The organism is Lysobacter tyrosinilyticus (assembly GCF_054779815.1).
In genome coordinates, this window is record NZ_BAAGXN010000004.1 from 282,473 (window position 1) to 391,401 (window position 108,929).

A 108,929-nucleotide genomic window follows, 5' to 3' on the forward strand; every position below is an offset into this window, starting at 1 on the left:
TTTCATCAAATTCTCACCTGGTTCAATCAGGATCCACCGCGGCTGAGGCTACGGTTAAGGCAATGAACGAGTGTAAGAGCGCTGGCGTGGAGTGTAGTGTTTACTACTCTGCATGCAGCTTTCCGCAACGAGTTTACTAGCGTTATCGCGTCTCCCGACCCCGCGATAGAGCAACACGAGTCAACCTAGGTCTGGCTGCATTTCCGATGAAGCCTTACGGCTTCACGACATCATTGTTGGCGAAGGCTCGTATCCAGGAGTTGGAGATTTCATGAAAGGGAAGTTCGTGGCGCTGGCCGTTACTGCGCTGGCAATACTGATAGCAGGCACATATGCATCGGGCTATCTGGCACTCGTCCTGATCAAAGCCGACACCGGCCTCCTGAAGTTCAGTACCTATCTGGACTACCTGCGCGTTCTCGATCATCCCCAATACCACCGATTCGCCGACAAGATCCGGCTGAGCGGCTACCTGGGCTTCGGGGTGCCGACCCTCGCTTACCTCGCCCTTGTCGCGGTGATCGTCAAGCCGGCGAAGAAATCCATTCACGGCGATGCCAGATTCGCCAACGTCCTCGATCTGCAGCAGAAAGGCATGTTCAAGACGTCCGGGAACGGCGTCGTGGTTGGCAAGTTCGGGGGCAAGCTGCTGAGGCTGGGAGGACAGCAGTTCGTCATCCTCGCGGCGCCAACCCGCTCGGGCAAGGGTGTCGGTGTGGTGATCCCGAACCTGCTCGATTACCAGGAGTCCGTGGTTGTCCTGGACATCAAGCAGGAAAACTTCGATCTCACCAGCGGCTGGCGGGCGCAGCAGGGGCAGGACGTCTATCTGTTCAACCCGTTTGCCGAGGATCGGCGCACCCATCGCTGGAACCCGCTTACCTACGTGTCATCGGATCCGGCGTTCCGCGTTTCCGACCTGATGAGCATTGCCGCCATGCTCTATCCGGATGGCGCGGACGAACAGAAGTTCTGGGTAAGCCAGGCGCGCAACGCATTCATGGCGTTCACGTTGTACCTGTTCGAAGCATGGGAAGAAGAGAGGCGAGCCGGGTTTCCGTTCGCCAAGCCGCCGACACTGGGTGCGGTATATCGGCTTTCCTCGGGCGATGGAAAGTCGGAACTCAAACCCTATTTGCAGGAATTGGCGAAGCGCCCATTCATCGGCAATAACACGCGCTCGGCATTCGCGAACTTGCTGTCTCAGGCCGATGAGACCTTCGCCTCGATCCTGGGTACCTTCAAGGAACCCCTCAATCCCTGGCTCAATCCGGTTCTGGACGCGGCGACCAGCGACGACGATTTCCGGCTCACCGACCTCCGCAAGAAGCGGATGACGATCTATGTGGGCATCCAGCCAAACAAGCTGGCGGAAAGTCGATTGATCGTGAATCTGTTCTTCAGTCAGATCATCAATCTGAATACCCGGGAGCTGCCGCAGAACAATCCCGAGCTCAAGCATCAATGCCTGTTGTTGATGGACGAGTTCACGTCCATCGGCAAGGTGGACATCATTGCCTCGGCGGTAGCCTATATGGCGGGCTATAACCTCCGCCTCCTGCCCATCATCCAGAGCATGGCCCAGCTGGATGCCACTTATGGCAAGGAAGTGTCGCGCACGATCATCACCAATCACGCGCTGCAGATCATCTATGCCCCGCGCGAGCAGCAGGACGCCAACGACTACTCCGAAATGCTCGGCTATACCACGGTGCGCAAGCAGAACCTGACGCGGGGGCGCGAGGTGTCGCGCAGCGAGAGCGAGGAGCGACGCGCCCTGATGCTTCCGCAGGAACTGAAGGCCATGGGGTTCGACAAGGAAGTCTTCCTCTACGAGGGACTCCCGCACCCGGTGCTATGCGAGAAGATCAAGTACTACCAGGATCGGTACTTCACTTCGCGATTGCTGCCAAAGATTCCGATTCCTTCTTTGCAAATAGGCGCCTAGCGGGCCCTGCCCCAGCGCGAACGAAAGCGGTGGCGACAACGCAGTTGCAGCGGTCGGGGTCCTTGCGCCGTGCTGCAGGGTCGCGCCGATTGGCGGTAAAGTGTCGCCATGAAGAATCTCCGCGTATCCCTTGTCCAGGGCGAAACCCGCTGGCATGACCCGGCCGGCAACCGTGACTACTACGCCCGGCTGATCGAGCCCCTGCATAACACAACTGATTTGATCGTTCTGCCGGAAACCTTCACCAGCGGTTTCAGCAACGAAGCCATCAGCGATGCCGAAACCATGGAAGGCCCCACGCTGGACTGGTTGCGGACGCAGGCCGACGGCGCCGATGCCGCTATCTGCGGTAGCGTGCAGATCCGGACGGAGCAGGGCGTATTCAATCGCATGCTGTTCGTGAGACCGGACGGCGAGGTGCATACCTACGACAAGCGGCATCTGTTCCGCTATGCACGCGAAAACGACCGCTATGCCGCCGGTCGCGATCGCCTGACCGTCGAATGGAAGGGTTGGCGGATCTGTCCGTTGGTCTGCTACGACCTGCGCTTCCCGGTGTTCTCTCGAAATCGCTACAACGTCGAGCGGGAAGGGCAGCTCGATTACGACCTGCTGATCTATGTCGCCAATTGGCCATCCGCCCGCAGCTACCCCTGGAAGACGCTGCTGCGCGCGCGCGCCATCGAGAATCTGTGCTACGTCGCCGGTGTTAATCGCGCGGGTACGGACGGCAATGGTCTGCATTATTCCGGCGACAGCGCGATCGTCGACTTCCTGGGGCATCCGTTGACCGAGGCTGCCGACGAAGAAGTCGTTTCGACCATGCTGCTCCAGGCTGCGCCGCTGATCGAACATCGCGAGCGTTTCCCGGCCATGCTGGATGCCGACAGCTTTGAACTGAAGTAGCGATTTATTCGAGCCCAACGCGTCGGCCTCTTTGTCGCGCAGCTTTTCCGCCGCTTGACCTCTGGTCCGGACTTCAAAGGAGCACCCCGTGGGAACCTGGTCGCACGAACCATTTGGCAACGACACCGCTAACGACTGGGTATATGGCCTGGAAGAGCGAAGCGATTTTTCGCTGGTCGCGGAGGCGATTCAGAACGTGCTGGACAATGGCACCGAGTACCTGGATTCCGACCTCGCCGTCGAGGCCGTGGCTGCGATCGAAGTGCTGGCCAAGGCCCTTGGGCGCGGAACGCAGGCTGACGTCTACACCGAAAAAGTCGACGCCTGGCTCAATTCTGTGTCGATCGCGCCGTCCCCGGATCTTCTGTCCAAGGCGCAGGCAACGCTTGCTCGCATCATGGGTCCTGACTCAGAGCTCAGGGAGCTGTGGGAGGAAAGTGATGACTTTGAAAGCTGGGAATCTTCCATCAAGACGCTGCAGTCGGCGATAGCTGCCTAAGCCAGTCATTCAGGGCCGATGCCGGTGCGGCATCATGGAGTAGGGAATGCTCGCCACTGCAATAACCGTCATTGCCCTCAGCTATCTCTTCGTAACGCTGTTTGTCCTTGCGCCTCGGAAGGCCGGCTATAGCCACGTCCGGCACACGATCAGCGAAATCGGAGAGGCAGGAGCGCGGCATCAGCGTTTCGTTGCGTTCGCCCTGTTCCTGCCGGTGGGGTTGCTGCTGCTGGCTGTTGCATACCTGGTGCGGCAGACTTCTCCCGCAGTAGCGACATTGGCGCTTTGCATCGCCGTTGGGTACATCGGCGCAGCGCTGTTTCCCTGCGATCCTGGCTCTCCGTTGTTCGGCTCAACCCGGCAGGCGTTTCACAATCTCGCCGGGGCCGTTGAATACGCCGGTGGCGGATTTTCACTCATGGCGATCGCGAGGGATTTTGGTCAGCCGTTCCAGCTGGCTGGATTCATCGTCCTGGGCACGGCCATAGGCTTGTCGGTCCTTCCGGCCGGAGCAGGCCGGGGCGCCCTGCAGCGTATCGCGGAGGTGTGTCTGTTTGGCAGCCTGGCACTCGCCGCGTGGAAGCTTGGTTCCGTGCCTTAGCATCGTTGCCGGGACGAATTGCTTCGAGTGAAGTGGTGATGTTGGCAAAAGAGCGTACGTCGCTCTTTCCATAAAAAACGAAGAGCCCCGCGAATGCGGGGCTCTCTTTTGACGACTAGCCGTGCGGGGCAGGGCTACTTGGCTCCGGATTGCAACTCTTCGATCAACACATCGCCGAAGTAGTCGGACGGAATCGTTCCCTGGCTGATGAAGGCATTGTGGAAGGCCTGCGACGAATAGCGTTGACCCAACGTCTTCTGCGCGCGTTCGCGCAAGGCGTAGATACGGTCCTTGCCGAGGTGATAGGTGATCGCCTGTGTCGGCCACTTCGAGTAGCGGAAGATCGCGGACTCCGCCGAGCGGCAGCTGGCACGCTTCACGTCATCCATCTTTCCCGTGCATTTGCCCGGCAGGAAATCCACCGTCAGCGAGAACAGGTCGACAGCCTCGTCGTAGCTCAAACGTCCGGTATGAATGCCGGTATCGACGTAGACGCGCACGTCACGGTAGAGCTGGCCCTGCAACTGGTAGAGGCGCTCTTCCGGTGTGTAGAAGCCGCTCGGTGCCCCCGTGGCCGGTTCCGCCATCAAGGCCTCGGCGTAATGCGCCCAGCCTTCCGCCGACATGGAGTCTTCCCACATCGAAGACGAATCCTCGACCGATCCCGGGGTCAGCCAACGCACCGGCGAGATCTTGTCGCGAAAGCGCGTCATGACCTTGTAGTACCAATCATGGCCGGGAAAGCCCTCATGCGCGGACAAATCGGCCAAAGCGGCGCGATTGTTCGACTGCAAGGCCGCAGGATCGTTGCCGGTTGGCGTCACGTAATACACGCCCACGCCGGTGTTCTTGAACGGAGGTGCAGGGTAATAAGCGGCACCGTCGATGGACGTGCGCAACGGTGGCGGTGTTTCGACTACGTCCAGCTTGTAGTCGTCCGGGACTTGGAACAGGCCGGTCTTGCGTGAGAAGTCGACCAGCCTGAAGGCGGCGTCGCGATACCAGGCGATCATTTCCGCATCGTTCTTGGGATAGTCCTTCGACAGTTGGTCGAAGACCGCGCGCACGGCGGCATTGTCGTCCGCGGGCAGCGTCCAGTCGTGTGTCTTGCCGATGCTGCGCGCCAAGGTTGCCATCTCGCTGCGTGTCTTGTCCGCCACCGCCATGGCGTTGTCGAAGAGCTGCTTCGAGGTCAGGTCGACATGCAGGTTGTTCTTGAGTGCCCAGTCGTATTCCTTCTCACCGAGCATGTAGCGATCTGCGCGGAATTCGGGTTTCAGGGCTTCGCGTCCATCGCCCTTTGGATCCAGGAAGTAGGTTTCGGCTACGAAATCGTGCAGCTCGTGATAGGCGTCTGCGGCTCGCTTGGCGTTGTCGCGCACGCTCGTGAGCACTGCATCGACGCCATCGCCCTTGGGCATGCGCTCGCTGGCGATCTTGGGTAGCGTGGTGGCGAAGTAGTCGGCATCGGCCAGCGTGGTATCCAGGCCGTTGCGCTTGAGCATGCGCCAATCCGGCGTGTTGCCGGCAGCGATACCCGCCTTCAGCTGGGTAATGGCGGCCTGCATGAAGCGCGGCACATCCGCCAGGCGTTCGGACAAGCGCTGCCAATCGGCCTGGGTGCCATAGCTGCCGTCAGCATTGCGACCCATGCCTTGCAACAGCCAGTCCGCGCCGCGGAATGGCTGATCGGTATAGGTGTCGAGGGCGCGCTGCTGATAGTGACGATCCTGGTGCTGGTGCAACTGGAACTTGATCTGCGCGATGGCCACCGCGCGATCGATTCGCTGCGCAGCGCTCAGAGAGGTCTCACTCATTCCTTCGAGTTGCGCAAGCGTCCTGGCAAGCCACTCGTCTTCGGTCTGCAACGCCTCCGGCGACCAGTCGCGCAGACGCCCGTCGGCGGCGACGAGCGCGGGATCCAGGCCGGCGCCGCCGAGGTAGGTGTTGGTCACGGGATCGTGTTTCAGGAACTCGACGGTGTAGTCGCGCAAGACCGCATCGATCTGCGGTGCCGCGGTCTTGTTCGACGCGATCTGAGCAGTCTTATCGTCCGGAGTCCTTGAGCAGGCGGCGAGGGCGAGCACCGGAAGGGCAAGCAGGAGGCGACGCATGGAAATCCTTTGGCGGTTACTGGCGCGGGAGCGCGGGAAAAGGCCGGCTGATCATACTCCCGGCTATTCCGCGCGCCATGGACGCGCCTGGCCGCAAACGGGTCGGGTTCAGATGGCTTTCGTCACGCCAATGAACTGTTTCGTCGCGCAGCGGTGGCCCGTGAGTGAAGGCCTGGGCATGCTGCGCGCCACTGCCGCTCGTCCTGCCATGTCGGCGAACCACGGGCGAAGCCATCAGCTACTGGAGGGCATATGGGTGTCATGAAACCTCGGACGACGATCGCGCTGCTCGCGGGCATTTTCGTGTGTGGGGCGACCACAGCCTCGGAACCGCAAGAGTCAGCTGGCCCAATCGACCGGGTCATCCAGCAACGTATGGACGAGGCCGGATTGGTCGGGCTGGGCGCGGCCATCATCATCGACCGCAAACTCGTGTGGTCCAGGGGCTATGGATTCGCGGACCGGGAACACGGCGTGCGCTTCACGCCCGATACGGTCATGAACATCGGATCGATCAGCAAGACCATCACTGGCGTTGCGCTCATGCAGGCGGTCCAGGCCGGGCGGTTGTCTCTTGATGAGGACATCAATGCCTACCTTCCGTTCAAGGTGGTCAATCCGTCGTTCCCCAACGATCCCATCACGTTGCGGCAGCTGGCGACGCACACGTCCGGAATCACCGATCGCTGGGAGGTGTATCGGGATTCCTATCACTGGGGTGGCGATGCGCCTGAAGCATTGGGCGGCTTCCTGGAGGGCTACCTGGTCGCGGGAGGCAAGGGCTACTCGAAGGATAATTTCCTTCCGTTCAAGCCCGGCGCGCACCGCGAGTACTCGAACATCGCGGCAGGACTCGCCGGTTACATCGTCGAGCGGGCAAGCGGGGAGCGGCTGGATGCGTATACCCGGCGTCATATTTTTGCGCCGCTGAAGATGGAGCGCAGCGGCTGGTTTCTGTCCGATATGCCCGCCACGGCGCATTCCACGCTGTATGTCGGCCAGGACGGCTTCGCCATCCCCATTCCGTTCTACGGTGTGCCTACGTATCCCGATGGCGGAGTGCGGACCTCTGTGTCGGACCTGTCGAGGTTCTTCATTGCGCTGCTCAATGACGGACAGTACGAGGGCGGGCGGATTCTGGCGCCGTCCACGACAGCAGAAATGCTCCGGTTTCAATACACCCCAGCGAACAAGCCCGACAACGTGAGTCTTGCGGAAAAGAATTCCGGCATTTTCTGGTCCACCAAGTTCAATGTCACCCGCATCGGCCACGGTGGATCGGATCCCGGCGTTCGAACAGAAATGCTGTCCGATCTCTCCAGGCGGGTCGGCGTTATTCTTTTCACCAACACCTCCGTGTCCGGGCCGGAAGCCAAGGTGTACCCGGCGTTGATGGACGATCTGTGGAAGTATGCGGTGACGCTGCGGGCTGACCAGGCGAGCGGAATCGCTGCGAAGACGACTGCTAGTTCTTCCCGTCCCTAAGACATCGTTCGCACCTACATGGCCACTTCTAGGCGCACCTATGTCAAAGTTGCCGGCATTCGCATGACATGCTGATGCTGTGGTCGAGAGGCGATGAAGTTGAATCCCTTCTTTGAAGGCGTACTCCTCGGGGCAGCCCTGGTGCTGGTGACGGTAGGCGACCTTCGCGCCGCGGAGCCTGCTCGTCCCGACTCTGATTCGAAAGTGCAGATCCAGGCGCTACTCGTGCCTTCGCCTTACCGCATTTCCCAGCAAGCTCGACAGGGCGCCATTCGTTATCGATTGAGTGCTCCAGGATCAAGCGCTTGGCCCTGGCCGGAAACCGGCGAGCAACGGATGTCGCGGGCAGACGGTGCCATCGAACTGACCGTATGTGAAACATGCGGGCGCGAGGCCGCACCGACGGAGACGGACCTGGCGCGCTATCGGGCGCCTAATCCCTGGCTTGAAAGTCAGGATCGTGCAGTAGTCGCATTCGCGCGCAGTGTGCGTGGCGGCAGCGTCGACATGCGCATGCGGCGTCTGGTGACAGCAGTGCAAACCCGACTGTCGGGGCCGGTGTCCTATCGCGAGTACGCAACGGCGCACCAGGCACTGGATCTGCGCGGAGGCGATTGCACCGAGTACGCGTTGCTGTTGGCGGCTGCGGGGCGTGCCCGTGGTATTCCGACGCGAGTGGTCGCCGGTCTGGCTTACGGCAGTCGCTTCGCCGGTAAGCCGCATGTTTTCGGCCCCCACATGTGGGTACAGGCGTGGAACGGCAAGCGTTGGGTCAGCTACGACGCCGGCTTGGGATCATTCGATGCCGGACATCTCGCTATTGCGGTCGGTGATGGCAGCCCGGAAAGCCTGCAAGGGGCGCTTCGATTGATTTCCAGTCTGCGCATCATCGATGCGGAAGGGCTGGTGCAGGCTTCGAGCATGAGCGCGACGCAGCCCTGATGCTTATTCGCGCAATGGCGCTTCCTGGCGCATCGGGAGTTCCGGCAAGGATTCGTCCACTTCTACCCATTCGACCTGATCGGGCTTGCTGACGCCGCCCACGAAGACGAGCTGGTCCAGTACGTTGGCTTCCTTGTCTGGAAGCGGGGTCTGAGGCGCATCGGCGCCCGGGACGCCAGGCACTAGCAGCGGGCTGGTTCCGGTCTGGGCTGCCATCAGCGATGGCGGATCCATCGCTGTTCCAGTCTGGTCGGCCGCCAGCACCGGGCCTGCCATCGACAGAGCCAATGCCGCGCCAATGCCGGCGGTGAGTCGATAGGAAACGCAAGCAGGCTCCTTGAGCTTGCTCATGAATTCGGTTCGCTCGGCGTCGCTTTTCCCGTCCAGACAGTGCACGGTCTTGCCGCACAAGTCGCAGCTGCCACGAATCCGCTTCTGCGTCTCGGTATCGAGCGGGCAGGGTCGATCGATCTTCGGGAAACGCGCCATGGTGGTGCCCTGTGAACTCAGAATTGGGTGGACGATTTGTATCACACGTCTGCATGGACGCGTGCGCGGCACGAACTCGCGCGCAAGGGCGGTGATCGCGAGGTTTGGCCGCATCGCTCGCGGGGTCCGTTTGTTCGCACTTGGGTGCGGCGGGCGCATGGTGGCGTCGACTCGGCTTGACTTATTACTAATTGCTTAGTACTAATGCAGGTAGAGTAATAGGACGACACCCAAATGCCCACTCCAAATCCTACCGAAGGCGAGCTCGCAATCCTGCGCGTGCTTTGGTCGCGCAAAGAGCCGATGACGGTGCGCGACGTGCACGACGTGCTCTCGCGCAACAAGGACACGGCCTATACGACCGTGTTGAAGATGCTCACGATCATGAGCGAGAAGGGGCTGGTCCATCGCGACGAGTCGGAGCGCAGCCATAGTTATCGCGCCGTGCATGCCGAGCCGGTCGTGCAGTCGTCGCTGCTTAAAGACCTGATGCGGCGGGCGTTTTCCGGATCGGCATTGACGCTGGTGCAGCGGGCGCTCGATGACGAGATCGCCAGTGCCGACGACCTCGATGCCATCTCCAAGCTGATCGCCCAGGCCAAGGCGAAGCGGAAGAAGGGCTGATGGAAGCCCTGTCGGCCGCGCAATTCGGATTCGCGCCGGCGCTGGCGTCGGCGCTACTGCACTCGCTGTGGCAGGACGCATTGTTGGCGCTGGCGGCTGCGTTAGCGCTGGCGGCGATGACGCGTTCGAGCGCCGCGGCTCGTCATGCGGTGGCGATGCTCTTCCTGTTGGCGATGGTGCTGGTGCCGTCGCTGCAGTTCGTGCACTTCTGGCAGCAGCCGGAGGAGCAAGTCAATGACGGATGGATCCCGGCGATGGAGTCGGTTGAATTCGTTCGCGAGTCTGGTGTGCTGATCCAGCAGTCTTCGCCGCTGGCGGGCGTGGTCGTGCTGCTGTGGCTGGCAGGCGTCGGTGCGGTGCTGCTGCGATACGCCAGGGGCTTGCGCACGCTGCGCATGATGGAGCGCGGCCCGCACGAATTGCTGTCGCCCGAATGGCAGGCGCGCGTGCACCGGCTTCGTCTTGTGCTCGGTATCACGCGCGACGTCGCGGTGCATCTGACGCGCGACGTGGTCACGCCATGCGCCGCGCGCGTGCTGCGCCCGGTGATCTGGCTGCCGGCGTCGCTGCTCACGCGCATGCCTGCTGAACAGCTCGAAGCGCTGCTGGCCCACGAATTGGCGCATATCGCACGCAAGGACTGGCTCTGGAATGGGCTGCAATGCGTGCTCGAGGCACTGCTCTTCTTTCATCCCGCAGCGTGGTGGCTCGGCCGGCGCATCCGGCAGGAACGCGAACACGCCTGCGACGATCTCGCGGTGGCGGCATGTGGGGACGCCATTGCATTGGCCGAAGCACTGACAGCGTTGGAACGTCAGCGGCAATCCTCCCCGCGTCTTGTTCTTGCTGCCAATGGAGGTTCACTCATGCAACGCATCAAACGTCTGCTCTCCGCACCGCCCTCACGCGGCGGGTGGGCGGCCCGCATCGCACTCGGGGCCGTAGTCACCGGGGGAATTCTGGTCCTCGCGCAAGCCACGCTGGCCGGCAACTGGCGACCGGATCTGCGCGTCTCCTCGACGACGGAAGGCAAGCTCGGCCCGGGCGACGTGCGTGAGATCGAGGCCAACGGCGTCGATGGCCAGCGCTACTACCGCGCCAGTATCGACGCACAGGGGCGTCTGACCGAGATCTACAAGAAGGACGGTCAATCCAAGCCCATCGATGCAGGCGTGCGCCGCTGGCTTGCTGAAATCGATCGTATGAGCGTGCCGCCGCTGCCGCCACCGTTGCCGCCTGCGCCTCCGGCCCCGCCGGCAATACCCGCGCCTCCGGCTCCGCCGCCGGTACCCGACGTTCGTGACTCGGTCGAGTTCAAGTCGCTGATGCGACTCGTCGCCGCTGATACCACGATCGCTGCGAAGCTGGGCACGCCCGTGACAGTAGCCTCCGGCGATTTCGATGGTCACATCAGGTTGGACGATGGCGACGGCGACGCCGACATGCACTTCAAGCTGCGTGGGCCGAAGGGCAGCGGCGATGTTCATGTAGTGGCGAAACTCGATAAGGGCGTGTGGGCCGCGCAAGTCATCAGTCTGGAATAGGCGTTTTTTTGCCTTTCGTTACTAATGGCTTAGTAGATGAAACGTCGCGGCGATGACTCGGCGATCGGGAAGATCGAAGCCGGGAACTCGCCGTGACGCTGTCGACGGCAACCAAGCCAGGCTCAAAGGCAAGGCTGCTGATCGGGCACTGCGCATGCCCGCTTACCGCAAGCGGCGTTAGCGGTTATTCCGGTACGGTCAGCCCCGATCCGCCCAATTCGGAAGGAAAGTCCTTCAACTTGGGCAGCCCGTCTTTCATGGGCAGCACGGTCTCGGCGTAATTCACGTGCACGCCGGGTTTGAATTCCAATGTGGGCAGTGTCGCGGCATAGACGTCAGTGAGACCCAGCGGAGGATGGTCGGTCATCAGATGGCCGCCGCAGCGGGTGCAGTACTGCCGGTCGCTCATTGGCGTTTTCCCGTAGTGGCCGATGTGCTCCGCGCCCCGGGTGACCTTCACGTTTTCCGGCTTCCAGAGCGTGAAGGCGTTGACCGGTCCGGCCGACCAGGAACGGCAGGAGGCGCAGTGGCAATAGCCCATGGCTTCCGGGGCGCCGGTGACTTGGACTTCCACTGCGCCGCAGAAGCAGGCGCCGGTGTGCTGCTGGGTCATGGGAGAGCTCCGTGCGGGCGGGGGATCCGCTTCTGGTTGAACGTAAGCGGCCGCCAGGCCGGGCCAGCGTTGACCCGCCCGGCCTGGAATTTGCGTATCCGCATAAGGCGGGCTTGAGCCCGTAATGGAGCGGTTCAATGGAACAGGGCCAGGGAGACCAATGAAATGGAAAGCGAGATCAGCACGGCCGTGAGGGAGCAGGGAGTCAGGGAGGCCAAGGGCGCGGAAGACGACATCAAGACATGGGCGGTCAAGGGAGCAGGGCGGTTCGAGCAGGTGTGGGAATTCGAGGACTATTGGAAGCGCTCCAACACGTTCCATTCGTTCCTTCGCTTCGTGGATGCCGCCGAGCACCGGTGGGGCAAGAACGATCCGGACCTGCGACCGATGCAGGCGTTGCGCTCAGAAATGGTCAGCCAGAACGCGCTGTACTTCCGGAAGTACATCGGAGGACAGGGAGTTTGGGTCGACGACTACGGATGGTGCGGCCTCTCGTGCATCGCTGCCAGGAACTATCTCCAATCGATCGGCGATGAAGTCGGCGCGCAGGAGTACGCGGGGTTGGCCGTCGAGTGCTGGAAGCAGATGAAGGACACCGGCTACGACGCGACCATCAGCGCCACTCCTGTTCCGCACGGTTGCGGCAACGTCTCGCCGGAACGAAAGAAGAACGGCGGCGGATACGGCACGAAGAACACGGTTACCAACGCCAATCTGCTGCTCTTGTCTCTGCAGCTCTACTTCCAGGATGGCGAAGCGCAGTACAAGGACATGATCACGAGCCAGCTGACCTGGTTCGCCACGTGGTTCTCCAAGCCGTATGCATCTCTCGATGATGGACCGTATCTGCGGACCCTTCCCGGTCCGCTCAGTCTGGTCCATGAGCGGCCGATGGCTGAGAAGAGCTATGTCCAGAAGGACTTTCCGGATTGGGAGCGCGGCTGGGTCTGGACCGGCGACCAGGGCCTGATGCTGATGGCTCTGGCGCAAGTGGTCTCGACGGGGCTCGACGTGCCGGGCATCGACTCGGCGCTGTTCCGCAATGTCTTCGTTGCGCTGGCCGCCGGTGCCGAGGTGCTGCTGTTCGCCGGCGACGACAAGGTGCTGCGCGAACCACCGTTTGATTCCAGCTTCGGGTCGAACTACGCACCCGATTATGTCGGCGGCCGGGGCGTGCTGTTGCGCTACGTTTCCGAGCCCGTCGTCCAGCGGACGCTGGGCCGTCCGATCGCTCGTGCGGGCGTACTGGCAACCGCACAGGCAGTCTGGAACAGTCGCGACCGGGGGGCGGATCCCAATCACGATCCCAAGCAGGATCTGGCTCAGTTCACGCCACTGTGGAACGCGGGCGGCGATGCGGCCTACAACCAGAAATTCGTCGGCGCGTGGGGAAGTGGTGAGACCGATATCACCGAGTGGGAGCTGGTCCCCGCCAACTATTACGGCGTGTTGCAGGCCAATGGTCTCGACGCCCTTACGGCGGCGATACGGCTGGGATCGACTTGATCGAAAGGAGCGAGGCCGGGTTCGCTTTGCAAACCCGGCCTTACCAACGGCCTACTTCGACTGCTCAGTACTGTCATTGACTGCAGGCCGCACGGAACATCTCCGTGCGGCCTGTTTGCTAGCGCTAGATGAAGCTCAGCATCCGATGGCGTTGCACAACGGAACGATGTTGTCGTCGTTGAAGCGCGCCCCGACATAGGCACTACCGAAAGCGCCGATGTGCGGCCCGCTGACGACACTGTTCACGTAGTTGCCGGCGTGCGAGTTGGGCGTGTAATTGATCAGCCAACCGCCGCCGCTGGCCCCATAGGTCATGTCGCAACCCTGCACGAGCACGTTCGTGCCTTCCCATGCCGAGCTGTAGGTCTGGCCCGCGCAGATGTTGGTGTACTGCGTGCTCAGGTTGCTGGCATAGCCGTGCGAGTAGGTGTACTGCTCGTAGCCATAATTCCAGCTGCGACCAAGCCAGCCGACATAGTTGACCACCGGCTGTCCACTACTGGCTTCGCCGGTGAGCCTGATAACGCCGATGTCCCAGCGACGACCGCCGTCGGTGATCCAGCTGTTCATCACCGAAGCAGAGCTCCAGCCATAGCTTCCGTAAGGCGCCGCGCCGTAGCGTTCGGCCGGAACGAAGACGAAGTTGGAGTTCCAGCCCTGGCCACGTGTGTACACGCAGTGCGCTGCCGTGACGAGTACCGAATTGCCGCTGGCCACGTTGGCAGTGCAATAGCCCGAGCCACCGCCGGGCGTGTTGAAGTACAGCTTGCCGATCTTGTTCCAGGGTGGCGCGGTCCATTGCGAGGTGTAGTAGTTGCCGGGATAGCGATAGTAGGAGTAGTGCGCGCCATCCTGCGTGGTGACGTCGCCGGACTTCGTGCTTTGCGATTGCGCTTCGGTCGCCGCAGCTGCGTCTACGGCCTTCCACGCTTCAGGGAATTGATTGCGTGCCATGTAGTTGCCGAACGACGGCGCCGCACCGCCGGCGGACTTGTCCGCGGGGCCTGTGGGCTTCTGCACGGACTGCGGCTCGATCGCCGCCGCCTTGCCTTCGTACCAGGGCAGAGGCTTGACTGCCGAACGCTGAGAGGCAGTGGCGAAAGGATGCGTGGCCTTCAGCGTCTGCTGCACGCCCTGGGGGGCCTGCAGAACGGCCACGTCGCCATGCGGTGTGCGTACTATCTTGCCGGCGGCATTCGCGACCATCGCGGTCGACACCAATGCCATGCCCAGTACCAGCCGGGTCGTCCGTGAAGACCTGCTCCTGCGAAGCGATCCCGTTTCCGTGGGAAATGAATGCGATTTCATTTACAGCTCCTTGTGATACGGGCCGCGATCAGAAAAGCGGACAGCACCCGACCCGGCAGTGCTGGTCTGCCGATCGCATAAACGTGGGGGCGAATCTGTCGAAGTGCGCTTCGTGCGCAAATGTATCGACGAGAGCGATAGTCGCCGTCCTTGCGATCACTCAATGGAAACGCGGAACTCCGATGCTGCAGGACACGGCAACATGCAATTCACACGCGAATTGGATGGCGAGGTTCTTGCTTAGAGCAGTACGTTTGCGACGTGAAGAGTGTGCGCAGGTCAATCGCTTGTGCGTCACACAATCACAGTTCGTAGGCATCCTCTTCGGCATTGAAGACCGATGCGTCATAGGCAGCAAGGCTGAGCGCGCGCACGCTTCGGATGCAGTCGTGCTTGTCCTGATATCCATGCGCGCTGCGCGCGATCTTGCGCGAGTTCGCTGCGCTCAATGTCCAATGCCATTCGCCGCTTTCGCGATAGATGGTGAAGTGCTTGACGTGGCCGGTTGTCGGTGGCGCGACCTTCAATGATGCGGTAGGCATGGCCATGCTCCAGTCCATTGGCACTCGCCATCGTTACAGGTGATTCGCTAACGCGAGGTCAAGGCTACCCGCAAACGTTAGCGTCGGATTGCCAGCACGCCGTCCAGCGCCAGTTCCGCGCGGAAGCCGGCTTTCTCCAGTCGCTTGGCAACTTCGCGCGGAACATCGCGTCCGCTGGTGAGCTTGTTCGGCGAGCCCGTGTAGTGGAACAGCCGTCCACTCTTGCGCAACACGCGCGCCAGTTGGTCGTAGAAGGCCTGCGAATAAAGCTCACCGGCGATGCCGAAACGTGGAGGGTCGTGGAGCAGGGCATCCACCGAAGCACTGGCGATCTGCGCGATCGTCTGCGATACGTCGGCGTGGGTAAGCTGCAGACGGCCACCAGCCTCAGGCGATTCGGGGTCGGGCGACCAGGGGTTGAGCGTGCGCAGCCAAAGCACGTCGGCATTCTTCTCGAACGACTGGATCCGGCTTACGCCCGCCTCAAGGCAGCAAGCCGCGAAGTAGCCCAGACCACCGCAGGTATCCAGCACCGTCTTGCCGCGCGGTTCGACCAATGCCACCTTGCGACGTGCGTCATCGATGGGCGATTCCTTCGAAGTGGGCAGCATCTTGATGCCGTCGATCTCGAACGTGGGCGCGCCCCATTCGGTCGGTACGAGCTTGATGAGCGAGCCGGAATAGCGCGAGATCGGCGCGAACTCGCGGCCGTCCCAATAATGGATGGTGCGGTCTTTCAGCTTGTCCGGGTACGGGTAGCGCTCACCGCGCCATTCCCAATCTTCCGCGGTCATTACTGCTTCACCGCTCGAGCGCCCCAGATCCAGCGAGCCGCTCCATGTCGGCACACCCGCATCGCGTGCGGCCAGCAACGCCTCGGTCAGGGGGCGGGTGAGCAAAGGACCGGAGTAGTGCGGCACGGCAGGAGTTCCCGGGAAGGTAGGCGGTGCATTTTCCCGTAAAACGGGAGTTCTCACCTGCAGAAGGAAAAGGCCCCGCACGACGGGGCCTTTTCGTCCGGAATCATCCCCTGATCAGACGAACTCCGGCTCCTCCGTCGGCTCACTCCCCTTGAGCCATTTCTCCAGGTCCTTGCGGGTCTGGTCTGAAACTTCTTCCGGACAAATGAACGGATATTCCCGGTTGTCGATGATGGGCTCGATGCCGAAGAAATCGTTCAATACCGATTCCGAGGTGCAATAAGCGCCTTCCACCCAGGCCTGGTCGTTGGAGTACGCCTCGCCAACGATGAAGATGTCGGCGTCCGCGCCGTCGATGAGCTGCGAGGGCTTGCGGATCTTGCGCTGCACGTCACCGACGTCGTAGTGCGGTGCCCATTCGTGGTAGCCGGCGTTGAACGGCGGCAGCGACCAGTCCATGTATGCGGACTGCAGCGGCTCGGGCACGGCGGTGTAATCCGAATTCGGGCCGAAATGCAGTTCAGCCAGCATCTTGCGCAACATTTTCACCATGCGCCCCGGCACCTTGCGCGGGCCATCCAGTGGTTGCGTGTCCGCGGACGCAGGTATTTCACGCTGACGCTTGGGGCCGAGTTCCAACTCCTTCCAGAAATCGGTGTTGTCCTCGTCGTCGTAGCTGGCGAGGATGCCGTAGACCGGCTTCTTCTTCGGCTCGGTCGCGTTGTTGCCGAAGTACACCACCATGCGGATCGGCGAGTTGGTCACGCTGGGGCCGATAGTGTCGTTACGTGTCGCCAGGGTCAGTTGCTTGGTCTGTGCGATGGTCAGCGCCTGCTCGGTGATGTTCTCGATCGCCTTCACCAGGTCCTGAGCGGAGGTATAGGGCACGTCGATCAGCGTCTGCATCGCTTTCAGGGCAGCAGCGGGGAACTTCTGTGCGCGCAACTTCGTGATCGCTTCCGGAGTGATCGTGTATCCGATGATCTGCGCGGGATAGGGCGCCGGGTTGTCGCTGTCGGGTGCCCACCAGGGCTGGTCGAAGAACATGCCAACCTTGTACGACGGCTGCATGATCGTCGCTTCGAGGTACAGGTTCACCTTTTCGTGATTGAGCACATCCACTTCGCCCTTGGCGGGTGCGTGGAAGCGAGTGGCCTGCGCCACCAGGTCGATTGCCGCACGAGGCATGGCCATCCATGCCGCATCGGCTTCGCGGGTGCCCGCAGCGATATTGGGGTTGTCGCGCCGCGCGTAAGTAAAGACCGCCTTGCCTGCCTTGCCCAGGATCGAATGCAAGCGGGTGTCGGGGTGATAACGGAATTCGATCCCCTTGGCCTTGGCCAGTTTCTCGATCTGTTCGAACAGTGAGTTGAACATGCCCGAATAGCCGATCGACAGCGTGCGGTACTGGCTGCCCGGGGTGAACTCGTTGTTGATGTTGAACGACACCCCGGCGTGGGTATTGATGACATTGGAGCTGTAGCCGTTGCCATCGGCGGCGTAGTCGTAGCCTTCCGAACCGAGCTGATCGTAGAGCAGGTTCCAGTAGCCGATGTCCTTGAGGTAATCGCCTTGCTGGAAGACGCTGGACGCCGGCAATTGCGCGGTGATCCGGCCGTGCTGGTAGAAGTCGCACCAGTCCCGGCGGGTGAAGTCCGCCCACGGTTTGGTGGTGGCCAGGTCCTGCACGGTGGTGAAGCCCTGGTCGGGCGTGGTGGCGGCGCCGAAGTCGTTCACGGCATACGGCGCCGGCGTGTTCGAGCCGATGTCGTTGAGATAGAAGTTGCGCGAGCGCAGGTAGAACAGCTGGTTGCCGGTAACGTTGAACGGCACCGAGTACTTGTCCAGCCCGAGCATCGAGATCACTTGCGTGACGACGCGATGACCCGGAGCAAGGCCGTTGTTCGGGTTGGGAAATTCCGAGGTGGGTTCGCGGTTCCAGAACGAGTAGCGCATGCCGCCAAGTTCGACGTACGAGTCGGTCCTGTCGTTGTTGTAGTGCCAGGTGCAGATGCGTGCGCCGGCAGCGCGGGTGCCGGGCTGGCGCTTGGAGAAGTCGTAACGGCCCCAGTCGTACAACTCCAGGACGTCGCCCTTCTTCAGCTGCTTCGAAGCGAATTTGTCTTTCTTGCACTTGCCGTCCAGCAGCCGCCAGGCGGTGTAGAGGCCGGCAGCGCCGGCGCCGAAGATCGAGTAGGTCTTCTGTGTCATGGTCGGATGTCTCGGAATGGGAATGAGGGAACTGCGCTCGTGGTTCACTCGCTGCCGAGGCGGTACATCTGGCCGGGCAGGTCCTTCTGCGGGATGACGACTTCGACTAACACGGGTTTGTGCTTGATGCCGGCGATGCGCGGCAACGCCGCCTTCAGTTCGTCCACCGTCTCCACCCTGATCCCTTCCGCGCCAAACGCTTTTGCCAGGGCGAGGTAGTCCCATTTGGGAAGGATGTCGAAGGCGTCGAAGGTGTGCTCGGGGCCGGGCTCGAATGCGGTCATGTCCACGTACACCTGCTCGATGGCGTAGACCTGGTTGCTCATGACGAAGATGACCGCGTTGAGCTGGTTACGGGCCAGCGTGGACAGCGACTGACACACCATCATGAAGCCGCCGTCGCCAGCCACCGTCCACGCGCGTTTGCCACTGCCCAGTTGCGCGCCGGCTGCAGCGCCGGTCTCGAATCCGATGCACTGCCATGCGGCCGAAGAAACAAAGCTGCCCTGCGACAGGCCGTAGGCGTTGGTTGCCACATACATGGACGAACTCACGCCGTAGGTCATCACGATGTCCTTCAGCAGGTTGGATTCCTGAAGAAAATTCATCGTGTGCTGGAAGAAGCGGTTGTAAGTAATGACCTCGGGTTTGTCCTTGTAGACCGGATCCGAGTTCGATGCCCACGGCTCCGGATACTTCGGCTGCGGCGGAGCCTTCGCCTTGATCGGATAGCCCTTGGTTTCCTTGAACCTGGCCAGCAGGGCTTCCATGAAGTCCCGCATGGTCACGTCGCTGTACTTGAAGTAGCCGGCGCGGACGCCGGCGGTGTCGGCCAGCACCATGGCGGGGTACTTGCTCTCGATGAAGGCGAGGTAGTCGTCGGTGATGATCGCGCCCAGCGTCAGCACGCAGTCGGATTCGTCCACGACATGACGCACGGATTCGATCGATGCAGCGTCGGAATACGTGCCGATGAATTTGTCGTCCTTCTCGTCCAGCACCGACTTGCCGAGGGTCGTGGTGGTATAGAGGAATCCGCTCGCGTCGATGATCTGCTTCAGCAGTCCGGACAGGCCGAAGCGCAGGATTTCCGCGCCGGCGAAGATCAATGGATGCTTGGCCGCCGTGATCTGGGTCCAGGCCTGGTTCACGGCGTTGCGCAGCGCGAGTTCCGGACTGCGCGTGACACGCGGCTCGAGCGGTGCCTTGGGTGGGCGCGGGCAGGGCTGACCCCAGACTTCCTTGTAGCAGGCGATGTAAACGGGGCGCTTGTGCGTAATCGCCTCGACCAGGAGTTCGTCGATCTGCTCGGCGGCTCCCACGTTGGTGCTCAATGTGATGGCGCGGACGGTGACGTTTTCGTAGATCTTCCGATCCGAATCGAGATCGCCAGTCGAGTGGTGGTACAGCACGTCATACATATCGGTGATATCGCGCATGTCGGCGCCAGGCGTGGCGCTGATCACCACGATCGGACTGCGCTCCACCCAGGCACCCGCAATCGCGTTCAAGGCGCTGTAAGTGCTCACGCCGAACTGCAGCGATACCGCCGCCAGGCCGCGAGTGCGCGCATAGGCGTCTGCGGCGTAGGCCGCGTCGAGTTCGTTGATCGCACCGATCGTCTTGATGCCGTCGAAGTGCTCCAGCGCCTGGGTGAAGTGCTTTACGTAATCGCCCGGGATCTGAAAAACGTCGGTGACGTTGAGTTGCCTGAGTCGGGTGAGCAGGTAATCGGCGACGGTGAACGTTGCGGCTGTGGTCTTCGACGTCGGTGTTGGCGAGGGAGCGGAAATCGGATCGCTAGGCCGTGGGCTTGCAGTGCTCGTGCGGTTCATGACAACTCCGATGTGTGGAGAAGACGTGGACGCGGGGCGCGCGGAATCGCCCCGCGCAAGGCGCGGTGGTCTTAGGAGTGGAACGGGTGCGAAGGAGGGCGCCGGGGACGTGGGGACGTCGCTGCGGCAGGGGCCCGGAAGTCGCGTGTATGCGCATGCGGAGAATCCTTTCCCGTTGCGTCTGCGCGAGTCCTTCGCGCTCCGCAACAGTCTGCCACCGGGTGGCGGATGTCAATCGCCATTGCCCCTTGCCAGCAGCAGGCAGGCCCTCCGAGTGCTCCCCGCATGTGCCGCCGACGTGTGCAATCGCGCCGGGGACAATCCTGCCCCGGCGCGATGATCCGCATGGACCGCGGGAGCGGTCCGCTTCAACGACTAGTGACGCTTCTGACGCTGCTTGGGCGCTTCGAGCCTGATGCCCGCCGCACCGAGCGACTCGCCCTTCCAGTACTGACCGATCATCAACGTGTGGCGCGGACGCACCTTGGTTCGGCCTTCCTCGAGGGTTGGACGGTCAGGCAGTGCGAACTCGACACGCAGCGTGAACTCCTTGTCGATGGTGAGGCGATCGAAGCCGGGGCGCTGCGGTTCCAGCCGCAAAGTGCGTCGTACCACCGGCTCGGTGCTGTGGAAGCGGTACTGCCGGTGCCGGCCGCGACCGTCGAGTACTTCATAGATCGCCAGTTCGCCGTCGCGATCGACCAGCCTCACGCCTTGCGGGATTGCTGCCTCCAGGATGCGCGCCGGTCCGCGCAGCAGGATGCGTGCTCCCGGAACGAATCCCAGGTCGTCCAGGCGCACCGCATAGCCTTCGCGATCGCCGAGGCCGCGAATCGCGACGTCGAAATGGCCCGCGTGTCCCGGTGCCACGTTGTCGACCACGTTGAGGTTGTGCCAGCCGATGTTGTTCGTGGCCCGCACGTAATCGACGAACATCGCGACGGAGGAGATCAGATTGGTATCCGGTGCCGGATCCAGCGAACTGGTCGAGACCGCGATGAGGCAGTAATGACCCGGCGCGGGGATGGCCGCCTGCGGGAACGTGAGCGGTCCAGCGATCCGGACCGAGCCTGGCGTAATGCCCGCTTCTGCCAGTGTGCCGATCAGCTGCCACGATGCTGGCGTGCTGAAGGCGGACGCCGGCGAGAAGTACACACGAACGGTGGCGTCACCCAGTTGCGGGCCACGGTTCTGCAGACGCACGTAGATGTAGTTGTTCTGGCCAAACTCCACGTTCTGGGCGAGCGTGTCGTCGGCGAGATTGCCGAGGTCGACCGCAGGATTGGCGACTGCACTGGTGCGATTGATCAGGTCCGGGCTCAGGCACAGCAAGCCGGCCGGGTTCGGTTCTACGCCCGTGTCGGTCAGGTTGTCGCGCACGTAGATGTCCGGACCGACGCCGACGGCGTTGAATGCCGCCTTCACCTGGGCCAGTTTGAACAGGTCGGTCGGATACAGGTCGAGGCAGGCATCCAGCATGGCCTCGCGGAACTGCAGGAAAGTCGCGTTCGGCTGGCCGACCAGATTGATGGTCATGCAGCGCCACAACAGCTTCTCGGACGCGGACTGGCCGATGCCCGCTACCGCGATGCTGCTGACCGTGTTCGTACCGCCGACGGTGAGCAGATAGAAGAGGTTGTTGATGATGCCGCTGTTTACGTGGACGCCACTGTTGTCCCACACACCGGTGTAGCGGACGCTGTAATGGCTGGGCTGGTGGCCGGCGAGGGTGCTGTTGACCGCGTTGGCGACGTTCCATTGGCCGCCATTGGTCGGGTCCATCATGTTGCGCCAGGCCGGCGCGGAGGCCTTGAGCCAGGAGTCTTCGAAGACCAGCCAGTCGCCGGTGATGAAGGCGGCGAAGATGTCCGAGAACGCCTCGTTGAGCGCACCCGATTCGCTGTTGTAGGTGAGGTTGCAGGTGTGTTGGGTGTAGGCGTGCGTCCATTCGTGGGCTAGCCAGTCATCGCTGCACTCGTAGTCATCACCGGGTGATGCGCCGGAACCATCGCCGAGATTGACCTTGGTGCCGTCCCAGTAGCAATTGTCGTAATCGGTACCCAGGTGTACGAGATTGGTATGCGCACCGCCTGCGCCATCGAAGCTGACCCGGCCATGGACCGTGCGGAAATAATCGACCACCGTGCCGCTGAAACGATGAGCGTCGACTTCGGCGCCCTGGTTGGCATTGCGCGGCGATGTCGACAGGGTGTTCCAGTTGCCGTCGGTGTCCTCGGACGGCGAGCTGCCATCCTCGTCATTGGTGCGGATTTCCGGGCCGCCACTGCCGGTCCGCGTGGTATCGCGCAACTGGTAGGTGGTGTTGGTGAACCAGGCGTTGAGCGGGCCGGAACCACCGTAGTAGCCGGTGCCATTGGCGACGACCGGGCCGGCGGTCTGGATGTTGTTGTAGTGCTCGAGCAGTTGGCCGGTCTGGCTGTCGATGTAGCCGATCCATTGGGTCGGCTCGTTCCAGTCGCCGCGCTGTTCGGTATCGGTTTCCAGCCGAACTTCCCATGCGAGATACGGACGATCCTCGTGGCGCATCACGACCAGTTCCGGCTTGGTGATCGGCTTGCTCTTGGAGCGTGATGCGTCGTGTAGGACGCGCACGGCGTACTCTGCATCGATCTTTGCTTCGCGGGGCACCTTCCCCAGATCCGGATACAGGCGGCTGCTGATCGTGTCGAGTGTGCCCGTTCCGTTGACGTGGAAGCGGATGCTGCCGCCGATGACGCGATGACCATCATGGCGTTGTTCGAGAATGGCATTGGCGCCGCCCGTGGGATCCGCATCCGCGTTGAGCGTGATCATCTCCTTGGGATTGATGTCGCCGAACAGATCGCGGTGTTCGCGCAGGAAGGTAATGCCGGTTTCTTCCACGACGCGGTCGAGATTGCTGGTGCTCTTGAGGGGAGGGCTGAGCTGTCCGCGAAGGTGTCGGACTACGCCCAGTTCATCGGTGCGGAATCTCAAGGAAGGATCCTGTCGTACCAGCTTGTCGAGGCTCTCAAAGTGAGCTTGCATGGTGACCTCCTTGTGGCGGGGGCGTCGGCATTGCAGCCGGCGTCGAGGCAGACGCATGCGCCCGCTGCAGCGGGCATCCTTGGGGGTGAATTGGAAGACGAACGCGCGGAGCGCTCGCGGGCCTCGCAGGGAAAGATAGCGCGGCAGGCTGGGCTATCGGGCCGCGTGCTTGATGGCCTTGCGTGAAGTATCGCTTGCGTGCCCGGCTTACCTTGCCGCGCGATGCGCTGGCTAGGTGGCTGCTAAGTGGTGCTGGACGGATCGATGGAAGTCTTGCTTGCTGGATAGTGGCTTTGCACGTTCGTGGCACGCCAGCGGTGGCTGGCTCGCGCGTCTTCCCAAGCATTGAAGATAGCCGCGGCGCTGTCGGTCGCGGCTGCCCGAAGATCATTGAGTCGCAGTCTGGGCTTGCAGAACCTGCTGCACGTCAACGATCTCGATGCCTTGCATCTGCCCTAGAAAGCTGTCGAACCACGGCTTGCGCTAGCTGCCGACGATCGACAGCACGCGCGCGCCGGGCCGTTCGCGGAATGCCGCGCGGATGTTGGCCACCAAGCGCAGGTTGCGAGTTTCCCCGCCGGCGACATACAGCTGACCGTAGTTCTTCCGCATTCCAGCGGCGGACGGTCAGGATAGGAAAACCGGATGCGCGATCTATCCGCCGAAAGTAGCTGACTGGTGCGAATACGGTCTGTTCGCTCAGAGTTGCTCGAGGCTTGGTCCCTTGCGTGGGATGGTCGCGCGCACTTAAGGTGGCGCGACCCGCATCCGCGGGCACTCAAAACGGAGTTTGAGCATGGCATTTCCTACGTCAGTCAATTCCCAGATCACCGACGCGGTCACGCAGGCCAACGTAAAGGTCCTTGCGGATGCACCTGCAATGGCAATGGGCGCGGTCTACCAGACGATCGCCCAGGCCGCCGGTATCGCGGCGCAGAACGCAACGGCGAATCAGCAGGCGGCCAATCAGGTATCGCAGGCGGTTGCCACGCGCTGCGTCGAATCGCTCCTCGGCGCGGCCGGCAAGTAAGGGGAGGACGACGATGGCATTTCCAACTGCAGTCAATGACCAGATCACCGACGCCGTCACGCAGGCCAACGTGAAAGTCCTCGCGGATGCCCCCGCTGTTGCCATGGGGTCGCTCTACCAGACGCTGGCACAGTCAATGGGGACCGCCGCCCAGAACGCGGTTGCCCATCAGCAGAATGCAAACAGCGTGGCGCTGGCCGTCACGACGCGCTGCGTCAACGCCCTCGTGGGCGGGTCGCGCGATCGCGAGTAGCACCATGGCCAAGGAAACCACAGTCAACAGTCAGATCACCGACGCGGTGTCCCAGGTAGACGCCGTGGTCGTCGGTTCGGCGGAATCGCAGGCTCGCGCCATGGCCGACCAGATGATGGCTCACGCGATCGGGCTTGCTATGCAGAACGCGGTCGCGCAGCAACAGCAGGCTTACATCCTGCGCAACGCGGTGACCACCGCGGCGGCACGGGCCATCCTCGAGTCCAGTCCGGAAGATGCGTTGCGCTTTGCGCGCGAGGTGCTTGCAGGCGATGACGTCGCGCAGACGATCGAGCGGCTAGGCGACCTGTTGGGAGGCATGGATGCCCGCAAGCCGAAGCAAGGAGAGGGGTGATGGCTGCCACGAAGAAGAAAGTCCGGCCTGCGCCATCTGCCGAAGACATCGCCGCGCAGCTGCAGAACACGCATGCCGCCGTGTCGGCGGCGATCGCTGCGGGGTATGACAAGGTCGAAGACGCGATGAAGCAGGCAGAAGACGCGGTCGCGCTGGCAGTTGGCGGCGTCGCCGAAGCGATGCGTCTCGCGCAGCAGGCGACGAAGGAGTAAACCTCTCGTCCTACTTGCGCGAAGCTGCGAATGGGTCGTCTGCCTCCTCGGCGCGACCCTGCAGTCTGCGAGTGTGGGGCAGGTTTTCCCATTTACCCGATCGGGGGTGCGTCTGCAGAGCGACTCATGAGCACGACTTCCGTGCTCACCGCTTGCCCGGCCTCATCCAGAGCCCGGGCAACCTTGGCTCAACTACTTGCCCCGCGACTCGTTGGTTCCGCCGCGGCAGGCGCCGTCCTTGCCCGGGAACCCATGCTCGAGGAAGTAGAACTTCCACGCATCGGCTGCCGTCTGGACGATCGATACCATCTGACCAATCGGATCCAGCGAATCGAAGTCGTTCAACCCGCTGTAGGCGCAGTTCGAGTTCGCGTGCTCCGGGGCTCCGGTGAAACGCGTGTTGTCCTGGGTGCCCGGTGGGCCCTTCACTTCACCTGCAAATGCATTGCTCGCCGAGAGACCTACAAGCATCACCGCACAAGCCGAGATCGCGAACGATGTTTGCTTGCGCATATTCGCACTCCTCTTTCGACAGCGTCATGTGACGCCGATCGGGACGCTACTGCGGGACGTGTGTCGTTTCAATCCAGCCAATGCTGCTTTGCAGCACCTGCTCGCGCGACGGGAAAGCACGCGGAACGGGGCGAAAGCGAGCGGGGAATTCGGAAGTTCGCGCGGCGAGCGTGCCGGTCGGACGCGTTGAATCGCAGTCTCAGCGCAGCAGCTCGGAATGTTCCGGATCGTCGAACCATTCGACGACGAAATCGCGGAACACGCGCGAACGTTGTGGCAGGTGTTCGCGGCTGGGATAGACCAGGGAGACCGATGTCGTGGGCAACCGCCATTCGGGCAGCAGCTGGACAAGGCGGCCGCTGCGCAACTCATCGAAGACCAGATAGCGCGGAAGTCGCGCGATGCCAATGCCACGCAGCGCGGCGCGGCGCATGCCGATGAAATGATTGATGGCCAGCGAGCCCCGCATAGGTACGGTTACGCATTCCTCGCCACGCTGCAGAATCCATTGGCCGTCATCGCGAAACGAGCGGTGGCGTATCGCTTCAAGCGCGCTTAGCTGGCCGGGGTCGGAGATGTCCTGGGGCGCGTGTTGGGCGAGGAACCCAGGACTGGCGACGATGAGCTCGCGCATGACACCGATGCCGCGCGCGATCAGCGACGGATCCAGGGTGCGCGTCATGCGGAAGGCAAAGTCGTAGCCTTCTCCGACCAGGTCGCGCTGCGCTATCGAGAAGTCCACATCGAAGCGCACCTGGGGATGGCGTGCGCGGAAATCGGCCAGCAGATCGACCAGGAACGCGTCGCCGAAGGACGTCGGCGCGGTGATGCGCAACAGACCGTCGACTTCGGTGCGCACGGCCGAGACCGCGCGCTCGCCATCGCCCATCAGTTCGCGTGCCTGGCGGGTGAAGTCGAGATAGAGACGTCCGGCATCCGTCACGGCAATGCGCCGAGTGGTGCGGTGGAGCAGGCGCACGCCCAGGGCGGCTTCAAGCTCCTGCACCTGTTTGCTCAGGTGAGCCTTGGAGACGCCAAGGCACTCGGCGGCACGGGTGAAGCTGCCGCTTTCCACCACGGTGAGGAGCCCAAGGGCCTGGTCGAAGCGGTCGCTGACTGTTTCCATGTGTAAACAGAATATCCACTTTTAGGCGGGTTATCTGGGTCTGACGCGTCATTAGGCTGTCTGAAATGACCAATCCGGTCGATACGGAGACGCAAGATGAAGATTCTTCTGGTGGGCGCCCATGGCACGGTAGGGCGCGGGGTCGCTGCGGAACTGGGCCAGCGGCACGAAGTGATTGCGGCAGGCCGGAAGGGGGCGCAGATCACCCTGGACCTCGCCGATCCCGACAGCATCCGCCGTGCGCTGGAACCGCTCGGTCCGCTGGACGCGATCGTCTCCGCGGCTGGCCAGGTCGGATGGGCGCCGTTGCTGGAGCTCACGCCTGAGCAGTGGGCTTTCAGCGTCGCCAACAAACTGATGGGGCAGGTGAATCTCGCGTTGATCGGCCAGCAATACCTGCGCGATGGCGGCTCGATAGCCCTGACCTCGGGCGTGCTGTTCGACCAGCCGGTCCGTCATGGCGCTGCCGCGAGTCTTGCCAATGGCGGTATCGAGGCCTTCGTCCGCGCCGCCGCGATCGAATTGCCGCGCGGCATCCGCATCAACGCGGTGAGTCCGGGGGTGCTGGTGGAGTCGATGGATGACTTGGGCCCGTTCTTCCGCGGCTTCGAACCGGTGCCGGCGGCGCGCGCCGCATTGGGCTACAGCCGCTCCGTGGAAGGCTCGGATACCGGCAAGGTCTACGCCGTGCATTGAGTCGTGGTGGGGGGGGCGGCGCACGGTGTGGAAACGGGTGCGACAAAAATGGGCTCACCCGTTATTCCGAAGCGCCATGCACGCGTCCGGGAGAGCCAAAAGGAGGAGTGCTAAAGTCTCCAGCCCCTCCCGATGCGATCAAAGAGCTCGACGTGACGACTGCCCCGGCAACCTATCCCATCGGTACACCCGGAGTTGCCTGGGGTGCGGCGGAACGCGCGCTCTGGCTGTCGCGCCAGACCCGCCATCGCAGCTACGCGGCGGAGGTGCTCAGTGTCATCGAGCGCCTGCGCCCGCGGTTCGATATCGAGGAATACGGCCGCCTCGAATACGGCCCCGATGCCTATTCGCTGTTTGCAATCAGGAGCCGCGACTGGAATGACGCACTCCCGATCGTGTTGGTCACCGGTGGCGTGCATGGCTACGAGACCAGCGGCGTGCATGGCGCCCTGCGTTTCGTCGAAAAGCATGCTGCGGACTACGCCGGCAAGGTCAATCTCCTGGTCGTTCCATGCGTCAGCCCTTGGGCGTATGAACGCATCCACCGCTGGAATGCCGATGCGATCGATCCGAATCGCTCGTTCCGCGAGGACAGCCCGGCCGGGGAATCCGCCGCACTGCTGCGCCTGATCTCCCCGATCCGCGATCGCGTTCTGGTTCACATCGATCTGCACGAGACCACCGATTCGGACGAATCCGAATTCCGTCCGGCACTGGCGGCCCGCGAGGGTAAGCCCTTCGAGCCGGATGGCATTCCCGATGGCTTCTATCTCGTCGACGACAGTGAACATCCGCAGCCCGAATTCCAGCAGGCCGTGATCGCCGCCGTAGCGCATGTCACCCACATCGCGCCCGCCGACGACAAGGGCGAGATCATCGGTTCGCCCGTGGTCGCGCCGGGTGTCATCGAGTACCCGCTGAAGCAGCTCGGTCTCTGTGCAGGCATTACCGATGCCCGCTACAAGACCACTACCGAGGTTTATCCCGACAGCCCGCGCGCCACGCCCGAGCAATGCAACGTCGCGCAGGCGACGGCGGTGTGTGCGGCGATCGATTACGCGCTCGAGCACCGATAAGACGCCAGCTGTAGTACCGCGTGCCGAACGATTCGATCGCCGCGGCACCGCGGGCCCTTATGTGCGGGTGGCCGTCGGCACATAATCCTGCGTAACCCCAAAAAGGGCGGCGCCCATGACCCCTTCCTTCAGCGACTTCGACCCGCTGCTCGATCGCGTTCACGGGCACGCGCGCGACTATCTCCATCGGCTGCCGGAGCAGCACGTCGGTGCGCGTGCCGGTCGCGAGGCAATGATGGCTGCGCTCGATGCGCCGCTGTCGGCACATGGCGAAGACCAAGCCGCAGTGCTGGATCTGCTCGCCGGGCAGGCCGCACGCGGGATATCCGCATGTGCCTCGCCGCGCTATTTCGGTTTCGTCATCGGCGGCTCGCAGCCGGTTGCATTGGCGACTGACTGGCTCGTTTCTACCTGGGACCAGAACGCCGGCATCCACGCCGTTTCGCCGCTGGCGGCCGCGGCGGAGGAAGTAGCCGCGCGGTGGTTGCTCGAACTGTTCGATCTGCCGCGCGAAGCCGGTGTCGGTTTCGTCACGGGCTGCCAGATGGCCAACTTCACCGGTTTGGCCGCCGCGCGGCATGCCGTGCTGGAACGCGTGGGCTGGGATGTCGAGGCCGATGGGCTGCAGGGCGCGCCGCGCGTGCATGTCGTGACCTCGGCCGAATCGCACATCACCATCGACGCCGCACTTCGCTATCTCGGCCTGGGTACGCGCAACGTGCATCGGGTCGAGACAGACGCGCAGGGCCGGATGCGCACCGATCGCCTTGACCACACCCTCGCGACGCTGGAGGGTCCTGTCATCGTCTGTGCGCAGGCTGGCAACGTGAATACAGGCGCCTTTGATCCCTTGCGCGAGATCGGAACGCTCACGCGCAAGGCCGACGCATGGCTGCATGTCGACGGCGCCTTCGGCCTGTGGGCACGGGCGAGCCGTGCTCACGCCGCGCTGGCCGAAGGTCTCGAACTCGCCGATTCCTGGGCGACCGACGCACACAAATGGCTCAACGTGCCCTATGACTGCGGTGTCGCGATCGTCCGCGACGCGGAAGCGCACCGCGCTGCGATGACATCGATGGCCGCCTATCTGATCCAGACCCGCGGTGCGGAGCGCGACGCGGTCGACTGGACGCCGGAATTCTCGCGTCGTGCGCGTGGGCTTCCGACCTATGCCACGTTGCGCAGTCTCGGCCGTGATGGCGTGGAAGCCCTGGTGGATCGCTGCTGCGCGCGTGCGCGCCAGATGGCCGCGCTGCTCTGCGCCGATTCCGGGGTGCGCGTGCTCAACGACGTCGTTCTCAATCAGGTGCTCGTTCGTTTCGACGATGACGATGCGATCACGCGCGACGTGGTGAGCGGCGTGCAGGAAGAAGGCACCTGCTGGATGAGCGGCACGACCTGGCATGATCAGGCCGCGATGCGGATTTCCGCGTCCAACTGGGCGACCAGCGAGGACGACATCGTGCGCAGTGCGGAATCCGTGCTGCGGGTGTTGAACAGGGTGCGGGCGCGTTAGGCGTCCGCCCGATTTCCTCGTAGAACGCGTCATAGACGCGACGGCCCATGCGCTGTTCGAGAACGTGCCCGGCGACGTTGAAATCCCAGTTGTTGTAGTAGAAGAACTCGCGCGGCGCATGGCTGGCACGAGCCGGCGGGGGGCGAACCGTTTCGTACCTTGGCCCCCTCCATTGGGTGCAGTATTCGAGTGGAGGTCCATCCATGCGCTTACCGATCCACTCGCCAATCCTCTTGCTGATTTCCTTGCTGTCCCTGCTCAGCTTCAGCACCCAGGCGGCCGAGGCCTGCCGCATTCACAGTGGCGCGACCACCCTGCCGCTGGTGGAGCTGTATACCTCTGAGGGCTGCAGCAGCTGTCCTCCCGCGGACCGCTGGCTGTCGCAACGACTTGCGCGGGGCGATGCGAACTATCTGGCCTTCCACGTCGACTACTGGGATGACATCGGCTGGCCGGATCGCTACGCCTCACCGATGTATTCGCAGCGGCAGCGAGCGCGCGTCACGGCGGCAGGCAGCCAGGCCGTGTACACGCCCCAGGTCATGCTTGGCGATCTGGTCAATGCCCCATGGTCGCGCGAACGCGCGTGGCGGAGCGCGCTTCAACAAACGCGTGGCCCGGCGCAGGCGGCACTGGCACTGCGATTGGATCGCCAGCAGGAAAACTGGGTGGTTGCGATTGGAGCAGCGCGACTCGGGTCTCACACGCCGGCGGCGCAAGTGTGGATGGCACTGCACGTTGACGGGCAGACAACGGAAGTGCGCGCGGGCGAGAACCGCGGGCGTACGCTGCATCACGACCGCGTGGTACGCCAGCTGAAGGGACCCTGGACACTGGGGGCTACCGCGCTATCGCAGAGGCTCGTGCTCTACGTGCCGACGACTTCCTGGGGCGCGACCCTGTTCGCGCAGGACGCACGTGGTCGCATCCTGCAGTCGCTCGATCTCGATGCAAGCGACTGCTCCCGCTAACCGCGATATCGCGGTGGGCCTAAAGGTCTCCCTCCTTCTTGTGTCCCTTCAGCAACGCCACGATCGCCATCGCGTGTCCATGCCCCAGGTCGAAGTCCTGCTTCAGCCACGCGATGATGTCTCCGGCCTTGATGCCCGGGCTCAGCCCTTTGGCATCGGCGTAGCCCTTGCGGGTGGCAAGCGAACGGAAGTCGGCAGGGCTCTTGCCGGTCTTGGTCTGGATGTTGTCAAGGTAGGCCTGGAAGGACATGGATGGGTTCCGTGTTGGGTTGGCGAGGGCCGGTCTTTGGCGCTCTCGGTGATACGACGAATGGGGATGGGTGGAATCGACATCCCACGCGTTCGCCGAAAACCTCGAATGGGGACGGCTCGACGCGGGCCCGATTGCCGTTATCTTCGGTAACACTTGCTCTGAGGGAGCTGAGCCATGAGGGGCAACGCCAGGCGAGTCCTGATCCTTGGTTATGGCGCCATGGGGCGCGCGTTCGAGACCCTGCTTGCGCCGAGGCACGAAGTCGCCATCTGGGATCGCGATCTGGTGACAGGCGTGGAGACCGAGCCCCTGGAGCAGGCGATCGGAGGTCGCGAAGTGGTGGTGTTCGCCATGCCCACCGATCCCCATGACGAACTGGCCCAACGTCTCGCGGCATCTGCTGCCGACGGGATCGTGTGCCTGTCCATCGCCAAGGGCCTGGACAAGCAGGGCCGCACGCCGGCGCAGATCTTCGAACGCAATTTCGGTTCCCGCATCGGCTGGGCCCTGATCTATGGCCCGATGCTCGCACGCGAACTCCAGGCCGGGCGAGCCGGTTTCGCCATGGTGGCGAGTGCGCGGCCGGACATCGGCCAGCAAATCATCAACCTGTTCGAAGGCTCGGCGCTTCGTCTGGAATATCTCGACGACGTGCACGGAGCGGCGTGGGCCGCGATCCTCAAGAACGTCTACGTGCCGCTCATCGGCGCCGCGGAGGGGCTCGGCCTGGGCGACAACCTGCGTGGGTTCCTCATGGCCGAAGCGACGCGTGAACTGGGGCTCATCGCCGAGCTGATGGGCGGTCGCCGTGAAACCGCCTATACCTTTTCCGGCCTCGCCGATCTGGTGACATCGGCAACGAGCGCGTCCTCGCATCATCGTCACATCGGCGCCGAATTGGCGGCAGGTCGGACGGATGAATTGGCTGCATCCGGCGTCAACATCCGCAGCGAAGGCGTGCACACGGCGACCATCGTTTGCCAACAGGCCGTGTTCGCGTGGGAACGATTTCCGCTCTTCGCCCTGGTATGCAATTTCCTGCGCGAACCGACGCATCTGGAAATGCAGCTTGACGCCTATCTGGCGCAACGCTTCAGCTGAAGAACACTGACTCGTACTCGTTTCGTCAGCATTCGGTTTCGATACTCGAATTTGACGCGGCGGTAAGTTTGCGCAGCGCATCCTGTTGCTGCGATCGGAAGTGCCGTGCCGCCATTCCGACGGTAGCCAAAACGTGCGGTCGCCGGGTTCTTCGCCGTGTGTCACTCAAGAAAACCCAGTCTCTTCGCAAAGTTTGCGGGACTCTGCGCTCTCACCGTGCCTGTCATTGGATGGGCCTTCGATCCACCTGCTGTCCCTGGGCCTTCGGCAACAAGCCACGTGGAAGCGAGTGAAGTGCCTGCAGCCATTGCGGCTCCGGTCTCCACCCAAGGTGACTTCGAAGTGCCGGCCGGAATGCTCGACACGTGGAATGCTGTCGGCCAGGTGCTGGTTCGACTGGACGGCGTCACCTACGAAGGGCGTGCACAGATGCTCGGGCTGTACGCGGTGCAGTACCAGGGTGAGCGGTTCCTTATCGTGACGAGGGGACGCGTGCTGCAAAGTCCCGTCGACAGGGAGCTCACCTACGTTCGCGCCCTGTCGAAGAGCGGCGGCCCCAACCACGGGACATGCGCGGCCGAACTGATGGGCCATCTCCAGCGGGCGCTGCCGGCGGAACTGGCCCGGATTGCTGCCCTGGAGACAGCAGGCCCACAAACCGCCGGATTGAATCCGCCCTAGGCGTTACGTCGCATCGTCGGCGGCCACTGCGTGCGCAAGCGCGCGCTCGGGTGGTCCGAACAGTTGCGCCAGCGCGGCACGCAAACCATTCGCGCGCCAGGCATCGCGGAACATCGACAGCCATTCGTGGAAGGTCAGCCGGACCGGATTGTGACTGTGGACCTGGCCGATGATCCCGAACTCGCACGGCACGGCGGGGTCTTCTTCGACGAAGCTGCCGAACAGCTTGTCCCAGATGACCAGTACACCCGCGTAGTTACGGTCGATGTACTTGGCGTTGCGCGCATGGTGGACGCGATGGTGCGAAGGGGTGTTGAACACTTTCTCCAACCAGCCCAGTTTGCCCACCGCCTGGGTGTGCACGAAGAACTGGAAGGCGAGATTGATCGCCACTACCGCGACGATGTGCGCCGGTGCGAAGCCGAGCCACGCCAGCGGCAGCCAGAACACCCACATGCCCGAGATCGGATAAGTCAGGCTCTGCCGGAAGGCCGTCGACAGGTTGAGCCGTTCGGATGAGTGATGGGTCACGTGCGAGGCCCACATCCAGCGGATGCGGTGACTGGCGCGATGGAACCAGTAATAGAAGAAGTCCTGCGCGAGAAACAACGCGGCAATGGTCCAGGCGGACGCAGGCAGGTCGAACAGACGGTGGCGGTAGACGAAGTAGTAGACGCCGATCACCAGCGTCCATGCCACGGCATCCGCGGCCTGATGCATCAGCGCGAGCGTGGCGTTGGAAATGGTGTCCTTCCAGCTGTACATGCCCGGACGACGGCGGCGCCAATACAGCGCCTCGATGATGATCAGTCCCAGGAAGACCGGGCCCATGCCCAGCAGGATCCATTTTTCCATCCAGGTTCTCCGGCGTCGCTTCCTGCAGTGATGCAGGGAGTGTCGTCGGCGTCTGCAGTCCTGTCCAGACTGGTGCGTATGGTTCGCGAGCGAGGGCACGGAACGCGCGCCCTGGCCGGATTGGCGGACCCGGTCGCCTTCGTCATTTGCCCGGCTGCGAGGCGGGCTCCAGCAACGCCGGCAGCAGCACCTTCGCCATCATCGTGTTGACGGGCGAATCCTGGTTGAAGGCGCCGCCCGTGAACACCGCGACGAGGTCGAGCGACGGCACCACGTACACCTTCTGGCCACCGTTGCCGGAGAACATGATCGTGTCGACCTTCTCCGTGCCAGTCGGAGTGGCTACGGCATACCAGCGATGCCAGACGCCCAAACCGTAGTCGCTGTCATCGACATGCGACTGGCGCGCGGTCATCGCGTCGGTCCAGGCAGCGGGTACTACATCTTTCCCCTGCCATTGGCCGTGCTGCCTGATCAGCAGGCCCAGTTTGAGCATGTCGCGCGGGCGCAGGTAGATCTGGCCGAATTCGTTGCGCTGGCTCCGGTCAAGCGTGAAATTCCATTGCCAGGAGTCGCGCGCAATGCCGAGCGGAGCAAACAGGTGCGCCTGGGCGAAGTCGGGCAGGGGCGTCCTGGCCGCGCGCTCCACCATGCGGCCGGCCGCGAGTATGCCGCCGGAACAGTAGCGTCCCGCGTGACCCGGATCGTCGATCATCGGCAAGTCGATGAAAGCCTTGATCCAGTCGGGTTTGTCGTAGAGCGCGACTTCATTGCCCGGCGATGTCGAGTCGTGGTCATTGCATGCCAGGCCCGAGCTGTGGCTGAGCAGTTGCTTCAGTGTTATTTGCGCCTTGCGTGGATCCGGATTGAGCGGCGATACCTCGCCCAGACCCTGCAGCACGGGTGAGTCAGCACGCATGCGGCCTTGCCCGGTGGCAATTCCGGCCAGAAGCGCGACCACGCTCTTGGTGAGCGAGCGCATTTGGTGCGGACGCTGTCGATCGTAGCCGTAGAAATACTCTTCCAGGAGCAGGCGATCGCCGCGGTAGATCAGGATGGAATGCACGTCGGCGTAGCGGCCGTCGAGCACGCCCTGGACCAGTTGTTCGGCCGCGGTCGGTGGCAACGTGTGGGTGGTCGCGCGTCCGGTGGCGATGCCATCGCCCAGCGACGGCGGTGGCTGGTAGTGGTAAGTGGCGGGCTTTCCGTCGCCGCCGTTGGGTCGCGGTTGCAGCAGTTGCCGCGTGGCATCGGGTATCGCTCCGGAAAGACGCGCATAGGCTTGCTCGTTTTCCTTGAATGCGGTGATCCGACCGGCCTTGTCGCGCAGGAACGGGATGGCATCACCGCTGCCGTTTTTGAAGAGATCCGGACCAACCCGAAGCAGCGGATATTTGCCTTCGCCGATGATCGCGACCAGCGTGTCGCCGCTGGCGACCATGTCGAGCAGCTGGCCATCGCGATACGCGTAATGGCCTTCGAACTCGGCCAGTCCCGTCGCCGTCGCTTCATCGGCGCGTGAGGCAAGGGACGTCAGGGCGAACACAAGGCCCAATGCGAGGGAGGCATGTAGTGCGAACTTCCGGGTCTTCATCAGGCGCGACACGGCAACTCCTTGTTGCTTCAGGTCGAGAGAGATCCAGAGGGGAGGGGCAAGCCCCGGGGTCATGACGGCCGTGCCCAGGCTACGTTCTATCACCTTGGAAGCCCGCGATCATCCGGGTCCGAGGCGGCCGGGCAAGGCGCATCGCGGCTTCAGGGCGGCAGGTCCGATGCCCGGAAGTTGCAGTGGCGCACATGCGTGCTCGTCAGGGTTCTCTTTTTTTGCGCCCGACCCGTTCTACCATTGCACCGGCAGGGACCTTTGAACCAGAGACAGGAAATCCGATGACCACAGCACGCTGGATGGCGTTCGCTACGCTGACTGTTGCCATCTGGCAGGCGCCCCTGCCGGCGTGGGCCGAGGTCTACAAGTGCAAGGTCGCTGGCCGCACGGTCTATCAGGATCAGCCCTGCACAGAGGCCGGAGCGGAACCGGCCAAGACCACGGGCGCTGCCTCGGGCAACGCGCCTCCGTCGTCGGACCTTGCGACCCTGCACCGGCAAATGCAGGAGGCGCACGAACAGTCCGCCCAAGTGCGCGCGGCCTACGAACGCGACCTGCAGGAAACGAAGGCCAAGGCCGGCGCGATGACGCTGGACCAGCAGCGTCAATTCACCAAGGTGCTGCACGCACGTTGGGATCCCAAGCTGCAGGCCGCCGGTCGTCGCGAACAGGAGTTGTCCGACTGGTTGCGGAAGATCTGTCCGGGAGGCGCTCTCAATGCGCAGGCGCAGTGCGCGAAATAGCCGGGAATTGATCCGTCACGACGGGCCGACCAGGTCGATTCAGTGCCATCAGACTTCGATGGCCATTCCTGGCCGGGCAAGCATGGCTTTGATGCCGAATCGCTCGCCCAGCTCGCCGGCCAGCGCTTCGCGCGCCTTGTCCTCGCCATGTACCAGCACCAGCGGTGGACGATTTGCGATCTCGCCGTACCACTCGATAAGCCCTCGCTGATCGGTGTGCGCGGATAGGCCGCCGATGGTGTGGCGTTGCGCATTCGCACGCACGTCGCGGCCGTGGATCCTCACCCAGCGTGCGCCATCGACCAGTCGGCGACCGAGGGTGCCTTCGGCCTGGTAACCGACGAACACGACATGCGTTTGCGGGTGCGATAGACGATGCCGCAGGTGATGCAGGATGCGGCCGGCATTGGCCATGCCACTGCCCGCAATGACTATCACGCCCCGATCGACATCGTTGATCGCCATGGACTCCTGCGCGGTTTCGGCGAAGTGCAGGTTGGGCAGGTGGAAGGGTGTGGGCTTGCCCGCCCAAACGCGCCGCGCGTCCTCGTCGAAGAGTTCCTGGTGGCGGTCGTAGACCTTCACCACTTTCTGCGCCATGGGACTGTCGAGGTAGATCTGCCAGCGCGACAGATTCCAGTCGTCCCAGTGGCGCGCGAACCAGTACAGCAGCTCCTGGCTACGACCGACGGCGAAGGCGGGAATCAGCACGTTGCCGCCCTGTCGCCACGCGTCATCAAGGATCTCGCCCAACTCGGCGATGGTGGCGGCGCGGTCGCGGTGCAGGCGATCGCCGTAGGTCGATTCCATCAGCACCAGGTCCGCACGATCGATGCTGGTCAGATCGCGCAGGATGGGTGTGTTCTTCGGGCCGAGATCGCCGGAAAACACCAGCTTCCGGCCATCGCCGAAGACTTCGACGATGCACGAACCCAGGATGTGGCCGGCATCGCGAAACACGAGGTCGATGCCTTCAAGCACCGTGTGGCGCTGCTCATAGGGCAGGGGACGCACCTGCCGCATCGCGGCCTCGACGTCCTCGCGCGTGTACAGCGGCTGCGCGGGGCGCTCGCCATTGCGCCGATGGCGGTTGGCGCGCTCGGCGTCGTTTTCCGCGATCGAAGCCGCATCGAGCAGCATGATCGACATCAGGTCGGCGGTCGCTTGCTGCGCGATGATCGGTCCCTTGAAGCCGCGTTTGACCAGCAGGGGAATTCGACCGATGTGGTCGATGTGCGCATGGCTGACGATCAGCGCGTCGAGTTGCGCGGGCTCGAATGGAAACGGATCGGCGTTGCGACGTTCGGCTTCCGGACTGCCCTGGATCATGCCGCAGTCGAGCAGGATGCGATGTCCGGCGGCTTCGACTTCGTGCGCCGAGCCGGTGACTTCACCGGCGGCGCCGTGGAAATGTACGCGCATGATCCGTGCCCCGTATGCGCCGGTTCGGTCGGCCTGGGCACTAAACCACCGATGTGGCTCGCGTGCCAGGGCGCGGGGCGGAAGCGCCGCTTCCGCGGCGCTCAGCACCTCAGGTCGGGAACGTTACTTGCTCGCCCTTCGGGATGAATGCCCAGAGCAGCACGTATGCCACCAGACCCAGGCCGCCGGCGAAGATCAGACCGATGAAAGCAGCGCGCCAAAGCCAGGACGGGATCGGAGTGTATTCGCCCAGGCCGCCGCAGACGCCTTCGACCTGGCGGTCCGTCGCGGAACGACGCAAATCGTGCAGATTCCAGGTCGAACCGGCAGTGGCGCCTTGGCTGTTTGTGCCAGGCATCAACCACCACAGCAGCACATAGGCCACGAGCCCGGCGCCGCCGAACACCGCGGTGAGGATGAAGAGCACCCGCCAGACCGTTGCCGGGACCGGCGTGTGTTCGCCCAGGCCACCGCAGATGCCGTCGAGTACCCGGTCATTGGTCGATTTGCGGAGTTGTTGCAGGTTCCAATCCATGTCTTGCCTCCAGCGCGGAACCGCATGTCTGCGGCGATGATTCGATCCTCATCTCGCATCGGCTGGATTCACAGTGTCTAAAGGCAGGGTTCCGGCGGGCACACACCCCCGGATCCCGCGCCTCATGAGATCGCGAGTGCGTTTCTTGTGGAGGCAATCCTTACGGGTTACGTGCTGAGCGCTGTTCTGGAGCAACTCGTCGCCATCACTTGAACACCAGTTCCCGGACCATCATCTCGCCCATGATCGTCCGCATCACGGTGCGCTTGCCCGAGGCTTCGTCGGCCTGCTTGTAGTTCATCTTGGTGACCTTGGTCATGATCGGGTCGAGCTTTTCGGTCATGCCGTCGAAGGTGGCCATGTTCGGATAGGTGACCACCAGATACAGGTCCGGTTCTTCAGGAGTGTGAGCCTGAGCGCCGTAGACGTGGTAATCGGTGACGATGCCCGCGGTCTTGGATTCCTCCATCACGTGCCGCCAGGTGGAATTGAGGAAGGCCATGTAGTTCTCGAACTGGCCATCCATCACCTTGACCGATGTGACGATGGTGACGGAACCCTCCGAGTACGGGCGTTGTTGCGCCCACGCCGGTACGGCGCAAAGCGCCAGCAGAAGTCCCAACAACCATAGGGTCATGCGCTTCATACGGCTTTCCTCCGCAAAGTAAGTCACGCGGCCATTCGCGCGACGCGATCGGCGGGAATGCCGATCGCACCGGACCCAACGCAAGCGATGCAGTCGAGCGGACAGATTCGTGGGTTGGCCACCCGTTCGGGGGGAGTCGCGTGTTGTCGGATGCGGGGCATCGACATAACGTGCGCGTTCTTCTTCAACCCTACGAGCACCCATCATGATCCAGCGTATCGACGCCGGCACCCGCATGTCCGAAGCGAGCATCCATAACGGTGTGGTCTATCTGGCCGGCCAGATTCCCACCGATGCGACCGCTGGCATCGAGGAGCAGACCCGGCAAGTGCTTGCCGAAATCGATGCGTTGCTGGCCCAGGCCGGTACCGACAAGACACGCATCCTGCGCGCGCAGATCTATCTTGCCGACATCGCGGATTTCGACGGGATGAATCGCGCGTGGGACCAGTGGGTCGTGGCCGGTCAGGCGCCATCGCGCGCCACGGTGGAGGCGAGGTTGGCCAATCCCGCCTGGAAGGTCGAAATCGTGGTGACCGCCGCCGTCGCATAAGCAGCGAACGGGACGACGGACGCTGGCCCGCCGTCCCGATTTTTGCGGCGCTTACTTCTTCTTGAGCGTCTTCACCGCTTCCAGCATTTCCTGCACGTGCTTGTTCGGATTGAGGTCCGAATAAACGTGCGTGATCGAGCCGGATTGCGAGATCACGTAGGAGGTCCGGTCCGACCACTCGGGCTTCTTGGCAAGGACGGCGTCGTACTGCTGGGCGATCTTGGCGCCCGGATCGGCAGCAACGGGGAACTTCCCGCCGCAATGTTCGGTTTCCTTAGAGAAATCGGCGAGCTGTTCGACGTTGCCCGCGGTAACGCCGATCACCGTCGCACCCTGCGCCTTGAAGCGGTCGATCGCTTCAGAGAACTGATGGGCTTCGAGGTTGCAACCCGGGGTATGTGCGGCGGGGAAGAAATAGACGACTACCGGCCCCTTTTTCAGTGCATCGGCGAGCTTGAAGGTGAAGGGCTTGCCAGCGAGATAGGCAGGAGCGGTGAAGCTGGGCGCCTTCGTGCCGGGCTTCAACGCTGCGAGCGACGGTGCGGCGAACACGAGCGCGGCGAGTGTGGTCAGGAGGACGGGCTTGAATGCTTTCATTGGTCGATCTCCAGGAGTTGTTCGCGTTATACCGGAAGAAGCGGTGGACACGCCGCATCCGTGTCCTCGCGACTTTGCTGACTGAGGCAATTGGCCGACGAATGCGGCCATGGGGGCGCTCGATCCGGCATGTCGATCGTTACGGCACGCCTATCGGCTGCAGACGCACCGCCGCGCGCTTCGCAACAGGCAGTGCGGCTTTCACTGCTTGATTGAAGTGGGTGGCGAGGACCGCGAAGCCAGCCTCGGTCGGGTGGATCTCGTCGTGCCAGAACGACTCGGCCCTGGCTTCCGCGACGCCACTGAAGTCCGCATAGGAGAACGCCGGGTGGGTTGCCTTGACCCGGGCAAGTACGCCGGCGAACCCTTGTATCAGCAGCAGGTCGGCAAAGGGCTTCGCTTCGGCCTTGTTCTTGAGCACGCCCTGCATCGGTCGCCATAGCCAGGGGCCGACATTGCCGATCAATGGTCGCGCCAACCCCAGATTCATGATGTCGGTCTTGCCGCGCACACCGATCCGGATCAGGGGGGCGTAGGTGTGGCCGACCACCCGCACATTCGGTGCAATGTCGGTCATCGACGTCATCAGCGTGTCGTAGTCGTCGAACAACCGATCGAATATGCCCGCGTCGACGACTTCCTGGTACGCGTCCGGCGCCGACAGCCCGCTCATTCCCTTGAACACGTTGGCCAGGCGTTTGTCGAGCGCATCGTTGCCGCCGATGCTTACGCACAACAGGTCGAATTCGCGCGAATCCAGCCGCTCGGCGTAGTTTCGCGTAAGGCTGCGGGTGCACATTTCGGCAGCGAGATAGCCCGGCTTGCCGAGCCGGATCGATAGGCCCTCGATGCGCGAAAAGCTGTGCCAGTTGAGATTGCGATACAGCGGCGTGGTGAACCAGGAGTCGCCCCAGTACGCGATGGCCGGACGGGTGGCGAGATATTCCCGCCATTGTTGGCGCTTGCGGCTGCTGGGGGTTCCGGTGGCATCGCGTACCTGATCCCAGTTCTGATAGATGCGCTGCAATGACATGACACCTCCGTTCGTCGTGTTCGTCGCGGCTGCTACGCGGTCAATCCTGTTGCGTGGGCCAAGGTCGCTTCGCAATCGGCATGCAGCTTGATCGAGGCCAGTGCATCAGCACGCGTGATGCCGCGGGTAAGGATGGCAAGCGGCTTCCCGGCTTCGTGTGCCATGCGTGCAAAACGGTAGCCCGAGTAGACCATCAGCGATGAGCCGATCACGAGTATCGCGTCGGCCTCATGCAGCGCTTGGACGGCGGCTTCCACGCGCATCCGTGGCACGTTCTCGCCGAAGAACACGACGTCAGGCTTCAGCAGGCCCCCGCAGTCCTGGCAGGCGGGTGGATGGAAGCTGCCGAGGTCGGTGTGTTCCAGATCGGCGTCGCCGTCCGGTGCGACGGTGACGGTCAGCGTGGTCCAGGCTGGATTGGCTTCAGCCAGCAGCAGCTGTACGGATGCCCTCGATATGCGCGCATCGCACACGACGCAGACAACCTGGTCGATGCGGCCATGCAGGTCGATCACATGCTCGTGGCCGGCGCGCGAATGCAATCCGTCGACGTTCTGCGTCACCAGTGTCGAGACCTTGCCGGCGGTCTCCAGCGTCGCCAGTGCGGCGTGGGCGAGGTTCGGGCGGGCGTCGGCGACGATCGGCCAGCCAACGAAGCTGCGTGCCCAATAGCGCGCCCGCATCGCCGAGTCCTGCATGAAGGCCTGGTAGGTGATCGGCGCGTTGCGCTTCCACTGGCCATCCGCATCGCGGTAGTCGGGAATGCCGGAATTGGTGCTCACCCCGGCACCGGTCAGGACGAATACCGACCGATGGACCTGCAGCCATGCGCGCAGCTCCGCGGCCGCATGGACGTCAGGCAAGGGAGCAATGGCTTGCATGCGGCGCATGGTAGCAACGCGGCGTTATCGGAACGCCAGATGCCCGGCAGAAACAGGCAGGCCAGGGCCGCTAGACTGGCGGGCATCCCCTTGTCGATAAAGCTAGTGAATTAATGGCGCCTCCGCGTCATGCCGAAATATGTCGAGAGACCTGATGTTGCTGAGAGACGCAAGAGAAGACGAAGTCGATCGCCTCGCCAGGATCTGGTACGGCGGCTGGCAGGACGCCCATGCCGCCATCCTGCCCGAGGAGCTCGCACGACTGCGGACGCTGGAAAGCTTCCGTGAGCGCTTGCTTGCGCGGCTGCCAACTACACGCATTGCCGAGATCAATGGCGAGGCCGTCGGCTTCTGCACGCTCAATGACGATGAGCTCTACCAGCTTTTCGTCGAGCCATCGGCGCGGGGGAGCGGGGTTGCGGCGGCACTGGTCGCGGACGCGGAGAATCGCCTGGCCCATGCGGGGTTCGATACCGCCTGGTTGGGATGCGCGATCGGCAACGACCGGGCTGCACGTTTCTACGAAAAGTGCGGGTGGCACCGGGTTGGGGACGTAGTGGTCGCGGTGGAGACGTCCCAAGGCCCCTTCGACCTGGAGCTCTGGCGCTACGAGAAGCCGTTGCATCCCTAGTGCGGGGCATGGGCGTGGCGCGGGGAGCCAAGCCGGGCGAGGCCACGCTACACTCGCGGAACGGAGTCGTGGGGACGCTCCGCGGGAAGAACGGGCAACAGATCCGGATCCCGACCGCAACAGCAAACAATCACAACAATGACGACGAGCCAGGGGGACTAATGAGCCGCACGGGATCGATGACGCAATTGCTGCGCCTGGCGCGCCTCGCGGAACGCTGCGAGCGGACGGGAGAAAGCGCGGCGGAAGCCGTCGGCCAGGATGGCCTGCGCGACCAGGGGCGTCGCCGTTTCGCCCAGGGCGCGATGGCCGCCGCGGCTTCGGCTGCCGCTGCCGGCGCAATGATGCCTTCGGCCTGGGCCGGGGCCGCGAAGCTGACCCGGACCGCGCTAACGCGCATGAGTCGTTCCAGTGGCGTGGCGGTGGTCGGCGCCGGGTTGGCGGGCTTGAGCTGCGCCTTCGAACTGGCGCGCCAAGGCATCAACGCCACCGTCTACGAGGCGGGCAGTCGCGTCGGTGGACGCTGCTGGACCCTGCGTAATTTCTTCCCGGGCCAGGTCGCCGAGCGGGGCGCCGAATTCATCGGCACCTCGCACCACGCGATGCTCGGGTACGCACGTGCCTTTGGCCTGCGACTCGAAGATTTTTCGATGTATCCGGGCAAGCCCTTCTACAACTTCGGTGGCCAGAGCTACACCGAAGCGCAGGTGGTGGAAGAGTTCCGCGCCTTCGCGGCCTGCATTCGCGACGACCTGTGCGCGTTGAACTATCCGACCGCGGATCGGCATACCGAAGCCGACGCGCTGTTCGATTTCATGAGTCTGGACGACTACCTGACCGTGTACGGCGCCAGCGGCCTGCTGCGCCAGGTCATTGGCGCGGCCTATGCGGCCGAGTTCGGTGCCGGTCTGGACGAGCTCAGCGCGATCAGCTTCCTTCGCTTCGTGTACAGCGATCGACGCAGCAAGTTCGGGCCTTATGGCGCCCATAGCGGCGACCATTTCCATGTGGTCGACGGTAACGACCGCATCGCCACCGGCTTGGCCGAACGCCTGCCGACGCCAGTGCAGTTCGGGCACAAGCTGGTGTCGGTGCGGAAGCTGGCGGGTGGCCGCGTGCGTTTGAGCTTCGACAGGGCCGGACGCGGCGTGCAGATGGATCACGACGTCGTCGTGCTCGCGTTGCCGTTCAGCGTGCTGCGCGACGTCAATCTCGACAGCAGCCTCGAATTGCCGGCCTGGAAGCGCCTCGCGATCAACGGCACCACCATGGGCGACAACACCAAGCTGATGGTCGGCTTCAAGCAGCCCTACTGGTATACCCGCCACGAGTCCAACGGCAGCGGCTACGGCGACCGTCCCAATCTGCAGAATGTCTGGGAAACCAATCCGATCAATGGCAACAGCACCCGCGCGGTGCTGACCCACCACGCGGGCAGTGCAGCAGCGCGTGCGATGACGGCAACGACGCTGCAGGCCGATACGCGCGCGTTCCTCGGCGACATGGACCGGGCGATGCCGGGCGCGTTCGACGCCGTGCAGCGCAGCTCACGCGGTGCGATGCTCGCCTTCAGCGAGAACTGGTCGACCAACGCACTGAGCAAGGGCTCGTACGCGTATCCGCGCCCCGGTTATTTCACAACCATCGCGCACAACGAGGGCAAGGGCGTGGGCAACGTGCTGTTCGCGGGCGAGCACACCAGCAGCTTCTACGAATGGCAGGGCTTCATGGAGGGCGCTGCGCTGTCGGGGCTGCGCGCAGCCGGCGAAGCTTGCAGCCTGATGCAGAATCAAAGCATCCCGACCATGGTGGCGGGATTGCTCGAGCGCTGACGCGGCATTCGCGACGAATCAGGGCCCGCCGCCATGGCGGGCCTTTTCGTTGGTGAAATACTTGGAAAAATCGGGCGACCTTGTCGATCTGGTCCATTCCCGTTCGTCGTGTGGAGGAGAGCAGGCATTCCGCCCGCCCGTTTCCACTCAAGCACAGGAGTATCACCATGCGGTTTCTTTCGATGATCCGGATCAACGAGAACAACAATCAGCGTCCTAGTGAAAAGCTCATGGCCGACATGGGCCGCCTGATCGAGGAGATGACCCAGGCCGGTGTGTTGCTCGATACAGCGGGATTGATGCCCACCACCGAGGGCGCGCTGGTCAAGCTGAAGAACGGCCGGACCAGCGTGGTCGATGGTCCCTTCACCGAGACCAAGGAGGTGGTCGGCGGCTACGCGATGCTCAAGGCCGATTCGATGGAACATGCCATCGAACTGACGCGCCGGTTTCTGCTGATCCATGGCGATGAGTGGGAGCTGGACTGTGAAGTACGCCAGCTTGTCGAACCCGAATTCGGCTAAGCGTCACGCATGAACAGGTCAGGCAACTGAATGCGCAGGCGCATTCAGGTTTCACGCGGTAATCACGCCTAGACTGCGTGCAGCAGGGGCTCTAGGGTTTCCAGCGCCGGACCATGGTCCGGCGACGGGGTGTCTGCATCACCTCCTTGCAGCAACAGTTCCGGAAGCATCCCGTGCCGCGTCTCGATCTCCTCGTCATCCTCGTCCTAGCCGCCGTCGCCGGCGCCATCGCTTCGGCTGCCATCGGCAATTTCCAGCCGCTGCCGCTGCTTGGCGGCGTGATCATCGCGGGCGTGGTGCGCAGTCTGCGTCTGGCCCGCCAGCGCGGTTGATCGGCACGCTGTCGAATGGCCTAAGGCCTAGTTCGAAGGCCCTTTCAGTTCCCGCAAGCGAGTCGAATAAGCGGCGCGGGTAGCGCCTTGGGTGAGCGCCTGCGCGCGCAGCAGGGCTTTGGCGGCGCGCTTGGGATCGCCGGCCTTCAGATAGACCTGTGCGAGCGCCGAATAGAAGCGATGCTCGCCCGGAAATAGATGGATTGCGCGTCGGTAGTGCGCGATCGCCTTGGCATAGTCGCCATTTCTTTCGTAATCCATCGCTTCCATGAAGTGGTGCAGAGGATCCTTCTGCTCCACTCGTGCGAGCCGACGCCGGAATTCGGCTTCACGACGGCCATCGCCCTGTCGGTGGGCCAGGCTCACCATGTTGAAGAGCGCGCCGTCTTCGTCGGGATCGAGTTCCAGCGCCTTGCGATAAGAGCGCTCGGCAGCGGCGAGGTCGCCGTCGCGCATGTGCAGCACGCCGGCATTGCTCCAGAGCGGTGCGTAGTCGGGGGCGGCTTCGAGCGCGACGTCCATCAGCTTTAGACCGGCCACGAAATCCCCGTCCAGCTGTTCCATGGCGAGATTGTTGTAGTAGTGCGCCAACAGGCGCTGCTCGCTGATCGCGACCGGGAGTTCGCCAGTAATGATCCGGTCGCTCGAGGTGTCGACCGTGAGATTCCGGCCACCGACAAGCACGCCTGCGTTGATGTGGTTGTTGCGATAGATCGTGCCTTCCTCCTGCCGCCAGGAAAGCGTGTTCTTGATTTCCTGGGCATGCGCCTCGAACCCGGCTTCGCGTGCGATGGCGATGAAAAACAGAGTGAAGCTCAAGCAGTTCGCCTTGCGGATGGCATAGGTCTGCGCGACTGAATTGGTTGCGTCTTCGTCATAGACGATGCCGAGCGCATTGGGGTCGAGCATGAAATGCAGCAGCTGCTCCACCCGCTGGCGCTGACCGGCGCGTGTCGACAAGACCTCGTCCTGCAGCCGCTGGCGCAGTTCCGGCGGCATGGCCATGACAGTCGCGGGCGGCGCTGGAGGCAAAGGGGGAGAAGCCACCGGATTGCCCGGAGCTGCGAGCAGCGCTGCGGCAAGCAACAACGCGTACATGGCGGACTCCACGCATGGGCGCCAAGAGCCTGGAAACAGTGTAATCCCGGGACTGTTGGGGTTGCGCTAGGGCATTTTTGGCGGAAGGGCAGAGCCCGTCTACGATCTCCGCATGGCGGCCTCTGCTGGGCAACCCGAAGGGCCGTGACTGTAGACCCGCAGCGCGGCGTCATCGCTCGGTCGCGTATCGACATACGCTTCCTCACTCTTCCTTGCTCTGCAGGTCTACAGACACGGCGCGGGCCATGCGGAGATCGTAGACAGGCTCTAGGCCTTGGCCAGCGCCAGGGCGATTTCGAAGACGATCAGCAGCACGATCGCCAGCTCCAGCAGCTCCGCGCGACGACTGGATGCCTCGTCGTACAGGGCTGTGTAGGTGTCGCGGATGATCGCCAGCTTCCGGTCGACCGCTGCGCTCAGTCTGGGAACCCGGAACAGCTCCAGCGCCGTGCCGTAGATGCGGGCCAGGTAGACGTCCTCGGTGACCTGCAGGGAGTTCTCGACCCGTTCGGTGAGTTCGGTGACCTCCGCCACCAGTCCGTACAGCTTTCGCGCCAGTCGCGCGGCGCGCCGCGAGGCTACCAGCGACAGGCCACCGCGCGCGTTCGCGACGAGGTCGTACATGGCCGCGAGTTCCTCGTCCAGCAGCTCGTCGTAGTAGCGCATCTCCAGCAACTGCGCGTTGGCGACCTCGATGATGTCGATGACGTCGGAATCGCTCCGCGGTTCGTAGACGAAGGCGCGGTCCCAGGTAAGCACGACCAGGTCGTCCTCGAAGTAGGAGTAGGCCTGTTCGGTAAGAGCTGCGGCTTCCTGTGTGGACAGCGGCCGCGTCTCGCCCGAAAGCAATGCGGCCAGGTCGGCGTGTTCGCGAACTTGCGCGGCGCTCATTGGGCCGGTGAAGGCATGGACGATGGCGAACAAATAGTCCTCGTCAAGGTGCCTAGCCGCGGGCTTGTGCAGGGCAGGGGCGATGACGTCCAGGACGTAGCGCAGCGCATGCTCCCAGACCGCGGCCTCGCGCGTGGTCGCGCGGCCGAGTGCGTCGAAGCGATGGCTGAATTCGCGCCATGACAGGCCGCTCACCGGTACCCGCAGTGCGATCACCAACGCGCCGAAGTCGTAGACGCGAACGGTCAGCTCGGCCTGCGCGATCTCGCCGTCTATCGCAAGTTCCGTGGGGGGCAGGATGAGCAATGCCGGGGGCACGTCGAACGCGAGTTCGTTGGACTGCGCGGTGGACAGGCGCGTGCGCCGGCTTTCGTGTCCCTCGCGGGATAGCCACAGCGCCTCGGCCTGCGCCAGATCGATGTCGTTGGCCACGTCCAGCAGGCGGTGGGCGATCAAGGCGCCGGATTGGACATGCAGGCTGGCCGGCATGCGGGTTCACGCTGATGAACTGAGGCCAGTGGAACCCGCCGACCGTTACGTCGGCGTTACCGCTTCAAGCAACGGCGCGCGAAATCCGGAAACGAGAAGGCCCAGCGGCGACTGAGAGAGAAGCCTCGCGCGCTGAGCCTTCTGGCCGAAACACGGCAACGGTCCTCGGTCCGTTGGCCTTTCGACAGGGCGACACTAGCTCGGCCGATGTTACGGGTAGGTCAATCCGCGGGTCGTGTCGATTTTCGACTTACTCGCTCGTCATCCAGATAGAAGCTAGGCTGCGCGCTCCGTGCGGCGGCTTCATCGAATCCACAATTTCCGGAGGCTCCCTTGACCCTTGATATCGATGCCCGCAAACGCTGGCTCGCACTGATCGTGCTTTGCCTGGGCGTACTGATGATCGTCCTCGACACGACCATCGTGAATGTCGCGCTGCCGTCCATCCGCGAGGACCTCGGCTTCACCGAGACCTCGCTGGTCTGGGTGGTCAACGCCTACATGCTGACCTTCGGCGGCTTCCTGTTGCTGGGCGGTCGTCTTGGCGATTTGTATGGCCATCGCCGGTTGTTTCTCGCAGGCATCACGCTGTTCACGCTGGCGTCGCTGGTTTGTGGCCTCGCCGGTACCCAGCAGGTACTGGTTGCCGCACGCGCGGTGCAGGGGCTGGGCGGCGCCGTGGTCACGGCCGTCGCGTTGTCGCTGATCATGACGCTCTTCACCGATCCGGCCGAGCGTGCCAAGGCGATGGGCGTGTACGGCTTCGTCTGTGCCGGCGGTGGCAGCATCGGCGTCCTGCTCGGCGGACTGCTCACCAGCACGCTGAGCTGGCACTGGATCTTCCTGGTCAACCTTCCGATCGGCATCGCGGTGTTCGCGCTGTGCCTGCGGCTGATTCCGCTGGTGCGTGTGCAGGTGGAATCGAAGCGATTGGACATCGCGGGCGCGGTGACGGTCACATCAGCGCTGATGCTGGCGGTGTACGCGATCGTCAATGGCAACGAAGCCGGTTGGCGTTCCGCGCAGACGCTGGGCTTGCTGGGTGCGTCGGCCGGCTTGATGGCTGCGTTCCTGGTGATCGAATCGCGGGTCCGCGCACCCTTGATGCCGCTGCGCATGTTCGGCCTGCGCAACGTCGCTACCGCGAACGTGATCGGGGTGTTGTGGGCGGCGGCGATGTTCGCGTGGTTCTTTATCTCCGCGCTGTACATGCAGCTGGTACTGGGCTACGGACCGATGCAGGTGGGCCTGGCCTTCCTGCCGGCCAACCTGATCATGGCGGCGTTCTCGCTCGGGTTGTCGGCGAAGCTGGTGATGCGCTTCGGCATCCGCAAGCCGATCGGTGTCGGATTGTTGCTGGCCGCGGCGGGATTGGCTTTGTTCGCCTTCGCTCCGGTGAACGGCAGCTTCGGCAGTCACGTGTTGCCGGGAATGGTGCTGCTCGGCTTTGGCGCGGGCATGGCATTAAACCCGGTGTTGCTGGCGGCGATGAACGATGTCGAGCCCAGCGAAGCCGGACTCGCCTCCGGCCTGGTCAACACGTCCTTCATGATGGGCGGTGCATTGGGGCTGGCGGTGCTGGCGAGCCTGGCGGCGGCACGGACCCATGGGCTCTCCGACGCCGGCGCGCAGACCGCAACAGCCTTGACCGGCGGTTATCACGTTGCGTTCCTGCTGGGAGCGGGTTTTGCTGCGCTGGCGGCGCTGCTTGGCCTGTTCGTCCTTCGACGGGAGCAGCCCGCGGCAGCGCAGGACGATCTCGAAGTAGTCGCTGAGCCTGAGTAAGGCGGGGCGGGGCATGATTTCGATTCGAGTTCATGCCCCGCGGGCTATGCTCGCTGGGTATCGGCAATCCGGAGAACTTCCATGGCAACCGGCTGGGCAGGCGATGGCGCCGTGCAGGACCAGATCGACGCCACCATCAAGGACGCGATCAAGCGTGTCCGTAGCCAGCTGCCGCAGGGCCCCGGCCTGATGCGCTGCGAGGAGTGCGACGCGGAGATCCCCGAAGCGCGGCGCAAGGCGATCCCGGGCGTGCGCCTGTGCGTGAGCTGTCAGGAGGCGCGCGATCAGGAACAGGCCGGCTACAGCGGCTACAACCGCCGCGGCAGCAAGGACAGCCAGCTGCGCTGATTCCCGCATGGATTCACTACGACGCGCTTGGCGCGCCTGGCTGGCCCGGTGGTTCGGGGCACGCCGGGCGGTACCGCCGCACCTGCGCAAGCCGATCATCCGTCGTCGTGGCAAGACGACTGAGCTGCAGTTCGTACGCGGTGTCTCGCAGAGCCAGATGGTCACGCGTGATCCGGATCGTCTCCTGATCGATTACACCCGCACGATGCTCGGTGCATTGGTGCTGGTGCCGCGGCCTGCGCGCGTCGGCATCGTCGGCCTGGGCGGCGGTTCGCAGGCGAAATATTGCTACCGCCATCTGCCCGAAGCGCGGATCGAAGTCGTCGAGAACAATACGCACGTGCTGGCATTGCGCCGTCGTTTTCATGTGCCGGATGACGACGCGCGCTTCCAGATCTTTCTTGGAGATGGCGCCGCCTTCCTGAGCGAGCGGCCCGGACGCTATGACTTGCTACTGGTGGATGCCTACGACGAGAGCGGCATTCCCGAAGCGCTGTCTTCCCAGGCGTTCTACGACGACTGCCGGGCAGCGCTTACGCCGCACGGAGCGCTGGCGACCAATCTCTATTGCGGCGATTCGGTCATGCACGTCGAACGCTTGCAGCGCGCGTTCGGCAGCGAGCACGTCGTCGTGATCGAAGAAGCGCGGCAAAGCAACCGGGTTGCATTTGCCTGGCTTGGAAATGGAGCGGGCGCCGGCGAGGAAATGGCGCTGTCTTCGCACGGACAGCGCGATCTCGCGCACGTGTTCGCCGCCGCGCGCGAGGCTGTGGCTGCCAGTGCTATACGCGAGGCAAACGACTAGATCTTGCGCACGCGGAACTTGCGCCCCTTGATTTTGCCGGCCTGCAGGCGCGCCAATGCCTTGTCGACCTGGTTGCGCTGGATCGCGACGTAACTGCGCGTGGCGAAGACATCGATCTTGCCGATGGCGTCGGCGGACAATCCGGCATCGCCGGTGATCGCGCCGACGATGTCACCGGGTCGCAGCTTGTCGCTGCGGCCCGCGTCGATGCGCAGGGTGACGGTCGTTGCAGGCGGCGCCGAGCGCGGGCGCAGTGTCGCGAGCGTGGGGCGTTCCCAGCGAATGGTGATGCCGAGCTGTTGCGCCAGCTGGGTCGAGCGCGGCAACTCGCGCGGAGTGCACAGCGTGAGTGCGATGCCGCTGCGTCCGGCGCGACCGGTGCGGCCGATGCGATGGACGTAGGTGTCGGAATCATTGGGCACGTCGTAGTTGATCACCGCGCCCAGGTCATGGATGTCGAGGCCACGCGCGGCAACGTCGCTGGCCACCAGCACGTTGCAGCTGCGGTTGGCGAAGCGGACCAGCACTTCGTCGCGATCGCGCTGCTCCATGTCGCCGTGCAGGGCCAGTGCCGAATAACCCAGATGAGCAAGTGACGACGCGACTTCGTCGATGTCGCGCTTCATGTTGCAGAACACCACGGCCGATTCCGGGTTGTAGTCCATCAGCAGGCCGGCCAGCGCGGCGGGCTTCTGCGCCGGATCGACATCGAAGAAGCGCTGGTCGATCGTCGCCTGCTGCTGCGCGCCCTCGACAGTGACTTCGAGAGGATCGCGCATGTAATTGCCGGCGATGGCGCGGATGGCATCCGGGTAGGTCGCCGAGAACAGCAGGGTCTGCCGGTTCGACGGGGTCTTGCCGATGATTTCGCGGATCTGGTCCTCGAAACCCATGTCCAGCATGCGGTCGGCCTCATCGAGTACCAGCACGTGCACGTCGCGCAGATCGAGCGCGCGCTTGCGCAAAAGCTCCTGCACACGTCCCGGCGTGCCGACCACCACATGCGGTGCGTGCTGCGCGAGCGAAGCCAGCTGCGGCTCCAGCGCCACGCCGCCAGTCAGCGTTGTCAGCTTGAGGTTGGGAATGCCCGTGGCGAGCTTGCGGATGTGCTTGCCGACCTGGTCGACGAGTTCGCGGGTCGGGCACAGCACCAGGGCCTGCAGGCGGATCTGCGCGGGGTCCAGACGATGTAGTAGCGCCAAGCCGAAGGCGGCGGTCTTGCCGCTGCCGGTGGGCGCCTGCGCGATCAGGTCGCGGCCTTCGATCAGGGCGGGCAGGCTCTGGGCCTGCACGGGGGTCATCTGCACGTGGCCCAAGGCATCCAGGCCCAGGAACAGGGCGGGATTGAGCGGCAGGTCGGTGAATTCAGTCATGCGCCATGATACGGAACGAAGGGCGCGGGGCGGGCGGCGCCGGCCCGGGCTTCGCGAAGCCTTGCGTTTCCGCGGCCTAGAATCGGCCCCTGGCGATCCGGAATGCCTGCGATGAACGCCGCTAGGTTCGATACCTTCCGTCTTGTTTTGACCCTCCTGCTTGCGCTGGCGGCCGCCAGCCCGGCATGCAGCGAACCGAGGAGGAACGCCATGTCACTGAAACTGGTCTCCCCGGCGTTCGCCGCCCACGCGGCGATACCTGCGAAACACAGCTGTGAGGGGAGCGATGTGTCGCCGGCGCTGCAGTGGTCCGGAATACCGACTGGGACGCGCAGTCTGGCGTTGATCGTGGATGATCCCGACGCGCCCGATCCCGCCGCGCCGCAACGCACTTGGGTGCATTGGGTGCTCTACAACCTCCCGGCTTCTTTGACGGGCCTGGCCGAAAGCGTGAGAGCCGCGCAATTGCCGGCGGGAACCCGCGAAGGCCAGAACGACTGGAAGCGCACCGGCTACGGCGGTCCTTGCCCCCCGAAAGGCCGGCATCGCTATTTCCATAAGCTCTACGCGCTCGACATCGAGTTGCCCGATCTGCACCAGCCGGACAAGGCACGGCTGCTGAAGGCGATGGAAGGGCATGTGATCGCGGAAGCCGAACTGGTGGGCACCTACGAAAAGGGAAAGTGAGCTCCAGTATCCTCGGCGTACCTCCACGCCACTCCGCCCTGATGCTGCAGCTTCCGTCCGATCAATTGCTGGCCTTGCAGGCGGCCTACGCGGCGCCACCGCGTGCGTACCACAACTTCGCCCACGTCGAGGAAGTGCTGCGCCATTACAACGATGTCGCGAACGGCCCCGGCTGGAATCAACCCGAGGAAGTTCGGCTCGCCGTGCTGTACCACGACGCGATCTACGAAGCCGGGCGCAAGGACAACGAGGCGCGCTCCGCCGATCTGGCAGTCGAACATGTCGGACGCTGGATGCCGGGCGGTGATATCGACACCGCGCGCGTGGCCGAACTGATCAATCTCACCGCACGCCATGGTTCGCTGAAGCCGGGCGAAGTCGATCGCGATGCCGCGTTGTTCCTGGACTGCGACATGGCCATCCTCGCGGCCGATGCCGCCACGTTTGCGGCCTACGATCGGGGCATCACCGCGGAGTACCGTGGCAAGGTGCCGGCGTGGCTGTTCAAGCTCAATCGTCGCCGCTTCCTCAAGGCGCTATTGGGCAAGGAGCGCATCTACCTGAGCGACTGGTTCCATGAGCGTCTCGACGCACAGGCGCGAATCAACCTGCGACGCGCGGTGACTGAGAAGCGCTGAGAGGCCTACCGCGCGGCTGGAATGGCAATGAAGCAAGCACTCATGGCTGTTGCCGACCCGAAGCAGGCCTTTGTCAGCTCGACGGTGCGGCGTTAATCGCCAATTGGGCGGCGAAAGCCCGCCTGTAGGCGGGCCGTGCTTCGCCACGGGAGACATAGGCTGCAAGGTTCGGAAATTCGTCCAGGATGCCCGAGGCTCTCAGCCTGAGCAGCACCGACACCATCATCAGGTCACCCGCGCTGAACGCACCATCGAGCCAGTCGGCATCGCCCAGTCGCGCGGAAAGTTGCTTTAACCGGTCGCGGATGCGATCGGCGACCAGAGGCAGGCGCTCCTGACTCCAGGGCTTGTCGCCCTCAAGAAACTTGGCGGTTACGAGTTCAAGGATCGGCGGCTCGACCGTGTTGAGCGCGGCGAACATCCATGTGATCGCCCGCGCCCGGGCATTGCCATCGTCCGGAAACAGGCCCGCATGGCAAGCGGCGATATGGAAGACGATCGCGCCTGATTCGAACAGGGCGAGATCGCCCTCCTCATAGGTTGGAATCTTTCCGAAAGGATGAAGGGCCAGGTGCGCGGGTTCCTTCATCGCATGGAACGAAACCAGGCGAACCTCGTAGGGTTGGCCCACTTCTTCAAGTGCCCAGCGAACGCGCGTATCGCGCGCCAGTCCCTTGCCGCCATCGGGCGACCGTTCAAAGGCTGTGATGGTTGGGGTCATTGGAAGGCTTCGGGTTGATTGGATGAACTGTCGAGAGTCAGTGCGCGGTTGCGGCGACATTTCTCGTAGTGGTGTCCTGTCCGACGCGCGGACAGCGGTACTCCAGCACCACGAAGCCCTGCGGATATCCACGGATAGACAGCAACTCCAGCGAGTGTCGGCAAAGATCGGAGGGAGCGAAGGAGCGTCCGGCGCCAATCAGCACAGGCACGATGCGCAGGCGCAGCAGATCGACCTCGCCTGCGCGCAGCAACGCATCAGACAGGGTCAGACTGCCCCAGATGATCAGGTCGCCATCGACACTTCTACGCAGAGCGCGCACCGATGCCAGGCCGTCGCCACGCAGGATGGTCGCGGCATCTCCGCGCGTGCCCCAGGGCGCCTCATTCAACGTGTTCGACACCACGTATTTCGGGATGGTGTTGAGCGGCAACGCCACGGGTTCCTGCTCCGGATCGGCTTCAGGCCAGTAGTCGGCGAACATGCGGTAGGTCGTGCGCCCTAGGACGATGGCGCCCACGCGTTCCAGCAGACGCAACTGATCCTGGTCTGCCTCGTTGACGCCGCGCGCATCGACGAAGAATCCGATGCCGCCGTCCGGTTCGGCCGCGTAGCCGTCGGCGCTAATAATCTGCTCCACGATGAGCCTACCCATGCCCGTTCTCCTTTGGGGGGATCCCTGATGACGACGAACGAAAGAGGCTGCGATCGACATCCGGTGCTCGGTGATGGTCTATGGCGTCGTCTACATCGACATCCAGATAGCGCACTGTGAGCTCAAATAACCGCAGTTGGCGGTCGTTACGCAAAGTCCTGCGACGGCTCGCGACCCAAAGCGATCGCGGTTGCGGCGTGATCGCCCCTCTGTGCCTCATTGCAGAGCAGGCAGTGCGGTGCGCGCCTTGTTCTGGCCCGTTCAATGGGTCGACGGATTCGAAGATACGCAGCCCAATGCCGATGGTGTGATGCCAGCCCTGATGCGCGACGCAGGGTTTGTCGACGCAGAGGAAACCGATGTGTTCGCCACAGTCACGGGTTCTATCTCGATCTATCGCGGACGCAGCCCTGAGGTTTGATGCTGAACGGGCCGGCTTTAGCAAAGAGATAGACAAGGCCTCAGGTAGGTGAGGTCTAACAATTCATTCAAGCCGAAGCCGCTTCGGGGCTCGGCCTAATTCAGGTTAGATGACAATGAAAATGTCACTGGCAATTGCAACCATCAAAAAGTACACGGACCTAGCGTTCAAAGAGTTGGAACTCATGGCTCAGAAGGATGTTGATGTCCTGGTTCGGGAAACAAAAATCCGCGGTTAGCGGGCAGTAGCTGCCGTCGAGATCTTCGGCTCAAATGCTGACAATCACACCGCATTGCCGGCCGCATGCCCCGACGCCCAGGCCCACTGGAAGTTGTAGCCGCCCAGCCAACCGGTCACGTCGATGACTTCGCCGATAAAGTACAGCCCGGGTACCTTCTTCGACTGCATCGTCGAAGACGACACTCCATCGGTATCGACTCCGCCCAGCGTCACCTCGGCGGTGCGATAGCCTTCGGTGCCACTGGCGATGAGCGGGAAGGAAGCCAGCAACTCCGCGGCTTCGCGCAACTGCGGTTCGTTGAACTGCTTCATCGGACGGTTCGGCAACCAGTGTTCGCATAGGCGCTGCGCGAAACGCTTGGGCAGCAGGTCGCCCAGGATCGTCTTCAGCTCCGCGGCGGGGCGCTCGTGGCGAAGGCGCAGCAACGTTTCGTGCGCATCCATGCCCGGCAGCAGATCCAGGCGCAGATCGTCGCCCGGCTGCCAGAACGAGGAGATCTGCAGCACCGCGGGCCCGCTGATGCCGCGATGGGTGATCAGCAGGTAATTGCTGAATGACTTGCGGTTGCAGCGTGCTTCCACCGGGAAGGCGACGCCACTCAGATCCTCGAAGCGCTCGTGGTGCTTGCCGCTCAGCGTGAGCGGCACCAGGCCCGCGCGCGTGGGCAGTACGTCGTGGCCGAACTGTCGCGCAAGCTCGTAGCCGAAGCCGGTCGCACCCATGCTGGGAATCGACAGGCCGCCGCTCGCGACCACGAGTGCCGGTGCGGTGAATACGCCCCGTGTGGTGTGCACGTGGAAATGCCCGCTGTCGCCATGAACCACGCGTTCGATGCTGCACGACGTTTCTATGCGCACGCCGGCCGCCGCGCACTCGTCCAGCAGCATCTTCACGATGAGCTTGGAGGACTCGTCGCAGAACAACTGCCCGAGTTCCTTCTCGTGGTAGGCGATGCGATGGCGCTCCACCAGTTCGATGAAATGCGCCGGCGTATAGCGGGCGAGGGCGGACTTGCAGAAATGCGGGTTCGCCGACAGGTAGTTCGCGGGCGAGGCGCCGGTGTTGGTGAAGTTGCAGCGCCCGCCGCCGGACATCAGGATCTTTTTGCCGACGCGGTTGGCGTGCTCGATCACCACCACGCGCTTGCCCAGCTGGCCGGCGGTGATGGCGCACATCAGGCCGGCCGCACCGCCACCGATGATGAGAACGTCGGCGGCGGGCTGGGCAGTCATGGAGATCCGTGCGGAAAAACGGCCTCCATTCTACTGGGCGAGAGCCTCCGACCGGTCCATGGCGGCTTCGCGCAGCACGGCCAGGTCCAGCTTCTTCATCTGCATCAGCGCGTGCATGACGTGCTGGCCGCGTCCGGAGGTCATCAACCGTGGCAGCTCGGCCGGCACGATCTGCCAGGACAACCCGAACTTGTCCTTCAGCCAGCCGCACTGCTGCGCGGCCGGGTCGCCGCCTTCGCCCAGGCGTGTCCAGTAATGATCGATCTCCTCCTGGCTGGCGCAATTGACCATGAAGGAAACCGCTTCGGTGAACTTGAATATCGGTCCACCGTTCAGTGCGGTGAACTTCTGCCCGTCCAATTCGAAATTGATGGTCATCACGGAACCCACCGGGCGGCCCGTGTGTTGTGCGGCCTCCTCGGTTGTGCGCGCGGCATCGCCGATTCGCGAATTGGGGAAGATGGACGTGTAGAAATTCGCCGCTTCTTCGGCCTGGGAGTCGAACCAGAGAAACGGGGCGATGCGTTGCAGATTGGCCATGGCGGTGCTCCTTGGGGTTGGGGCGCGAGGCGTGATTGCCCGCGCTTCCTTGGTAGACGAATGAGCCTGCGGCGAATCGACATTCGGGGGAGACGAGGTTGGAAGGGTTGCGGTGCCGGCTTCGCGGGCGTGAGGGGATTGGTGGCGGTTGGCTAAAGCAAAGCCGTGGCACTGGCGGGTGGTGGCGTGAAGCGGGACCATAAGCCGCTATGTTTGAAGAACGTGTTCACCCCGAATACCGTCTGCGTCTAACCGAGCACGGCGATTTCCTGCAGGTCGAAGTGAGTGGCGACGTCGATGCCCAGGCAGTCCGTATCGCGTATTGGCGCGAAATCGCAGCCGAAGGCAAGGCTCGTGGCCTCCGCAAGGTGCTGGTGACCGATCGCAAGAAAGGGCATCCGGCCAGTCAGGCTGAACTGGCTGAGCTGGCGGTCCTGTTTCATGAAGAGAGCAGCAATTTCGACCGGGTCGCCGTGATCGAACCCACGCCTGAATTCCTGCCCGCAATCGAATACGCCGAGATCTTCGGTCAGAGCATGGGCATCAACGTCCGCATCTTCAGTGGCGCACGGGATGCCGAACGCTGGCTGCGCTATGGATCGCCCGACGATTGAGTCAGTCAGCGCGGTAAAATGCCGGTTTACTGTTCTGGATCCGACCGATGTCCGCCGCACCCGCCTGCCCGCAATGCACCCTTGAGAACACCTACGTCGACGGTGTCAATTTCGTCTGCGCCGATTGCGGCTTCGAGTGGCCGCAGGGCGAGGCGACGGAGCAGGGCAGCCTGGTGGTGCGCGACAGCAACGGCAACACGCTCGCCAATGGCGACACGGTGGTGGTGATCAAGGACCTCAAGGTCAAGGGCTCTTCGATCCCGCTCAAGCAGGGCACGGTGATCAAGAACATCCGCCTGGTCGAGGACGATGCCGAACACATCGAAGGCAACTCGGACAAGATCAAGGGACTGGTGCTGAAGACCTGCTTCCTGAAAAAGGCGTAAAAATCTAGGCAGAAGGGCGGATGAATGCGCCTTAGGGCGCTTCGCGGCGCCGTGGCCGAATCCGTCGCGGGTGGCTAATTTGGCCCAATTCGCGTACAGTTCGCCCCGTTTCGCGCACGGCTGATCCGTTTTCCTAGGTAAGCCCCGCCGCTCCCGGCCTTCAGCCGACCCTTGCGGCCCCAGCTTCTGCTGGCATATCCCGTACGTCTTTCGTCGCGCAGACACGGTCCGGAGCTTCCGGCACCGTTCAATCAGATCACTCGCAAGCGCGGTTCCAAGGAAAGCTTCGAGTTTCGCAACCGGTTCGCCGGCTGCGATCAACGGAGCTTCACATGACTTTTGAATCGCTCGGGCTTGCGCCCGCGCTACTGCGCGCGCTTTCCGAAAACAACTACACCACGCCGACGCCGATCCAGGCCGAGGCCATCCCGCTCGCGCTGGCCGGCCACGACGTGCTCGGCGGCGCGCAGACCGGTACCGGCAAGACCGCTGCTTTCGGCCTGCCGGTGCTGAACCGTCTCGCCAAGCAGACCCCGCCGAACGGCCCACGCAAGCCGCGCGCCCTGATCCTCACGCCGACGCGCGAACTCGCGCTGCAGGTGTGCGACAGCCTGCGTAGCTACGCGAAGCACCTTCGCCTCAACATCACCGCCATCTACGGTGGCGCAGGCATGCAGCCGCAGATCGACCAGTTCCGTCGCGGCGTCGACGTGCTGGTGGCCTGCCCGGGCCGCCTGATCGATCACCTCGAGCGCGGCACGGCCCGTCTCGACAACGTCGAAGTGCTGGTGCTGGACGAAGCCGACCGCATGCTCGACATGGGCTTCCTGCCGGCGATCAAGCGCGTCCTGGGCAAGCTGCCGGCGCAGCGGCAGACGCTGCTGTTCTCGGCGACGTTCGAGGCGCAGATCAAGGCGCTGGCGCTGGAATTCATGCGCAATCCGCGTCAGGTGCAGGTGGCGGCGCAGAACACCATCGCCGAAACCATCACGCATCGTGCGCATCCGGTCGACGCCTCGCGCAAACGTGATCTGCTGACCGAGATCCTGTCGAAGCGCCACACCGAACAGGCGATCGTGTTCAGCAAGACCAAGCACGGCTGCAACCGTCTCGCCGAGCAGCTCGAAGCCTCCGGTCTGAAGGCCGTTGCCATCCACGGCAACAAGAGCCAGGCGCAACGCACCAAGGCGCTGATCCACTTCAAGACCGGCAAGGCCCGGGTGCTGGTCGCGACGGATGTTGCCGCGCGCGGCCTCGACATCCCGAACCTGCCGCTGGTCATCAACTACGACCTGCCGATGGTCGCCGAGGACTACGTGCACCGGATTGGCCGTACCGGTCGCAACGGCGCCAGCGGCGAAGCACTATCGCTGGTTGCACCCGAGGAAGGCGGCCTGCTGCGTCAGGTCCAGAACATGCTCAAGGCTCCTGTCGAGCTGGTGATCATGGAGGGCTTCGCGCCGAGCCGGCCGATCCAGCTCAATGCGCCGCTGCCGAAGCACGGCAACCAGCGCCCGGCGCGTGGCCATCGTCCGCATGGCAAGCCGGCTGCGCGTCATGGGCATGCGCATGCGGGACAGAAGCAGCCTCGCAGCGCCGCTCGTCCCGGCAACTCCGGTGCGAGAAGCAAGGGCGCTTGATTAAGGGCGCTTGATTAGTGAGCGCCGTTCCGGCGCTTGCGTCGCCGGGAGCGCTTCTGGGTGTACATGGCCTGATCGGCCGCCTCCAGTAGCGCTTCCAGCGTACGGCCATCATCGGGATACAGCGCGACCCCAATGCTGATCCGCAACTGGATCGGGCGCCGTTCGAATTCGAACGGCTCATTGATGCAGTCCGCCATGCGTTGGGCCAACGCATCTACGCCATGGCGGTCATCCACCTGCGAGAGGATGACGCCGAATTCGTCGCCGCCGAGTCGCGCGACGGTATCCGCATTGCGCGCACAACTATGGATGCGTGCACCGACCTCGCAGATCGCGGCATCGCCAGCGCGATGGCCCAGCGAGTCGTTGATCGGCTTGAGCCCATCCATATCCAGATTCATTACGCCGAAGGCGTGCTGTGAGCGTTCGGCCATCGCCAGCAAGTTGCGCAGGCGCTCGAAGAACAGCGCGCGGTTCGGCAATTCCGTGAGCGGATCGTGGGTCGCCCGATAGAACAGCTCTCCGCTTTCGTGGCGTGCCGCATGGAACATCGCCGCCGCAACCAGATCGGCCATGAGTCCCAGCACGCGCACGTCTTCGTCGTCGAAGGCGCCGGGATGGTCATCCAGGACCTTGAGGACCCCCACGATCTGCTCGTGATAGCGCAAGGGCACGGTCACCATCGAACGCAGGCCGATGCGGCGGCAGGCCTGGATGTCGACCCGCGGGTCGCTTTCGGAATCGTCGCAGCGCAAGAGGTGGCGCTCTTCGACGCAAAGGCCGGAGAGGCTGTGAGCGCGGGGAATCCGCAGGCCCAGATGTGGATTGGCGATGCCTGCGGTGGCGCGATAGACCATGTCGTCGCCTTCCGCGAGCTCGACGACAGCGCCGATGGCATGTGTCAGTTCCAGAGCGCGTCCGGCGACGAGTGACATCACTCCCGACAGGTCGGATCCGAGGCGCACGATTTCGGTCTGGGTCTCGATGACACCCAGCAGCCTATTAGCCGGCATTACTGCCCGCTTGGCGACCATTTCCGCTCCACGCGGCCCCTGTCCAAAACCATAGTAATGCCGCTGGTGTCCGGGAACGGCGGCCACCCTTTCGGGGGGTCTCGAAACAGTTCTTACACATCAGTGACGGCATAGTCGCCGCCGCTTGGCCCCACTTCGCCCATTCATCACGAACCAGGAGCCTTTCCATGAGCTATGTCGATGGTTTCGTCGTACCCGTTCCGGTCGCCAAACTGGATGCCTACAAGAAGCTGGCGCGCAAGGCCGGCAAGATCTGGCTCGAATACGGGGCGCTGCAATACATGGAGTGCGCTGCGGACGATGTGCAGCCGGGGAAAGTGACGTCGTTCCCGCAGGCAGTGCAGTTGAAAAAGAACGAGGTCGTCGTCTTTTCCTGGATCGTCTATCGGAACCGGCGCGATCGCGACCGCATCAACAAGAAGGTCATGGCCGATCCGCGCCTGGCCGCCATGGCCGATCCGAAGAACCTCCCGTTCGACGGAATGCGCATGTTCTGGGGCGGCTTCAAGCCCATCGTGCAGTACGACGCGGAATAAGGTCGGCAGGCCCGGACGAAAAATTTTCGCCGACCGTGTCGATTCCGGCCGGCTTCGCTCGTCGTCCTTGCAAGAGCGCGGATTGCAGGCCCGAAACCGGACCGGTAGCGGCGCTCTTCCATCCCAACCGAATCGAGGAGAAGAACATGCGTGTCCTGGTAATCGTCAAAGCCAGCAAGGATTCCGAAGCCGGTCTGATGCCGAGCGAACAACTGCTGACCGAAATGGGCAAGTTCAACGAGGAGCTGGTCAAGGCCGGCGTGATGCTGGCCGGCGAAGGCCTGCATCCGTCCTCGCGCGGCAAGCGGGTCGAGTTTTCCGGCGGCAAGCGCACGGTGATCGACGGTCCGTTCAGCGAGACCAAGGAGCTGGTGGCCGGCTTCTGGCTATGGCAGGTGAGTTCGATGGAAGAAGCGCTCGAATGGGCCAAGCGCTGCCCGAATCCGCATCCGGGTCAGGAGTCCGCCATTGAAATCCGTCCGCTGTTCGAAGCCGAGGATTTCGCCGACACGATGACGCCGGAACTGGTCGAGCAGGGCGTCCGCCTGCGCGAACAGCTGCAGCACTGAGGAGACGGACATGCAGATCAATGCCTATCTGGTCTTCAACGGCAACTGCGAGGAAGCGTTCAACTTCTACGCCCGCTGCCTGCGCGGCGACATCGTGGCCCTGCAGCGCTTCGGCGACACGCAGGGCTGTGAGGGCATGCCCGCGGCGCATAAGGACAAGATCATGCATGCGCGACTGCATGCCGGCAGCCAAGTGCTGATGGCTTCGGACAACCATCCCGACCATCCCTACGATGGCGTGAAGGGATGTTCGATCGCGGTGAGTGTCGACAAGGCCGAAGAGGCCGAGCGCATCTTCGGCGAGCTTTCGGAAGGCGGGGCCGTGATCATGCCGATGCAGGAAACCTTCTGGGCGCAACGCTTCGGCATGGTGACCGACAGGTTCGGCGTGCCGTGGATGGTTAACGGCGCAGTGCAGTCTTGAGCCTGCGCGTCAGGGATGGCGCCTTCGTGGCGCCTGTTCCTGCAGTCAGCCGGAAGTGTCCTAAGTCATCGCTTGCGCTGGAATCCCGACGATGGTGTCATCGCCGGATATGGCGGACTCTCCAGACAATCCGGGCACGCAACAACAGATCCGCCGCACCATCGACGCGGTGTGGCGTATGGAATCGGCGAAGCTCATCGCGAGCCTCGCCCGCATGCTGCACGACGTAGGGTTGGCGGAAGAGCTGGCCCAGGATGCGCTGGTCACGGCACTGGAGCAGTGGCCGCAGAGCGGCGTACCCGACAATCCGGGTGCGTGGCTGATGACCACGGCCAAGCATCGCGCCATCGACCGCTTGCGGCGCCATCAGCTGCAACATCGCAAGCATGAGGAGCTCGGTTACGAAATCGAGCTCCACCAGCAGATTCACGAGGAGGACATCCTCGATGCGCTCGACGATCCCATCGGCGACGACATGCTGCGGCTGGTATTTACCGCCTGCCATCCGGTGCTCTCGCAGGAAGCGCGCGTCGCACTGACCCTGCGCCTGCTGGGCGGACTCACCACCGACGAGATCGCGCGTGCCTTCCTGGTGCCCGAGCCGACCATCGCACAGCGCATCGTTCGCGCCAAGCGCACGCTGGCCGAAGCCAACGTGCCGTATGAAGTGCCGCGCGGCGAAGAACTCGTCGAGCGACTGTCGGCGGTGCTGTCGGTGGTCTATCTCATCTTCAACGAAGGCTATTCGGCGACCGCTGGGGAAGACTGGTTGCGTCCCGCACTGTGCGACGACGCGCTGCGCCTGGGGCGCGTGCTCGCCGAACTGATGCCGCAGCAGGCGGAAGTGCACGGCCTGGTCGCCCTGATGGAAATCCAGGCTTCGCGCGCTGGCGCGCGGACCGGTCCCTCCGGTGAGCCGATCCTGCTGCTGGACCAGGATCGCGCGCGCTGGGACCGTTTGCTGATCGGTCGAGGTCTCACGGCCTTGGAGCGCGCAGCAAAGCTGGGCGGACGCCGTGGCATGTATACGCTGCAGGCCGCCATCGCCGCCTGCCACGCACGTGCCCTGCGACCGGAAGACACCGACTGGGCCAGCATCGCCGGCCTGTACGCGGAACTGGCGCGCCTGACCGGCTCGCCCATCGTCGAACTCAACCGCGCGGTCGCGCTAGGCATGCTCTTCGGCCCTGCCGCCGGTCTGGAGCTTGTCGATGCGCTCGCGAACGAGCCGACTCTGGCGCGTTACCACCTGCTGCCGAGCGTGCGTGGCGACCTGTTGTTCAAGCTCGGCCGCATGGATGAGGCGCGCAGCGAGTTCGAACGTGCTGCGGAAATGACGCGCAATGCCCGCGAACGCGCCTTGCTGCTGGAGCGCGCAGCGTCGTGCGTGAAAGGTGCATAGGCCGACGCGTGGCCGCTCCGCCACCTGACGATCATTGGCGGGTCTTCCGATGAATTCGTGCTTCGGGCGAACAGTGTCCGAATCCGGCGAGTAGCGACGATCCGGCTCGCCTAGCGTGGTTCGCGAGGACGCAGCAACGCGCACAAAACCCCACTGCACACCGTTCCGGTCTATCCGGAACCAGGCAGACGCGTCTTCGCGAATCGCGTAGTGCGGATCCCGCGCTGCGCCCATGCACTGATAGGGAGACCGATCACATGAACGTACCGATTTCGCGAGCCCTGCTGACAACTGCGCTGATTGCCGCCAGCGGCGCGGCCTGGGCCCAAGCCAGCTATCGCGTCGAAGAACTTGAATCACCGGCAGGCGCGAGCGCGCGCGGTAGCAGCATCAACAATCTCGGCCTTGTCTCGGGCTACTCGACAGTCGAAGACACTACGCACACGCCCAATGCCTTGCGCCACGCCACAGCGTGGTTCCAGGGACAGACGCTCGATCTGGGCACATTGGGGCATCCCGGCACCAGCAACAGCACCGTCGCCTGGCCGGTGAAGAATCTGAATGGCCGCATCGTCGGGATCAGCCAGACCAACGCGCGCGATCCGAACGACGAACTGTGGAGTTGCTTCTATTTCTTCAGCGGTCCGTACGCGAGCAATGGCAAGACGTGTCGCGGCTTCGTGTGGGAGAAAGGCCATATGCGTCCATTGCCGCCACTGGAGGGCGGCCACCACAGCTTCGCGGCCGGCGCCAACAACGCGGGTGAGGTGATTGGCTGGGCCGAAAACGGCGTGGTCGATCCGAAGTGCGAAGCGCCGCAGAAGTTGCAGTTCCGCCCGGTGATCTGGGGGCCTCGCGAAGACCAGATGCGCGCATTGCCGTTGATCGGCGATGACACGTCCGGCGCCGCCACCGCGATCAACGACAGCGGGCAGGCGGCTGGCATCTCCGGCATCTGCGACATGGCGGTCGGACGTTACTCCGCGGCTCACGCAGTGGTCTGGGATCACGGCCAGGTCATCGAGCTCAAGGGCTTTGCGGCCCCGTACTGGAACACGCCCAACGCCATGAACCAGCGTGGCGACGTGGTGGGTTTCATGGGCACGCCGGGCGATCCGAATGCCGACCGGCGGAAGGCCTTCGTCTGGTTCAAGGGCAGCGAAGCAATCGCCGAGATCCTGCCGTTGCAGGGCGATGTCTATGCCTCCGCGCAGGGCATCAACGAAGCCAGGCAGGTCGTAGGCATGTCATGCAAGGAAGCCGGGGTCGGTTGTCGTGCCTTCCTGTGGGAAGGCGGCGTCACGCAGGACATCAGCCATCAACCCGGCTATTCCGGGACGCTCACCAGCGCCATCGACATCAATGATTTTGGTGCGGTCACGGGACGCGCTGTGGGCGCCACCGGTGCGCGCAAGGCCTTTGTCGCTACGCCCATCAGTCCCTGACAGAGCCTTGGTGAATTGCCGTGGTCTTCGAACCTCAACCCCGCCGCATTCGGGCGGGGTTGATTCTTGCGATGCGGGGATGGGGCTGCCCGGCTAAAATGCGCGGGTGATCCTGAATATCGCCGCCTACCACTTCGTAACCATCGACACCCCGTCGGATCTGGCCGCGCAGCTGCGCGCCCTGGCCGAAGCCGGCGACCTGCGCGGCACCGTGCTGGTCGCGGGGGAGGGCATCAATCTCTTCCTGGCCGGGCCCGAAAGCGCGATCCGGATCTTCGTCGACACGCTGCGCGGCGATGCGCGCTTTGCCGATCTGATCGTCAAGGAAAGCCGCAGCCAGACCCAGCCGTTCGCGAAGCTCAAGGTCAAGCTGAAGCAGGAAATCATCGCCTTCCGCCGCGACAATTCGTCTCCGCTCACCGGCCGCGCACCGATGGTGGCTCCGGAGGAGCTGGCGCGCTGGATAGAGCAAGGGCAGGACGACACCGGCCGACGTCTGGTGCTGCTGGACACGCGAAACCGCGAGGAAGTCGAACACGGCACCTTCAGCGGCGCGCTGACCCTCCCGATCGACAACTTCACCGACCTGCCCGAAGCACTGACGCCGCATCGCAGCGCACTGGCCGATGCCGTGGTGGTGAGTTTCTGCACCGGTGGGATCCGCTGCGAGAAAGCCGCGCTGTGGATGCAGGCCGAAGGCATGGACAACGTGCTGCAGCTCGATGGCGGCATTCTCAATTACTTCGAACGCGTCGGCGGCCACGGCTACGACGGACGCTGCTTCGTGTTCGATGAGCGTGTTGCGCTGGATGCAGAACTGAAGCCGCTGGTCGACCGCGACGCCTGAACGACACATCGTCACGGCCGCGCTACCGGCGTCCATCGCTTGCTGCGGCGTTGATTTTTCCATGGAGGAGCAGATGCCGATTTCCCGTTTCGACACTCGCCGTATTGGCACGCTGTCTTTGGCAGCGGTCGTACTTTTTGCGCTGGTGTGCTTTACCGCGCAGATCGCGCGCACCGATCTCGAATGGTTGCGTGCGCCGTTGAGTCTCTATCTGCTGGGCGACTATGGCTGGGTCGTGAAGTCGGTGTACTTCATGCTTGGGGCCGCCCTCATCCTGCTCGGCCTGGGGTATTACCGGGCGCTCACCACGTCGGCTCGTAGCGGCGCGCCGTTGCTGCTGTTCGTCGTCGCCGGACTCGCGCTGGAGGTGACTGCGCTGGCTGATTCGGCGACGCGGCCCGGCGAGTATTCGCTGGAGGCATGGGTGCACGGTCTCGCGGCCAACACCGCCTTTCTCTGCGTAACGGTGGCGATGATGTTGCAATCCGCGCGCCTGCGCGGTGATGCGGCCTGGCGGCATAGATCGGCTTCGGCATTCGTGCTCGCCGCGATCTGTTTCGTGGCGCTGTGGGTGCATGTACTGTGGCGCGAGGCACCGCGCGGGCTGACTCAGAAGGTCGTGATCGTGCTGATCCTGGGCTGGCTGGCGCGCGCATCCATCTGGTTGCGCCATGGTGGCCAGGTTGAAGAACACGGCGATGTCGCCTTGCCGGTCGGGGAGCTTCCATGAGCAACGATCGCAACCCGCAAGCCGAGCAGATGGGCGACGAGTCGATGGCGCGCAATCTTGCGCATCAGGCGCAGGCCATCTGGCCGCAGGAGCAGGCGCTGTTCGACCGCTACGGGCTCGCGGGAGCCATCCGCATTCTGGATCTGGGCTGCGGCACCGGCGAGATCACGCGCCGACTGGCCGCGCGCTATCCCGAGGCCATGCTGACCGGCATCGATATCCTCGAAGGCAATCTGGCGCTGGCCCGCCGCGACAGCGCTTCATTCGGCGAGCGTGTCCATTACGAACAGGGCGATGCCTTTGCGCTGCAGTACGCGGACGCCAGCTTCGACCTGATCGTGTGCCGCCACATGTCGCAGGCGGTGCCGGATTTTCCGCTGGTGCTGGCGGAAATCACCCGTGTGCTGAAGTCGGGTGGCTGGCTGCACCTGCTGTCTGAGGACTACGGGATGCTGCACATGCCCGTGATCGAACGCGATGGCCGCACGTTTGACCCCGACCGCTTCTGGAACGAGAACGCGGTCGCGTTCATGCGCAGCATCGGTTGCGACGGCCGCATCGGCCGGCATTCTCCGGCGTTGCTGGAGCAGGCGGGATATCAGCGGATCGCGCTGGATTTCATCACTGTGGACACCCTGCGTGTCGAACGCACTACCTTCGCCGGCATCATGCACGCCTGGCGCGATGGCTATTCGCAGGTGTTAGCGGGAGCATCGGGACGCAGCGCGGCCGAAGTGACCGCCGACTTCGACACGATGATCATGGCCATCGAAACACCGCCGTACTACGTGGTGTGGCATGTGCCCGTAGCTTCGGGGCAGAAGCCGTAGTCTGGCGTTATCGCACCTGCGAAGTGAGCCAATTCACCGCACCACGTCCTGCCAGCAAACCGCTGGCGAAGCACCCGGTGAGCAGGTAGCCCCCAGTTGGCGCTTCCCAATCCAGCATCTCGCCGGCGCAGAACACGCCGGGCATCGACTTCACCATCAACGCATCGTCCAGCGCTTCCAGGCGCACGCCGCCGGCACTGCTGATCGCTTCCGCGATCGGGCGGGCGCGCTGCAGCGTGAGCGGTAGTCGCTTGATGGACTGGGCCACCGCGGCTGCGTCGTCCAGCTGATCTTTCGAAAGCACCTCGCGCAGCAATGCCGCTTTCACTCCGGCAATGCCGGTCTGACGGCGCAGGTACTCGCTGAAGCTGCGGCCAGCACGCGGCTTCGCCAGATCCTGCTGCAGGCGGACAAGATCGCGGCCGGGCGCCAGATCCAGTTCCAGTGTTGCCCGGCCATCGCGCGCGATGGTGTCGCGCAGTGTCGCCGACAGCGCATAGATCAGGCTGCCTTCGATGCCGGTGGCGGTGACCACGCATTCGCCCTGCAGGACGTGTTCGCCGCCTGCGAGGTCGCGCCAGTGTGCGATCACCGGTTTGAGCGGCGAACCGGCGAAGCGCTCGCTGAGATGCGCGCTCCACGCGATATCGAATCCACAGTTGGACGGTTGCAATGGTGCGACGTCGATGCCGCGCTGCTGCAGCGGCAGTACCCATGCGCCATCGGAACCGAGTTCCGGCCAGCTGCCGCCGCCGAGCGCGAGCACCGTGGCCGGCGCCGAGACTTCCAGTTCACCCTCCGGTGTCTTGAAGCGCAGCATGCCGGTGTCATTCCAGCCCAGCCAGCGATGCTGCACGTGGAAGCGCACGCCCTGATCGCGAAGCCGGCGCACCCAGCCGCGCAGCAAGGGCGCCGCCTTGCGATCCATCGGGAACACGCGGCCAGATGTGCCGATGTAGGTTTCCACGCCGAATCCTCGCGCCCATTCGCGCAATGCATCCGCGTCGAACGCATCCAGCCAGCGCCCGATCTCCGCTTGCCGCGCGCCGTAGCGCAGATCGAAGTCGGGGCGTGGCTCGCCGTGGGTGAGATTCAGGCCGCCCTTTCCGGCGATCAGGAACTTGCGTCCGACCGAGCCCTTGGCTTCGTACAGGTCGACTTCCACGCCGGCAGCGCGCGCGATCTCGGCCGCCATCAAGCCGGCGGGGCCGCCCCCGATGATGGCCAGGCTGGGAGTAGGGGCTGTGGACGACATGCGGGGGGCCTAGAGGGGCGCACATTATGCCGCGCCGCGAGAACCCGTCCGTGGCGAAAAATACAAACGCGCCGCAGCGCGTGGGAAACCGCGCCGCGAGAAGCCAATCGCCGCGAAGAAGTCAAACGTGCCGCAGCGCGTGGGAAACCGCGCCGCGAGAAGCCATCCGCCGCGAAGAAGTCAAACGCGCCGCAGCGCGTGGGAAACCGCGCCGCGAGAAAGTCATTCGCCGCGAAGAAGTCAAACGCGCCGCCGCGCGTGGGAAACCCGAAGCGCGCAGCCCGGAACACTTCGGCAGGCGGACAGTGCCGCCCCCAGATGCTAAAACAGCGCAACCCAAGCAACAGGCCCGCCATGCGCATCGCCATCACCCGCGAAGTCAGCCCCAGCCTCGCCGCCTGCGAGCTCACTCACGTCGCCCGCACCCCGATCGATATCGCCCGCGCCGATGCACAGCACCGGACCTACCAGCGCGTGCTGTCCTCGCTGGACTGTCGGGTGCTGGTGCTGGAAGCCGAGCCGTCCATGCCGGATTCGGTATTCGTGGAAGACGTGGCGATCGTCCTCGACGAAATCGCGGTGATGACCCGCCCCGGTGCCGAATCGCGTCGGAGCGAAGGCGGCAGTGTCGCCGAAGTCCTGGGCCGCTACCGCTCGCTGCGATCGATCGAAGCGCCCGGCACCATCGATGGCGGCGACGTCCTGCGCGTGGGGCGCACGCTCTTTGTCGGCCAGTCCTCGCGCAGCAATGCAGAAGGTGTGGCCCAGTTGCAGGCGGTGGTCGGCGAGTTCGGTTACCGCGTGCAGTCCGTGCCGATCCGTGACTGCCTGCATCTCAAATCAGCGGTGACCGCCTTGCGCGACGACACCTTGCTGCTGCAGCCGCTGTGGACGGATGCGGCGTCGTTCCCCGGGTTCCGGATCATCGAAGTCGACCCCGAGGAGGAGCATGCGGCCAACATCCTGCGCATCGGCGATACGGCGGTGATGCCGGCGTGCTTCCCGCGCACGACGCAGCGGCTGCGTGATGCCGGCTTCGATGTGGTGACGGTGGATGTGTCGGAGCTGCAGAAGGCGGAGGGCGCGACTACGTGCTGCAGCCTGGTGTTCAACGAAGCCACGACGGCCTGAGGCCCGGAACGACACGCTCACTGCCCGCGCGATAAGCTCGGATCATTCGACTTCGCTGGAGACATTCATGAGCTGGATCGGGATCATCCTGGTGCTCATCGGCCTCTACCTTGCCTTCAAGGTGGCAGGCTTCTTCCTCAAGCTGCTGATGTGGGGGCTGGTGATCCTGGGGATCTACTGGTTCGCCGCGCCGTACCTCGGACTGCCGCAGCTCTTCTGATCAGCGCGACGGCAGCGTATGGCGCCGTTGCGGCCGACCAATGAGGTCGAGGAAGTTGTTGAACACCGCATCCGCCTGGCGTTGCATGGCCGCGACGTGTTCGCGGGTTTGCGCACGGATCGTGGCCTCGTCGGTATGGCCGAGCGAGGCCAGTTCCTCGCGATAGGCGGGATTGGCCAGCCAGCGTTCGATCAGCGGCTCGTCCATTTCCAGATGAAACTGGAAGCCGTAGGCGTTGTCGCCGTAGCGGAAGGCCTGCGATTCGCACGTCTCGGTACGCGCCAGATGCACCGCACCTTGCGGCACTTCGAAGCGGTAGCTGTGCCACTGGAACACCGGCGTGTCTTCGCCCAGCGGGGCCAGCACGGGATCGCGACGCCCGGCTTCGGTCGCCTGCAGTCGGTACCAGCCGATTTCCGGCGCCGTGTGGCGCTGTACCGGCGCACCCAGCACGTGCGCCAGAAGTTGTGCGCCCAGGCAGATTCCCAGCACCGGCTTGTCTTGCGCCAGCATGCGTTCGATCGCGCGCAGCTCGGTGCGCAGGTGCTGGCGGTGCACCTGGTCTTCGACATTCATTGGGCCGCCGAGCACGATCAGGCCGCGATAGCGATCGACGTTGGGTTCCGCGTTCGGTTGCCGCTCGAAGTTGGCGAAACGGATGCGGTGGCCGCGCGCGCGGACCAGGGGATCCAGCGTGCCCAGAGGTTCGGCGGCGACGTGTTGGAAGACGAGAAGGCGGGACATGGGTCAGCAGGAGGGGCGTAGCCCAGCCACTTTGCCAAATCGCGCGCCGGTATCCATAACCACGCGTCCGGCCGACATGCCCGGCTGGAATGAGCGCGCTCAACGCGCGGGTTCGGGTTCCCAGCGGCCGTCGGGCCAATCCTGTGAGGCCAGCACCGTCTGCAGCAGCTGTGCGGTGGCCTCGTCGGCGGGGAAGAACGACTCGATCGCCAGCTCGGACAAGGTCGCGTCCATCGGTGTGCCGAACATCGTCGTGGTGCTGATGAAGGACATCAACCCCAGCGGCGTCTGCAGCTGCATCGGGACGACCATGCTGTTCGTGCCCGACATCGGCACGTCGGGCGCTTCGGGGCCGGGATAGCCGGACAGCTCGTCATGCAAGGCATGCAGCACCGGATCGCCGCTGGCGTCTGCCTGATGGCGCAGCCGATGCAGCAGATGCGCGCGCCATTCGCCCAGGTTGGCGATGCGCGGTGCCAGCCCCTGTGGATGCAGGCTCAGGCGCAGCACGTTGAGCGGCGGTTCCAGCAGGAACGCCGCCGAAGTGCCGCTGTGCAACGGCCCCAGTGCGCGATTGCGGGCCAGCAGGTTCCAGTGGCGATCCACCGCAATGGCGGGATAGGGCTCGTGGCCGTGTAGGACCAGTTCGACCGCCTTGCGCGCGTGTGCCAGCGCAGGATCGTCCTTTATGCGGCGTTCGGCGTAGATCGGCGCCAGTCCGGCGGCCGTCATCAGCACGTTGCGTTCGCGCAGCGGCACTTCGAGGCGATCGGCGAGGCGCAGCAGCATCATGCGGCTGGGTAGCGAGCGTCCGGTTTCGATGAAGCTCAGATGACGCGTCGAGGTTTCGGCCAGATCGGCCAAATGCAGCTGCGTGAGGCCACGGCGCTGACGCCAGTCGCGAATCAGGTCGCCTACGGGTCGGATCGCATTCATGCGAAGACGATAACCCGTCACGTGCGCGGGGACATTACGTCGGAAGTAATCGACGCAGGCGCCGCGTGGCGGTTCCATGTTCCCGTCCATCAACGAGGAGCACGCCATGAACACCTTGGTACAACCGCGTCAGAACCAATCCCTGTTACGCCGCGCCTTTACGCTCGATGCGATTGCGACGGGTGGATTGGGTTTGGGGCTCGCCATTGCCGCGGAACCCTTGCAGCCCTGGCTGGGACTGCCGGTGGGGTTGCTGCGCGAAGCCGGCTTCATCTGCGTCGCCTTCGCCGCGATCCTGGCGTATGCGTTGACACGGCCATTGCTGACCCAGTGGATGGCACGTTTCGCCATCGGCGTTAATGCGGTCTGGATATTGGCGAGTTTCGGATTGCTGTTGAGCGGCTGGGGGCAGCCCACTACGCTCGGCGTGACGTTCGTGATCGCACAGGTGCTCGCGGTCGTGGTGTTCGCGGAATTGCAGTATCTGGGTATGAAGCGCGCGCAGCGCGCCTGAGGTCAGCGAAAGAAAAAGGGCGGATGGCTCCGCCCTTTTTCTGTTTTTTGCTCAGCGCGGCCGCGGTGGCCCGAACTTGCGTGGCTTCGGCCCTCGCGGCGGACGACCATCGCCATCGTCGCGACGCGGTCGCGGATCGCCGCCTTCACCCGGCCGGCTGATGCGCAGCGGCTGGCCCGCCACGCGCACGCGCTTGAGGTGCTCCATGACCTCGCGCGGCATGCCTTCGGGCAGGTCGATCAGGCTGAAATCGTCGCGGATGTCGATGCGGCCGATGTAGCGGCTTTCCAGCTCGGCTTCGTTGGCGATGGCGCCGACGATGTTGCCGGGCTTCACGCCGTGGCGATGGCCAACCTCGATGCGGAAGGTTTCCATGCCTTCTTCCGGCGCACGGCGCTCTTCGCGCGGTGGGCGCGGCGCGCGCGGTCCCTCATCGTCGAAGAAGCTTTCGGCGTTGTTGTGCCCGTGCTTTGCCGCAATGGCATCCACGGCCGGATTGTGATCGCCGCCGGCGTGCGGACGCGGGCGATCGCGTTCGTACTTGCCGGTGTGCGGCCCGTCGAAATCGCCGCGGGTGCGCTCGGACATGCGCTTGGCGAATGGTGGTTTGGAATCGCGCTTGTCGAAGCCCGGCTTGTCGAAGCCCGGCTTATCGAAACCCTCGCGATGCGGCCGCAGCTGCTCCGCGGTGGCCTGCAGCAGCAGTGGCATGTCGCCCTGGACCACCTTGGCCAGCGCTGCGGCGATTTCCACTGCCGGCACGTTCTTCTCGCGTTCGTAGCGTTCCACCAGGTCGCGGAACATCGCCAGCTCGGTGCTTTCCAGGGCGGTGGTGATTCGGCCGAGGAACTTAGACACGCGCTGCTCGTTCACCGTCTCCACGGTCGGCAGCGCCATCGGCTCGATCGGCTGGCGCGTGGCGCGCTCGATCGCGCGCAGCATGCCGCGCTCGCGCGGAGCGACGAACAGGATCGCTTCGCCCTTACGGCCGGCACGGCCGGTACGGCCGATGCGGTGGACGTAGCTCTCGGTGTCGTAGGGGATGTCGTAGTTCAGCACGTGGCTGATGCGCTCCACGTCGAGGCCGCGCGCGGCCACGTCGGTGGCCACCAGCACGTCGATCTTCCCGTCCTTGAGCTGGGCGATGGTGCGCTCGCGTGCCTTCTGGTCCAGGTCGCCGTTGATGGCTGCCGCGGAGATGCCGCGCGCGGACAGCTTGTCGGCCAACTCCTGCGTGCCCAGCTTGGTGCGCGAGAACACGATCATCGCGTCGAACGGCTCGGCTTCCAGGATCCGGGTGAGCGCATCGAGCTTGTTCACGCCGCTCACCGCCCAGTAGCGCTGACGGATGTTGGCGGCGGTGGTGGTCGTGGTCTTGATCGCCACTTCCACCGGATCGCGCAGGTAGGTCGTCGCGATGCGCTTGATCTGAGGCGGCATGGTCGCCGAGAACAGCGCCACCTGGCGGGTCTCGGGGATCTTCTTCAGCACGGCCTCGACGTCGTCGATGAAGCCCATGCGCAGCATCTCGTCGGCTTCGTCGAGCACCAGGCAGCGCAGCTGCGACAGGTCGAGCGAACCGCGCTCGAGGTGGTCGATCACGCGGCCCGGAGTGCCGACCACGACCTGTACGCCGCGCTTGAGCGACGCCAGCTGTGGCGTGTAGCTCTGGCCGCCGTAGATCGGCAGCACGTGGAAGCCGGGCAGGTGATGGGCGTACTTCTGGAAGGCCTCGGCGACCTGGATGGCCAGTTCGCGCGTCGGCGCCAGCACCAGCGCCTGCGGCTTCTGTTGGCTCGGGTCGATGCGGGCCAGGATCGGCAGCGCGAACGCCGCGGTCTTGCCGGTACCGGTCTGGGCCTGGCCGAGGACATCGCGTCCGCCCAGCAGCGGCGGAATGGTGGCGGCCTGGATGGGCGAGGGGGTCTCGTAGCCGACGTCGGACAGGGCCTTGAGCAGGGGCTCAGGCAGGCCGAGATCGGTGAATTTGACGGATGGGGCGTCCGCAGCGGCTGCGTCGGGGGAGGTGTGGGCGCTCATGGCAGCCTCGATGGCGCCGGCACTTGGCCGGTCTGGGAAGACATTGTAGCGGCAGGGATGCCGAGCCGACGCTCGATAAGCTGGAATGCCGCGCTTTTCGCCCCAATCATGCTCCTCACCAAGACGAGACATCGCCCGCAATGCTGGATTTGAGCTTCGACAATGCATTCCTCCGCGAGCTGCCCGGTGACCCGGAAACGGGGGGCCGCGTGCGCCAGGTGGAAGCGGCGGCCTGGTCGCGCGTAGCGCCCACGCCGGTGGCACGCCCGCAGTTGCTGGCTTGGTCGAAAGAAATGGCCGCAACTCTGGGCATCAGCGAAGCCGAGCTGCGTTCGCCTGCATTCGCCGAAGTCTTTGCCGGCAACGCACTGCTGCCGGGAATGGACCCGTTCGCGGTCAACTACGGCGGGCACCAGTTCGGCCACTGGGCCGGGCAACTCGGCGACGGACGCGCGATCAGCCTGGGCGAAACCATCAATGCCGCCGGCGAACGCTGGGAACTGCAGCTAAAGGGTGCCGGCATGACGCCGTATTCGCGTACCGCCGACGGTCGCGCGGTGCTGCGCTCCTCGATCCGCGAATTCCTGTGCAGCGAGGCGATGCATCACCTGGGCATCCCGACCACGCGCGCCCTGTGTCTGGTGACGACCGGCGAAGCGGTGGTGCGCGACATGTTCTACGACGGGCATGCGAAGCCGGAGCCCGGTGCCATCGTATGCCGCGTCGCGCCGTCCTTCCTGCGCTTCGGCAATTTCGAGCTGCCGTATTCGCGCGGCGATCTGTTTCTGTTGCGGCAGCTGGTCGAGTTCTGCATTCGTCGCGACTATCCGGACCTGTCGGGCGAAGGCGAGGCCTTGTACGCGCAGTGGTTCGGCGAGGTGTGCGAACGCACCGCGGTGATGATCGCGCATTGGATGCGCGTCGGTTTCGTCCATGGCGTGATGAACACCGACAACATGTCCATCCTCGGACTGACCATCGACTACGGTCCGTACGGATGGATCGATAACTATGATCCAGACTGGACGCCGAACACGACCGACGCGCATGGCCGCCGCTATCGATTCGGCTGGCAGCCCAAGATCGCGTATTGGAATCTGATCCGGCTGGCGCATGCGATTTCGCCGCTGTTCGAGGACGCGCAACGGCTCAACGATGGTCTGCAACGCTATGCGGATGCATATGCGCGCGAAGACCGCGGCAACATCGCCGGCAAGCTGGGCCTGATGGAGTGTCGGGATGCGGACGTGGAGCTGGTGCAGGAGCTGCACACGCTACTGACCGACGCCGAAGTCGACATGACGCTCTTCTTCCGCGCGCTCGCCGATGTCGACCCGGAAGCCCCTACGCTTGCGCCGATGGAGCACGCGTTCTACAGCGCGGACAAGCGCGCGGCTGCCGCGCCGGCATTCGATGCCTGGCTCGCGCGTCACGCCGAACGGGTACGTGGCGACGCCGGGCAGCCACAAGCGCGTCGCGCGCGGATGAACGCCGTGAACCCTAAATACGTGCTGCGCAACTACCTGGCCCAGCAGGCCATCGATCGCGCCGAGCAGGGCGACCCGGCGGGCGTCGAGGAACTGCTCGAGGTGATGCGCAAGCCGTACGAAGAACAGCCGGGGCGCGAGGGTTACGCGCAGAAGCGGCCCGATTGGGCGCGCGCGAAGGCCGGTTGTTCGATGCTTTCGTGCAGCTCCTGATCGAACGTCAGCGACCAATTCGCCCCGCGCAGCGCCGCGCGACGCGTAAAATGCCGCCATGCCCCTGATTACCCTGCAAAACGTCGATTACGGCGTCGGCGGCCCACTGCTGCTGGAAAATGTCGGCCTCACCATCGAGGCCGGCGAACGCATCGCCCTGATCGGCCGTAACGGTGCCGGCAAGTCGACCCTGCTCAAATTGCTCGCCGGCGAGATCCATGCCGATGACGGCGAGGTGCGCGTCGAAGGTGGTGTGCGCATCGCCCGGCTCGAACAGGAGGTTCCTGCCGGCGCGGATGGCGACGTGTGGGACGTGGTCGCAGCCGGCCTGGGCCCACTCGGCGCCTGGCTGGCCGAGTACCACCATCTGAGCCACGCCGAGCACGTCGACACTGAAGCCCTGGCCAAGGTGCAGGCGAAGATCGAGGACGCGCAGGGCTGGTCGCTCGACCAGCGCGTGACCGAAACGCTGACCCGGTTGGACCTCGATGGCGACGTGGCGTTTTCGGGCTTGTCCGGCGGCATGAAGCGCCGCGTGCTGCTGGCGCGCGCGCTGGTGTCCGCCCCGGACGTGCTGTTGCTCGACGAGCCGACCAACCATCTCGACATCGCCGCCATCGACTGGCTGGAAGGCTTCCTCAAAGCGTGGCCGGGCGCGCTGGTGTTCGTCACCCACGATCGCCGCTTCCTGCGTGCGTTGGCCACGCGCATCGTCGAGATCGACCGTGGCCAGGTCACCAGCTGGCCCGGCGACTGGGCCAATTACGAGCGCCGCCGCGAGGAGCGCCTCAATGCCGAGGCGCAGGAGAACGCCCGCTTCGACAAGCTGCTGGCGCAGGAAGAAGTGTGGATCCGCCAGGGGATCAAGGCCCGCCGTACCCGCGACGAAGGCCGCGTGCGCCGGCTCAAGGCGATGCGCACGGAGCGTTCGCAGCGCCGCGATCTCACCGGCAACGTGAAGATGGAAGTCGCCCAGGGCGAGGCTTCGGGTCGCAAGGTGATCGAGGCCAAGGATGTGACCTTCGCGTACGGCAGCAAGGCGATCGTGAAATCGCTGTCCACCGCGATCATGCGCGGCGACCGCATCGGCCTAATCGGCCTCAACGGCAGCGGCAAGACCACGTTGTTGAAGCTGTTGCTGGACGAGCTGGCGCCGACGTCGGGTGAGATGAAGCTGGGCAGCAACATCCAGGTCGCCTACTTCGACCAGTACCGCGCGACCCTGCGCGAGGACTGGAACGCGATCGAGAACGTCGCCGAAGGCCGCGAGAGCGTCGAAATCAACGGCAAGCACAAGCATGTGATCGGATACCTGCAGGACTTCCTGTTCACGCCGGAACGTGCCCGCGCACCGATCACGCGTCTGTCCGGTGGCGAGCGCAATCGCCTGCTGCTCGCCAAGCTGTTCGCGCAGCCGTCCAACCTGCTGGTGATGGACGAACCGACCAACGACCTCGATGTCGAGACGCTGGAACTGCTGGAGGAACTGCTGGGCGACTACCCGGGCACGTTGCTGCTGGTGAGCCATGACCGCGACTTCCTCGACAACGTCGTGACCTCGACGCTGGTGATGGAAGGCGAGGGCGTCGTGGGCGATTACGTCGGTGGCTATAGCGACTGGCTACGTCAAAGGCCTGTGCAGTCCGTGTCCGTCCAGGTGGCAAAGCCGGCAGCAACCGTTGCTGCTCCGGCGCCCGCCAGTGCGCCGGCGAAGCGCAAGCTCAGCTACAAGGATGCGCGCGAGCTGGAGCAGTTGCCGGGACGCATCGAAGCGCTGGAAGCAAAGTTGGCCGAACTGACCGCGGCCATGAACGATCCTGGCTTCTATCAGCGCGGCAGCGACGGCCTCAACGCGCACAACGTCGCCATGGCCAGCACGCAGGCCGATCTGGATGCCGCGTACGCGCGCTGGGCCGAACTCGACGCGTAATCGCTTAACGGTTCAGCGCTTCGGAGGCAGCGGCGCAGCGGATGAGACGGGACGTCCCCATCTTTCCCGCATGCGCCTCAGTCTCCCGCAACACGGTCTGTTCCCGCCGAACGGTCCGCAGGTCCTTCTCGAAGATCGCGAAGGCGGTGTCGTCTATCGTCCAGGGCTGGTCGATGCGGCGACCGCACAGCGGTGGTTCGACACGCTGCGGGATGATGTCGTCTGGCACGCCCAACAGCGGCCCATGTACGACCGCATCGTGGCAGTCCCGCGCTTGACGGCGGGATTCCGTCTCGCCAGCGAACACCTGCCACCGGTACTGCGTGAGGCAGGCGACCTGCTGCAGCAGCATGTGGGTGCGCCCTTCAATGCCGTCGGCCTCAACCACTACCGCGATGGCCGCGACAGCGTCGCGCCGCACAGCGACAAGCTGCACATCCTGGTTCCGCGCCATCCCATCGCGTTGATCTCGCTGGGAGCGGTACGGCGCATGACCATCCGTGCCAAGCAACTGCCGCGCATGCCCATCCATGTCGATCTGGAACCAGGCAGCCTGCTGCTGATGAGCTACGACTCCCAGCTGCATTACGAGCACGGCGTGGCGAAGACGCGTGAAGCGGTGGGCCCGCGTATCAGCCTGGCTTTCCGCGTCCGGCCAGATGTGGAGCCTTCGGGCTGAGACGTTGGACCCTTGCGTAATCGGGGGGACGCACGCGTTAATCGGCGCACGCTCAGCTCGACGGGGAAGATCATGCGCATCCGGGTGACTGCATTGCACGCGTTGGCCATTTTTTGGGCGTTGACCGGCCCGGCGCATGCCGAAGTCAAGGACGCCAGGCCCAATGGCTTCACCCTCGAAAATTCCCAGGTCGTGCCCGTGGATGCGAAAACCGCGTGGGATGCGCTGGTCAATCACGTCGGTGAGTGGTGGCCGAAGGATCACACCTGGTGGGGCGATGCCAGCAAGTTGTCGATCCAGCCGCGCGCTGGCGGCTGCTTCTGCGAGATCGACGGACCGAGACAGGCCTGGCACATGACCGTCACGTTCGTCGATCCCGAGCGCACGCTGCGCATGACGGGTGGGCTGGGGCCGCTGCAGGGGATGGGCCTGGACGGCGCGCTCGAATGGCGTCTTGCCAAGGCCGAAGGCGGAACCCGGATCACCCTGTGGTACCGCGCCGGTGGCTATACCCCGGACGATCTCAGCAAGTTTGTTCCCGTGGTCGATCAGGTGCAGGACGTGCAGCTGGGCGGACTCGCCGACTACCTGCGCGCCAAAGCGCGCAAGTGAGCCGCCCCACCCAGCGACACGGTCAACCGATGAAGCAGAGGCCGTCGCCAGCACATGAAGTAACGCCGCTGAAGTAACGCCACACGCACTACACTGGGTGTATGCATCGCGATCTGTTTTCTCATGGCGCTTCAGGCGGCCAAATCACGCACAACCTCTTCTTGGGCTTGTTGCCGGACGAGCATGTACGCCAGCGCATGACCGACGAAGTCGGGCGCCTGCGCGTTGCGCACGATGTGCAGGGACGATGGATCAAGCCCGATCGTTATCACATGACGCTGCATTTCCTTGGCGCGTTTTCCGAAGTGCCGGAGGAACTGGTATCGCGGGCCTGCCAAGGTGTAGCGGAGCTACGCATGCCCGAGTTTGATCTCGTGCTCGATCGCGTCGGCCACTTCGCGCAAGGGGTGGGCTGGCTGGGTTGCGCGCAGATCGACGTCCGCTTGCAACAGCTATGGGAAGGGTTGCGGATGGCGCTGACCCGCGAGCACGTACGCATCCAGGGACATGCGGCGTTCAAGCCGCATGTAACCGTGCTGCGCGATGCGCGTCAGGGCTTGCCGGCAGGGCCGATCGATCCGATCGTATGGCCGGTACGCGACTTCGCGCTGATCGACAGTCAGCTGGGTTCGCGCAACGAATATGTAGTGGTGCAGCGCTGGTCGCTGCTATGAGCCGGAATCCCGCAGCTTGAGATTGGGGTGATTGTCCAGCGAGCCGTCCGGATTGATGACCGACAACGCCTTGCGGTCACCGTCGATCACCACCGGAATGGAGTCCTGGAACGGAGGTCGACGGATGAATCGAAGCTCCCAGCCAAAGCGTTCGAGATCGCGCAGCGTCATCAGCTGATCTTCGTTCAGCAGGGCGCGAATGGCGGAAGTAGCTGCAAGGCTTCCCCGACGTTCGCGTTGGATACTGGTTGCCATGGTGGTCCCCTCCCATTTGGGACAACGCAGCCCCGGTGCAAAATAGGACGCGCCGACAGGAGGAGTCCCATGGGGCAGCGCGACCCGCGTATCGACGCTTATATCGCCCGTTCAGCCGAATTCGCCCGGCCCATCCTGGGTCACCTGCGCGAGTTGGTGCATGCCGCGTGCCCCGAATGCGAGGAAACGCTGAAGTGGAGCGCTCCCAGCTTCACTTATCGCGGCAAGATCCTGTGCGGCATGGCGGCGTTCAAGCAGCACGCGACCTTCGGCTTCTGGCAGGGGGCGATGGTGATGGGGGGCGACGGTAAGAAGCTCGACGATGCCATGGGCCAGTTCGGCCGACTCACCAGGGTCGCGGATCTGCCCGGAAAACGTGAGCTGACGGGTTATCTGCGCCAGGCGATGCGCCTCATCGAGGAAGGCGTGAAGCGGCCTGCGACGAAGGACAGCAAGCCCAAGCCGGCCGCCGAAGTGCCGGACGACCTGGGCGCGGCCTTGAAGAAGAACGCGAAGGCCCGCGCCACGTTCGATGCCTTCCCGCCGAGCTGCAAGCGCGAATACATCGAATGGATCATCGAAGCCAAGCGCGAGGAAACCCGCAGCCGGCGCCTTGAGCAGACCATCGAATGGCTGGTTGAAGGCAAGCGCCGCAACTGGAAGTACGAGAGCTGCTGATCAGGTGCCAAGTCTTGGCGCCATCGCGAAAAGCGCCCCTCATCCGCCCTGTGGGCACCTTCTCCCCGCACGCGGGGAGAAGGAAATCCCTTCCGCGTTCCTAGAGCTTCCCTCGCCCCGCTTGCGGGGAGAGGGGACCGCGTTGCACAGCAACGCAGGGTGAGGGGGCGTCAGTCAAACCGCTCGGCCAGCACGCGCTTGATCTCGGCTTCGATCGGCCCCTTGAACGCCGCCATCAGGAAGCCGAGATTCGCCGTGACGCGAAGATTCTTGGGAGCCAGATCGATCTTGCCGTCCACGCCGCCTCGCTCGAAGTGCAGCGTTTCGCCTACCCACTTGTAGTCCATGCCGAAACGTTCGGCCAGTTTGGCCGCCACTTCTTCCACGGCCTTGCGGGCCTGGGCGTGGGGCAGGGAATGTGCGTGGCTGATATCGATACTGGGCATGAAGTCCTCCTGTTTCGCACATTGTGTGCGCAGAGGCCGTGGCATCCAAGCCGGCCGCGTCGCGGATGCAAATACGGTGCGGCGTGCTAGATTGCGGCCGCGCCATTATTTTCGCGACATGACTGCCCTGAGACTGAGGTTCCCCAACCGCCAGCAGCCTGACCTGGTCCTTGGACCGGGTGTGCATGCCATCGGGCGTGACATCGTTGATCGTCCGGTGATGGTGGCCGATCCGGATGAGGCCATCGCTCAGTTCTGCGTGGATCGCCGTGGCGTGTGGTTGAAGGTGCGCGAACCCACGCAAGGCCTGTACGTGAATGGTCGACCGGTGCGCCGGATGGCCATGCTGCGCGCTGGCGACGCCGTGTTCGTAGATGGCAACCAGTGGCTGTTGCTCGGTGACACGCCGCCTTCGGCTCCGCCGGAATCGCGTCAGGCCGATGATACAGGCGGCGACCCACGTACCGTGCTGCGTGGCGTTGGTGGCCCGCACCACGGTCGCAGCATCACGCTCGACCAGCCGCGCGTCGTCGGGCGTCTGTCCGAATGCGATATCCGCATCGACGATGCCGCCTTTGCCGATCGCCATGCGCGTCTGGAGCCGCATGCGGAAGGCGTCGTGCTGCGCGATCTGGGCTCCCACGAGGGCAGCGTCGTCAACGGCTGGCCCGTCCGGAACGCCCTGCTGCGGGCGGGCGACCAGGTGGTGTTCGATACGCAGCGCTTCATTGTCGAGGCGCCCAACCGCGGCGGCGCGAACGAATCGCGCAAGCCCGCACAACCCGCTCCCGTCGCGGAAGTCCCAGTCCTGGCAGAGCCGGCCCGGCTCCCTTCGTCGGCACGCCGGATGCCCTGGCTGTTGCTGGCGGCGCTGTTTCTCGCCGGTGCGCTCAGCCTGCTGTTGCTGTACGGCGCGCGCTAGTTCGCCGATCGCGCAGTTTCTTGATGAGGCGCCACCCGAGCAGGGTGGTGAGGATCGCGGCGTATAGCGCCGGCTCGCGCACGTCCGACTTCACCAGCCACCAGAAATGCAGCACCGCAAGGACGCCGACGGCATAGACCAACCGGTGCAGTCGGGTCCAGTTGCGGCCCAGTCGACGGATGGCGGCCTGGGTCGATGTGATCGCCAGCGGTACCAGTAACAACCACGCGGTGAAGCCCACGGTGATGTAGGGGCGCTTGGCGATTTCCTCGAAGATCTGCGACCAGTACCCGCGAAGGTCGAGGACGAGATACGCCGTGAAGTGCACGGTGGCGTAGAAGAAGACATACAGGCCGAGCATGCGGCGGAAGCGGATCAGGACCGGCTGATGCGTGAGCTGGCGCAGCGGCGTGATCGCCAGCGTCAGCATCAGCAGCCGTAGTGCCCACAACCCCAGCCGATGTTCGATCTCGGCGACCGGATCAGCCCCCAGGCCGCCACTGCCCGTCAGCGCTTCCGCGCGGATCTGCCAGGCAAGAATGGCGGCAGGGGTAAGGGCCAGCAGGTGGATCAGCGTTTTGGCGACGATGATGCTGCGTGAGGTGCGCGCCATCGCTCAGAACCACTTCCGCAGGTCCATGCCCGCATACAGGCCGGCGACCTGGTCGGCGTAGCCGTTGAACATTCGCGTCGGAATACGTTCCGCGAACAGCTTGCTGCCCGTGCCGGCAATGCGCCGTTCGGTCTTCTGCGACCAGCGCGGATGGTCGACATTCGGATTGACGTTGCTGAAGAAACCGTATTCGTCGGACGCCTCGTCGTTCCAGCTCGTGAAGGGCATCTTCTCGACGAAGGTGATCGCGACGATCGACTTGATGCCTTTGAAGCCGTACTTCCACGGTACGACCAGCCGCAACGGGGCGCCGTTCTGCTGCGGCAATGGCTTGCCGTACAGACCGGTGACGAGGAAGGCGAGGGGATGCATGGCCTCGTCGATGCGCAGGCCTTCGCGATAAGGCCAGCGGAGCGTGAACCGTCCTGCACCTCCCGTGCCCGGCATCTGCTTGGGATCGTCCAGCGTGGTGAAGGCGACGTACTTCGCCTTCGACGAGGGTTCGAAGCGCTTGAGCACGTTCGCCAGCGGCACGCCCAGCCACGGGATCACCATCGACCAGCCTTCGACGCAGCGCAGTCGATAGATGCGCTCTTCCGGCGCAGTGCCCTTGAGCAGATCCTCCAGCGACAACACGCCGGGTTTGGCGCAATTGCCACCTACCGCGACGCTCCATGGCTTCACCCGCAGCGTGCGCGGCGCGCGCGAGGGATCGCCCTTGCCGGTGCCGAACTCGTAAAAGTTGTTGTAGCTGGTGACATCCTCGTAGCGGGTCAGCTCCTCCGTGGTGCGGAAGCCCGAACGCGCCTGTTCGGGCGTGACCACCAGCTTCGAGGGCGGGGGCGGTGGAGCGGCATCGCTGCAACCGGCCAGCCCCAGCCCGGGGGCGAGCGCCAGGGCCGCCAGCAAGCGACGGCGATCCAGATAGACCGTCTCGTCGGTGACTTCGGACGAAGAAATTCGCAAGGGGTCGCGCAGGGACATGGCGGGCTCCGGAACGTGGTTCGACTATATGTCCAGAGGTGATAAGCGGGCGAAAAGTTGCGCATGCAACCCATGATCCAAGCCTGTTGCGCTGCGGCATACTAGCCCGGCCGCACCGCCTGGCCTGCCATCCCTCGCCTTGTCGTCCCTTCGGTCTGCGTTCTGCAGGCCCCTGTGCCGCAAGTAGACAAACTTTTGCCAAGTCGAGGATTCCCATGTCACGCGTACACAATTTCAGCGCCGGTCCCGCCACCCTTCCCGAGTCCGTCCTGCGCCAGGCGCAGGAAGAAATGCTGGACTGGCATGGTGTCGGTGCTTCGATCGTCGAGCTGAGCCACCGCGGCCCCGAATTCATCCAGGTCGCCACCGAAGCCGAAGCCGACCTGCGCAAGCTGATGTCGATTCCGGACGATTACGCCGTGCTGTTCCTCGGTGGCGGCGCGACCACCGTGCAGGCGTTGTTGCCTCTCAACTTCGCCGCACCGGGCCAAGCGGTCGATTACGTGCTGACCGGCCACTGGGGCAAGACCGCGATCAAGCAGGCCAAGCCGTATGTCCCGGCAAATATTGCGGCGACCAGCGAAGCCGACGGTTTTCGCAGCATTCCCGCGCGGGACACCTGGCAGTTGTCGAAGGAAGCGGCCTACGTCCACATCACCGCCAACGAAACCATTCACGGCGTCGAATTCCGCGACACACCCGATGTCGGCGACGTGCCGCTGGTTGCCGACTTCAGTTCGTCGATCGCATCCGAACCGCTCGATGTCTCCAAGTACGGCGTGATCTACGCCGGCGCGCAGAAGAACCTCGGTCCGGTCGGCATCACCGTCGTGATCATCCGTCGCGATCTGCTCGAGCGCGCCGGCCAGTCGCGCGCCGACATCCTTGACTATCGCTCCCACGTGAAGGGCGAGTCGATGCTCAATACGCCGCCGAGCTGGAACTGGTATCTGCTCGGCCTCACCGTGAAGTGGATGTTGGCCGAAGGCGGTGTCGAGGAATTCGCTCGCCGCAGCGCGCGCAAGTCGGCACTGTTGTACGACGTGATCGACAACTCCGGCGGCTTCTATCGCAACGAAGTCGACAAGGCCGTGCGTTCGCGCATGAACGTGCCGTTCTTTCTGCACGACGAGGCGCTGGACAAGCCCTTCCTCAAGGAAGCCGAAGGTGCCGGCCTCATCTCGCTCAAGGGACACCGCGCGCTCGGCGGCATGCGCGCTTCGATCTACAACGCGATGTCGGAGTCGGGCGTGCAGGCGCTGGCCGACTTCATGCGCGACTTCAAGCAAAGGCACGGGTAAATGGCTGCAAAGACTCCCAAGGGAAAGACAGGCAAATCGCAGTCCAGTAGCCCGGGTAAGGCCGCAGGCCGCACCCGGGAAACCGTGAAACCAGAAGCGGCCAAGCCCGAGCCCAAGCCCGATCTCGCCGAAGTCCGTGCGCACATCGACGGCATCGATCAGCGCATCCAGGCGCTGATCCTCGAGCGCGCCAACTGGGCACAGCAGGTCGGCAAAGCCAAGGGCAAGCTCGCGGCGGCGGTGGACTACTACCGCCCCGAGCGCGAAGCGCAGGTGCTGCGTCGCGTGGTGGATCGCAACGACGGTCCGCTCAACGACGAAGTTCTGGTGCGGTTGTTCCGCGAAATCATGTCGGCCTGTCTCGCCCAGCAGGAGCCTTTGAAGATCGGCTTCCTCGGTCCCGAGGGCACGCATTCGCAGCAGGCGGTGTACAAGCACTTCGGCCATTCGATCCACGGCCTGCCGCTGTCGAGCATCGAGGAGGTCTTCCAGGAAGTGGAGGCCGGCCACGCCGATTTCGGCGTGGTCCCAGTGGAGAACTCCACCCAGGGCACGATCCAGTCGACGCTAGACATGTTCCTGACGTCGAAGCTGAAGATCTGCGGCGAAGTCGAACTGCGCGTGCACCAGCACCTGCTGTCGCGCGCTGCCCGGTTCGAGGACATCGAGCGCGTTTACGCGCATCCGCAATCGTTCGCGCAGTGCAAGGCGTGGCTGCGCCAGTACCTGCCGAAGGCGGAGAAGATCGCTGTTTCGAGTAACGCCGATGGCGCCAAGCGCGCACGTCAGGCTGACGACGCGGCAGCGATCGCCGGCATCAGCGCCGCGACGGTCTACGGCCTGAAGTCGCTGGCCGGGCCGATCGAGGACCGCCCCGACAACACCACACGTTTCCTGGTGCTCGGTCGCGAACTGTTCCCGCCTTCGGGTAACGATCGCACCTCGCTGCTGGTCTTCATCAAGGACCAGCCCGGTGCGCTGTACCACGTGCTCGCACCCTTCGCGAAGCACGGCCTGAGCATGAACCGCATCGAGTCTCGCCCCGGCCATACGGGGCTGTGGCAATACGCGTTCTTCATCGATATCACCGGCCATGCGCAGGAAGAAGCGATGCGTCGCGCGCTGGATGAAGTCGATGAATTCGCGCAGGAAGTGAAGGTGCTGGGTTCCTATCCGGTGGCGATTACGTGAGTACGGCACAAGTCGGGGCGCCCGTGGCACCCAAGCACGATGAAATCTGGTTCGCCTCGCGCGCCTCGCGCGGCGTGCAGGGGCTCAAGGCCTACGATCCGGGGCATGATCTGGTTGCCTTCCGTCGCAAGTTCGGCGAGGCACTGGTCGAGCTGGGTTCCAACGAGAATCCGTATGGCCCGTCGCCGGCAGCGCGCATGGCGATCCTGGACCAGCTGCATTCGCTGCATCGCTATCCCGATCCGCTCGGATTGGACCTGAAGCGTGCGCTGGCGGCAAAGCACGGCGTGGAAGTCGCGCAGATCCTGCTGGGCAATGGTTCGCATGAGTTGCTGATGCAACTGGCGCAGGTCTTCGCCGGCGCCGGCGACGAAGTGGTCTTCTCGCGTTATGGTTTTGCCGTGTTTGCGTTGGCGACGCAGTGCGCGGGAGCGACCGCACGCGTGGTCGCGCCGTTGCCGCGCGACCACGCCACGATGCCGCTGGGACACGATCTTGACGCGATTGCCGCGGCGGTCACCCCGGCAACCAAGCTGGTGTACGTCGCCAATCCCAATAATCCGACCGGCACGTGGTTCGGTCGTGCCGCGCTTGAAGCCTTCATTGAACGGATTCCCGACGACGTCATCGTCGTATTCGACGAGGCGTACGCGGAAATGGCCGACGCACCGGACTACGCCAGCGCTCTGCCGCTGCTCGCGCGGCATTCCAACCTGGTGGTCACCCGCACCTTCAGCAAGGCCTATGGCTTGGCCGGTCTGCGCGTGGGTTATCTGATGGCCGCACCTGGCCTGGTGGCAGTCATGGAGCGCGTGCGCGAAAGCTTCAACGTCAACGGCCCGGCGCTGGCGGCGTGCGAAGCGGTACTCGACGATGCTGCGCACTTGCAGTGGTCGATCGGACAGAACGCTGTAGAGCGCGCCTGGCTTACCGAAGCCCTGCAACAGCGTGACCTGCGTGTGTTTCCATCGCAGACGAATTTCGTACTGGTCGAATTCGGCGCGAATACGGCACTGTTCGAAGCCGCATTGACGGCGCAGGGCGTGGTCCTGCGACCCATGGGCGGCTATGGCCTGGGCGACTGCCTGCGCATCACCGTCGGCACGCGTGTGGAAAACGAACGCCTGCTGGCTGCGCTGGACAAGGTCCTGCCATGAATCGCGAGCTGCAGCAGCACTGGGTGGCGTCTTCCGGAACCGCCCTCAAAGGCAACATCCGTGTGCCGGGCGACAAGTCGGTTTCGCATCGCGCAGTGATGCTCGGCGCCATTGCGGAGGGCACTACTCGTGTCCGCGGCTTCCTCGAGGGAGAGGACACCCGTGCCACCGCCCGTGTCTTCTCGCAGCTGGGTGTGCACATCGAGGCGCCGAGCACTGGCGAACGCATCGTGCATGGTGTCGGTCTGCATGGTCTGCGTGCGGCCGATTCAGCGCTGGATTGCGGCAACGCCGGTACCGGCATGCGACTGCTCACGGGATTGCTCGCAGCGCAGTCGTTCGACAGCATCCTGACCGGCGACGAATCGCTGTCGAAGCGACCGATGCGCCGTGTGACCGATCCGCTCGCGACCATGGGTGGAGAAATCGATAGCGAACCAGGCGGCCTGCCACCGCTGCACATTCGTGGTGGTCGATCGCTGCATGGCGTGGACATCACCACTCCGATGGCAAGCGCGCAAGTGAAGTCAGCGCTGCTGCTCGCGGGGCTGTATGCGCAGGGCGAAACCGTGGTGCGCGAACCGCATCCGACCCGCGACTACACCGAACGCATGCTTGCGGCCTTCGGCTGGCCGATTGAATTCTCGCCCGGCTTCGCACGGTTGAGTGGCGGTCATCGTCTGACAGCCATCGACGTCGACGTGCCGGCGGATTTCTCTTCGGCGGCGTTCTTCATTGTGGCGGCCACCCTGATCCCAGGTTCGGAGTTGTGCATCGAATCGGTCGGCATGAATCCGCGCCGTACCGGCTTGTTGGCCGCACTGCGCGCCATGGGCGCCGACATTCGCGAAGAGAACCGGCGGGAGCAGGGCGGTGAACCGGTGGCCGACCTGGTCGTGCGACATACGCAGCTGCATGGCATCGAAGTGCCGGCGGAGATCGTGCCGGACATGATCGACGAGTTTCCGATCCTGTTCGTGGCCGCGGCTTGTGCCCACGGACGCACTGTCGTGCGTGGCGCCGCGGAATTGCGGGTCAAGGAATCCGATCGCATCGCCACGATGGCGAGTGGCCTGCGCGCGCTCGGCATCGATATCGAAGAAACGCCGGATGGCGCGGTAATCGAAGGTGGCCCGTTGAAGGGCGGTGTCGTGGAAAGCCATGGCGACCACCGCATCGCAATGAGTTTTGCCGTGGCGGCGCAACTGGCCGATGGCGATGTGCGTGTCGGTGATATCGCCAACGTGGCGACGTCATTCCCGGGCTTCGTGTCACTGGCGAACGCGGCCGGAATGGGCCTGCGCGAGTGATCCCTCAGGGCCGATCAGTTCTGGAAATTGATCGGCACCTGCACATGACCCACGGTAGGCCGCCCTTCGGCCATGGCCGGGCGGAAGCGCCAGCGCTTCACCGCATCCACCGCAGCGCGATCCAGTGCCCTTGAGCCACTGGTCCTGGCCACTCCGACCGACGTCGGCACGCCATCGACACCGATTTCGGCACTCACCAGCACCGTGCCCTGGTCTCCATTGCGTAAAGCCTGGGCCGGGTATTGCGGCGATGGCATCGAAATCGGTTGTGGCTGCGAAGGCGTACCGGTAGCGGCCGGGCGCGGCGCGGGCTTGGCAGAAGCCAGTGGCGGAGGCGGCGGTGGGGCCGTTTCGACCAGACGCGGATGTTCCTCATCGTCTGCTTGCGTCGTACTGGCGGCGGCCGGTACGTCACTGACCTCGTCCGAGCCGGCAGCGATGGGCGCCGGCAGCGGCGCGTATTGCGGGACGGCGGCCGTGGGCGCGGCGGGATCGGCCCGGTAGAAGTCATCGCTGTCGCTGCCAAGGCGCCAGACCAGCAGGAACAGCATCAGGCCGAGCAGGAAGGCACCGATCACCCAGAGCACGGAGCGGCGATTGGGAAGCCAGGCAGCGAAGTCGAAAGGGCGATGGGGCGGGGGCGACGCGGCAGGACTGTGGGCCATGGCGGAGTGAAACGGGGGGATCAGCCGATGGTGCCCGTCGGGTCGTTAAGAATTGGGCAATCGGCACGGCAAGCCTGCGATAATCGCGAGCTTCGTCACCGTCTCCGGTCCCGCGTCCGCCATGCTCGATCCCACCCTGCTGCGCCAGAACCCCGCCGAACTCGCTGCTCGCCTGCGCGAAACCCGTGGCTACGAGGTCTTCGATGCGGCCGCGCTGGAGTCGCTGGAAAGCGAGCGCAAGCAGATCCAGATCCGCACGCAGGAGCTGCAGAACCTGCGCAACACGCGCAGCAAGGCGATCGGACAGGCCAAGGCCAAGGGCGAGGACGTCTCGGCGCTGATGGCCGAAGTCGCCGGTTTCGGCGAGGAACTCAAGGCCTCGGAACATCGCCTCGAAGCGATCCGCACCGAGATCGAAGCGATCGCGCTGAAGATCCCCAACATCCCGCACGAATCGGTGCCGCTGGGCCAGGACGAAACCCACAACGTCGAGCAGCACCGCTGGGGCACGCCGCGCACGTTCGACTTCGCGGTCAAAGATCACGTCGAACTGGGTGCGCGCAACGGCTGGCTCGATGGCGACACCGCCGCGAAGCTGAGCGGCGCCCGCTTCACCGTGCTGCGCGGCCAGCTGGCGCGCCTGCATCGTGCGCTGGCGCAGTTCATGCTCGACCTGCATACCGGCGAGCACGGCTACCAGGAAACCAACGTGCCACTGCTGGTCAACGCCGATTCGATGCGCGGTACTGGGCAGTTGCCGAAGTTCGAGGAAGATCTCTTCGCCACGACGGTGGGCGAGGGCGAAAACGCGCACAAGCCGGCTTCTGATAGGCGTTATCTGATCCCGACTTCGGAAGTGCCGCTGACCAACATCGTGCGCGACGAAATCGTCGAAGCCGAGGCACTGCCGCTGCGCATGACCGCGCACTCCATGTGCTTCCGCGCCGAAGCCGGCAGCCATGGCCGAGACACGCGCGGCATGATCCGCCAGCACCAGTTCGAGAAAGTCGAACTGGTGTCGATCGCCAAGCCGGAAGAAAGCTACGCCGAGCATGACCGCATGACCCGCTGCGCCGAAGTCGTGCTGGAAAAGCTCGGCCTGCCGTATCGCCGTGTGCTGTTGTGCACGGGCGACATGGGCTTCTCCGCCACCAAGACCTTCGACCTCGAAGTATGGCTGCCGTCGCAGGACACCTATCGCGAGATTTCGTCCTGCTCCAACTGCGAGACGTTCCAGGCCCGCCGCATGCAGGCCCGCTGGCGCAACCCGGCGACGGGCAAGCCGGAACTGGCGCATACGCTCAATGGATCGGGCGTGGCGGTCGGTCGCGCGCTCATTGCGGTGATGGAGAACTACCAGAACGCCGATGGTTCGATCACGGTGCCGGACGTGCTGCGTCCGTATATGGGCGGCGTCGATCGCATTGCATAAGCCGAACGCGGCGTTCTTTCGCTCGTCATCCCGGCGAACGCTCGGATCCAGCTTTGATTTGCCGGGCGACGAGAACTCAAAGCGAAAGGCTGGATCCCGGCGTTCGCCGGGATGACGAAGAAAAAGAAACGGGCCCGCGATGCGGGCCCGTTGCGTTTCCAGCGAGGGGAGGGCGCGGAAACGCGGGGACTCGCCCGATCAGGCCGCTTCGCGCAGCGGCGCCGGCGCCTGGATCGCGGCCTTCGCGCCTTCCAGCGCATCCTCGCGATGCTTGGGTGAATAGGACACGCCTTCGGCACGCACGAACTCGATCTCGGTGACGCCAAGGAAGCCGAACACCTGACGCAGATAGGCTTCCTGGAAGTCGGCCGGGCTGTTCTCGCCATAGAAGCCACCACGGCCACTGGCGATCACCAGGCGCTTGCCCTTGACCATCCCTTCCGGGCCCTTCTCGGTGTAGCGGAAGGTGCGGCCCGAGACCGCGACGCGATCGATCCAGGCCTTCAGCGTGGAGGGCACGCTGAAGTTGTACATCGGCGCGCCGATGACGATCACGTCGCTGTCCAGGAACTGCTGGAGCGTCTGCTCGCCGGCATCTGCTGCAGTGGCGTCGGCCTTGGTCAGCACCGGGCCGGTGAGGTGGGGCAGCGGCGCGGCATCCAGGTCGCGGTACGTGACCTGCAGGCCAGGCACCGCATCCTGCCAGCGTGCGACGATGGCGGCGGTAAGTTCGCGGGTGATGGAGCCGGCGCCGGTGGCGGCGGAGTCGATATGCAGCAGTTTCATGGGCCTCTCCGGATGATGGGATGCGGCTGGGTGGCCGCGTTGGACGCCACTTTCCACTGTTGCGAAAATAGAATAAAGCTGGTTTAATGTCACTGACCGTTCCGAATTCGGGATAATCGCCATGCAAGACCTCAACGACCTCTATTACTTCGCCGCCGTCGTCGACCATCAGGGCTTCGCCGCGGCCGAACGTGCGCTGGGCATTCCGAAGTCGCGCCTGAGCCGCCGCATCAGCCAGCTGGAAACCGACCTCGGCGTGCGACTACTGCAGCGCTCGACGCGTCGCTTCGCGGTGACCGAAGTCGGGCATAGCGTGTATCGCCACGCGCAATCCATGCTTGCCGAGGCCCAGGCTGCACGCGAAGTCGTCGATCGCCTCAGCGCGGAACCGCGCGGCGTGATCCGCGTGAGCGTGCCGGTGGGAATGGCGCAGCAGCAGATGCCGAAGCTGTTGCCGGAATTCCTCGCGAAGTTTCCGCAGGTGCGCGTGCAGCTGCATGTGAGCAATCGCCGCGTCGACATCATCAATGAAGGCGTGGACGTCGCCCTTCGCGTTCGCACGCGCCTGGACGACGACGGCAGCCTGGTGATGCGCAACTTCGGCCAGATCCAGGAGTTGCTCGTCGCAAGCCCGGGCTATCTCAAGCGCATGGGGCGGCCGGCCAATCCGGACGATCTCGCCCAGCACGTCACGCTGAGCATGAACGAGGACGAGGCGCACCAGCGTTGGGAACTGCACGGCCCCAACGGAGAAGTGCGCCGTGTCGAACTCAAGCCGCGCGTAGCCGGCTTCGACTTCCCGATGCTGATGGCGCTCGCCAAGCAGGGCGTGGGCATCACCATGCTTCCGGAGACGGTGTGCGCCGAAGCTGTCCGCAGCGGTGAACTCGAAGTCGTGCTGCCGCAGTGGCGCCTGCCGCAGGGCATCTTCCACGCCGTGTTCGCTTCGCGTCGCGGCCTGTTGCCGGCGGTGCGCGTCTTCATCGACTTCCTGGCCGAACGCGTTCCGGCGCTGGTGGAATCGGCACGGCTGCAGTGCGGCGATATTCCGGGCCCATGCCCCGAAGGCGTCAAGAAGGGCGCCTCGCCCAAGAGCGTCGCCGCACAGAAAGACAAGCCCGCACCCAAATCGCGCGAACACACCGCCGAGCCGGCATGAGAGAATGCGCGCCCCGCCGCAATGGCGGGGCATGAGCGCTTGGTCGCGACGGGTGGCCTAAGCCCTCGCGCCCGATTGCTGCACGACAAACAAACGGAAGTGTGGCCGAGCGGTTTAAGGCACCGGTCTTGAAAACCGGCGTGGTAGCGATACCACCGTGGGTTCGAATCCCACCGCTTCCGCCAGAATCAATGGTTTAGACACTTGCAAAGCCCGAAAAACGGGCGCAGGGTGACCCGCGTTGGGACACTTTGGGGCAGCAAGTGGCAACCTTCGAGAAGCGAGTCGGTAAGGCCGGCAAAGCGACATGGCGCGTTCGCGTGCGTCGTGCCACTGGCCCGCATCTCACGAAGTCCTTCAAGACGAAACAGGCGGCCCAGGAATGGGCGCGCAGTGTTGAGCACAAATTAGACGTTGGTGAGCACGTCCCTTCGTCTGAGGCCCGCAGGCGCACGCTAGCGGATGCCATCGACCGCTACCTCACGGTCACTCTTCCCCAAAGCAGGTTCCAGAAGAACGCCAGCGAGCAGGCTCGCTTGCTTATCTGGTGGAAGCAGGAGCTTGGCGCTCGTCCGCTGGTAGGCATCACGGCAGCCACGGTCGCAGAGGTTCGGGATCGCCTTGTGAGCGAGCCGAACAAGCACGGCAAAGTGCCCAGCGGCGCAACGATCAACCGCCGCATCACGGCCCTCTCTGCCGTTCTGACCGTCGCTGTCAAGGAGTATGGCTGGCTCGTTAAGAACCCCATCCCGAACGTCACGCGCATGCCCGACAGCAAGGGCAGGGAGCGCTTCCTCAGTGATGCCGAGCGAACCGAGTTGTTCGACGCCTGTAGGGCCTCAGAACTCGACGCATTGCCTGCGCTAGTCACGCTCGCGCTGGCCACTGGGGCGCGCAAGAGCGAGCTTCTGGGCCTGCTGTGGGCCCACGTAAACCTCGACCGCAGGAGCGTCCGCTTCCTGGATACCAAGAACGGTGAGAGCCGCACGGTCCCACTGGCACCGCCTGCCGTGGACGCGCTGAAGGCATGGGGTAAGGGGCGCCTAAAGACCGGCCCTGTCTTCCCCTACACGAAGGATCAGGTGGACAAGCCCTGGCGCGATGCTCGCGACGCCGCAGGTTTGCAGGACTTCAGGTTTCACGATTTGAGACACAGCGCTGCTAGTTATCTAGCGATGAGCGGGGCAAGCCTCATGGATATCGCGGCAATCCTTGGCCATAAGACCTTGGCCATGGTGAAGCGCTATTCCCACCTTAGCGAGCAGCACACCAAGGCTGCCGTTGACCGAATGGCCGAGAAGTTCCTCGGCTAGAAAGCGGCGCGACCGGGTGCGCTAACACTCCGGCCGCGCCTTCCAATCACGTCTGTTAGGGAGACGATCATGGAAGCGGAAAGGATACAGGGGGCGGAGATCATAGTTGGTGATGAGCCTGACTTCTACGCTGAAGCTTGGGGGGCGCTAGACGTTTCGCCCATGCTGAGGACAGAACTAGAAAAGTTGGACCGCCGCGTAAATACCGTCATGGTTCTTTCAGAAATGCTGGCTGCACACGTTAAGGGGAAGACCGACCAGGAGAGCAACTGTGGCATTCGCTACGCCTGGTTGACCGATCGTCAGGCTTGGGCGATTTGCGACGCCCTAAAGGACATGGCGTTCGAGTGTTCCGTTGGGATGGAGGAAATTCGTGAAAAGGGCTTCCAAGCTGGGGTGCGGCCATGAATATCGAGGACGCGGATCTGTGCAGTGTGCATGACCTTTTGGTTGAAGCCGATGCCATCGTGAAGGTCTGTTCCATGACGGAGGACCTTGATGACACCGTTCGATCCTGTGCTCTGGCGGGTGCATCGCGCCTACTGAATCGGGCAATGGGTACAACCTGTAAACACACTGATTAACCTCCAAACCCGCGCCTAGCTCGACGGAGCGAAAACGCCGTAACCCTGCGGCGCTGGCGCGGGCCTTATCAGAGGGGCGCGGAGGGCGCGCGATGAAGAAATATGAGTTCGTCAAGGGAGAGGGAGTCGATTTCTTTCGGTCCGCGCTCACTGAGCGAGACGGTCTACTTACCATGTCGCCAGACCCAGATGACCATGACGGTGTGTCACTAAGTGTCTGCAGGTACGCACAACATGTTCTGACAGGCCTGGATGAAGAGGACGTGCTCGGCATTTTGAGGCTGGCCGACGAGTTCGTTGATAGCGTTTTCATCGATCGCCTGATGGTGAACACAGGGACTGAGAGTGTTCTCCTCACCAAAGAGCTTCTGCAAAGGATCCGACCGACAGAGATCCTGCCGGTGATGATTTCGATGCTGGAGGAGTACCCTGTTGCCCTAGGCGATTTTGAAGGCAATGAGTTGCTCATTTCAGGGGAGCGGCTTTGCTGTGCTTACGCGCTCACACAGGTATGGCATTCCAGGTTTGGCGATGAGGCGTCCGGATACGCAATTGAAGCTGCCAAGGCGCAGGCGATGGCAAGATTGTTATCAGGCGCGGACTCTATCCTGAGTGAGGTCTTGAAGCATCGATTCGCAAAGGTGCAGGCCGCGAAGCATGCGAACAGCAGGTGGGGTCGTCTGGAGCCAGTGAAGGATCTCGCATTTCAGCGCCGCAAGGAGATGAGCGGCCTTAGCCGAGCCGAGGCGATACGAAGGATGCTTGCGGAAATCCGGTCCGCTGCCGAGGCGGCAGGCGAACGTTTGTCTGGCCAAGACACCGAAAAAACCATCGAGAGATGGTTTCGAAAAGCGGGCATACGGTAAGGGTTCGCATGCCGGCACGCACACTATGCCTGCCTGCATGTGGTCTACGAGTAACTTGAGGTAAGCCGCAGCCTTGCACTCACCACACCACGAGTGAGTGCTAGCAGTGAAACGCGACCTAAAGTCTCCGGCCCAGCTCGCAGCAGGGGGCCCTCTCTCCATTGATCAAATCCGCTGGCTGATTTTTCGGGCGAAGGACAACGGCCTGGACTCTGCCATTTGTCGCATCGGCCGCCGCGTTTACCTCGATGTGGACGCGTTCGATGCCTGGCTGCAGACGCGTAATCCCGCGCTACGTCCTATCGAGCGCAACGCTCAGGCGGGTGCAGCATGATCAAGGCCCTAGCTCTGAGCCAAGCGGCCCTGAACCTCGCCGCCAAAGACCCGAAGAACCACCACGAGATGCGCCAGTGGCGCGCGCAAGCTATCGCGCTGCGTGACCAGGCGGTGCGGGAGCACGTGGCCAATCTGGCCAGGGTCAATGGTTTCATTGAGCGCGTTGGAATAGCTCTGGGAGAGGTGGCGGCATGACGCCTCTAGCCCACAACCTGCGGGCCTGTCTGCCAGGACTGGCCGAGCGCACGCGGGAGCAACTGTTCCAGCTCTATGGCGAGCTGACGCCCGAGCGCTGCGATCTGATGGTGATTGCCCTGCAGGAGGTCGCCACGGTCTGCAGGCGCCTCTGCGCCGAGCTACAGCGCGGCGAAAGCCCGACTGTGTAAAGCGCCGGGGGGCGAATGCAAATCGACACCGCTATGGCGGCGCGGTTTCTGACCGCGCTAACGGGCGACTGCACTCATACGTTTCAGACCTTCGACGACACCGGTAAGAGTCGTCCTGGAATGAACCGCGTGTTGCACGGCTCGTTTGCTAGCCAAGCCCAGCGCTTGGCCGGGCTCAACGACAAGGGCGCTGGCGTCTTCGTCATGGTGAACCGTGGCGATGGCTTCGGAAGGAAGGCTGACAACGTCACGGCCTGCCGCGCGCTGTTCGTTGACCTCGACGGCGCGCCCATTGAGCCGGTTCTGTCGTGCCAGTTGCCCCCGCGAATAGTGGTGGAGTCGTCGCCGGGGAAGTGGCACGCCTACTGGCCTATAGCCGACATGCCGCTGGAGCAGTTCACACCCGCTCAGAAGACTCTGGCGGCGCTGTTCGCTGGTGACCCTAAGGTGCACGACCGCTCGCGCGTGATGCGCTTGCCGGGCTTTCTGCATCGCAAGGGAAACCCCTTCCAGACGCGCCTGGATCGCTGCGAGGCGGGCGTGCTGGCTTGGCGTGAGATGTCGGAGGCGTTCGGGCTGGCGCAGCGCATGGTGCTGCCCAACGCGATTCCGGAGGGCGCGCGAAACGACACCCTGTACAAGCTAGCCTGCTCTGCAGCAGCCAAAGGGGTGCCTCAGCCAGAACAGTTCAATCGCCTCCTGCAGGTCAACGACAAACGATGCCATCCACCGCTCGATCCGCGAGAGGTTCAAGCCATCGTTGCAAGCGCCTACAGCGCGCCTCAGCGGGGCGTGGCGTCTATCCCTTTAGCGGTCATGGATTCACCCGCCTACAAGCGCCTCAGCAACGCGGGTCGCACGCTGGTACTGCTGGCATACCGAAAGCTGGACGGGTTCAACAACGGGCGCCTTAGCCTCGCCTGGTCGGAATGCGTCGAGTGGTTCTCCGACTCCAAGACGTTCTACCGCGTTCGCAAGGAAGTGCTGGCTTCGGGCCTGCTTACCGAGTCCGTGCCGAGCCAAAAGCCACGCCCAGGTCAGCCCCCTACAGCAGCCCTGTACGGATTGCCGATAGGGGTCAAATACACCCCCTATGAAGCTGATCTAGTAGGGGTCAAATACACCCCACTTGAAGCTTTACAGGCTCTTGCTTCTGATGCTCCTGAAGACCTTGATCTAGACGGCGGCCAATTTCCAAAAACGGTCAAAGCGGAGCGGGCGGCATGAGGCCCCGTCCGCGCGACCTGCTGACCGCTCTCCTGGACGCCTGCCGTCGTGGCTTGGTGACTCACGAGGAGGCCGCCAAGCTGGTGGGTATCCGCAAGTCTGACCTGTCGGACCTGGTTGCCTGGCGGATGCTGGAGGTGGCTGCCTGGCGCACTTGTGAGGCCGCCTTCTATCACGCGTTCCCCGAATGCAATCCGCGACTGTGGCGGCTGCCTAGCGTGGAGCTAAAGCAGGACAACCTGCTACGCGGAGGGCGGGCGTCCCAGTGCAGGCACTACAGCACCGCAGAAGCTCGATATCTTCAGCCATCGCAAGCGCACATCCATGCGCCGGAACTGGAAAACGGCGAGGCGTGGGAAAATGGAAACTGTGATGAACGCTCCCCGGCACTCCGTCACCGCGCGCCACCCCGCGATACAGGGTGGCGATCTGATTTCGATTGGGCGGCGTGATGAGTGCGCCCCCTTTTCGTTGGGGGGCGCCCCCGGTCAAAGGGGCGCATCTACCTGAACCCCGCGGCCAAAAGCACACGCTGAAAGTTGCTAAGGCCGGTTAACTAAGGTTGCTAACTTTGATAGGTCTAAGTAACTGAATTTCTTGGGATTAAGCAGAAGATCGGCAGGTGGTCTGTTAACGGTGGTTTACAACCCATAGTTGCGCCGACTAGTACTTTGAGTACTATAGGGACCTGTTAGGGCCCCAGTGGGGCCATTAGGAGGACTCAAAATGCATAGCGCAACCGTGAAGGCCAAGGTCGATCAGGACCTCAAGTCTGCCTCGGAGTCGGTGCTGAAGCAGCTTGGGATGGACATGACCAGCGCCATCAAGGTGTTTCTTACTCAGGTTGTTGCGCGTCAGGGGCTGCCCTTTGAGGTTCGCCTAGCGCAGCCGAACGCCAGGACCTTGGCGGCTATTGAGGACAGTTACGCCGGCCGCGTTGAGAGTGCCGATAGCGTTGAGGCTATGTTTGACGCGCTTGAGCGCTAACTGTGAGTGCAGGCGCAAAGGACCGCGCAGTCTCTTGGACCAGTCAGTTCAAGTCTGACTACAAAGGAGCCAAGAATCATCGCAAATGCGATATGGGTGCCCTACAGAAGGCCATGTCGGACATCGCCAAGCGGGTCCCTTTGGACGCCTCATTGAAGGACCATAGGCTCCAGGGCCGGTATCCGAACAAGAGGGGCGGAGATACCGATTGCAGGGAATGCCACACGAGCAATGACTGGTTGCTGGTATATCGATTCCCGGATGCCGACTCAGTGGTATTCGTCAGGACAGGGACGCATTCGGATCTGTTCTGAGCACCATCACTATCACCAGCAAGGGGCCCCCTTCGGGGCCTTTTTTCTTTGGCAGGTAGGGGGTATCGGATCTGCACAGCTCCCGTCCCGCTTACCGATCGTTCCCGTTCGCACACACACCTGCAATTGGAAAGGCGAGGGGCACCCAGGCCCGGGCCCGTTGGGTCGCACTGCCGCGAAGCCCGCATCGGGCGCAACCGCTGTCTAGATCGTCTGGATCATTCTTCCGAAGCGGTCGTAGGACTCATTGAGTAGCACGACGCCTAGATCTTCGGAGATGGCCGCGAATCCGTCGCGGTCAATCTCCGAGGTCAGGCGTGAACAAACGTCGGCCGGAAAGAACTCAGCGGGCACGTAGCCCTCGAACATCAGCCTTCCGTAGTTCTTCATGGAAGTCGGGTGCGGGGCAGATGACTGGGTGATGATCCAGGACCGGAGCCCTGAGAAAAGAGTGAGATGCATGGCGAGCCTTCAGCTTAAGGAGCTGCACGGAGGCTCGGAGCACGACGTTCGTCGAGTGCCTACGGAGTGTGCGCCCAGGAGACTGGGGCTGTATGAACCGCAGAGGTTTCGGCTGAACAACTCAGATAAGCAGCATGCGGGCACATCAATTACTGAGGGGGAACAAGCACGTGGGAAGACTCAAGACTCTCAAGCCTCGGTTGCAGGGGCTACCCGACAGGTTGCAATCGCTGCCTCGTACGGCAACTCGACGGGCAGTGACGGGCCGTCAGCTGCAACAGCGGAGGTTGTCGGTTTGGACCAAGGCAGAGGGCTGTTGCGCTAGGTGTGGCTGCTTGATGGCATGGCCGAATGGCTTTGAGCTAGATCACGTAGTTCCACTCTTCAAGGGTGGGCAGGACACAGAAGAGAACACGCAAATCCTTTGCATTGAAAACGGGTGCCACGCGTCAAAGACCCGAGAGGACTTGGCAGCGCGCGGCTAGCCCACCCCCGGGGTCAATCTTTCCAACTTTCATCCCGGGAAACCGCCTGTCCTGCCTCGCGCAGAAAATCTTCCCGTTTGAAAAAACAATCAGCAAATCAAATGCCTCTCAGACCGTCGTGATGACGGTAGCCCCTGGGGGTATCAAATCTCTGGGCGATTCGAGGCTTTGACCGGTCGTCTCCCTTCGCATTACTGCAATTGAGTCCTGCTTAGGAAAAATTCCTACCCCATGAACGCAACCAAGAAGCCCAGGGCTCCCGAAGGCCTGGCTGCATCCACCGCCAAGTGGTGGCACGAGGTACGCGAGGAGTACGCGCTGGACGATCCCGCCGGCCTCTATCTGCTGGAAACCGCTGCTCGCTCCTGGGATCGTGCTCAGGAAGCCCGACGCGCAATCGACAAGGACGGCCTGCGCGTCACGGATCGTTTTGGCCAATGGAAGGCCCACCCGCTATGCACCGTAGAGCGAGATGCACTTGCCACGTTTCGCGCTGCCTTGCGCGACCTCAACCTGGACCTGGAGCCGCTACGCGATCGGCCAGGCCGTCCACCAGGAACCTAACATGCCCACAAAACGGAGCAGAGTGACCCGTAATTCCCAGGCCCGAGTAACGCCGGAGGCGCTAACAGCTTGGCGAGCCGGTGATAGGTGTGCGCTGCATTTAGCGCTTCGCCTGAAGCCGTGGGAGTACAACCCCCTGGATTGTTCTGGCACGCGTCCCTTGTCCTGGGATGCCTTGCGCTGGGACGCTGCTGTGGCCTGGCGCAAGGCGCTGGAGGAAATCGAGAGTCGAGCCGGAACAAGTGGTTAATACCTGCTACCCATGAGGGTGAGCCATTCACTTGACCGTCTGCGATTCATGCGGGCGTTATAGAAGCCAGAGGAAACGCATCGCACTCGCGCTGAGAGGGAATCTTGTACCAATAGGACGCGCATGAAAGGAGGAGTTGCGATGAAAGCGTTACTCGCCATGGGCTTGCTGGCTATTTCTCAGGGAGTCTTCGCTCAGGTCAAATTCCCAGAGCCTGACTGGGAAGTCACCGCTACAGGTGACGAGATCTTCAGTGGTGTGAGACGGGAAGTCGGCGATAGCGGTCCCGTCTTCGTCATGGTGGATGCCTCCGTTTCCGCCAAAGCTCCTGACAATGGGCACAGGCGAAATACGCAAGGGACGTTAACTGTCTTGATTAACGGAACTCCTTGTGGATGGGACAGTTACGGCAACGAGTTCAAGACTTCCACGGCGGCCATGCATGTTCATTGCTTTGTCAGGGGAAGCGGAAAGTATGTCGTCGAAGCAAAGGCATGGTTTTGGCATTGCTGTGAGGGTGGCACAGTCGAGTGGAACGGTTTCCAGAATCGACAGTCAATCGTGAACATCTACGCCTTCCGCGCCGAGACTCCGATTAAGAAGGCTGGGAAAGTGAAGCCCGCCAAGTAGCGGCCCTTAGAGTTGAAAGCAGCCCGGCTGGCATTCTCGTCAGCCGGGTACTAATTCAAGAAGAGACCGTCGTGACGACGGACAGGAAGTGAAATCATGGCCGAGAGCATCGGCACCGCACGGCTAGACATAGTCGTAGACACGTCGAGCCTGGACGCTGGCGTCACCAAAGCAAGGCGTTCGACCTCCGACATGGCCAAGGCGGCGCAGGACGCGTCGCAGAAGATGGACGCAGGCACCAAGCGGCAGGTCGCGTCCCTAGAGCGTCAGATCGCAACGCTAGGCAAGAGCCGTTCCGAAGTCATCCGCTGGCGCATTGAGCAGTTGAACTCGGGCAATGCGGCATCGGCTTTGACCGCGAAGCTTGATGCCCAGGTCCTACACCTCAAGAACGTCAACGGCATCTTTGATCGGGCAGGGGCCTCCGCAAAGCGCCTGGCTGCACAGTGGACTGCCGTGGGCGTGGCAGCGGCTACAGCCGCGATCGGCTTCGGTATCCGCAATGCGACCGAGTTCGCTGATCACCTCAATGACATCAACCAGCGCCTTGGCATCTCGGCTGAAGCTCTGAGCAGTTGGGCATATGCGGCGCAGCAGTCGGGCACCGATATCGATGCTTTGGGCGTCGGTCTAAAGAAGCTAGCCAAGAACATGGGCGAGGCGCTTGATCCAAAGTCGAGCCAAGCTAAGCTGTTCCAGTCGCTGGGCATCCAGATTAGAGACGCCAGCGGCAACCTACGCCGGCTGGAGGACGTGCTCCCACAGATCGCCACGCGGTTTAAGGAGCTGGACAACGCGACCACTGAGGCCGCACTTGCACAGGAGTTCTTCGGCAAGTCCGGCACAGACCTTGTGGAGTTCCTAAACCTTGGCGCGTCGGGCCTTGCCAATATGCAGGCGAAGGCGCGGGCGCTAGGTGTGGAACTGAGCCAAGGCACCCTGCAAGCGGCCGATGAGTTCAACGACTCGCTGGCAGACCTTCGCACGGCGTCGCGAGGGTTGTTTACCCAGCTTGCTGCGGATCTGTTGCCGTCCCTCAAGCAGTTGGTGACGAAGCTCACCGAACTGGTCAACGACGGCCGCACGGCGGCGAACGTGGCGACGGTATTGGGGACAGCCTTCAATGGCGCGGCTGGCGCACTCGACTTCTACAACAATGCAGTTGACCGCACTGCCATCGCCTTCCGTCTGCTGACCGAAAGCGCGTCAGGCTTCATGGAAGTTCAGCGCCAGATTCAGACGCTCGGGTTCGCCGACGGCAGCATCTCTGGAGGTATTCAGCACATCCGCGACGCTTACAAGGAAGGCCAGGCGGATCTGGATGCCCTCATTGAGCGCACGTCGCCCGAGGGTAGGCTGCGCCGCAATATCGAGGCCCAGGTCGCAGCTGCCCGCGCGCCTTTGGATCACCGGTTTACGGCCGAGGGCAGGGCAGAGGCGGAAGAGGCCAAGAGGCGAGCCAAGGAGCTGGAGAGACTGCTCAATCGAGGCTTGAGTGGTGGAGGTCGCAAGAGTGCTGGCAAGGAAAGGGCCGGGCGCGAGCGTCTCGACTTCAGCAAGAATGCGGCCGAGGAGCTGGACCGTCTTATCGAGAAGGAGGGGCGGGCTACGGCTTCCTTTGAGCACCTGGCCGCGGAACTCCAGGGGCCGCTGGCCGTGGCCCTGCTGGATCACAACGAGCGGGTCAAGGAACTCAACGAGCTGGCCAAGGAATCGCCTGTAGCGGCGGCTGGGCTGTCGGATGCGTTGGCCAAGGAATCCAAGCGCTATGCGGATGTCCGCAAAGAGATCGAAGCGGCGCAGAACCCGCTCGGCTTGCTGCTCGACGACATGAAGTTTGAGCTGGACATGATCGGCAAAACGAATGCCGAACGTGTCGTGACGAACGAACTTCGCCGTCAGGGCATCGACCTGATGAGCAAGGAGGCGCAGTCGGCACTAGCTACGGCACGGGCATACGACGCCGAGTCCCAGGCCAAGGGGCGCTCAATCGAATTGCAGGACGAGTTCCGTCGTGGAGTTGCAGATGCGATTACGGACTTCGTCACCGGCACAAAGTCGGCGACCGACGCGCTCAAAGACTTTTTTGACGAGTTCGCTGATCAAGTCACACGCGCCATTGCTAACCAATGGAGCGCCAAGCTATTTGGCCAGCCTGGCCAGCAGGGAGGCGGCGCAGTCGGTGATTGGATAGGCAAGGTAATGGGCCTGCTTTCTGGGGGGTGGAAAGACGGCGGCGCTTTCAATGGCGGCAACGTCATGGCGTTCGCCAACGGAGGCGTCTTTGATCGCCCCACGTTCTTCGGCATGTCTTCTGGCCGCATGGGCGTCATGGGCGAGGCTGGCCCGGAAGCAATCATGCCGCTTGAGCGTGGCCGTGATGGCCGACTAGGCGTGCGCATGCATGGGGATAGTGGCGCCAGGTACGGCGACTTCCACATGACCCAAAACGTTGTAGTCCAGGGTCGCCCTGACAACTCGACGCTTCGCCAAATTGAGCGGGCGTCTGGACGCGCTGCGGCGAAAGAGCTTTCCAGGACTGGACGATAGACGCTTAGTACGAAAGGGGACTCCCAAAATGTCTGGCAGTGTTATTGGTGGTGTAGTTGGTGCGGTCGTTGGCAGTTTTATTCCAGGTGTTGGTACACAACTCGGCTGGATGATCGGCAGTCCGGTTGGGCCATGCGTTGAACCGAAAGCGACGATACGGAGGGAATGGAATGAGCTTGATTCAGATATGGCTGGAGCGCGACAAGGCTCGCGTGGCGGTCGATACCCTTGCGCGCCCGGGAGGTGCGCGCCAAAGCATGGGGCACGTAAGCAAGCTGATTCCGCTTACCCATGCAGGGGTGGTCTTGGCCTATCGAGGGTCTGACCTTGCATTCTTTCAGGTGTTCGCGCAGTTTTTCCTGACACCAGGAAATGACGACTTCGATTCAATCGAAAGCGCCATGCCTACCCGTTTCATGCATGCCTACGGTCAATTCTTGATCAATGCGTCCAGTGTGCCGACTCACGCTGACGTGTCTTGCGAGTTGTTCCTTGTCGGCCACTCAAGGCTGCAACAGAAGATGGCGTGCACCCAGTTCAACTTGAACCTGCGCACCGGGAAAGCAGTACCTATGCCGATGAAAGGGAACTGCAGGCTTGCCCCTGGCTTTGAGAACGTGCCTGAACTGACTACGGACGAAGCGATGCAAGAGGTGGCCGCGCGGCAGATTGCGTGGATGCGCGAAAACGCGCCAAAGGTTGCAACCGGTGGTCGCCTATTGATAGCAGAACTCACGCGGGACTCAGTCGTCATTCGTGACGTTGGGGATATCGAGTCAAATGATTAGAGGGCAGGCCATTGGTCTGCTGGACGCATCCTCCACGGCGCTGCATTGGCTGCCTTTCTCTGACAGACTTCGATCCATAGTCGCAGATGGGCTTATGCAATGGATCAAGCAACTTGGGAAGCGTGGCGTAAGGACGAGATCCAGAAGCACGGCAACGACCCTGTCGCATGGGCGCGGGTCTCCAAGAACCTAGTAGTGAGCGCATCGGTGCTTGCGTCTACCGATGCTGACTCGTTGCGAATAATTATGCGGAATCTGAGGAACGGTGGCTCCGACACAGACCGGCCGAGGACACCTGACGAAGAAGCGATTGTCCAGAAGGGGCACCAAACGCATCGAGTAACTTTGATGCTATTGGGCTTCGCTATTGAATGCCTGCTAAAAGCTGTTTTCCTCTCTAGGGGAGGTCAGCTCTATCTAAATGGCACGTACGCTTCTAGGTCGCTAAAGCAGAAGGGTTTGCAGAAGTCACACAATCTTCTTCAGATCGCGAACGTCTTGGACTGTGCTTCGTTGTTCAGCGCAGAGCAGCTAGATCTTCTTGACGACATTTCTGCAAGCAACGAAATGGGACGCTATCCGGCTCATAGTCGGTTCGATGAGTACGGGCTCCAATGCCCTGCTCCCGATGGCACCGCGCGCTTCTACGGTTTGTGGGGCCCGGGAAGAACTTCACAGGTGTTTTTCATCCTAAGGGTTCTATACACGGAACTGGGCGACGAGATTCCGAATGCAGCCTTTGCCCTGCTAGAACCAGAGCGCGTCGCGCGCTTGGCGTATGGCTGGCATGTTCCGTAAGGTCACTTGCGACCGCCCCAGAGACTCTCCCGGGAACTAGGCGCTAGTGGAGCCGTTTAACGTGTGGCTCCAGCAGCCGCAGCATCCAGGCGGCTTGAGCGTCGCCTGAGGCGGCCGCAGCGCGTAGAGCCTCGACGAGGGCTTGCGGCGTCATTTGGGCGTCCATGTGTCTGGGCCTGCCAGATCCCTTAAGTGCTGCAGTGTAGGCGTCACCCGTCGCTTTGTCGGGTTGCCCATCTCAGGGTAAATCGAGCGGACGCGAGCAAGGTAGGCCCGTGTCAGCCGCTGAAACTCTTTGGCGGCGGCAAGCTCCGCCTCTAATGCTGTGCGTTCGGATCGGCCGTTTGGGAGAAGGGTCATCGGGGGCATTGTGAACCGGGCCGTCTCATGACGTGAGACCCGATTGGGTAGGCTTAAAGAGCCAATCGGGAGCTAAGGCCGTGTGCTACTCCGCCCAGATCCGCCAGGACTTTGACCGTTTCGTGCGCGAGTACGGCGCGGTAATCGACATCGCTACCTTCGTGCGGTTGTACTGGGATCGCAGGGAGGGTACGAAGGTCAAGACCGCCAAGGCAATGGATGCGACCTTCGCCAGAGCGCATTCCGCCGAGGGGCAACAGGTGCGCGACTGGATCGAGGAATACGACCGTGCCGAAGCCTCGAAGCTGGAGCAGGAAGTATTCAAGCAGCGCAAGCGCCTGGCCGATGCCGAGCGCATTCTGCAGACCAAGACGACCAAGAAGGCGCTGGAGGATCAGCGCATCGCCACCGCCAAGGTAGAGTGGGCGCTGGGTAAGCTCGCCGACCTGCGCCGCACCACGCTCAATGATGAGGACTCACGCATCTTCCCCGGCTGGTACGCCCCTGTGATTGTCAGCGAGAACGGCAAGCGCGTCGTCAAGCCGATGCGCTACCAGTGCCGCGTAGCAGGCACGCCAGCGTTCTACGACGTGAAGTTCCCAGGTACCTACAATGCGCGTAGGGACAGCTTGGAGAAGTTCTGGCGCGGTCAGTTCGGCGTAAGTCACGGCATCCTGGTGGTCAACGCGTTCTACGAGAATGTGGCGCGCCATAACGTGGAGCATCGCGAGCTGGCACCGGGCGAGAAGGAAGAGAACCTAGTGCTGGAATTTCGGCCCCGTCCCGCACACGACATGCTGGTCGCCTGTCTGTGGTCGCACTGGCAAGGGGAGGGCAGCGAACTGCTGTCCTTTGCCGCGATTACAGATGAGCCGCCCCCGGAAGTCGCGGCTGCCGGCCATGATCGATGCATCATCCCGATCAAGCCGGAGCATGTGGATGCCTGGCTTTCGCCAGATCCGGCAAACCTCAAGGCTCTTTACGCCATCCTGGATGACCGGGACCGGCCGTACTACGAGCATCGGCTGGCTGCTTAGCTGAGTCACTCCCGTTAGAATCCGCCCCCTCAGAAGTCGTGAATTTCGGCCCGCAACGGGCTGAAACGGAAGGGGGAATGCTTTTTATGTGGCTTGCAGGTAGCCGTGAATCGGCCGCTTCGGGCGTTTTTGCCCGTGTAATTCGCCAGTTGTTGGGTTCGAAGTCGAACGTGGTTCTCCGAGCCCTATTGGTGCTTGCGATGCTGTGGTCCGGGTCTGCTGCGGCGACGACCTACTCGAACGAGCTAGAGGCCTACGACGGCTGCATGGCTGCCACGAAGCTGAATTACGAAGCGCGGATTGCCTCGAATGGCGCCAAGGAATACAAGTGCTTGCGATCTGGCCCTAACATCAACGCCTACGTAGGCCAGATCTATCTGGCCAACTGCGCCTCTGGCTGCGCCTACTATTGGAGCGTTGGCTATGGCACAGGTGAGTGGCCGTACCTCGCGTTCGACCCTCGTAGCAATCTAGGCGGTGGTACCTGCTGTGTCGGAAAGCCCAAGGGCAACCCGCTGGTCGGCACGCATGCTGGTAACCCCATCAACGTGGCGACCGGCAACAAGTATCAGCGTGAAGTCGATCTAGAGGCCTCGGGTCTGCTTGGGTTTGTGCGCCACTACAACAGCTATGGCGCGTTCCAACAGTACGGGCTTGGCGCAGCTTGGACGCATACCTATTCCAAGCGCATTGAATACTCTGCCACTCAGTACAACGGGCGAGTGGCCAAGCTGCATCGGCCGACGGGAGGCTACCTGCTGTTCCTGAAGCAGCAGGACGGTTCCTGGAAGCCTGAGACAGATGTATTCGATGCGTTAGTGACAGACAAGGACGCCAACGGCACGGAGATTGGCTGGACATATACCAATCGCAGCACCGGCGACGTTGAAACCTACGACACGCTGGGACGCTTGCTTACGATCTCCAATCGCTCCGGCGATTCCGTGTCGTTTGAATATAACGGCGGAGTGCTGACGGGCACCGCGCAAGATCTGCTCCTGACGCGGGTAACGGACCGTTCGGGCCGCAGCCTCAGCCTTCACTACGATGCCTCAAGCCGCCTCGATCAGATCACGGACGCGGCGGGGCAGGTGTATGCGTATTCGTACGATAGCCAGGGGATGCTTTCCGGCGTTGTTTACCCTGGTGGCGCGACGAAGGGATATTTGTACAACGAGGCTGCCTACACAGCCGGAACGAATCTGCCTTTGGCCCTGACCGGGATCGTGGACGAGTCGGGCCAGCGCTTCGCTACATACAAATACGACACCTCGGGTCGTGCCGTTTCGACGGAGCATGCGGGTGGCGTCGAGAAGAACACTGTTGCCTATAGTGGCAGCACAGCCACGGTGACCGATCCACTTGGCAACCCTCAGTATCGGGACTTCGGGAGCTATGCGGGCGTCAAGAAGCTGACCTACTTGCTCAATCAGTGCTCGACCTGCCCGACGTCCGCCAGCACGTACTCATTCGACGCAAACCTGCACCTCGACAACGTCAAGGACTTCAACGGCACCATCGCCGACCACGATCGCAACGTTGACGATCTGGAAACGCAGCTGATCGAGGCTAAGGGCAAGCCAACTCAGCGCAAGACCCAGACCGATTGGGACAGCTCACTCAGGCTGCCGCTGGAGCGTCGCATCTACGACGCTGCCAATGTGCTGGTTGGCAAGCAAACCTATACCTACAACACGCGCGGCCAGATCCTGACCGCGACGAGCGTTGACCCGGTTACCAGCGCTACCCGCACGAGTACCAACACCTACTGTGAACATGCCGACATGACTGCCGGCACCTGCCCAGCGTTGGGCTTGGTGACCTCGGTCAACGGCCCGCGCACCGATGTCAACGACATCACCACGTACACCTACTACTCCAGTGACGACGCTACCTGCACAACGTCGCCGACCACCTGTCCGCACCGCAAGGGCGACCTGTGGTTGGTGCAGGATGCTTTGGGCAGTATCGCCGAGACGCTGAAGTACGACGGCGTCGGCCGCGTGCTGTCGGTGAAGGACGTCAACGGCGTAGTCACCGACTTTGAGTATCACTCACGCGGCTGGTTGACCGCCCGCAAGGTCCGTGGTACGGATGGTGCAGTCGAAACGGACGACCAGATCACCCGTATCGAGTACTTCCCGACGGGACTGGTGAAGAAGACCACGCTGCCCGACGGCAGCTACA

At 63.4% G+C, this 108,929-nt stretch carries 117 protein-coding genes and 1 tRNA gene (2 of these 118 running past the window's edge); 78 read left to right on the top strand and 40 right to left on the bottom strand.

Annotated features, from left to right (window positions below; all coding sequences use genetic code 11):
* The 5 genes from ACYVGK_RS12055 to ACYVGK_RS12075 form a co-directional block, all read left to right on the top strand.
* Window positions 1-140: the final stretch of a DUF4189 domain-containing protein gene (locus ACYVGK_RS12055; protein WP_460734444.1), read on the top strand. 259 nt of this gene lie to the left of the window's left edge; 140 of the gene's 399 nt are visible here — the last part of the coding sequence; its start codon lies beyond the left edge, outside the window; its stop codon occupies window positions 138-140.
* 131 nt (window positions 141-271) lie between these two features.
* Window positions 272-1,948: a type IV secretory system conjugative DNA transfer family protein gene (locus ACYVGK_RS12060; RefSeq protein WP_460733966.1), complete on the top strand. Its 1,677-nt coding sequence runs from the start codon at window positions 272-274 to the stop codon at window positions 1,946-1,948.
* Window positions 1,949-2,056: 108 nt separating this feature from the next.
* Window positions 2,057-2,854: an amidohydrolase gene (locus ACYVGK_RS12065; protein WP_460733968.1), complete on the top strand. Its 798-nt coding sequence runs from the start codon at window positions 2,057-2,059 to the stop codon at window positions 2,852-2,854.
* 88 nt (window positions 2,855-2,942) lie between these two features.
* Window positions 2,943-3,353 carry a DUF4259 domain-containing protein gene (locus tag ACYVGK_RS12070; RefSeq protein ID WP_460733970.1) on the top strand — a complete coding sequence of 137 codons (411 nt, stop codon included), beginning with the start codon at window positions 2,943-2,945 and terminating at the stop codon, window positions 3,351-3,353.
* A gap of 46 nt (window positions 3,354-3,399) precedes the next feature.
* Window positions 3,400-3,954 carry a DUF998 domain-containing protein gene (locus ACYVGK_RS12075; protein WP_460733972.1) on the top strand — a complete coding sequence of 185 codons (555 nt, stop codon included), beginning with the start codon at window positions 3,400-3,402 and terminating at the stop codon, window positions 3,952-3,954.
* Window positions 3,955-4,088: 134 nt separating this feature from the next.
* Here the strand turns inward: ACYVGK_RS12075 and ACYVGK_RS12080 are convergent, their stop codons facing one another.
* On the bottom strand, window positions 4,089-6,068 hold the full coding sequence (locus tag ACYVGK_RS12080) for a DUF885 domain-containing protein (protein WP_460733974.1): 1,980 nt from the start codon (window positions 6,066-6,068) through the stop codon (window positions 4,089-4,091).
* 252 nt (window positions 6,069-6,320) lie between these two features.
* On the opposite strand from ACYVGK_RS12080, the gene ACYVGK_RS12085 reads away from it, so the two are divergent.
* Window positions 6,321-7,553 carry a serine hydrolase domain-containing protein gene (locus ACYVGK_RS12085; protein WP_460733976.1) on the top strand — a complete coding sequence of 411 codons (1,233 nt, stop codon included), beginning with the start codon at window positions 6,321-6,323 and terminating at the stop codon, window positions 7,551-7,553.
* 336 nt (window positions 7,554-7,889) lie between these two features.
* The gene (locus tag ACYVGK_RS12090) at window positions 7,890-8,495 is read left to right on the top strand and encodes a transglutaminase-like domain-containing protein (protein ID WP_460733978.1); all 606 of its coding nucleotides are present in this window, start codon (window positions 7,890-7,892) and stop codon (window positions 8,493-8,495) included.
* 3 nt (window positions 8,496-8,498) lie between these two features.
* Here ACYVGK_RS12090 and ACYVGK_RS12095 read toward each other — a convergent pair whose 3' ends face one another.
* The gene (locus ACYVGK_RS12095) at window positions 8,499-8,984 is read right to left on the bottom strand and encodes a hypothetical protein (protein ID WP_460733980.1); all 486 of its coding nucleotides are present in this window, start codon (window positions 8,982-8,984) and stop codon (window positions 8,499-8,501) included.
* Window positions 8,985-9,218: 234 nt separating this feature from the next.
* On the opposite strand from ACYVGK_RS12095, the gene ACYVGK_RS12100 reads away from it, so the two are divergent.
* Together ACYVGK_RS12100 and ACYVGK_RS12105 are read left to right on the top strand one after the other, a co-directional pair.
* Window positions 9,219-9,608: a BlaI/MecI/CopY family transcriptional regulator gene (locus ACYVGK_RS12100; protein WP_460733982.1), complete on the top strand. Its 390-nt coding sequence runs from the start codon at window positions 9,219-9,221 to the stop codon at window positions 9,606-9,608.
* On the top strand, window positions 9,608-11,152 hold the full coding sequence (locus tag ACYVGK_RS12105; RefSeq protein ID WP_460733984.1) for a cytochrome c oxidase assembly factor Coa1 family protein: 1,545 nt from the start codon (window positions 9,608-9,610) through the stop codon (window positions 11,150-11,152). The genes ACYVGK_RS12100 and ACYVGK_RS12105 overlap by 1 nt, the downstream gene beginning before the upstream one ends.
* A gap of 184 nt (window positions 11,153-11,336) precedes the next feature.
* Here the strand turns inward: ACYVGK_RS12105 and ACYVGK_RS12110 are convergent, their stop codons facing one another.
* A complete protein-coding gene (locus tag ACYVGK_RS12110) occupies window positions 11,337-11,765 on the bottom strand; it encodes a GFA family protein (RefSeq protein ID WP_460733986.1) in 429 nt (142 codons plus the stop codon).
* A 165-nt stretch (window positions 11,766-11,930) separates the two neighbouring features.
* Between ACYVGK_RS12110 and ACYVGK_RS12115 the strand changes: the two genes are divergently transcribed.
* The gene (locus tag ACYVGK_RS12115; protein ID WP_460733988.1) at window positions 11,931-13,271 is read left to right on the top strand and encodes a hypothetical protein; all 1,341 of its coding nucleotides are present in this window, start codon (window positions 11,931-11,933) and stop codon (window positions 13,269-13,271) included.
* A gap of 135 nt (window positions 13,272-13,406) precedes the next feature.
* On the opposite strand, the gene ACYVGK_RS12120 is transcribed toward ACYVGK_RS12115, so the two are convergent.
* The 7 genes from ACYVGK_RS12120 to ACYVGK_RS12150 form a co-directional block, all read right to left on the bottom strand.
* Window positions 13,407-14,498 carry a trypsin-like serine peptidase gene (locus ACYVGK_RS12120; RefSeq protein WP_460733990.1) on the bottom strand — a complete coding sequence of 364 codons (1,092 nt, stop codon included), beginning with the start codon at window positions 14,496-14,498 and terminating at the stop codon, window positions 13,407-13,409.
* A gap of 383 nt (window positions 14,499-14,881) precedes the next feature.
* Window positions 14,882-15,121, bottom strand: coding sequence for a DUF1508 domain-containing protein (locus ACYVGK_RS12125; RefSeq protein WP_460733992.1), 240 nt, complete (start codon window positions 15,119-15,121; stop codon window positions 14,882-14,884).
* Window positions 15,122-15,198: 77 nt separating this feature from the next.
* A complete protein-coding gene (locus ACYVGK_RS12130; RefSeq protein ID WP_460733993.1) occupies window positions 15,199-16,041 on the bottom strand; it encodes a class I SAM-dependent methyltransferase in 843 nt (280 codons plus the stop codon).
* A 114-nt stretch (window positions 16,042-16,155) separates the two neighbouring features.
* Entirely contained in the window at window positions 16,156-18,252 is a 2,097-nt protein-coding gene (locus ACYVGK_RS12135) for a flavin monoamine oxidase family protein (RefSeq protein WP_460733995.1), read from the bottom strand.
* A 44-nt stretch (window positions 18,253-18,296) separates the two neighbouring features.
* The gene (locus ACYVGK_RS12140) at window positions 18,297-20,087 is read right to left on the bottom strand and encodes an alpha-keto acid decarboxylase family protein (protein ID WP_460733997.1); all 1,791 of its coding nucleotides are present in this window, start codon (window positions 20,085-20,087) and stop codon (window positions 18,297-18,299) included.
* 375 nt (window positions 20,088-20,462) lie between these two features.
* On the bottom strand, window positions 20,463-23,114 hold the full coding sequence (locus ACYVGK_RS12145; RefSeq protein ID WP_460733999.1) for a M4 family metallopeptidase: 2,652 nt from the start codon (window positions 23,112-23,114) through the stop codon (window positions 20,463-20,465).
* 483 nt (window positions 23,115-23,597) lie between these two features.
* Window positions 23,598-23,726: a hypothetical protein gene (locus ACYVGK_RS12150; protein ID WP_460734001.1), complete on the bottom strand. Its 129-nt coding sequence runs from the start codon at window positions 23,724-23,726 to the stop codon at window positions 23,598-23,600.
* Between the two features lie 184 nt (window positions 23,727-23,910).
* Here ACYVGK_RS12150 and ACYVGK_RS12155 point away from each other — a divergent pair, with 184 nt between their 5' ends.
* From ACYVGK_RS12155 to ACYVGK_RS12170, 4 genes are read left to right on the top strand one after another with little or no spacing between them, the layout of a single operon-like run.
* A complete protein-coding gene (locus tag ACYVGK_RS12155) occupies window positions 23,911-24,144 on the top strand; it encodes a RebB family R body protein (protein WP_460734003.1) in 234 nt (77 codons plus the stop codon).
* Between the two features lie 13 nt (window positions 24,145-24,157).
* A complete protein-coding gene (locus ACYVGK_RS12160) occupies window positions 24,158-24,397 on the top strand; it encodes a RebB family R body protein (protein ID WP_460734005.1) in 240 nt (79 codons plus the stop codon).
* A 4-nt stretch (window positions 24,398-24,401) separates the two neighbouring features.
* The gene (locus ACYVGK_RS12165; protein WP_460734007.1) at window positions 24,402-24,752 is read left to right on the top strand and encodes a RebB family R body protein; all 351 of its coding nucleotides are present in this window, start codon (window positions 24,402-24,404) and stop codon (window positions 24,750-24,752) included.
* Complete coding sequence (locus ACYVGK_RS12170) at window positions 24,752-24,964, top strand: hypothetical protein (RefSeq protein WP_460734009.1); 213 nt, start codon at window positions 24,752-24,754, stop codon at window positions 24,962-24,964. Before ACYVGK_RS12165 ends, ACYVGK_RS12170 begins: the two co-directional genes overlap by 1 nt.
* A 192-nt stretch (window positions 24,965-25,156) precedes the next feature.
* Here the strand turns inward: ACYVGK_RS12170 and ACYVGK_RS12175 are convergent, their stop codons facing one another.
* Both ACYVGK_RS12175 and ACYVGK_RS12180 read right to left on the bottom strand, forming a co-directional pair.
* Complete coding sequence (locus tag ACYVGK_RS12175) at window positions 25,157-25,477, bottom strand: hypothetical protein (RefSeq protein WP_460734011.1); 321 nt, start codon at window positions 25,475-25,477, stop codon at window positions 25,157-25,159.
* 199 nt (window positions 25,478-25,676) lie between these two features.
* Window positions 25,677-26,603, bottom strand: coding sequence for a LysR family transcriptional regulator (locus tag ACYVGK_RS12180; protein ID WP_460734013.1), 927 nt, complete (start codon window positions 26,601-26,603; stop codon window positions 25,677-25,679).
* A gap of 96 nt (window positions 26,604-26,699) precedes the next feature.
* On the opposite strand from ACYVGK_RS12180, the gene ACYVGK_RS12185 reads away from it, so the two are divergent.
* The 4 genes from ACYVGK_RS12185 (at window position 26,700) to ACYVGK_RS12200 (ending at window position 30,862) form a co-directional block, all read left to right on the top strand.
* Entirely contained in the window at window positions 26,700-27,299 is a 600-nt protein-coding gene (locus ACYVGK_RS12185) for a short chain dehydrogenase (protein ID WP_460734014.1), read from the top strand.
* A gap of 152 nt (window positions 27,300-27,451) precedes the next feature.
* Complete coding sequence (locus ACYVGK_RS12190; protein ID WP_460734016.1) at window positions 27,452-28,375, top strand: M14 family metallopeptidase; 924 nt, start codon at window positions 27,452-27,454, stop codon at window positions 28,373-28,375.
* A gap of 115 nt (window positions 28,376-28,490) precedes the next feature.
* Window positions 28,491-29,891: a pyridoxal phosphate-dependent decarboxylase family protein gene (locus ACYVGK_RS12195; RefSeq protein ID WP_460734018.1), complete on the top strand. Its 1,401-nt coding sequence runs from the start codon at window positions 28,491-28,493 to the stop codon at window positions 29,889-29,891.
* Window positions 29,892-30,094: 203 nt separating this feature from the next.
* On the top strand, window positions 30,095-30,862 hold the full coding sequence (locus ACYVGK_RS12200) for a DUF1223 domain-containing protein (RefSeq protein WP_460734020.1): 768 nt from the start codon (window positions 30,095-30,097) through the stop codon (window positions 30,860-30,862).
* Between the two features lie 19 nt (window positions 30,863-30,881).
* On the opposite strand, the gene ACYVGK_RS12205 is transcribed toward ACYVGK_RS12200, so the two are convergent.
* On the bottom strand, window positions 30,882-31,112 hold the full coding sequence (locus tag ACYVGK_RS12205) for a DUF4287 domain-containing protein (protein WP_460734022.1): 231 nt from the start codon (window positions 31,110-31,112) through the stop codon (window positions 30,882-30,884).
* Window positions 31,113-31,289: 177 nt separating this feature from the next.
* Here ACYVGK_RS12205 and ACYVGK_RS12210 point away from each other — a divergent pair, with 177 nt between their 5' ends.
* Both ACYVGK_RS12210 and ACYVGK_RS12215 read left to right on the top strand, forming a co-directional pair.
* Window positions 31,290-32,216: a hypothetical protein gene (locus tag ACYVGK_RS12210; RefSeq protein ID WP_460734024.1), complete on the top strand. Its 927-nt coding sequence runs from the start codon at window positions 31,290-31,292 to the stop codon at window positions 32,214-32,216.
* Between the two features lie 294 nt (window positions 32,217-32,510).
* The gene (locus ACYVGK_RS12215) at window positions 32,511-32,897 is read left to right on the top strand and encodes a hypothetical protein (RefSeq protein WP_460734026.1); all 387 of its coding nucleotides are present in this window, start codon (window positions 32,511-32,513) and stop codon (window positions 32,895-32,897) included.
* Between the two features lie 3 nt (window positions 32,898-32,900).
* Here ACYVGK_RS12215 and ACYVGK_RS12220 read toward each other — a convergent pair whose 3' ends face one another.
* Window positions 32,901-33,752: a sterol desaturase family protein gene (locus tag ACYVGK_RS12220; RefSeq protein WP_460734028.1), complete on the bottom strand. Its 852-nt coding sequence runs from the start codon at window positions 33,750-33,752 to the stop codon at window positions 32,901-32,903.
* A gap of 142 nt (window positions 33,753-33,894) precedes the next feature.
* Window positions 33,895-35,358 carry a serine hydrolase domain-containing protein gene (locus ACYVGK_RS12225; RefSeq protein ID WP_460734030.1) on the bottom strand — a complete coding sequence of 488 codons (1,464 nt, stop codon included), beginning with the start codon at window positions 35,356-35,358 and terminating at the stop codon, window positions 33,895-33,897.
* A 281-nt stretch (window positions 35,359-35,639) separates the two neighbouring features.
* Here ACYVGK_RS12225 and ACYVGK_RS12230 point away from each other — a divergent pair, with 281 nt between their 5' ends.
* On the top strand, window positions 35,640-36,101 hold the full coding sequence (locus ACYVGK_RS12230) for a DUF4124 domain-containing protein (RefSeq protein WP_460734031.1): 462 nt from the start codon (window positions 35,640-35,642) through the stop codon (window positions 36,099-36,101).
* A 48-nt stretch (window positions 36,102-36,149) separates the two neighbouring features.
* On the opposite strand, the gene ACYVGK_RS12235 is transcribed toward ACYVGK_RS12230, so the two are convergent.
* From ACYVGK_RS12235 to ACYVGK_RS12245, 3 genes are all read right to left on the bottom strand, one after another.
* Window positions 36,150-37,523, bottom strand: a complete 1,374-nt coding sequence (locus ACYVGK_RS12235; protein ID WP_460734032.1) for an MBL fold metallo-hydrolase RNA specificity domain-containing protein — start codon at window positions 37,521-37,523, stop codon at window positions 36,150-36,152.
* A 109-nt stretch (window positions 37,524-37,632) separates the two neighbouring features.
* Window positions 37,633-38,058: a PspC domain-containing protein gene (locus ACYVGK_RS12240; protein WP_460734033.1), complete on the bottom strand. Its 426-nt coding sequence runs from the start codon at window positions 38,056-38,058 to the stop codon at window positions 37,633-37,635.
* A gap of 205 nt (window positions 38,059-38,263) precedes the next feature.
* On the bottom strand, window positions 38,264-38,704 hold the full coding sequence (locus tag ACYVGK_RS12245; protein WP_460734035.1) for a hypothetical protein: 441 nt from the start codon (window positions 38,702-38,704) through the stop codon (window positions 38,264-38,266).
* A 205-nt stretch (window positions 38,705-38,909) separates the two neighbouring features.
* Here ACYVGK_RS12245 and ACYVGK_RS12250 point away from each other — a divergent pair, with 205 nt between their 5' ends.
* Entirely contained in the window at window positions 38,910-39,257 is a 348-nt protein-coding gene (locus tag ACYVGK_RS12250; protein ID WP_460734037.1) for a RidA family protein, read from the top strand.
* Between the two features lie 51 nt (window positions 39,258-39,308).
* Here ACYVGK_RS12250 and ACYVGK_RS12255 read toward each other — a convergent pair whose 3' ends face one another.
* The 3 genes from ACYVGK_RS12255 to ACYVGK_RS12265 form a co-directional block, all read right to left on the bottom strand.
* Window positions 39,309-39,854, bottom strand: a complete 546-nt coding sequence (locus ACYVGK_RS12255; RefSeq protein WP_460734039.1) for a peroxiredoxin — start codon at window positions 39,852-39,854, stop codon at window positions 39,309-39,311.
* A 139-nt stretch (window positions 39,855-39,993) separates the two neighbouring features.
* Complete coding sequence (locus ACYVGK_RS12260) at window positions 39,994-40,887, bottom strand: hypothetical protein (RefSeq protein WP_460734041.1); 894 nt, start codon at window positions 40,885-40,887, stop codon at window positions 39,994-39,996.
* 32 nt (window positions 40,888-40,919) lie between these two features.
* On the bottom strand, window positions 40,920-41,768 hold the full coding sequence (locus ACYVGK_RS12265; protein ID WP_460734043.1) for an NAD-dependent protein deacetylase: 849 nt from the start codon (window positions 41,766-41,768) through the stop codon (window positions 40,920-40,922).
* Window positions 41,769-41,907: 139 nt separating this feature from the next.
* Here ACYVGK_RS12265 and ACYVGK_RS12270 point away from each other — a divergent pair, with 139 nt between their 5' ends.
* The 4 genes from ACYVGK_RS12270 to ACYVGK_RS12285 all read left to right on the top strand — a co-directional run bounded on the left by ACYVGK_RS12270 (window position 41,908) and on the right by ACYVGK_RS12285 (window position 45,087).
* Entirely contained in the window at window positions 41,908-42,399 is a 492-nt protein-coding gene (locus ACYVGK_RS12270) for a GNAT family N-acetyltransferase (protein ID WP_460734045.1), read from the top strand.
* Between the two features lie 161 nt (window positions 42,400-42,560).
* Window positions 42,561-44,231 carry a flavin monoamine oxidase family protein gene (locus ACYVGK_RS12275; protein ID WP_460734047.1) on the top strand — a complete coding sequence of 557 codons (1,671 nt, stop codon included), beginning with the start codon at window positions 42,561-42,563 and terminating at the stop codon, window positions 44,229-44,231.
* Between the two features lie 167 nt (window positions 44,232-44,398).
* Window positions 44,399-44,755, top strand: a complete 357-nt coding sequence (locus ACYVGK_RS12280) for a YciI family protein (RefSeq protein WP_460734049.1) — start codon at window positions 44,399-44,401, stop codon at window positions 44,753-44,755.
* Window positions 44,756-44,928: 173 nt separating this feature from the next.
* The gene (locus ACYVGK_RS12285) at window positions 44,929-45,087 is read left to right on the top strand and encodes a hypothetical protein (protein WP_460734051.1); all 159 of its coding nucleotides are present in this window, start codon (window positions 44,929-44,931) and stop codon (window positions 45,085-45,087) included.
* 27 nt (window positions 45,088-45,114) lie between these two features.
* Here the strand turns inward: ACYVGK_RS12285 and ACYVGK_RS12290 are convergent, their stop codons facing one another.
* On the bottom strand, window positions 45,115-46,185 hold the full coding sequence (locus ACYVGK_RS12290; protein WP_460734053.1) for a tetratricopeptide repeat protein: 1,071 nt from the start codon (window positions 46,183-46,185) through the stop codon (window positions 45,115-45,117).
* 267 nt (window positions 46,186-46,452) lie between these two features.
* Window positions 46,453-47,565, bottom strand: a complete 1,113-nt coding sequence (locus ACYVGK_RS12295; protein ID WP_460734054.1) for a hypothetical protein — start codon at window positions 47,563-47,565, stop codon at window positions 46,453-46,455.
* 333 nt (window positions 47,566-47,898) lie between these two features.
* Between ACYVGK_RS12295 and ACYVGK_RS12300 the strand changes: the two genes are divergently transcribed.
* The 3 genes from ACYVGK_RS12300 (at window position 47,899) to ACYVGK_RS12310 (ending at window position 50,503) form a co-directional block, all read left to right on the top strand.
* The gene (locus ACYVGK_RS12300) at window positions 47,899-49,350 is read left to right on the top strand and encodes a DHA2 family efflux MFS transporter permease subunit (protein WP_460734056.1); all 1,452 of its coding nucleotides are present in this window, start codon (window positions 47,899-47,901) and stop codon (window positions 49,348-49,350) included.
* Between the two features lie 81 nt (window positions 49,351-49,431).
* Window positions 49,432-49,698: a DksA/TraR family C4-type zinc finger protein gene (locus tag ACYVGK_RS12305; protein ID WP_460734058.1), complete on the top strand. Its 267-nt coding sequence runs from the start codon at window positions 49,432-49,434 to the stop codon at window positions 49,696-49,698.
* Window positions 49,699-49,705: 7 nt separating this feature from the next.
* The gene (locus ACYVGK_RS12310; RefSeq protein WP_460734060.1) at window positions 49,706-50,503 is read left to right on the top strand and encodes a spermine/spermidine synthase domain-containing protein; all 798 of its coding nucleotides are present in this window, start codon (window positions 49,706-49,708) and stop codon (window positions 50,501-50,503) included.
* Here ACYVGK_RS12310 and dbpA read toward each other — a convergent pair.
* On the bottom strand, window positions 50,500-51,876 hold the full coding sequence (dbpA, locus tag ACYVGK_RS12315) for an ATP-dependent RNA helicase DbpA (RefSeq protein WP_460734062.1): 1,377 nt from the start codon (window positions 51,874-51,876) through the stop codon (window positions 50,500-50,502). The genes ACYVGK_RS12310 and dbpA overlap by 4 nt on opposite strands.
* 210 nt (window positions 51,877-52,086) lie before the next feature.
* Here dbpA and ACYVGK_RS12320 point away from each other — a divergent pair, with 210 nt between their 5' ends.
* On the top strand, window positions 52,087-52,563 hold the full coding sequence (locus ACYVGK_RS12320) for a YbhB/YbcL family Raf kinase inhibitor-like protein (RefSeq protein WP_460734064.1): 477 nt from the start codon (window positions 52,087-52,089) through the stop codon (window positions 52,561-52,563).
* Between the two features lie 41 nt (window positions 52,564-52,604).
* Window positions 52,605-53,201 (top strand): HD domain-containing protein, encoded by a 597-nt coding sequence (locus ACYVGK_RS12325; protein WP_460734446.1) that lies wholly within the window; start codon window positions 52,605-52,607, stop codon window positions 53,199-53,201.
* A 73-nt stretch (window positions 53,202-53,274) separates the two neighbouring features.
* On the opposite strand, the gene ACYVGK_RS12330 is transcribed toward ACYVGK_RS12325, so the two are convergent.
* Together ACYVGK_RS12330 and ACYVGK_RS12335 are read right to left on the bottom strand one after the other, a co-directional pair.
* Window positions 53,275-53,922, bottom strand: a complete 648-nt coding sequence (locus ACYVGK_RS12330) for a glutathione S-transferase family protein (protein WP_460734066.1) — start codon at window positions 53,920-53,922, stop codon at window positions 53,275-53,277.
* Between the two features lie 37 nt (window positions 53,923-53,959).
* Entirely contained in the window at window positions 53,960-54,577 is a 618-nt protein-coding gene (locus tag ACYVGK_RS12335) for a dihydrofolate reductase family protein (protein WP_460734068.1), read from the bottom strand.
* A 238-nt stretch (window positions 54,578-54,815) separates the two neighbouring features.
* Here ACYVGK_RS12335 and ACYVGK_RS12340 point away from each other — a divergent pair, with 238 nt between their 5' ends.
* Window positions 54,816-54,998, top strand: coding sequence for a hypothetical protein (locus ACYVGK_RS12340; protein ID WP_460734070.1), 183 nt, complete (start codon window positions 54,816-54,818; stop codon window positions 54,996-54,998).
* Window positions 54,999-55,280: 282 nt separating this feature from the next.
* Here ACYVGK_RS12340 and ACYVGK_RS12345 read toward each other — a convergent pair whose 3' ends face one another.
* Both ACYVGK_RS12345 and ACYVGK_RS12350 read right to left on the bottom strand, forming a co-directional pair.
* Window positions 55,281-56,471 (bottom strand): BaiN/RdsA family NAD(P)/FAD-dependent oxidoreductase, encoded by a 1,191-nt coding sequence (locus ACYVGK_RS12345; RefSeq protein WP_460734072.1) that lies wholly within the window; start codon window positions 56,469-56,471, stop codon window positions 55,281-55,283.
* A 30-nt stretch (window positions 56,472-56,501) separates the two neighbouring features.
* Complete coding sequence (locus tag ACYVGK_RS12350; RefSeq protein WP_460734074.1) at window positions 56,502-57,011, bottom strand: VOC family protein; 510 nt, start codon at window positions 57,009-57,011, stop codon at window positions 56,502-56,504.
* 209 nt (window positions 57,012-57,220) lie between these two features.
* Between ACYVGK_RS12350 and ACYVGK_RS12355 the strand changes: the two genes are divergently transcribed.
* From ACYVGK_RS12355 to ACYVGK_RS12365, 3 genes are all read left to right on the top strand, one after another.
* Window positions 57,221-57,625: a hypothetical protein gene (locus ACYVGK_RS12355; RefSeq protein WP_460734076.1), complete on the top strand. Its 405-nt coding sequence runs from the start codon at window positions 57,221-57,223 to the stop codon at window positions 57,623-57,625.
* Between the two features lie 47 nt (window positions 57,626-57,672).
* Window positions 57,673-58,011: a zinc ribbon domain-containing protein YjdM gene (locus ACYVGK_RS12360; protein WP_460734078.1), complete on the top strand. Its 339-nt coding sequence runs from the start codon at window positions 57,673-57,675 to the stop codon at window positions 58,009-58,011.
* Between the two features lie 332 nt (window positions 58,012-58,343).
* Complete coding sequence (locus tag ACYVGK_RS12365; protein WP_460734080.1) at window positions 58,344-59,651, top strand: DEAD/DEAH box helicase; 1,308 nt, start codon at window positions 58,344-58,346, stop codon at window positions 59,649-59,651.
* Window positions 59,652-59,665: 14 nt separating this feature from the next.
* On the opposite strand, the gene ACYVGK_RS12370 is transcribed toward ACYVGK_RS12365, so the two are convergent.
* Entirely contained in the window at window positions 59,666-60,688 is a 1,023-nt protein-coding gene (locus ACYVGK_RS12370; RefSeq protein ID WP_460734082.1) for a diguanylate cyclase domain-containing protein, read from the bottom strand.
* Window positions 60,689-60,855: 167 nt separating this feature from the next.
* Here ACYVGK_RS12370 and ACYVGK_RS12375 point away from each other — a divergent pair, with 167 nt between their 5' ends.
* The 8 genes from ACYVGK_RS12375 to ACYVGK_RS12410 all read left to right on the top strand — a co-directional run bounded on the left by ACYVGK_RS12375 (window position 60,856) and on the right by ACYVGK_RS12410 (window position 67,471).
* Window positions 60,856-61,224 carry a DUF1428 domain-containing protein gene (locus ACYVGK_RS12375; RefSeq protein WP_460734084.1) on the top strand — a complete coding sequence of 123 codons (369 nt, stop codon included), beginning with the start codon at window positions 60,856-60,858 and terminating at the stop codon, window positions 61,222-61,224.
* Between the two features lie 146 nt (window positions 61,225-61,370).
* On the top strand, window positions 61,371-61,793 hold the full coding sequence (locus tag ACYVGK_RS12380) for a YciI family protein (protein WP_460734086.1): 423 nt from the start codon (window positions 61,371-61,373) through the stop codon (window positions 61,791-61,793).
* 10 nt (window positions 61,794-61,803) lie between these two features.
* The gene (locus ACYVGK_RS12385; RefSeq protein WP_460734088.1) at window positions 61,804-62,217 is read left to right on the top strand and encodes a VOC family protein; all 414 of its coding nucleotides are present in this window, start codon (window positions 61,804-61,806) and stop codon (window positions 62,215-62,217) included.
* A 109-nt stretch (window positions 62,218-62,326) separates the two neighbouring features.
* Window positions 62,327-63,619, top strand: a complete 1,293-nt coding sequence (locus tag ACYVGK_RS12390) for an RNA polymerase sigma factor (protein ID WP_460734448.1) — start codon at window positions 62,327-62,329, stop codon at window positions 63,617-63,619.
* A gap of 257 nt (window positions 63,620-63,876) precedes the next feature.
* Window positions 63,877-65,064 carry a hypothetical protein gene (locus tag ACYVGK_RS12395; RefSeq protein ID WP_460734090.1) on the top strand — a complete coding sequence of 396 codons (1,188 nt, stop codon included), beginning with the start codon at window positions 63,877-63,879 and terminating at the stop codon, window positions 65,062-65,064.
* A 106-nt stretch (window positions 65,065-65,170) separates the two neighbouring features.
* Complete coding sequence (locus tag ACYVGK_RS12400; RefSeq protein WP_460734092.1) at window positions 65,171-65,911, top strand: sulfurtransferase; 741 nt, start codon at window positions 65,171-65,173, stop codon at window positions 65,909-65,911.
* Window positions 65,912-65,984: 73 nt separating this feature from the next.
* Window positions 65,985-66,641 carry a DUF998 domain-containing protein gene (locus ACYVGK_RS12405; protein ID WP_460734094.1) on the top strand — a complete coding sequence of 219 codons (657 nt, stop codon included), beginning with the start codon at window positions 65,985-65,987 and terminating at the stop codon, window positions 66,639-66,641.
* Window positions 66,638-67,471 carry a class I SAM-dependent methyltransferase gene (locus ACYVGK_RS12410; RefSeq protein ID WP_460734096.1) on the top strand — a complete coding sequence of 278 codons (834 nt, stop codon included), beginning with the start codon at window positions 66,638-66,640 and terminating at the stop codon, window positions 67,469-67,471. The genes ACYVGK_RS12405 and ACYVGK_RS12410 overlap by 4 nt, the downstream gene beginning before the upstream one ends.
* A gap of 7 nt (window positions 67,472-67,478) precedes the next feature.
* Here the strand turns inward: ACYVGK_RS12410 and ACYVGK_RS12415 are convergent, their stop codons facing one another.
* The gene (locus ACYVGK_RS12415) at window positions 67,479-68,726 is read right to left on the bottom strand and encodes a TIGR03862 family flavoprotein (protein ID WP_460734098.1); all 1,248 of its coding nucleotides are present in this window, start codon (window positions 68,724-68,726) and stop codon (window positions 67,479-67,481) included.
* Window positions 68,727-69,080: 354 nt separating this feature from the next.
* Between ACYVGK_RS12415 and ACYVGK_RS12420 the strand changes: the two genes are divergently transcribed.
* Both ACYVGK_RS12420 and ACYVGK_RS12425 read left to right on the top strand, forming a co-directional pair.
* Window positions 69,081-69,857, top strand: a complete 777-nt coding sequence (locus tag ACYVGK_RS12420; RefSeq protein WP_460734100.1) for a dimethylarginine dimethylaminohydrolase family protein — start codon at window positions 69,081-69,083, stop codon at window positions 69,855-69,857.
* A 67-nt stretch (window positions 69,858-69,924) separates the two neighbouring features.
* Window positions 69,925-70,077, top strand: a complete 153-nt coding sequence (locus ACYVGK_RS12425) for a hypothetical protein (protein WP_460734102.1) — start codon at window positions 69,925-69,927, stop codon at window positions 70,075-70,077.
* On the opposite strand, the gene ACYVGK_RS12430 is transcribed toward ACYVGK_RS12425, so the two are convergent.
* Together ACYVGK_RS12430 and ACYVGK_RS12435 are read right to left on the bottom strand one after the other, a co-directional pair.
* A complete protein-coding gene (locus ACYVGK_RS12430; RefSeq protein ID WP_460734104.1) occupies window positions 70,078-70,821 on the bottom strand; it encodes a type 1 glutamine amidotransferase in 744 nt (247 codons plus the stop codon).
* Between the two features lie 99 nt (window positions 70,822-70,920).
* Window positions 70,921-71,835, bottom strand: coding sequence for a helix-turn-helix domain-containing protein (locus ACYVGK_RS12435; RefSeq protein WP_460734106.1), 915 nt, complete (start codon window positions 71,833-71,835; stop codon window positions 70,921-70,923).
* A 28-nt stretch (window positions 71,836-71,863) separates the two neighbouring features.
* On the opposite strand from ACYVGK_RS12435, the gene ACYVGK_RS12440 reads away from it, so the two are divergent.
* Window positions 71,864-72,271, top strand: a complete 408-nt coding sequence (locus ACYVGK_RS12440) for a hypothetical protein (protein ID WP_460734108.1) — start codon at window positions 71,864-71,866, stop codon at window positions 72,269-72,271.
* Window positions 72,272-72,322: 51 nt separating this feature from the next.
* Here ACYVGK_RS12440 and ACYVGK_RS12445 read toward each other — a convergent pair whose 3' ends face one another.
* Window positions 72,323-74,311: a DEAD/DEAH box helicase gene (locus ACYVGK_RS12445; RefSeq protein ID WP_460734110.1), complete on the bottom strand. Its 1,989-nt coding sequence runs from the start codon at window positions 74,309-74,311 to the stop codon at window positions 72,323-72,325.
* Between the two features lie 140 nt (window positions 74,312-74,451).
* Here ACYVGK_RS12445 and ACYVGK_RS12450 point away from each other — a divergent pair, with 140 nt between their 5' ends.
* From ACYVGK_RS12450 to thpR, 5 genes are all read left to right on the top strand, one after another.
* Window positions 74,452-76,011 (top strand): protein adenylyltransferase SelO, encoded by a 1,560-nt coding sequence (locus tag ACYVGK_RS12450; RefSeq protein WP_460734112.1) that lies wholly within the window; start codon window positions 74,452-74,454, stop codon window positions 76,009-76,011.
* Window positions 76,012-76,069: 58 nt separating this feature from the next.
* Window positions 76,070-77,941, top strand: a complete 1,872-nt coding sequence (locus ACYVGK_RS12455; protein WP_460734114.1) for an ATP-binding cassette domain-containing protein — start codon at window positions 76,070-76,072, stop codon at window positions 77,939-77,941.
* 70 nt (window positions 77,942-78,011) lie between these two features.
* Complete coding sequence (locus tag ACYVGK_RS12460) at window positions 78,012-78,620, top strand: alpha-ketoglutarate-dependent dioxygenase AlkB family protein (RefSeq protein ID WP_460734116.1); 609 nt, start codon at window positions 78,012-78,014, stop codon at window positions 78,618-78,620.
* 72 nt (window positions 78,621-78,692) lie between these two features.
* Window positions 78,693-79,232: an SRPBCC family protein gene (locus tag ACYVGK_RS12465; RefSeq protein WP_460734118.1), complete on the top strand. Its 540-nt coding sequence runs from the start codon at window positions 78,693-78,695 to the stop codon at window positions 79,230-79,232.
* A gap of 161 nt (window positions 79,233-79,393) precedes the next feature.
* Complete coding sequence (gene thpR / locus ACYVGK_RS12470) at window positions 79,394-79,906, top strand: RNA 2',3'-cyclic phosphodiesterase (protein WP_460734120.1); 513 nt, start codon at window positions 79,394-79,396, stop codon at window positions 79,904-79,906.
* Here the strand turns inward: thpR and ACYVGK_RS12475 are convergent.
* Window positions 79,901-80,161 carry a hypothetical protein gene (locus ACYVGK_RS12475; RefSeq protein WP_460734122.1) on the bottom strand — a complete coding sequence of 87 codons (261 nt, stop codon included), beginning with the start codon at window positions 80,159-80,161 and terminating at the stop codon, window positions 79,901-79,903. The genes thpR and ACYVGK_RS12475 overlap by 6 nt on opposite strands.
* A gap of 69 nt (window positions 80,162-80,230) precedes the next feature.
* Here ACYVGK_RS12475 and ACYVGK_RS12480 point away from each other — a divergent pair, with 69 nt between their 5' ends.
* Entirely contained in the window at window positions 80,231-80,839 is a 609-nt protein-coding gene (locus ACYVGK_RS12480) for a YdeI/OmpD-associated family protein (protein WP_460734124.1), read from the top strand.
* Between the two features lie 170 nt (window positions 80,840-81,009).
* Here the strand turns inward: ACYVGK_RS12480 and ACYVGK_RS12485 are convergent, their stop codons facing one another.
* Window positions 81,010-81,285 (bottom strand): polyhydroxyalkanoic acid system family protein, encoded by a 276-nt coding sequence (locus tag ACYVGK_RS12485; RefSeq protein ID WP_460734126.1) that lies wholly within the window; start codon window positions 81,283-81,285, stop codon window positions 81,010-81,012.
* A gap of 118 nt (window positions 81,286-81,403) precedes the next feature.
* Here ACYVGK_RS12485 and ACYVGK_RS12490 point away from each other — a divergent pair, with 118 nt between their 5' ends.
* A complete protein-coding gene (locus ACYVGK_RS12490; protein WP_460734128.1) occupies window positions 81,404-82,207 on the top strand; it encodes an FHA domain-containing protein in 804 nt (267 codons plus the stop codon).
* Here ACYVGK_RS12490 and msrQ read toward each other — a convergent pair.
* Complete coding sequence (msrQ, locus tag ACYVGK_RS12495; RefSeq protein WP_460734130.1) at window positions 82,176-82,820, bottom strand: protein-methionine-sulfoxide reductase heme-binding subunit MsrQ; 645 nt, start codon at window positions 82,818-82,820, stop codon at window positions 82,176-82,178. The two genes, ACYVGK_RS12490 and msrQ, sit on opposite strands and share 32 nt — an antisense overlap.
* Before the next feature lie 3 nt (window positions 82,821-82,823).
* On the bottom strand, window positions 82,824-83,804 hold the full coding sequence (gene msrP, locus ACYVGK_RS12500) for a protein-methionine-sulfoxide reductase catalytic subunit MsrP (RefSeq protein ID WP_460734132.1): 981 nt from the start codon (window positions 83,802-83,804) through the stop codon (window positions 82,824-82,826).
* A gap of 215 nt (window positions 83,805-84,019) precedes the next feature.
* Between msrP and serC the strand changes: the two genes are divergently transcribed.
* From serC to aroA, 4 genes are read left to right on the top strand one after another with little or no spacing between them, the layout of a single operon-like run.
* Window positions 84,020-85,105 (top strand): 3-phosphoserine/phosphohydroxythreonine transaminase, encoded by a 1,086-nt coding sequence (gene serC, locus ACYVGK_RS12505; RefSeq protein ID WP_460734134.1) that lies wholly within the window; start codon window positions 84,020-84,022, stop codon window positions 85,103-85,105.
* Window positions 85,106-86,296, top strand: a complete 1,191-nt coding sequence (pheA, locus tag ACYVGK_RS12510; protein ID WP_460734136.1) for a prephenate dehydratase — start codon at window positions 85,106-85,108, stop codon at window positions 86,294-86,296.
* A gap of 23 nt (window positions 86,297-86,319) precedes the next feature.
* Window positions 86,320-87,453 carry a histidinol-phosphate transaminase gene (gene hisC, locus ACYVGK_RS12515; RefSeq protein ID WP_460734138.1) on the top strand — a complete coding sequence of 378 codons (1,134 nt, stop codon included), beginning with the start codon at window positions 86,320-86,322 and terminating at the stop codon, window positions 87,451-87,453.
* Window positions 87,450-88,763 carry a 3-phosphoshikimate 1-carboxyvinyltransferase gene (gene aroA, locus ACYVGK_RS12520; protein ID WP_460734140.1) on the top strand — a complete coding sequence of 438 codons (1,314 nt, stop codon included), beginning with the start codon at window positions 87,450-87,452 and terminating at the stop codon, window positions 88,761-88,763. The genes hisC and aroA overlap by 4 nt, the downstream gene beginning before the upstream one ends.
* A gap of 14 nt (window positions 88,764-88,777) precedes the next feature.
* On the opposite strand, the gene ACYVGK_RS12525 is transcribed toward aroA, so the two are convergent.
* Window positions 88,778-89,350: an energy transducer TonB gene (locus ACYVGK_RS12525; RefSeq protein WP_460734142.1), complete on the bottom strand. Its 573-nt coding sequence runs from the start codon at window positions 89,348-89,350 to the stop codon at window positions 88,778-88,780.
* A 199-nt stretch (window positions 89,351-89,549) separates the two neighbouring features.
* Here ACYVGK_RS12525 and serS point away from each other — a divergent pair, with 199 nt between their 5' ends.
* Window positions 89,550-90,860, top strand: coding sequence for a serine--tRNA ligase (gene serS / locus ACYVGK_RS12530; protein ID WP_460734144.1), 1,311 nt, complete (start codon window positions 89,550-89,552; stop codon window positions 90,858-90,860).
* Between the two features lie 198 nt (window positions 90,861-91,058).
* Here the strand turns inward: serS and ACYVGK_RS12535 are convergent, their stop codons facing one another.
* The gene (locus ACYVGK_RS12535) at window positions 91,059-91,646 is read right to left on the bottom strand and encodes an FMN-dependent NADH-azoreductase (protein WP_460734146.1); all 588 of its coding nucleotides are present in this window, start codon (window positions 91,644-91,646) and stop codon (window positions 91,059-91,061) included.
* A 121-nt stretch (window positions 91,647-91,767) separates the two neighbouring features.
* On the opposite strand from ACYVGK_RS12535, the gene ACYVGK_RS12540 reads away from it, so the two are divergent.
* The 12 genes from ACYVGK_RS12540 (at window position 91,768) to ACYVGK_RS12595 (ending at window position 98,818) form a co-directional block, all read left to right on the top strand.
* Window positions 91,768-92,805 (top strand): LysR family transcriptional regulator, encoded by a 1,038-nt coding sequence (locus ACYVGK_RS12540; RefSeq protein ID WP_460734148.1) that lies wholly within the window; start codon window positions 91,768-91,770, stop codon window positions 92,803-92,805.
* Between the two features lie 95 nt (window positions 92,806-92,900).
* Window positions 92,901-92,990 (top strand) — tRNA-Ser (locus tag ACYVGK_RS12545).
* A gap of 78 nt (window positions 92,991-93,068) precedes the next feature.
* Window positions 93,069-94,118, top strand: coding sequence for a tyrosine-type recombinase/integrase (locus tag ACYVGK_RS12550; RefSeq protein WP_460734150.1), 1,050 nt, complete (start codon window positions 93,069-93,071; stop codon window positions 94,116-94,118).
* 69 nt (window positions 94,119-94,187) lie between these two features.
* Window positions 94,188-94,526 carry a hypothetical protein gene (locus tag ACYVGK_RS12555; protein ID WP_460734152.1) on the top strand — a complete coding sequence of 113 codons (339 nt, stop codon included), beginning with the start codon at window positions 94,188-94,190 and terminating at the stop codon, window positions 94,524-94,526.
* Window positions 94,527-94,794: 268 nt separating this feature from the next.
* Window positions 94,795-95,568, top strand: coding sequence for a hypothetical protein (locus ACYVGK_RS12560; protein WP_460734153.1), 774 nt, complete (start codon window positions 94,795-94,797; stop codon window positions 95,566-95,568).
* A gap of 106 nt (window positions 95,569-95,674) precedes the next feature.
* Window positions 95,675-95,902, top strand: coding sequence for a DNA-binding protein (locus ACYVGK_RS12565; protein ID WP_460734155.1), 228 nt, complete (start codon window positions 95,675-95,677; stop codon window positions 95,900-95,902).
* Window positions 95,899-96,099: a hypothetical protein gene (locus tag ACYVGK_RS12570; protein ID WP_460734157.1), complete on the top strand. Its 201-nt coding sequence runs from the start codon at window positions 95,899-95,901 to the stop codon at window positions 96,097-96,099. The genes ACYVGK_RS12565 and ACYVGK_RS12570 overlap by 4 nt, the downstream gene beginning before the upstream one ends.
* Window positions 96,096-96,290 (top strand): hypothetical protein, encoded by a 195-nt coding sequence (locus ACYVGK_RS12575; protein ID WP_460734159.1) that lies wholly within the window; start codon window positions 96,096-96,098, stop codon window positions 96,288-96,290. The genes ACYVGK_RS12570 and ACYVGK_RS12575 overlap by 4 nt, the downstream gene beginning before the upstream one ends.
* Before the next feature lie 15 nt (window positions 96,291-96,305).
* Entirely contained in the window at window positions 96,306-97,517 is a 1,212-nt protein-coding gene (locus ACYVGK_RS12580; RefSeq protein WP_460734161.1) for a primase alpha helix C-terminal domain-containing protein, read from the top strand.
* A complete protein-coding gene (locus ACYVGK_RS12585; protein ID WP_460734163.1) occupies window positions 97,514-97,969 on the top strand; it encodes a hypothetical protein in 456 nt (151 codons plus the stop codon). Before ACYVGK_RS12580 ends, ACYVGK_RS12585 begins: the two co-directional genes overlap by 4 nt.
* A 274-nt stretch (window positions 97,970-98,243) precedes the next feature.
* Window positions 98,244-98,504, top strand: coding sequence for a type II toxin-antitoxin system RelB/DinJ family antitoxin (locus ACYVGK_RS12590; protein ID WP_460734165.1), 261 nt, complete (start codon window positions 98,244-98,246; stop codon window positions 98,502-98,504).
* A 2-nt stretch (window positions 98,505-98,506) separates the two neighbouring features.
* Window positions 98,507-98,818 (top strand): type II toxin-antitoxin system YafQ family toxin, encoded by a 312-nt coding sequence (locus ACYVGK_RS12595; RefSeq protein WP_460734167.1) that lies wholly within the window; start codon window positions 98,507-98,509, stop codon window positions 98,816-98,818.
* Between the two features lie 204 nt (window positions 98,819-99,022).
* Here the strand turns inward: ACYVGK_RS12595 and ACYVGK_RS12600 are convergent, their stop codons facing one another.
* On the bottom strand, window positions 99,023-99,208 hold the full coding sequence (locus ACYVGK_RS12600) for a hypothetical protein (RefSeq protein ID WP_460734169.1): 186 nt from the start codon (window positions 99,206-99,208) through the stop codon (window positions 99,023-99,025).
* Between the two features lie 206 nt (window positions 99,209-99,414).
* On the opposite strand from ACYVGK_RS12600, the gene ACYVGK_RS12605 reads away from it, so the two are divergent.
* The 8 genes from ACYVGK_RS12605 to ACYVGK_RS12640 all read left to right on the top strand — a co-directional run.
* Window positions 99,415-99,765, top strand: coding sequence for an HNH endonuclease (locus ACYVGK_RS12605; protein WP_460734171.1), 351 nt, complete (start codon window positions 99,415-99,417; stop codon window positions 99,763-99,765).
* A 231-nt stretch (window positions 99,766-99,996) separates the two neighbouring features.
* Window positions 99,997-100,329 (top strand): P27 family phage terminase small subunit, encoded by a 333-nt coding sequence (locus ACYVGK_RS12610; RefSeq protein ID WP_460734173.1) that lies wholly within the window; start codon window positions 99,997-99,999, stop codon window positions 100,327-100,329.
* Window positions 100,330-100,720: 391 nt separating this feature from the next.
* A complete protein-coding gene (locus ACYVGK_RS12615) occupies window positions 100,721-101,209 on the top strand; it encodes a hypothetical protein (RefSeq protein WP_460734175.1) in 489 nt (162 codons plus the stop codon).
* A 96-nt stretch (window positions 101,210-101,305) separates the two neighbouring features.
* Window positions 101,306-103,759, top strand: coding sequence for a phage tail tape measure protein (locus ACYVGK_RS12620; protein WP_460734177.1), 2,454 nt, complete (start codon window positions 101,306-101,308; stop codon window positions 103,757-103,759).
* A gap of 170 nt (window positions 103,760-103,929) precedes the next feature.
* The gene (locus tag ACYVGK_RS12625; protein ID WP_460734179.1) at window positions 103,930-104,547 is read left to right on the top strand and encodes a hypothetical protein; all 618 of its coding nucleotides are present in this window, start codon (window positions 103,930-103,932) and stop codon (window positions 104,545-104,547) included.
* Window positions 104,548-104,646: 99 nt separating this feature from the next.
* Window positions 104,647-105,345 carry a hypothetical protein gene (locus ACYVGK_RS12630; protein ID WP_460734181.1) on the top strand — a complete coding sequence of 233 codons (699 nt, stop codon included), beginning with the start codon at window positions 104,647-104,649 and terminating at the stop codon, window positions 105,343-105,345.
* Window positions 105,346-105,785: 440 nt separating this feature from the next.
* Window positions 105,786-106,742, top strand: a complete 957-nt coding sequence (locus ACYVGK_RS12635) for an SOS response-associated peptidase family protein (RefSeq protein WP_460734183.1) — start codon at window positions 105,786-105,788, stop codon at window positions 106,740-106,742.
* A gap of 77 nt (window positions 106,743-106,819) precedes the next feature.
* Window positions 106,820-108,929, top strand: partial view of an RHS repeat-associated core domain-containing protein gene (locus tag ACYVGK_RS12640; RefSeq protein WP_460734185.1) — the 5' end (the start) only. 2,369 nt of this gene lie beyond the right edge of the window; only the first 2,110 of its 4,479 coding nucleotides appear in the window; it begins with the start codon at window positions 106,820-106,822; the stop codon falls past the right edge of the window.

What these genes read in the sequence shown, in the direction of transcription:
- ACYVGK_RS12060 (WP_460733966.1), top strand. Translation starts at nt 272, where the DNA reads ATGAAAGGGAAGTTCGTGGCGCTGGCCGTTACTGCGCTGGCAATACTG.
- ACYVGK_RS12065 (WP_460733968.1), top strand. Translation starts at nt 2,057, where the DNA reads ATGAAGAATCTCCGCGTATCCCTTGTCCAGGGCGAAACCCGCTGGCAT.
- ACYVGK_RS12075 (WP_460733972.1), top strand. Translation starts at nt 3,400, where the DNA reads ATGCTCGCCACTGCAATAACCGTCATTGCCCTCAGCTATCTCTTCGTA.
- ACYVGK_RS12080 (WP_460733974.1), bottom strand. Translation starts at nt 6,068, where the DNA reads ATGCGTCGCCTCCTGCTTGCCCTTCCGGTGCTCGCCCTCGCCGCCTGC.
- ACYVGK_RS12085 (WP_460733976.1), top strand. Translation starts at nt 6,321, where the DNA reads ATGGGTGTCATGAAACCTCGGACGACGATCGCGCTGCTCGCGGGCATT.
- ACYVGK_RS12090 (WP_460733978.1), top strand. Translation starts at nt 7,890, where the DNA reads ATGTCGCGGGCAGACGGTGCCATCGAACTGACCGTATGTGAAACATGC.
- ACYVGK_RS12095 (WP_460733980.1), bottom strand. Translation starts at nt 8,984, where the DNA reads ATGGCGCGTTTCCCGAAGATCGATCGACCCTGCCCGCTCGATACCGAG.
- ACYVGK_RS12100 (WP_460733982.1), top strand. Translation starts at nt 9,219, where the DNA reads ATGCCCACTCCAAATCCTACCGAAGGCGAGCTCGCAATCCTGCGCGTG.
- ACYVGK_RS12105 (WP_460733984.1), top strand. Translation starts at nt 9,608, where the DNA reads ATGGAAGCCCTGTCGGCCGCGCAATTCGGATTCGCGCCGGCGCTGGCG.
- ACYVGK_RS12110 (WP_460733986.1), bottom strand. Translation starts at nt 11,765, where the DNA reads ATGACCCAGCAGCACACCGGCGCCTGCTTCTGCGGCGCAGTGGAAGTC.
- ACYVGK_RS12115 (WP_460733988.1), top strand. Translation starts at nt 11,931, where the DNA reads ATGGAAAGCGAGATCAGCACGGCCGTGAGGGAGCAGGGAGTCAGGGAG.
- ACYVGK_RS12120 (WP_460733990.1), bottom strand. Translation starts at nt 14,498, where the DNA reads ATGGCATTGGTGTCGACCGCGATGGTCGCGAATGCCGCCGGCAAGATA.
- ACYVGK_RS12125 (WP_460733992.1), bottom strand. Translation starts at nt 15,121, where the DNA reads ATGCCTACCGCATCATTGAAGGTCGCGCCACCGACAACCGGCCACGTC.
- ACYVGK_RS12135 (WP_460733995.1), bottom strand. Translation starts at nt 18,252, where the DNA reads ATGACACAGAAGACCTACTCGATCTTCGGCGCCGGCGCTGCCGGCCTC.
- ACYVGK_RS12140 (WP_460733997.1), bottom strand. Translation starts at nt 20,087, where the DNA reads ATGAACCGCACGAGCACTGCAAGCCCACGGCCTAGCGATCCGATTTCC.
- ACYVGK_RS12145 (WP_460733999.1), bottom strand. Translation starts at nt 23,114, where the DNA reads ATGCAAGCTCACTTTGAGAGCCTCGACAAGCTGGTACGACAGGATCCT.
- ACYVGK_RS12150 (WP_460734001.1), bottom strand. Translation starts at nt 23,726, where the DNA reads ATGCGGAAGAACTACGGTCAGCTGTATGTCGCCGGCGGGGAAACTCGC.
- ACYVGK_RS12155 (WP_460734003.1), top strand. Translation starts at nt 23,911, where the DNA reads ATGGCATTTCCTACGTCAGTCAATTCCCAGATCACCGACGCGGTCACG.
- ACYVGK_RS12160 (WP_460734005.1), top strand. Translation starts at nt 24,158, where the DNA reads ATGGCATTTCCAACTGCAGTCAATGACCAGATCACCGACGCCGTCACG.
- ACYVGK_RS12165 (WP_460734007.1), top strand. Translation starts at nt 24,402, where the DNA reads ATGGCCAAGGAAACCACAGTCAACAGTCAGATCACCGACGCGGTGTCC.
- ACYVGK_RS12170 (WP_460734009.1), top strand. Translation starts at nt 24,752, where the DNA reads ATGGCTGCCACGAAGAAGAAAGTCCGGCCTGCGCCATCTGCCGAAGAC.
- ACYVGK_RS12175 (WP_460734011.1), bottom strand. Translation starts at nt 25,477, where the DNA reads ATGCGCAAGCAAACATCGTTCGCGATCTCGGCTTGTGCGGTGATGCTT.
- ACYVGK_RS12180 (WP_460734013.1), bottom strand. Translation starts at nt 26,603, where the DNA reads ATGGAAACAGTCAGCGACCGCTTCGACCAGGCCCTTGGGCTCCTCACC.
- ACYVGK_RS12185 (WP_460734014.1), top strand. Translation starts at nt 26,700, where the DNA reads ATGAAGATTCTTCTGGTGGGCGCCCATGGCACGGTAGGGCGCGGGGTC.
- ACYVGK_RS12195 (WP_460734018.1), top strand. Translation starts at nt 28,491, where the DNA reads ATGACCCCTTCCTTCAGCGACTTCGACCCGCTGCTCGATCGCGTTCAC.
- ACYVGK_RS12200 (WP_460734020.1), top strand. Translation starts at nt 30,095, where the DNA reads ATGCGCTTACCGATCCACTCGCCAATCCTCTTGCTGATTTCCTTGCTG.
- ACYVGK_RS12205 (WP_460734022.1), bottom strand. Translation starts at nt 31,112, where the DNA reads ATGTCCTTCCAGGCCTACCTTGACAACATCCAGACCAAGACCGGCAAG.
- ACYVGK_RS12210 (WP_460734024.1), top strand. Translation starts at nt 31,290, where the DNA reads ATGAGGGGCAACGCCAGGCGAGTCCTGATCCTTGGTTATGGCGCCATG.
- ACYVGK_RS12220 (WP_460734028.1), bottom strand. Translation starts at nt 33,752, where the DNA reads ATGGAAAAATGGATCCTGCTGGGCATGGGCCCGGTCTTCCTGGGACTG.
- ACYVGK_RS12230 (WP_460734031.1), top strand. Translation starts at nt 35,640, where the DNA reads ATGACCACAGCACGCTGGATGGCGTTCGCTACGCTGACTGTTGCCATC.
- ACYVGK_RS12235 (WP_460734032.1), bottom strand. Translation starts at nt 37,523, where the DNA reads ATGCGCGTACATTTCCACGGCGCCGCCGGTGAAGTCACCGGCTCGGCG.
- ACYVGK_RS12240 (WP_460734033.1), bottom strand. Translation starts at nt 38,058, where the DNA reads ATGGATTGGAACCTGCAACAACTCCGCAAATCGACCAATGACCGGGTA.
- ACYVGK_RS12245 (WP_460734035.1), bottom strand. Translation starts at nt 38,704, where the DNA reads ATGAAGCGCATGACCCTATGGTTGTTGGGACTTCTGCTGGCGCTTTGC.
- ACYVGK_RS12250 (WP_460734037.1), top strand. Translation starts at nt 38,910, where the DNA reads ATGATCCAGCGTATCGACGCCGGCACCCGCATGTCCGAAGCGAGCATC.
- ACYVGK_RS12255 (WP_460734039.1), bottom strand. Translation starts at nt 39,854, where the DNA reads ATGAAAGCATTCAAGCCCGTCCTCCTGACCACACTCGCCGCGCTCGTG.
- ACYVGK_RS12260 (WP_460734041.1), bottom strand. Translation starts at nt 40,887, where the DNA reads ATGTCATTGCAGCGCATCTATCAGAACTGGGATCAGGTACGCGATGCC.
- ACYVGK_RS12265 (WP_460734043.1), bottom strand. Translation starts at nt 41,768, where the DNA reads ATGCAAGCCATTGCTCCCTTGCCTGACGTCCATGCGGCCGCGGAGCTG.
- ACYVGK_RS12270 (WP_460734045.1), top strand. Translation starts at nt 41,908, where the DNA reads ATGTCGAGAGACCTGATGTTGCTGAGAGACGCAAGAGAAGACGAAGTC.
- ACYVGK_RS12275 (WP_460734047.1), top strand. Translation starts at nt 42,561, where the DNA reads ATGAGCCGCACGGGATCGATGACGCAATTGCTGCGCCTGGCGCGCCTC.
- ACYVGK_RS12280 (WP_460734049.1), top strand. Translation starts at nt 44,399, where the DNA reads ATGCGGTTTCTTTCGATGATCCGGATCAACGAGAACAACAATCAGCGT.
- ACYVGK_RS12290 (WP_460734053.1), bottom strand. Translation starts at nt 46,185, where the DNA reads ATGTACGCGTTGTTGCTTGCCGCAGCGCTGCTCGCAGCTCCGGGCAAT.
- ACYVGK_RS12295 (WP_460734054.1), bottom strand. Translation starts at nt 47,565, where the DNA reads ATGCCGGCCAGCCTGCATGTCCAATCCGGCGCCTTGATCGCCCACCGC.
- ACYVGK_RS12305 (WP_460734058.1), top strand. Translation starts at nt 49,432, where the DNA reads ATGGCAACCGGCTGGGCAGGCGATGGCGCCGTGCAGGACCAGATCGAC.
- ACYVGK_RS12310 (WP_460734060.1), top strand. Translation starts at nt 49,706, where the DNA reads ATGGATTCACTACGACGCGCTTGGCGCGCCTGGCTGGCCCGGTGGTTC.
- dbpA (WP_460734062.1), bottom strand. Translation starts at nt 51,876, where the DNA reads ATGACTGAATTCACCGACCTGCCGCTCAATCCCGCCCTGTTCCTGGGC.
- ACYVGK_RS12320 (WP_460734064.1), top strand. Translation starts at nt 52,087, where the DNA reads ATGTCACTGAAACTGGTCTCCCCGGCGTTCGCCGCCCACGCGGCGATA.
- ACYVGK_RS12325 (WP_460734446.1), top strand. Translation starts at nt 52,605, where the DNA reads ATGCTGCAGCTTCCGTCCGATCAATTGCTGGCCTTGCAGGCGGCCTAC.
- ACYVGK_RS12330 (WP_460734066.1), bottom strand. Translation starts at nt 53,922, where the DNA reads ATGACCCCAACCATCACAGCCTTTGAACGGTCGCCCGATGGCGGCAAG.
- ACYVGK_RS12335 (WP_460734068.1), bottom strand. Translation starts at nt 54,577, where the DNA reads ATGGGTAGGCTCATCGTGGAGCAGATTATTAGCGCCGACGGCTACGCG.
- ACYVGK_RS12345 (WP_460734072.1), bottom strand. Translation starts at nt 56,471, where the DNA reads ATGACTGCCCAGCCCGCCGCCGACGTTCTCATCATCGGTGGCGGTGCG.
- ACYVGK_RS12350 (WP_460734074.1), bottom strand. Translation starts at nt 57,011, where the DNA reads ATGGCCAATCTGCAACGCATCGCCCCGTTTCTCTGGTTCGACTCCCAG.
- ACYVGK_RS12355 (WP_460734076.1), top strand. Translation starts at nt 57,221, where the DNA reads ATGTTTGAAGAACGTGTTCACCCCGAATACCGTCTGCGTCTAACCGAG.
- ACYVGK_RS12360 (WP_460734078.1), top strand. Translation starts at nt 57,673, where the DNA reads ATGTCCGCCGCACCCGCCTGCCCGCAATGCACCCTTGAGAACACCTAC.
- ACYVGK_RS12365 (WP_460734080.1), top strand. Translation starts at nt 58,344, where the DNA reads ATGACTTTTGAATCGCTCGGGCTTGCGCCCGCGCTACTGCGCGCGCTT.
- ACYVGK_RS12370 (WP_460734082.1), bottom strand. Translation starts at nt 60,688, where the DNA reads ATGGTCGCCAAGCGGGCAGTAATGCCGGCTAATAGGCTGCTGGGTGTC.
- ACYVGK_RS12375 (WP_460734084.1), top strand. Translation starts at nt 60,856, where the DNA reads ATGAGCTATGTCGATGGTTTCGTCGTACCCGTTCCGGTCGCCAAACTG.
- ACYVGK_RS12380 (WP_460734086.1), top strand. Translation starts at nt 61,371, where the DNA reads ATGCGTGTCCTGGTAATCGTCAAAGCCAGCAAGGATTCCGAAGCCGGT.
- ACYVGK_RS12385 (WP_460734088.1), top strand. Translation starts at nt 61,804, where the DNA reads ATGCAGATCAATGCCTATCTGGTCTTCAACGGCAACTGCGAGGAAGCG.
- ACYVGK_RS12390 (WP_460734448.1), top strand. Translation starts at nt 62,327, where the DNA reads ATGGCGGACTCTCCAGACAATCCGGGCACGCAACAACAGATCCGCCGC.
- ACYVGK_RS12395 (WP_460734090.1), top strand. Translation starts at nt 63,877, where the DNA reads ATGAACGTACCGATTTCGCGAGCCCTGCTGACAACTGCGCTGATTGCC.
- ACYVGK_RS12405 (WP_460734094.1), top strand. Translation starts at nt 65,985, where the DNA reads ATGCCGATTTCCCGTTTCGACACTCGCCGTATTGGCACGCTGTCTTTG.
- ACYVGK_RS12410 (WP_460734096.1), top strand. Translation starts at nt 66,638, where the DNA reads ATGAGCAACGATCGCAACCCGCAAGCCGAGCAGATGGGCGACGAGTCG.
- ACYVGK_RS12415 (WP_460734098.1), bottom strand. Translation starts at nt 68,726, where the DNA reads ATGTCGTCCACAGCCCCTACTCCCAGCCTGGCCATCATCGGGGGCGGC.
- ACYVGK_RS12420 (WP_460734100.1), top strand. Translation starts at nt 69,081, where the DNA reads ATGCGCATCGCCATCACCCGCGAAGTCAGCCCCAGCCTCGCCGCCTGC.
- ACYVGK_RS12425 (WP_460734102.1), top strand. Translation starts at nt 69,925, where the DNA reads ATGAGCTGGATCGGGATCATCCTGGTGCTCATCGGCCTCTACCTTGCC.
- ACYVGK_RS12430 (WP_460734104.1), bottom strand. Translation starts at nt 70,821, where the DNA reads ATGTCCCGCCTTCTCGTCTTCCAACACGTCGCCGCCGAACCTCTGGGC.
- ACYVGK_RS12435 (WP_460734106.1), bottom strand. Translation starts at nt 71,835, where the DNA reads ATGGAACCGCCACGCGGCGCCTGCGTCGATTACTTCCGACGTAATGTC.
- ACYVGK_RS12440 (WP_460734108.1), top strand. Translation starts at nt 71,864, where the DNA reads ATGAACACCTTGGTACAACCGCGTCAGAACCAATCCCTGTTACGCCGC.
- ACYVGK_RS12445 (WP_460734110.1), bottom strand. Translation starts at nt 74,311, where the DNA reads ATGAGCGCCCACACCTCCCCCGACGCAGCCGCTGCGGACGCCCCATCC.
- ACYVGK_RS12450 (WP_460734112.1), top strand. Translation starts at nt 74,452, where the DNA reads ATGCTGGATTTGAGCTTCGACAATGCATTCCTCCGCGAGCTGCCCGGT.
- ACYVGK_RS12455 (WP_460734114.1), top strand. Translation starts at nt 76,070, where the DNA reads ATGCCCCTGATTACCCTGCAAAACGTCGATTACGGCGTCGGCGGCCCA.
- ACYVGK_RS12460 (WP_460734116.1), top strand. Translation starts at nt 78,012, where the DNA reads ATGCGCCTCAGTCTCCCGCAACACGGTCTGTTCCCGCCGAACGGTCCG.
- ACYVGK_RS12465 (WP_460734118.1), top strand. Translation starts at nt 78,693, where the DNA reads ATGCGCATCCGGGTGACTGCATTGCACGCGTTGGCCATTTTTTGGGCG.
- ACYVGK_RS12475 (WP_460734122.1), bottom strand. Translation starts at nt 80,161, where the DNA reads ATGGCAACCAGTATCCAACGCGAACGTCGGGGAAGCCTTGCAGCTACT.
- ACYVGK_RS12480 (WP_460734124.1), top strand. Translation starts at nt 80,231, where the DNA reads ATGGGGCAGCGCGACCCGCGTATCGACGCTTATATCGCCCGTTCAGCC.
- ACYVGK_RS12485 (WP_460734126.1), bottom strand. Translation starts at nt 81,285, where the DNA reads ATGCCCAGTATCGATATCAGCCACGCACATTCCCTGCCCCACGCCCAG.
- ACYVGK_RS12490 (WP_460734128.1), top strand. Translation starts at nt 81,404, where the DNA reads ATGACTGCCCTGAGACTGAGGTTCCCCAACCGCCAGCAGCCTGACCTG.
- msrQ (WP_460734130.1), bottom strand. Translation starts at nt 82,820, where the DNA reads ATGGCGCGCACCTCACGCAGCATCATCGTCGCCAAAACGCTGATCCAC.
- msrP (WP_460734132.1), bottom strand. Translation starts at nt 83,804, where the DNA reads ATGTCCCTGCGCGACCCCTTGCGAATTTCTTCGTCCGAAGTCACCGAC.
- serC (WP_460734134.1), top strand. Translation starts at nt 84,020, where the DNA reads ATGTCACGCGTACACAATTTCAGCGCCGGTCCCGCCACCCTTCCCGAG.
- pheA (WP_460734136.1), top strand. Translation starts at nt 85,106, where the DNA reads ATGGCTGCAAAGACTCCCAAGGGAAAGACAGGCAAATCGCAGTCCAGT.
- aroA (WP_460734140.1), top strand. Translation starts at nt 87,450, where the DNA reads ATGAATCGCGAGCTGCAGCAGCACTGGGTGGCGTCTTCCGGAACCGCC.
- serS (WP_460734144.1), top strand. Translation starts at nt 89,550, where the DNA reads ATGCTCGATCCCACCCTGCTGCGCCAGAACCCCGCCGAACTCGCTGCT.
- ACYVGK_RS12535 (WP_460734146.1), bottom strand. Translation starts at nt 91,646, where the DNA reads ATGAAACTGCTGCATATCGACTCCGCCGCCACCGGCGCCGGCTCCATC.
- ACYVGK_RS12540 (WP_460734148.1), top strand. Translation starts at nt 91,768, where the DNA reads ATGCAAGACCTCAACGACCTCTATTACTTCGCCGCCGTCGTCGACCAT.
- ACYVGK_RS12555 (WP_460734152.1), top strand. Translation starts at nt 94,188, where the DNA reads ATGGAAGCGGAAAGGATACAGGGGGCGGAGATCATAGTTGGTGATGAG.
- ACYVGK_RS12560 (WP_460734153.1), top strand. Translation starts at nt 94,795, where the DNA reads ATGAAGAAATATGAGTTCGTCAAGGGAGAGGGAGTCGATTTCTTTCGG.
- ACYVGK_RS12570 (WP_460734157.1), top strand. Translation starts at nt 95,899, where the DNA reads ATGATCAAGGCCCTAGCTCTGAGCCAAGCGGCCCTGAACCTCGCCGCC.
- ACYVGK_RS12575 (WP_460734159.1), top strand. Translation starts at nt 96,096, where the DNA reads ATGACGCCTCTAGCCCACAACCTGCGGGCCTGTCTGCCAGGACTGGCC.
- ACYVGK_RS12580 (WP_460734161.1), top strand. Translation starts at nt 96,306, where the DNA reads ATGCAAATCGACACCGCTATGGCGGCGCGGTTTCTGACCGCGCTAACG.
- ACYVGK_RS12585 (WP_460734163.1), top strand. Translation starts at nt 97,514, where the DNA reads ATGAGGCCCCGTCCGCGCGACCTGCTGACCGCTCTCCTGGACGCCTGC.
- ACYVGK_RS12590 (WP_460734165.1), top strand. Translation starts at nt 98,244, where the DNA reads ATGCATAGCGCAACCGTGAAGGCCAAGGTCGATCAGGACCTCAAGTCT.
- ACYVGK_RS12600 (WP_460734169.1), bottom strand. Translation starts at nt 99,208, where the DNA reads ATGAAGAACTACGGAAGGCTGATGTTCGAGGGCTACGTGCCCGCTGAG.
- ACYVGK_RS12605 (WP_460734171.1), top strand. Translation starts at nt 99,415, where the DNA reads ATGCGGGCACATCAATTACTGAGGGGGAACAAGCACGTGGGAAGACTC.
- ACYVGK_RS12610 (WP_460734173.1), top strand. Translation starts at nt 99,997, where the DNA reads ATGAACGCAACCAAGAAGCCCAGGGCTCCCGAAGGCCTGGCTGCATCC.
- ACYVGK_RS12615 (WP_460734175.1), top strand. Translation starts at nt 100,721, where the DNA reads ATGAAAGCGTTACTCGCCATGGGCTTGCTGGCTATTTCTCAGGGAGTC.
- ACYVGK_RS12620 (WP_460734177.1), top strand. Translation starts at nt 101,306, where the DNA reads ATGGCCGAGAGCATCGGCACCGCACGGCTAGACATAGTCGTAGACACG.
- ACYVGK_RS12625 (WP_460734179.1), top strand. Translation starts at nt 103,930, where the DNA reads ATGAGCTTGATTCAGATATGGCTGGAGCGCGACAAGGCTCGCGTGGCG.
- ACYVGK_RS12630 (WP_460734181.1), top strand. Translation starts at nt 104,647, where the DNA reads ATGGATCAAGCAACTTGGGAAGCGTGGCGTAAGGACGAGATCCAGAAG.